At 66.7% G+C, this 114,861-nt stretch carries 102 protein-coding genes, 4 tRNA genes and 1 riboswitch (2 of these 107 only partly in view); of the genes, 47 read left to right on the top strand and 59 right to left on the bottom strand.

Features of this window, described 5'->3' with window-relative positions; genetic code table 11:
• Positions 1-1,005 carry the 3' portion of a biotin carboxylase N-terminal domain-containing protein gene (locus LTH96_RS08460; protein ID WP_241465302.1) on the top strand. 789 nt of this gene lie to the left of the window's left edge, so 1,005 of the gene's 1,794 nt are visible here — the last part of the coding sequence; the start codon falls outside the window, past its left edge; it ends in the stop codon at positions 1,003-1,005.
• 54 nt (positions 1,006-1,059) lie between these two features.
• Positions 1,060-1,737 carry a GntR family transcriptional regulator gene (locus tag LTH96_RS08455; RefSeq protein WP_241465301.1) on the top strand — a complete coding sequence of 226 codons (678 nt, stop codon included), beginning with the start codon at positions 1,060-1,062 and terminating at the stop codon, positions 1,735-1,737.
• Between the two features lie 83 nt (positions 1,738-1,820).
• Here the strand turns inward: LTH96_RS08455 and LTH96_RS08450 are convergent, their stop codons facing one another.
• The 4 genes from LTH96_RS08450 to LTH96_RS08435 form a co-directional block, all read right to left on the bottom strand.
• The gene (locus tag LTH96_RS08450; RefSeq protein ID WP_241465300.1) at positions 1,821-2,672 is read right to left on the bottom strand and encodes an FHA domain-containing protein; all 852 of its coding nucleotides are present in this window, start codon (positions 2,670-2,672) and stop codon (positions 1,821-1,823) included.
• 27 nt (positions 2,673-2,699) lie between these two features.
• A complete protein-coding gene (locus LTH96_RS08445; RefSeq protein ID WP_241465299.1) occupies positions 2,700-2,948 on the bottom strand; it encodes a hypothetical protein in 249 nt (82 codons plus the stop codon).
• A gap of 148 nt (positions 2,949-3,096) precedes the next feature.
• A complete protein-coding gene (locus tag LTH96_RS08440) occupies positions 3,097-3,813 on the bottom strand; it encodes a spermidine synthase (protein ID WP_241465298.1) in 717 nt (238 codons plus the stop codon).
• A gap of 54 nt (positions 3,814-3,867) precedes the next feature.
• The gene (locus LTH96_RS08435; RefSeq protein ID WP_241465297.1) at positions 3,868-5,736 is read right to left on the bottom strand and encodes an ABC transporter ATP-binding protein; all 1,869 of its coding nucleotides are present in this window, start codon (positions 5,734-5,736) and stop codon (positions 3,868-3,870) included.
• 552 nt (positions 5,737-6,288) lie between these two features.
• Between LTH96_RS08435 and LTH96_RS08430 the strand changes: the two genes are divergently transcribed.
• Together LTH96_RS08430 and LTH96_RS08425 are read left to right on the top strand one after the other, a co-directional pair.
• The gene (locus LTH96_RS08430; RefSeq protein WP_241465296.1) at positions 6,289-7,485 is read left to right on the top strand and encodes an NRAMP family divalent metal transporter; all 1,197 of its coding nucleotides are present in this window, start codon (positions 6,289-6,291) and stop codon (positions 7,483-7,485) included.
• On the top strand, positions 7,482-8,384 hold the full coding sequence (locus LTH96_RS08425; protein WP_241465295.1) for a putative hydro-lyase: 903 nt from the start codon (positions 7,482-7,484) through the stop codon (positions 8,382-8,384). The genes LTH96_RS08430 and LTH96_RS08425 overlap by 4 nt, the downstream gene beginning before the upstream one ends.
• On the opposite strand, the gene LTH96_RS08420 is transcribed toward LTH96_RS08425, so the two are convergent.
• On the bottom strand, positions 8,372-9,649 hold the full coding sequence (locus LTH96_RS08420) for an MFS transporter (RefSeq protein WP_241465294.1): 1,278 nt from the start codon (positions 9,647-9,649) through the stop codon (positions 8,372-8,374). The genes LTH96_RS08425 and LTH96_RS08420 overlap by 13 nt on opposite strands.
• Before the next feature lie 106 nt (positions 9,650-9,755).
• On the opposite strand from LTH96_RS08420, the gene LTH96_RS08415 reads away from it, so the two are divergent.
• The 3 genes from LTH96_RS08415 (at position 9,756) to LTH96_RS08405 (ending at position 12,619) form a co-directional block, all read left to right on the top strand.
• On the top strand, positions 9,756-11,129 hold the full coding sequence (locus LTH96_RS08415) for a biotin-dependent carboxyltransferase family protein (RefSeq protein ID WP_241465293.1): 1,374 nt from the start codon (positions 9,756-9,758) through the stop codon (positions 11,127-11,129).
• 63 nt (positions 11,130-11,192) lie between these two features.
• The gene (locus LTH96_RS08410) at positions 11,193-12,200 is read left to right on the top strand and encodes a DUF368 domain-containing protein (protein ID WP_241465292.1); all 1,008 of its coding nucleotides are present in this window, start codon (positions 11,193-11,195) and stop codon (positions 12,198-12,200) included.
• A gap of 2 nt (positions 12,201-12,202) precedes the next feature.
• Positions 12,203-12,619, top strand: coding sequence for a hypothetical protein (locus LTH96_RS08405; RefSeq protein WP_241465291.1), 417 nt, complete (start codon positions 12,203-12,205; stop codon positions 12,617-12,619).
• Between the two features lie 99 nt (positions 12,620-12,718).
• Here LTH96_RS08405 and LTH96_RS08400 read toward each other — a convergent pair whose 3' ends face one another.
• From LTH96_RS08400 to LTH96_RS08390, 3 genes are all read right to left on the bottom strand, one after another.
• Positions 12,719-12,919, bottom strand: a complete 201-nt coding sequence (locus tag LTH96_RS08400) for a hypothetical protein (RefSeq protein WP_241465290.1) — start codon at positions 12,917-12,919, stop codon at positions 12,719-12,721.
• Positions 12,920-13,981 (bottom strand): glycosyltransferase family 2 protein, encoded by a 1,062-nt coding sequence (locus LTH96_RS08395; protein WP_241465289.1) that lies wholly within the window; start codon positions 13,979-13,981, stop codon positions 12,920-12,922. It abuts the gene before it with no gap.
• A gap of 217 nt (positions 13,982-14,198) precedes the next feature.
• Complete coding sequence (locus LTH96_RS08390; RefSeq protein ID WP_241465288.1) at positions 14,199-14,903, bottom strand: class I SAM-dependent methyltransferase; 705 nt, start codon at positions 14,901-14,903, stop codon at positions 14,199-14,201.
• 190 nt (positions 14,904-15,093) lie between these two features.
• Between LTH96_RS08390 and LTH96_RS08385 the strand changes: the two genes are divergently transcribed.
• The 5 genes from LTH96_RS08385 to LTH96_RS08365 all read left to right on the top strand — a co-directional run bounded on the left by LTH96_RS08385 (position 15,094) and on the right by LTH96_RS08365 (position 23,021).
• Complete coding sequence (locus LTH96_RS08385; protein WP_241465287.1) at positions 15,094-15,732, top strand: M23 family metallopeptidase; 639 nt, start codon at positions 15,094-15,096, stop codon at positions 15,730-15,732.
• An 18-nt stretch (positions 15,733-15,750) separates the two neighbouring features.
• Positions 15,751-17,049 (top strand): FAD-dependent oxidoreductase, encoded by a 1,299-nt coding sequence (locus LTH96_RS08380; RefSeq protein WP_241465286.1) that lies wholly within the window; start codon positions 15,751-15,753, stop codon positions 17,047-17,049.
• A 55-nt stretch (positions 17,050-17,104) separates the two neighbouring features.
• A riboswitch (glycine riboswitch) is annotated at positions 17,105-17,235 on the top strand.
• 162 nt (positions 17,236-17,397) lie between these two features.
• Positions 17,398-20,343, top strand: coding sequence for an aminomethyl-transferring glycine dehydrogenase (gene gcvP, locus LTH96_RS08375; RefSeq protein WP_241465285.1), 2,946 nt, complete (start codon positions 17,398-17,400; stop codon positions 20,341-20,343).
• Positions 20,340-21,491 (top strand): glycine cleavage system aminomethyltransferase GcvT, encoded by a 1,152-nt coding sequence (gene gcvT / locus LTH96_RS08370; RefSeq protein WP_241465284.1) that lies wholly within the window; start codon positions 20,340-20,342, stop codon positions 21,489-21,491. Before gcvP ends, gcvT begins: the two co-directional genes overlap by 4 nt.
• Before the next feature lie 24 nt (positions 21,492-21,515).
• On the top strand, positions 21,516-23,021 hold the full coding sequence (locus tag LTH96_RS08365; protein WP_241465283.1) for an L-serine ammonia-lyase: 1,506 nt from the start codon (positions 21,516-21,518) through the stop codon (positions 23,019-23,021).
• A 58-nt stretch (positions 23,022-23,079) separates the two neighbouring features.
• On the opposite strand, the gene LTH96_RS08360 is transcribed toward LTH96_RS08365, so the two are convergent.
• Together LTH96_RS08360 and LTH96_RS13330 are read right to left on the bottom strand one after the other, a co-directional pair.
• On the bottom strand, positions 23,080-24,321 hold the full coding sequence (locus tag LTH96_RS08360) for an acyl-CoA dehydrogenase family protein (protein WP_241465282.1): 1,242 nt from the start codon (positions 24,319-24,321) through the stop codon (positions 23,080-23,082).
• A gap of 296 nt (positions 24,322-24,617) precedes the next feature.
• Positions 24,618-25,787 carry a histidine kinase gene (locus LTH96_RS13330; protein WP_241465281.1) on the bottom strand — a complete coding sequence of 390 codons (1,170 nt, stop codon included), beginning with the start codon at positions 25,785-25,787 and terminating at the stop codon, positions 24,618-24,620.
• A gap of 416 nt (positions 25,788-26,203) precedes the next feature.
• On the opposite strand from LTH96_RS13330, the gene LTH96_RS08350 reads away from it, so the two are divergent.
• Positions 26,204-26,887: a response regulator transcription factor gene (locus LTH96_RS08350; RefSeq protein ID WP_255728073.1), complete on the top strand. Its 684-nt coding sequence runs from the start codon at positions 26,204-26,206 to the stop codon at positions 26,885-26,887.
• A 33-nt stretch (positions 26,888-26,920) separates the two neighbouring features.
• On the opposite strand, the gene thiD is transcribed toward LTH96_RS08350, so the two are convergent.
• From thiD to LTH96_RS08305, 9 genes are all read right to left on the bottom strand, one after another.
• Complete coding sequence (gene thiD, locus LTH96_RS08345; RefSeq protein WP_241465279.1) at positions 26,921-27,745, bottom strand: bifunctional hydroxymethylpyrimidine kinase/phosphomethylpyrimidine kinase; 825 nt, start codon at positions 27,743-27,745, stop codon at positions 26,921-26,923.
• Positions 27,738-28,256, bottom strand: a complete 519-nt coding sequence (locus LTH96_RS08340) for a hypothetical protein (protein WP_241465278.1) — start codon at positions 28,254-28,256, stop codon at positions 27,738-27,740. Before LTH96_RS08340 ends, thiD begins: the two co-directional genes overlap by 8 nt.
• A 33-nt stretch (positions 28,257-28,289) precedes the next feature.
• Positions 28,290-28,829, bottom strand: coding sequence for an NUDIX hydrolase family protein (locus LTH96_RS08335; protein WP_036473357.1), 540 nt, complete (start codon positions 28,827-28,829; stop codon positions 28,290-28,292).
• Positions 28,830-28,883: 54 nt separating this feature from the next.
• Positions 28,884-29,621: a hypothetical protein gene (locus tag LTH96_RS08330; RefSeq protein ID WP_241465277.1), complete on the bottom strand. Its 738-nt coding sequence runs from the start codon at positions 29,619-29,621 to the stop codon at positions 28,884-28,886.
• Positions 29,622-29,656: 35 nt separating this feature from the next.
• Positions 29,657-31,387, bottom strand: a complete 1,731-nt coding sequence (locus tag LTH96_RS08325; RefSeq protein ID WP_241465276.1) for a hypothetical protein — start codon at positions 31,385-31,387, stop codon at positions 29,657-29,659.
• 77 nt (positions 31,388-31,464) lie between these two features.
• Positions 31,465-32,118 carry a VTT domain-containing protein gene (locus LTH96_RS08320; RefSeq protein ID WP_241465275.1) on the bottom strand — a complete coding sequence of 218 codons (654 nt, stop codon included), beginning with the start codon at positions 32,116-32,118 and terminating at the stop codon, positions 31,465-31,467.
• The gene (locus LTH96_RS08315; RefSeq protein ID WP_241465274.1) at positions 32,115-33,134 is read right to left on the bottom strand and encodes a pseudouridine synthase; all 1,020 of its coding nucleotides are present in this window, start codon (positions 33,132-33,134) and stop codon (positions 32,115-32,117) included. The genes LTH96_RS08320 and LTH96_RS08315 overlap by 4 nt, the downstream gene beginning before the upstream one ends.
• Positions 33,135-33,171: 37 nt before the next feature.
• Positions 33,172-33,837 (bottom strand): VOC family protein, encoded by a 666-nt coding sequence (locus tag LTH96_RS08310; RefSeq protein WP_241465273.1) that lies wholly within the window; start codon positions 33,835-33,837, stop codon positions 33,172-33,174.
• Positions 33,838-33,922: 85 nt separating this feature from the next.
• Positions 33,923-38,818, bottom strand: a complete 4,896-nt coding sequence (locus LTH96_RS08305; protein WP_241465272.1) for a DNA glycosylase AlkZ-like family protein — start codon at positions 38,816-38,818, stop codon at positions 33,923-33,925.
• 140 nt (positions 38,819-38,958) lie between these two features.
• Here LTH96_RS08305 and LTH96_RS08300 point away from each other — a divergent pair, with 140 nt between their 5' ends.
• Entirely contained in the window at positions 38,959-39,396 is a 438-nt protein-coding gene (locus tag LTH96_RS08300; protein WP_241465271.1) for a dihydrofolate reductase family protein, read from the top strand.
• Between the two features lie 23 nt (positions 39,397-39,419).
• On the opposite strand, the gene LTH96_RS08295 is transcribed toward LTH96_RS08300, so the two are convergent.
• Entirely contained in the window at positions 39,420-40,136 is a 717-nt protein-coding gene (locus tag LTH96_RS08295) for an NADPH-dependent F420 reductase (RefSeq protein ID WP_241465270.1), read from the bottom strand.
• On the bottom strand, positions 40,129-40,587 hold the full coding sequence (locus tag LTH96_RS08290) for a 23S rRNA (pseudouridine(1915)-N(3))-methyltransferase RlmH (RefSeq protein ID WP_241465269.1): 459 nt from the start codon (positions 40,585-40,587) through the stop codon (positions 40,129-40,131). Before LTH96_RS08290 ends, LTH96_RS08295 begins: the two co-directional genes overlap by 8 nt.
• A gap of 36 nt (positions 40,588-40,623) precedes the next feature.
• Here LTH96_RS08290 and LTH96_RS08285 point away from each other — a divergent pair, with 36 nt between their 5' ends.
• On the top strand, positions 40,624-41,097 hold the full coding sequence (locus LTH96_RS08285) for a GNAT family N-acetyltransferase (RefSeq protein WP_241465268.1): 474 nt from the start codon (positions 40,624-40,626) through the stop codon (positions 41,095-41,097).
• A 54-nt stretch (positions 41,098-41,151) separates the two neighbouring features.
• Here the strand turns inward: LTH96_RS08285 and LTH96_RS08280 are convergent, their stop codons facing one another.
• Both LTH96_RS08280 and LTH96_RS08275 read right to left on the bottom strand, forming a co-directional pair.
• Positions 41,152-41,409: a hypothetical protein gene (locus LTH96_RS08280; RefSeq protein WP_241465267.1), complete on the bottom strand. Its 258-nt coding sequence runs from the start codon at positions 41,407-41,409 to the stop codon at positions 41,152-41,154.
• Between the two features lie 17 nt (positions 41,410-41,426).
• Complete coding sequence (locus LTH96_RS08275; RefSeq protein WP_241465266.1) at positions 41,427-42,353, bottom strand: thermonuclease family protein; 927 nt, start codon at positions 42,351-42,353, stop codon at positions 41,427-41,429.
• Positions 42,354-42,621: 268 nt separating this feature from the next.
• On the opposite strand from LTH96_RS08275, the gene LTH96_RS08270 reads away from it, so the two are divergent.
• Positions 42,622-43,830, top strand: coding sequence for a globin domain-containing protein (locus tag LTH96_RS08270; RefSeq protein WP_241465265.1), 1,209 nt, complete (start codon positions 42,622-42,624; stop codon positions 43,828-43,830).
• Here LTH96_RS08270 and LTH96_RS08265 read toward each other — a convergent pair.
• The 4 genes from LTH96_RS08265 to tadA all read right to left on the bottom strand — a co-directional run bounded on the left by LTH96_RS08265 (position 43,785) and on the right by tadA (position 45,992).
• Positions 43,785-44,606, bottom strand: coding sequence for an ArsR family transcriptional regulator (locus LTH96_RS08265; RefSeq protein ID WP_241465264.1), 822 nt, complete (start codon positions 44,604-44,606; stop codon positions 43,785-43,787). The two genes, LTH96_RS08270 and LTH96_RS08265, sit on opposite strands and share 46 nt — an antisense overlap.
• Before the next feature lie 174 nt (positions 44,607-44,780).
• A tRNA-Ser gene (locus LTH96_RS08260) sits at positions 44,781-44,868 on the bottom strand.
• A 76-nt stretch (positions 44,869-44,944) separates the two neighbouring features.
• Entirely contained in the window at positions 44,945-45,496 is a 552-nt protein-coding gene (locus LTH96_RS08255; RefSeq protein ID WP_241465263.1) for an adenine phosphoribosyltransferase, read from the bottom strand.
• Positions 45,497-45,506: 10 nt separating this feature from the next.
• The gene (gene tadA / locus LTH96_RS08250; RefSeq protein ID WP_342357732.1) at positions 45,507-45,992 is read right to left on the bottom strand and encodes a tRNA adenosine(34) deaminase TadA; all 486 of its coding nucleotides are present in this window, start codon (positions 45,990-45,992) and stop codon (positions 45,507-45,509) included.
• A 275-nt stretch (positions 45,993-46,267) separates the two neighbouring features.
• Here tadA and upp point away from each other — a divergent pair, with 275 nt between their 5' ends.
• From upp to LTH96_RS08235, 3 genes are all read left to right on the top strand, one after another.
• Positions 46,268-46,903, top strand: coding sequence for a uracil phosphoribosyltransferase (gene upp / locus LTH96_RS08245; protein WP_241465262.1), 636 nt, complete (start codon positions 46,268-46,270; stop codon positions 46,901-46,903).
• 221 nt (positions 46,904-47,124) lie between these two features.
• Positions 47,125-47,916 carry a winged helix-turn-helix domain-containing protein gene (locus LTH96_RS08240; protein ID WP_241465261.1) on the top strand — a complete coding sequence of 264 codons (792 nt, stop codon included), beginning with the start codon at positions 47,125-47,127 and terminating at the stop codon, positions 47,914-47,916.
• Positions 47,917-47,923: 7 nt separating this feature from the next.
• The gene (locus tag LTH96_RS08235) at positions 47,924-48,430 is read left to right on the top strand and encodes a histidine phosphatase family protein (RefSeq protein ID WP_241465260.1); all 507 of its coding nucleotides are present in this window, start codon (positions 47,924-47,926) and stop codon (positions 48,428-48,430) included.
• Positions 48,431-48,448: 18 nt separating this feature from the next.
• On the opposite strand, the gene LTH96_RS08230 is transcribed toward LTH96_RS08235, so the two are convergent.
• Genes LTH96_RS08230 through LTH96_RS08215 form a run of 4 tightly spaced genes read right to left on the bottom strand, consistent with a single transcriptional unit; the run spans position 48,449 to position 52,618 of the window.
• Positions 48,449-48,715, bottom strand: coding sequence for an HPr family phosphocarrier protein (locus LTH96_RS08230; protein WP_241465259.1), 267 nt, complete (start codon positions 48,713-48,715; stop codon positions 48,449-48,451).
• Entirely contained in the window at positions 48,712-50,757 is a 2,046-nt protein-coding gene (locus LTH96_RS08225) for a fructose-specific PTS transporter subunit EIIC (RefSeq protein ID WP_241465258.1), read from the bottom strand. The genes LTH96_RS08230 and LTH96_RS08225 overlap by 4 nt, the downstream gene beginning before the upstream one ends.
• A complete protein-coding gene (locus LTH96_RS08220; protein WP_241465257.1) occupies positions 50,754-51,824 on the bottom strand; it encodes a 1-phosphofructokinase family hexose kinase in 1,071 nt (356 codons plus the stop codon). Before LTH96_RS08220 ends, LTH96_RS08225 begins: the two co-directional genes overlap by 4 nt.
• Positions 51,821-52,618, bottom strand: coding sequence for a DeoR/GlpR family DNA-binding transcription regulator (locus LTH96_RS08215; RefSeq protein ID WP_241465256.1), 798 nt, complete (start codon positions 52,616-52,618; stop codon positions 51,821-51,823). Before LTH96_RS08215 ends, LTH96_RS08220 begins: the two co-directional genes overlap by 4 nt.
• 235 nt (positions 52,619-52,853) lie before the next feature.
• Between LTH96_RS08215 and LTH96_RS08210 the strand changes: the two genes are divergently transcribed.
• A complete protein-coding gene (locus tag LTH96_RS08210; protein WP_241465255.1) occupies positions 52,854-53,918 on the top strand; it encodes a universal stress protein in 1,065 nt (354 codons plus the stop codon).
• 25 nt (positions 53,919-53,943) lie between these two features.
• On the opposite strand, the gene LTH96_RS08205 is transcribed toward LTH96_RS08210, so the two are convergent.
• The 4 genes from LTH96_RS08205 to LTH96_RS08190 form a co-directional block, all read right to left on the bottom strand.
• Entirely contained in the window at positions 53,944-54,930 is a 987-nt protein-coding gene (locus LTH96_RS08205) for a zinc-dependent alcohol dehydrogenase family protein (protein WP_241465254.1), read from the bottom strand.
• A 7-nt stretch (positions 54,931-54,937) separates the two neighbouring features.
• Positions 54,938-56,116: a DUF4389 domain-containing protein gene (locus LTH96_RS08200; protein WP_241465253.1), complete on the bottom strand. Its 1,179-nt coding sequence runs from the start codon at positions 56,114-56,116 to the stop codon at positions 54,938-54,940.
• Between the two features lie 79 nt (positions 56,117-56,195).
• Positions 56,196-56,912, bottom strand: coding sequence for an SRPBCC family protein (locus LTH96_RS08195; protein ID WP_241465252.1), 717 nt, complete (start codon positions 56,910-56,912; stop codon positions 56,196-56,198).
• Positions 56,913-57,094: 182 nt separating this feature from the next.
• Positions 57,095-57,168 (bottom strand) — tRNA-Arg (locus tag LTH96_RS08190).
• Positions 57,169-57,479: 311 nt separating this feature from the next.
• Between LTH96_RS08190 and LTH96_RS08185 the strand changes: the two genes are divergently transcribed.
• A complete protein-coding gene (locus LTH96_RS08185; protein WP_241465251.1) occupies positions 57,480-59,354 on the top strand; it encodes a phosphoenolpyruvate carboxykinase (GTP) in 1,875 nt (624 codons plus the stop codon).
• 156 nt (positions 59,355-59,510) lie between these two features.
• On the opposite strand, the gene LTH96_RS08180 is transcribed toward LTH96_RS08185, so the two are convergent.
• Complete coding sequence (locus tag LTH96_RS08180) at positions 59,511-61,124, bottom strand: BCCT family transporter (protein WP_241465250.1); 1,614 nt, start codon at positions 61,122-61,124, stop codon at positions 59,511-59,513.
• Positions 61,125-61,386: 262 nt separating this feature from the next.
• Between LTH96_RS08180 and LTH96_RS08175 the strand changes: the two genes are divergently transcribed.
• Both LTH96_RS08175 and LTH96_RS08170 read left to right on the top strand, forming a co-directional pair.
• Positions 61,387-63,006: an SLC13 family permease gene (locus LTH96_RS08175; RefSeq protein ID WP_241465249.1), complete on the top strand. Its 1,620-nt coding sequence runs from the start codon at positions 61,387-61,389 to the stop codon at positions 63,004-63,006.
• 70 nt (positions 63,007-63,076) lie between these two features.
• Entirely contained in the window at positions 63,077-63,868 is a 792-nt protein-coding gene (locus LTH96_RS08170) for a carbon-nitrogen hydrolase family protein (RefSeq protein WP_241465248.1), read from the top strand.
• 4 nt (positions 63,869-63,872) lie between these two features.
• Here LTH96_RS08170 and LTH96_RS08165 read toward each other — a convergent pair whose 3' ends face one another.
• Together LTH96_RS08165 and LTH96_RS08160 are read right to left on the bottom strand one after the other, a co-directional pair.
• The gene (locus LTH96_RS08165; protein WP_241465247.1) at positions 63,873-65,591 is read right to left on the bottom strand and encodes an NAD(P)/FAD-dependent oxidoreductase; all 1,719 of its coding nucleotides are present in this window, start codon (positions 65,589-65,591) and stop codon (positions 63,873-63,875) included.
• Positions 65,592-65,621: 30 nt separating this feature from the next.
• On the bottom strand, positions 65,622-67,025 hold the full coding sequence (locus LTH96_RS08160; RefSeq protein ID WP_241465246.1) for a phosphomannomutase/phosphoglucomutase: 1,404 nt from the start codon (positions 67,023-67,025) through the stop codon (positions 65,622-65,624).
• 67 nt (positions 67,026-67,092) lie between these two features.
• Here LTH96_RS08160 and LTH96_RS08155 point away from each other — a divergent pair, with 67 nt between their 5' ends.
• The 5 genes from LTH96_RS08155 to LTH96_RS08135 all read left to right on the top strand — a co-directional run bounded on the left by LTH96_RS08155 (position 67,093) and on the right by LTH96_RS08135 (position 75,542).
• Positions 67,093-67,980, top strand: a complete 888-nt coding sequence (locus LTH96_RS08155; protein WP_241465245.1) for a hypothetical protein — start codon at positions 67,093-67,095, stop codon at positions 67,978-67,980.
• A gap of 38 nt (positions 67,981-68,018) precedes the next feature.
• Complete coding sequence (locus LTH96_RS08150) at positions 68,019-68,828, top strand: DNA-formamidopyrimidine glycosylase family protein (RefSeq protein WP_241465244.1); 810 nt, start codon at positions 68,019-68,021, stop codon at positions 68,826-68,828.
• Positions 68,829-68,990: 162 nt separating this feature from the next.
• A complete protein-coding gene (locus LTH96_RS13325; protein ID WP_241465243.1) occupies positions 68,991-70,898 on the top strand; it encodes a DUF4209 domain-containing protein in 1,908 nt (635 codons plus the stop codon).
• A 214-nt stretch (positions 70,899-71,112) separates the two neighbouring features.
• Complete coding sequence (locus LTH96_RS08140) at positions 71,113-73,188, top strand: P-loop NTPase fold protein (RefSeq protein ID WP_241465242.1); 2,076 nt, start codon at positions 71,113-71,115, stop codon at positions 73,186-73,188.
• Between the two features lie 1,694 nt (positions 73,189-74,882).
• Positions 74,883-75,542, top strand: coding sequence for a recombinase family protein (locus tag LTH96_RS08135; RefSeq protein ID WP_241465241.1), 660 nt, complete (start codon positions 74,883-74,885; stop codon positions 75,540-75,542).
• Between the two features lie 739 nt (positions 75,543-76,281).
• Here the strand turns inward: LTH96_RS08135 and LTH96_RS08130 are convergent.
• From LTH96_RS08130 to LTH96_RS08110, 5 genes are all read right to left on the bottom strand, one after another.
• Positions 76,282-77,949 carry a recombinase family protein gene (locus LTH96_RS08130; protein WP_241465240.1) on the bottom strand — a complete coding sequence of 556 codons (1,668 nt, stop codon included), beginning with the start codon at positions 77,947-77,949 and terminating at the stop codon, positions 76,282-76,284.
• Between the two features lie 261 nt (positions 77,950-78,210).
• Positions 78,211-78,414, bottom strand: a complete 204-nt coding sequence (locus LTH96_RS08125) for a DUF2945 domain-containing protein (RefSeq protein WP_241465239.1) — start codon at positions 78,412-78,414, stop codon at positions 78,211-78,213.
• A 32-nt stretch (positions 78,415-78,446) separates the two neighbouring features.
• A complete protein-coding gene (locus LTH96_RS08120; protein ID WP_241465238.1) occupies positions 78,447-78,770 on the bottom strand; it encodes a hypothetical protein in 324 nt (107 codons plus the stop codon).
• 101 nt (positions 78,771-78,871) lie between these two features.
• Positions 78,872-80,086: an MFS transporter gene (locus LTH96_RS08115; RefSeq protein ID WP_241465237.1), complete on the bottom strand. Its 1,215-nt coding sequence runs from the start codon at positions 80,084-80,086 to the stop codon at positions 78,872-78,874.
• A gap of 114 nt (positions 80,087-80,200) precedes the next feature.
• A tRNA-Ser gene (locus LTH96_RS08110) sits at positions 80,201-80,288 on the bottom strand.
• 102 nt (positions 80,289-80,390) lie between these two features.
• Here LTH96_RS08110 and LTH96_RS08105 point away from each other — a divergent pair.
• Complete coding sequence (locus tag LTH96_RS08105; RefSeq protein ID WP_241465236.1) at positions 80,391-81,380, top strand: NAD(P)H-quinone oxidoreductase; 990 nt, start codon at positions 80,391-80,393, stop codon at positions 81,378-81,380.
• Between the two features lie 52 nt (positions 81,381-81,432).
• Positions 81,433-81,861: a hypothetical protein gene (locus tag LTH96_RS08100; protein WP_370642706.1), complete on the top strand. Its 429-nt coding sequence runs from the start codon at positions 81,433-81,435 to the stop codon at positions 81,859-81,861.
• A 39-nt stretch (positions 81,862-81,900) separates the two neighbouring features.
• Here LTH96_RS08100 and LTH96_RS08095 read toward each other — a convergent pair whose 3' ends face one another.
• Positions 81,901-82,347 carry an NUDIX hydrolase gene (locus LTH96_RS08095; RefSeq protein WP_241465235.1) on the bottom strand — a complete coding sequence of 149 codons (447 nt, stop codon included), beginning with the start codon at positions 82,345-82,347 and terminating at the stop codon, positions 81,901-81,903.
• A gap of 68 nt (positions 82,348-82,415) precedes the next feature.
• Here LTH96_RS08095 and LTH96_RS08090 point away from each other — a divergent pair, with 68 nt between their 5' ends.
• Positions 82,416-83,078: a pentapeptide repeat-containing protein gene (locus tag LTH96_RS08090; protein ID WP_241465234.1), complete on the top strand. Its 663-nt coding sequence runs from the start codon at positions 82,416-82,418 to the stop codon at positions 83,076-83,078.
• A 3-nt stretch (positions 83,079-83,081) separates the two neighbouring features.
• Here the strand turns inward: LTH96_RS08090 and LTH96_RS08085 are convergent, their stop codons facing one another.
• Positions 83,082-84,209 carry an ArsO family NAD(P)H-dependent flavin-containing monooxygenase gene (locus tag LTH96_RS08085; protein WP_241465233.1) on the bottom strand — a complete coding sequence of 376 codons (1,128 nt, stop codon included), beginning with the start codon at positions 84,207-84,209 and terminating at the stop codon, positions 83,082-83,084.
• Positions 84,206-84,604, bottom strand: a complete 399-nt coding sequence (locus LTH96_RS08080; protein ID WP_241465232.1) for a metalloregulator ArsR/SmtB family transcription factor — start codon at positions 84,602-84,604, stop codon at positions 84,206-84,208. The genes LTH96_RS08085 and LTH96_RS08080 overlap by 4 nt, the downstream gene beginning before the upstream one ends.
• A gap of 100 nt (positions 84,605-84,704) precedes the next feature.
• Here LTH96_RS08080 and LTH96_RS08075 point away from each other — a divergent pair, with 100 nt between their 5' ends.
• Positions 84,705-86,030, top strand: coding sequence for an NAD(P)-binding domain-containing protein (locus LTH96_RS08075; protein WP_370642705.1), 1,326 nt, complete (start codon positions 84,705-84,707; stop codon positions 86,028-86,030).
• 461 nt (positions 86,031-86,491) lie between these two features.
• On the opposite strand, the gene LTH96_RS08070 is transcribed toward LTH96_RS08075, so the two are convergent.
• The 4 genes from LTH96_RS08070 to LTH96_RS08055 all read right to left on the bottom strand — a co-directional run bounded on the left by LTH96_RS08070 (position 86,492) and on the right by LTH96_RS08055 (position 90,315).
• On the bottom strand, positions 86,492-87,049 hold the full coding sequence (locus LTH96_RS08070) for a sigma-70 family RNA polymerase sigma factor (protein ID WP_241465230.1): 558 nt from the start codon (positions 87,047-87,049) through the stop codon (positions 86,492-86,494).
• A gap of 402 nt (positions 87,050-87,451) precedes the next feature.
• Entirely contained in the window at positions 87,452-87,892 is a 441-nt protein-coding gene (locus LTH96_RS13320) for a BON domain-containing protein (RefSeq protein ID WP_342357731.1), read from the bottom strand.
• A gap of 270 nt (positions 87,893-88,162) precedes the next feature.
• Positions 88,163-88,825 carry a response regulator transcription factor gene (locus LTH96_RS08060; protein ID WP_241465228.1) on the bottom strand — a complete coding sequence of 221 codons (663 nt, stop codon included), beginning with the start codon at positions 88,823-88,825 and terminating at the stop codon, positions 88,163-88,165.
• Positions 88,822-90,315 carry a GAF domain-containing protein gene (locus LTH96_RS08055; RefSeq protein ID WP_241465227.1) on the bottom strand — a complete coding sequence of 498 codons (1,494 nt, stop codon included), beginning with the start codon at positions 90,313-90,315 and terminating at the stop codon, positions 88,822-88,824. The genes LTH96_RS08060 and LTH96_RS08055 overlap by 4 nt, the downstream gene beginning before the upstream one ends.
• Between LTH96_RS08055 and LTH96_RS13315 the strand changes: the two genes are divergently transcribed.
• Positions 90,250-90,501, top strand: coding sequence for a hypothetical protein (locus LTH96_RS13315; protein WP_241465580.1), 252 nt, complete (start codon positions 90,250-90,252; stop codon positions 90,499-90,501). The genes LTH96_RS08055 and LTH96_RS13315 overlap by 66 nt on opposite strands.
• A gap of 408 nt (positions 90,502-90,909) precedes the next feature.
• Here LTH96_RS13315 and LTH96_RS08045 read toward each other — a convergent pair whose 3' ends face one another.
• The 8 genes from LTH96_RS08045 to tmk all read right to left on the bottom strand — a co-directional run bounded on the left by LTH96_RS08045 (position 90,910) and on the right by tmk (position 98,106).
• Positions 90,910-92,394, bottom strand: coding sequence for a multicopper oxidase family protein (locus LTH96_RS08045; RefSeq protein ID WP_241465226.1), 1,485 nt, complete (start codon positions 92,392-92,394; stop codon positions 90,910-90,912).
• Complete coding sequence (locus tag LTH96_RS08040) at positions 92,391-92,675, bottom strand: SHOCT domain-containing protein (protein WP_241465225.1); 285 nt, start codon at positions 92,673-92,675, stop codon at positions 92,391-92,393. Before LTH96_RS08040 ends, LTH96_RS08045 begins: the two co-directional genes overlap by 4 nt.
• Positions 92,676-92,754: 79 nt before the next feature.
• Positions 92,755-93,084 (bottom strand): DUF305 domain-containing protein, encoded by a 330-nt coding sequence (locus LTH96_RS08035; protein WP_241465224.1) that lies wholly within the window; start codon positions 93,082-93,084, stop codon positions 92,755-92,757.
• 363 nt (positions 93,085-93,447) lie between these two features.
• A tRNA-Thr gene (locus LTH96_RS08030) sits at positions 93,448-93,520 on the bottom strand.
• Positions 93,521-93,586: 66 nt separating this feature from the next.
• A complete protein-coding gene (locus LTH96_RS08025) occupies positions 93,587-94,618 on the bottom strand; it encodes a universal stress protein (RefSeq protein ID WP_241465223.1) in 1,032 nt (343 codons plus the stop codon).
• Between the two features lie 119 nt (positions 94,619-94,737).
• Positions 94,738-96,321, bottom strand: coding sequence for an alpha/beta hydrolase (locus LTH96_RS08020; RefSeq protein ID WP_241465222.1), 1,584 nt, complete (start codon positions 96,319-96,321; stop codon positions 94,738-94,740).
• On the bottom strand, positions 96,314-97,471 hold the full coding sequence (locus LTH96_RS08015) for a DNA polymerase III subunit delta' (RefSeq protein ID WP_241465221.1): 1,158 nt from the start codon (positions 97,469-97,471) through the stop codon (positions 96,314-96,316). The genes LTH96_RS08020 and LTH96_RS08015 overlap by 8 nt, the downstream gene beginning before the upstream one ends.
• Complete coding sequence (tmk, locus tag LTH96_RS08010; RefSeq protein WP_241465220.1) at positions 97,468-98,106, bottom strand: dTMP kinase; 639 nt, start codon at positions 98,104-98,106, stop codon at positions 97,468-97,470. Before tmk ends, LTH96_RS08015 begins: the two co-directional genes overlap by 4 nt.
• A gap of 105 nt (positions 98,107-98,211) precedes the next feature.
• Here tmk and LTH96_RS08005 point away from each other — a divergent pair, with 105 nt between their 5' ends.
• The 3 genes from LTH96_RS08005 to LTH96_RS07995 are packed head-to-tail and all read left to right on the top strand — an operon-like array spanning position 98,212 to position 100,684.
• The gene (locus tag LTH96_RS08005; RefSeq protein ID WP_241465219.1) at positions 98,212-99,564 is read left to right on the top strand and encodes a PLP-dependent transferase; all 1,353 of its coding nucleotides are present in this window, start codon (positions 98,212-98,214) and stop codon (positions 99,562-99,564) included.
• A 9-nt stretch (positions 99,565-99,573) separates the two neighbouring features.
• Positions 99,574-99,885: a DUF2516 family protein gene (locus tag LTH96_RS08000; RefSeq protein WP_051501343.1), complete on the top strand. Its 312-nt coding sequence runs from the start codon at positions 99,574-99,576 to the stop codon at positions 99,883-99,885.
• Between the two features lie 52 nt (positions 99,886-99,937).
• Entirely contained in the window at positions 99,938-100,684 is a 747-nt protein-coding gene (locus tag LTH96_RS07995; protein ID WP_241465218.1) for a phosphoglyceromutase, read from the top strand.
• 193 nt (positions 100,685-100,877) lie between these two features.
• Here LTH96_RS07995 and phoU read toward each other — a convergent pair whose 3' ends face one another.
• Positions 100,878-101,531 carry a phosphate signaling complex protein PhoU gene (gene phoU, locus LTH96_RS07990; protein WP_241465217.1) on the bottom strand — a complete coding sequence of 218 codons (654 nt, stop codon included), beginning with the start codon at positions 101,529-101,531 and terminating at the stop codon, positions 100,878-100,880.
• 170 nt (positions 101,532-101,701) lie between these two features.
• On the opposite strand from phoU, the gene LTH96_RS07985 reads away from it, so the two are divergent.
• From LTH96_RS07985 to LTH96_RS07935, 11 genes are all read left to right on the top strand, one after another.
• Positions 101,702-102,967, top strand: coding sequence for an ATP-binding protein (locus tag LTH96_RS07985; protein WP_241465216.1), 1,266 nt, complete (start codon positions 101,702-101,704; stop codon positions 102,965-102,967).
• Positions 102,964-103,644: a response regulator transcription factor gene (locus LTH96_RS07980; protein ID WP_241465215.1), complete on the top strand. Its 681-nt coding sequence runs from the start codon at positions 102,964-102,966 to the stop codon at positions 103,642-103,644. The genes LTH96_RS07985 and LTH96_RS07980 overlap by 4 nt, the downstream gene beginning before the upstream one ends.
• 58 nt (positions 103,645-103,702) lie before the next feature.
• Positions 103,703-105,400: a bifunctional phosphoribosylaminoimidazolecarboxamide formyltransferase/IMP cyclohydrolase gene (gene purH, locus LTH96_RS07975; RefSeq protein ID WP_241465214.1), complete on the top strand. Its 1,698-nt coding sequence runs from the start codon at positions 103,703-103,705 to the stop codon at positions 105,398-105,400.
• 96 nt (positions 105,401-105,496) lie between these two features.
• Positions 105,497-106,831 (top strand): magnesium transporter, encoded by a 1,335-nt coding sequence (gene mgtE, locus LTH96_RS07970; protein WP_241465213.1) that lies wholly within the window; start codon positions 105,497-105,499, stop codon positions 106,829-106,831.
• A 76-nt stretch (positions 106,832-106,907) separates the two neighbouring features.
• On the top strand, positions 106,908-109,133 hold the full coding sequence (locus LTH96_RS07965; RefSeq protein ID WP_241465212.1) for an NADP-dependent isocitrate dehydrogenase: 2,226 nt from the start codon (positions 106,908-106,910) through the stop codon (positions 109,131-109,133).
• A 1-nt stretch (position 109,134) separates the two neighbouring features.
• Positions 109,135-110,049, top strand: coding sequence for an NAD(P)-dependent oxidoreductase (locus tag LTH96_RS07960; protein WP_241465211.1), 915 nt, complete (start codon positions 109,135-109,137; stop codon positions 110,047-110,049).
• Positions 110,050-110,148: 99 nt separating this feature from the next.
• Positions 110,149-110,682 (top strand): gamma carbonic anhydrase family protein, encoded by a 534-nt coding sequence (locus tag LTH96_RS07955; RefSeq protein ID WP_241465210.1) that lies wholly within the window; start codon positions 110,149-110,151, stop codon positions 110,680-110,682.
• A gap of 125 nt (positions 110,683-110,807) precedes the next feature.
• Positions 110,808-111,773, top strand: a complete 966-nt coding sequence (locus LTH96_RS07950) for a TIGR03885 family FMN-dependent LLM class oxidoreductase (protein WP_241465209.1) — start codon at positions 110,808-110,810, stop codon at positions 111,771-111,773.
• Complete coding sequence (locus LTH96_RS07945) at positions 111,773-113,464, top strand: alpha-amylase family protein (protein ID WP_241465208.1); 1,692 nt, start codon at positions 111,773-111,775, stop codon at positions 113,462-113,464. The genes LTH96_RS07950 and LTH96_RS07945 overlap by 1 nt, the downstream gene beginning before the upstream one ends.
• Positions 113,465-113,572: 108 nt before the next feature.
• Entirely contained in the window at positions 113,573-114,415 is an 843-nt protein-coding gene (locus LTH96_RS07940) for a hypothetical protein (protein ID WP_241465207.1), read from the top strand.
• Between the two features lie 95 nt (positions 114,416-114,510).
• Positions 114,511-114,861: the beginning of a hypothetical protein gene (locus tag LTH96_RS07935; protein WP_241465206.1), read on the top strand. 576 nt of this gene lie beyond the right edge of the window; the window shows 351 of its 927 coding nt (coding positions 1-351); its start codon is at positions 114,511-114,513; the stop codon falls past the right edge of the window.

Genomic DNA, 114,861 nt, shown 5'->3' with positions numbered 1-114,861 from the left:
GAGGCCGGGTACGTCGGGGCCGGCACGGTGGAGTATTTGCTCAGCCCGGGCGAAGGGGACCAGCCCGGTCTGCTGAGCTTCCTGGAGGTCAACACCCGGCTGCAGGTGGAGCACCCGGTCACCGAGGAGACCTCCGGGGTGGATCTGGTGGCCGAACAGCTGCGCATCGCCGAGGGAGAACCGCTGCGATTCACCGAAGACCCGCAGCCGCGCGGCCACTCGGTGGAGTTCCGGCTCAACGCCGAGGAACCGGCCCAGGGATTCCTTCCCACCCCCGGCCCGGTGACGCTCTTCGCCCCACCCACCGGACCCGGCATCCGGGTGGACACCGGGGTGCGCAGCGGTGACGAGATCTCCGGCGCCTTCGATTCGATGCTTGCCAAGCTCGTGGTCACCGGCCCGGATCGCACCACCACGCTGCGCCGTGCGCGCATGGCGCTCGACGAGATGCGCATCGAAGGCCTGCCCACCGTGCTGCCCTTCCACCGCCAGGTGCTCGAGGCGGAGGACTTCCTCGCCGCCGACGGCCAGGCCAGCTTCCGGGTCCACACCCGCTGGATCGAGACCGAGTTCGAAGCCGCCTACGGCGAGTCCATGGTCGACTCCGAGCACCTTGCTGCAGCGCTGCGCCACCGCGAACACCGCATGCGCCGCACCACTGTGGAGATCGACGGCCGGGCGGTGAGCCTGGGGCTCCCTGCCGCCCTGCTCACCCTGCTCGGCAGCGGCACCGGAACAGGCGCCGGGACGACCACCGACGACGACGCTCCCACCACCCCCGCCGAGGCCGCGCCCGGCGCAGTGGTGACGAAGCTGGCCGGCAGCCTGGTCAGCTTCTCCGCCGTGGACGGTGCTGAGGTCTCCGCAGGGGATCCCCTCGCCGTGGTGGAGGCGATGAAGATGGAGTCCACCGTGGCAGCACCGCGCAGCGGGGTCTTCCATCGGGAGGAGCTCGCCCCCGGCGCGGCGCTGCGGGCCGGCCAGGTGCTGGGTGTCATCGAGTGACCCGCGTGAAGCGAGGTTGAGGTGCGGGTTTCCCGTGTCCGCTAGATTGTTGTCATGACCGACGTGATGTGGAGCTCCTTGTCCGCCGAGGGACTCAGCGAGCATGCTCAGGTCCCGGAACGGGTGGCGGAGCTGCTGCGCGGGGCGATCTCGGCCGGTGCGATTCGTCCAGGCACCAAGCTTCCGGAGGTACAGCTGACCCGTCAGCTGGACATCTCGCGGCACACGCTGCGCAGCGGCTTCCAGATCCTGGCAGCTGAGGGTCTCGTGGAACGTCACCCCAACCGTGGGGTCTTCGTGCACCAGCCCACGGCCGCCGACATCGCCGAGGTCTACCGGGTCCGTCGGGTGCTGGAGGTCGGCGCGGTGCGCACCGCAGAGTTCCCCGCGGCGGAGCTGGAGCAGCTGCACCGAATCGTCTCAGCCGCGGAGGTGGCGCGCGAGCGCGGAGACATTCCCGCGATGGCCCAGGCCAATCAGGTCTTCCATCGGACCATCGCCGCCCAGGTTCGCAGCGCGATGCTCGATGCGCTCATGGAACAGGTGCTGGCGCGGATGCGTCTGGCCTTCCACGCCAAGTCCGAACAGCCCAGCTTTCATCACGCCTATATCGAGAGGAACCGCGAGCTGGCCCGGCTGCTCAGCCAGGGGGACCGGCGGGCCGCGGAGGCTCATCTGCTGGAATACCTCGACTCGGCCGAGGCTGAGCTGCTGGACCACCTGGGCAGCTGATCGGAGGAAGGTATCCGGGGGCCATGCTCGACCGAGTCCAGCCCCCAGATCCTTCAACGGTCTCCCCGGCTCCAGCTCCCAGCTCAGCTTCGCTGCCGATAGGGATCGTACTGCGGCTTCTGATACGCGAACTCCCCGCCCTGGCGTCCCCCGAAGGGCCGGCCGTGATCGGCGTACTCCTCGCGCAGGAACACCAGCCGCCACATGCCCAGGTCGATCCGCGACCCGGTGCGCAGCGTGACCGGCGCGCCGGGCTCGGCGCTGCGACTGCCGCCCATGGACCCATGGCGGACGATCACGTACTCATCGAACTCGTCATGGAGGATCTCGGCGTGGACCGGCTCCAGGCCCTTGAGCAACAGGTCCGAGGCTTCGTCGCTGCCGATCAGTGTGCGATCAGCCACCAGGTTGAACTCCAGCGGACCTGCGCCGGGCTGGTCGGTGCGGCTCATGATCAGCCGCGGACGTCCGGCCCCGCGGGGAGCGTGGGTGGTGGTGACCCGACGTCGGATCCTTCGGTTGAACGTCGGGGCCGGGGGCCACGGCGTCTCCGGAGGGATCAGCGACGATGAGCTCTGCGCGTCGCCTGAGCCGGTGCCGGCAAAGCGCGGCAGCGACTTCAGCGAACCCAGCCGAATGTGTTTCGAACGGGTGAGCGCCCGGCTCAGCACCGTGGTCTTCACCGCTCCCAGAGAGACGATCTCTCCTGCGGGACCGATCACGGAGAGCGTCAGATCGCGGGCCGCGAGCTGGCTCGCGAACACGTCGGCGGCTCGGGTGATCGAGCGCGGCATCCCGTCGAGCAGCGAGGAGTCCTCGGTGCGGACCTCGATGTGGCGGCCTGCCGCGGTGATGGTGGCGTTGATCGGTTCAGTCGGGGTGCCGTCTGCCCCGACCTGGGCGACGCTGAAGGCGAGGTCGATGTCTAGGCGCATGATGCCTCCTGCCTCAGTTGCAGTCGATCATCGGGAGCTCGCTTCGTCACTCGTGGTCACCCGCAGAGTCCCGTTGAACTTCCAGACCGCTCGTGGCGCATCCGGTCCGATGTCACGGGGGACCTCCACCGTCATGTCTTGGAGCGTGTAGTTCACCGCGGCGCCCCGGCCGGTGAGATAGGACCACATCTCTTGGCCCAGATCGGCCCAGTCGCCGATCTGGTGCGGCTCGTTTCCCTGCGGGTTCACGCTCTCGGTTCGGGTGCTCTCAGTCATGGCTGCGTCTCCTGAACAGTATCGGCGCCGCATCGCTGCGGCGCAGGTGGTGGGTGAGCTCTCGCTCACCGTCATCTTCACCCGGAGAAGCCGCTATTGGAAGACCTCGCGTGCCGCTGATCACACATTACGTCGTATTACGCAATGCTCAGTCGACGGGTTCGCGCTTGATCCCGACATAGACGGTGTTGGAGGAGGTCCTCCCGGTGAGGTGATTGGCGAACTCCACGACGTGGGCCTGGCAGTCATCGAAGACCGTCGAGAGCGTGACCATGAACTCCTCATCCGGCGGATCATCGGACCACAGCGTGAATACCCCGTGATCAGCGAGGTGCGCCGCCAGCGCGGTGAGCCCCTCGGTGGTGTAGAGGTCCGCGTGGCTCGGATCCAGCGTGTGCCGCGGGGAGTGGTCGACGTCGAGCAGGATCACGTCGTGACGCTGCGCGTCCGGCGCCGGAGGCGTCCGCATCACGGCGAAGAAGTCATCCTGGCGCAGGGTGGTGCGCGCGTCCTCGACCAGCCGGCTCGAGACTGGCAGCAGCTTGCGCTGATGCCAGTCGATGACGGCCGGGAGCGCGTCGATGACCTCCAGCCGGTGGACCCGCTCATCAGCGAGCGCAGTGACCGCGGTGTAGCCCAGGCCGAGGCCGCCCACGACGACGTCGAGCTTGTCACCCGTCGCGGCGGCGAGGCCCAGAATCGACATCTGCTCCTCCGCCACGGTGAAGAGGCTCGACATGAGGAACTCCTCGCCGAGCTTCACCTCATAGATCTGCGTGCCCGTGCCGGGCTCGGTGCGCCGACGCAGCATCAGCTCACCCATCGGCGTCTGCTGCCAGTCAAGCTCTTCGAACCGTGCGATCATGCGGGTGCCTCTCCTCGATTGCCTGTCCATCCTACGCAGGGTGGGGGAGCGGCTTCAGGAGTCCTCGGTCGCGAACTGGGTCCGGTAGAGCTCGGCATAGCGCCCGTCGGCCGCGAGCAGCTCGGTGTGCGTGCCGCGCTCCACGATCATGCCTGCTTCGACCACGAGGATCGCGTCGGCGGCGCGCACGGTGGAGAGCCGGTGCGCGATCACCAGCGCGGTGCGGCCGACGAGCGCCTCGGTCAGCGCGGCCTGCACGGCGGCCTCGGAGGTGGAGTCCAGCGCGGCGGTGGCCTCGTCGAGGATGACCACCTGGGGCTGGGCCAGCAGCAGCCGGGCCAGAGTCATGCGCTGGCGCTCGCCGCCGGAGAGCCGGTAGCCGCGTTCCCCGACCACGGTGTCGAGCCCGTCGGGCATGGAGTGGACCACCGATTCCAGTCGGGCCCGGCGGATGGCGTCCCAGATCTGCTCATCGGTGGCGTCCGGGGCCGGCAGGGTGAGGTTGGCCCGGATGGTGTCGTGGAACAGGTGCCCGTCCTGGGTGACCACGCCCAGGGTGGCACGCAGCGAGGCGAACGTGGTGTCGCGCAGGTCCACCCCGGCCATCCGCACCGAGCCGGAGTCCACGTCGTAGAGCCGCGCGAGCAGTGCGGCGATGGTGGACTTGCCGGCCCCTGAGGAGCCCACGATGGCCACGGTCTGCCCGGGCTCCACGCGCAGGCTGATCCCATGGAGCACCTCTTCGCCGCCGCGCTGGTCCAGCGTGGCGACCTCTTCCAGGGAGGCGAGTGAGACCTTCTCCGCAGAGGGGTAGGAGAAGCTGACGTCGTCGAACTCGACGGCGGCTGGGCCATCGGGCAGCGGCTCGGCGTCTGGCTTCTCGGTGATCAGCGGTTTGAGGTCCAGGACCTCGAAGACCCGCTCGAAGCTGACCAGTGCGCTCATCACTTCCACCCGGGCGCTGGCCAGGGCGGTCAGCGGCGCGTAGAGGCGGGTGAGCAGCAGGGCCAGGGAGACCACGGCGCCGGCCTCGAGCTCTCCGACGATCGCGTAGAAGCCGCCCAGGCCGTAGACCAGCGCGAGGGCCAGCGCGGAGACCAGGGTGAGCGCGGTGATGAAGGTGGACTGCAGCATCGCGGTCTTGACCCCGATGTCCTGCACGCGGCGGGCGCGCCGCTCGAACTCTGCGGACTCCTCCTCGGGACGGCCGAAGAGCTTGATCAGCGTGGCGCCCGGAGCGGAGAAGCGTTCGGTCATCTGGGTGCCCATGGTGGCGTTGTGGTTCGCCGCCTCACGCTGGAGCCCGGCCAGCCGGCTGCCCATCAGACGGGCCGGCACCACGAACACCGGCAGCAGCACCAGGGCCAGCAGCGTGACCTGCCAGGACAGTGAGAGCATCGCGATGATGGTCAGGATGACCATCACCAGGTTCCCGACGACGCCGGAGAGGGTCCCGCTGAAGGCGCGCTGCGCACCGATGACATCGTTGTTCAGCCGGCTCACCAGTGCGCCGGTGCGGGTGCGGGTGAAGAAGGCGATCGGCATCTTCTGCACGTGATCGAACACGGCGGTGCGCAGATCCAGGATCAGGCCTTCACCGATCCGTGAGGAGAGCCAGCGGCTGAGGATGTTGAACCCGGCATCGGCCACGGCGATGATCGCGATCAGCACTGCCAGCCGGATCACGACCTCCACGGCGGCGGAGCCGGTGATCGCGTTGATGACCTGTCCGGCCAGCAGCGGGGTCGCCACGGCGAGCGCCGCGGTGACCACCGAGAGGATCAGGAACCAGATCAGCCGGGTGCGGTGGGGACGGGCGAACCGGCCGATGCGGCTCAGCGTCTCCCGGTTGAACGGCCGGTAGTCCTTCTTAGCGTGGGTCATGCTGTACAGCGAGCCCCATGCCGCGCGTTCCATGCTCACGCACAAACCCCCAAGATCTCCAGTGATGCCGCGCTGGCTGCAACGGCACCGTTGAGCCCACAAGCACCAACCGACGCAACGCTACTCGCATTCCGGAGGGCCCCCTCACCCCAGGTGAACCGACCCTGAAGGAGGATCTGGCTGCCGTCGCAGGGTCGTTGCCATGGGTTTCTGATGCGTCTGAGCGGATTCAGCGTCAGCCGGGGACCTGAGAATCCCCAGCGGAGGAGACGACGCATGTGACAACCATGTAAAACGTGGGCGGATTGTTCCACAATCCCTTGCTTGGATTGTTGAACAACAGTACTGTGAGCGGTGATCCACGGAATAGACGTGCGTCACATGTGCACTGCGCACGGTGTCGGCTCCGTTCCCCCTACTCACCCTCGGAGGGCTCCTGTGGCTGACGCCTCAACCCCCAGATCGTCTTCGGCGGATGCACCCCGCCATCCCAAGATCGAAGAAGACCCGCAGACCAATGGTGCCTCAGACATCGACGGCCCTCTGAGCGCCGGGCGCACGGAGTCCGACAGTCCGGAACCGAATGGTCCGATGCTGATCCGCACCCGCCGCACCGCGCTGCTCGGCGCGATGTTCCTGATGGCCACCAGCGCCGTCGGTCCGGGCTTCATCACCCAGACCGCGACCTTCACCTATCAGCTCGGCGCCGCCTTCGGCTTCGCCATTCTGATCTCGGTGCTGGTGGACATCGCGGTGCAGCTCAACGTCTGGCGGGTGCTCGGGGTCTCCGGGCTCTACGCCCAGACCCTGGGCAACCGCATCCTGCCCGGCCTGGGCTGGGCGCTCGCTGCGCTGATCTTCTTCGGCGGAATCGTCTTCAACATCGGCAACATCGCCGGTGCCGGCCTGGGCCTCAACGCGATGTCCGGCATGGACGCCCGCATCGGCGGCGGACTCTCCGTGATCCTCGCGCTGCTGATCTTCCTCTCCAAGAAGGCCGGCGTCGCGCTGGATCGGATCGTCGTCGCCTGTGGCGCGGTGCTGATCCTGCTGATGATCTTCATGGCCGTCACCACCGCCCCTCCGCTCGGTGAGGCGCTGCGCCAGACCTTCGTGCCGGACCAGGTGGAGTTCCTGGTGATCACCACGCTGATCGGCGGAACCGTCGGCGGCTACATCACCTATGCCGGCGCCCACCGGCTGATCGCCTCGGGCAACACCGGGGTCGAGAACGTCAAGGCGATCTCGCAGACCTCGGTGCTCGGGATCATGGTGGCCACCCTCATCCGCTTCCTGCTCTTCCTGGCCATCCTCGGGGTCGTCTCCACCGGTGTGGTCCTCGCCGAGGACAACGTTGCCGCCGATGCCTTCTCAGTGGCTCTCGGGGAGATCGGGCTGCGGGTCTTCGGCGCGGTCTTCTGGGTCGCCGCGATCACCTCGATCCTGGGCTGCACCTACACCACGGTGTCCTTCCTGACCACGAAGAACACCAAGGAGCGCACCAAGAACTGGTACTTCCTGGGCTTCCTGGTGATCACCACCGCCGTGTTCCTGATGCTGGGCCAGGCGCCCCAGACCCTGCTGATCATGGCCGGCGCCTTCAACGGCACCGTGCTTCCGCTGGGCTTCGCGGTGATCCTCTACGCCGCCTGGCGCCGCCGGGACCTGCTGCAGGGCTATAAGTACCCCAAGTGGCTGCTCATCCTCGGCTTCGTGGTCTGGCTGCTGACCATCTTCATGGGCTACAGCTCGCTGGGCGGTCTGGCCAGCCTCTGGACCGAAGGATGAGTCATCGCGCTGATCATTCCGGCCGTCGTCCTGGGCAGCGCCTCGCTCGAGGATCCGCCCGGGGTCACCGCTTCGCCGACGGCACGGTTCCTGAGTCGGGTCCTGGGCTGGAACAGCTGAGTCCCGCCGCGGCCCGGGCGCAGTTCCGCGCCGGGCTGCGGCGGCCCACCAGCGGGATCAGCCCGGGCTTCGCACAGGTGAACCTCCTGGCGCTGCCGCGAGAGCTGGCCTTCGACATGCTGCTCTTCGCCCAGCGCAACCCGAAGTCCTGCCCGGTCCTCGGCGTGTTCGAATCGGGCCAGTTCGACGACGCCGGCGCGGTGAGTCCGCTGCTGGCCCAGGGTGATCTGCGCACCGACATTCCCGCCTACCGGGTCTACCGCGACGGCGAGCTCATCGCCGAACCCGATGACGCCACCGAGCACTGGCGCGAGGATCTGGTCGCCTTCCTCATCGGGTGCAGCTTCACCTTCGAAACCCCGCTGCTCGACGCGGGGATACCGATAGCGCACATCGAGCAGGGCGTGAACGTGCCGATGTACAAGACCGCCATCCGCTGCGCACCGGCGGGCCGACTCAGCGGACCCCTGGTGGTCTCGATGCGCCCGCTGCCCGCAGACCTGATCGCCGACGCGGTGCGGATCACCTCACGCTATCCGGGCGTCCACGGCGCCCCGGTGCACATCGGCAGCCCCGCAGGCCTGGGGATCGCCGATCTCGGCGCCCCGGACTTCGGGGACCCGGTGGAGATCCCCGCCGGCTGGACTCCGGTCTTCTGGGCCTGCGGCGTCACCCCGCAGGCGGCGGTGATGGAGTCCAAGCCGGAGCTGGCGATCAGCCACGCCCCGGGGCACATGCTGATCACCGACCTGCCGAACGCGCAGCTTCAGGTGCCCTGAGGGCTGGGGATCACGCCGTCGTCGTCGGACTTTCTGCCGTGCCCGGGGATCCGGCGCGCCACCCCCTGATGCACGTCATGGCGGCCGTGGACCAGCCAGTAGAGCACCAGAGAGAGCACGACGACCCCGGCGCACATCGCGTACATGAAGCGGTAGTCCGCATAGCTGACCAGGGGGCCCAGCAGCAGCGGGGAGAAGCCGAATCCGGCGTCGAGCATGATGAAGAAGGTCGAGATCCCGATGCTGGTGCGGTGCGCGGGCAGGTCTGAGGCGATGATCGCCTGGAGCACCGGCAGCAGCGAGCCGAAGCCGAACCCGGCCAGCACCCCGGCGGTGAGCAGCACCCCCTGGTTCGGCGTCCAGGCGAGCAGGCCCATGGCGATGATGTAGCAGATCACCGCCGGATAGACCGCCCAGTTGTCCCCGTAGCGGTCCTGGACCTTGCCCATGAAGAGCCTCGAGACCAGCACTGCGCCGGCGTAGATGACGAAGAAGATCGAGGCCGCGTCGACCATGTCGAGGCTGCGTGCGTAGCCGTTGAGGAAGGTCATCACCGAGGCGAAGCCGATGCCCAGCAGCATCGCCACCAGGGAGATCTTGAAGGCTCGGGGCTCGATGATGTCCCGCGGGCGCAGGGTCAGCTTCTCGACCAGGCTGGTGCGCCAGGGCTTGTCCTCGGGCAGCCGCAGGAACAGCGAGAAGACCAGGGCGACCACCGAGACGATGGTGACCGCGACGAACATCGCCCAGAAGTCGTAGCGCTGGGTCAGCTGGATCGCGGCCAGCGGGCCGATGGCCGGGGGCAGCGAGTTCGCCAGCAGGTAGTAGCCGGCGCCCTCCCCGCGTCGGGTGCGCGGGATCATCGCGAAGACCCCGGCGTTGAGCGCGGTCTGCCCGAAGCCGAAGGAGATCCCGTGGACCGCGCGCAGCGCGATGAGCATCTCATAGCTGTCCACCACGAGGTAGGCCAGGCCGGCGAGCACGTAGACGACCAGACAGGCCAGCACGGTGCGGCGCCGGCCCAGGAAGTTCACATACTTTCCGGCGAAGATCCGGGCCGCCAGCGCGCCCACCACGAAGGCGGAGGCGGCGAACCCGGCGGCGGTCTCTCCGGCGGAGAACTCCTCGGCGGCGTAGACCGCGAGGCCGGTGACCAGCACGAAGAACACGATGGCCAGGAAGAGGTTGATCACGATCGCCAGCAGGAAGTCCTTGGTGAAGAGAGGCTCCTTCGGCGCAGCGGCAGTCTTCTTGGCGGCGATCACAGCCCGATTGTTTCATGGTCCGCCGGGGAAATGACCGCCGGGGCCAGTGTTCTCACCCATCGTCTGGATCAGGGGGATGACCACCCCGGTGTGGCACGCTGGGGGGATGATTCACAGCGTCCGGGAGATGGGGCAGCGGGCCCTCCTCATCGAGGTCACCGCAGAGAAGGACCGCCCCAGCCTGTTGGCGCATCTGGCCGAGCATCCCTTCACCGGCCAGCTCGACGCGATCCCCGGGGTCAAGACCGTCCTGGTGGACTTCCGTCGACGTCGCGACGCGCAGGCGGCGCTGAAGCAGGCGAAGCGGCTCAAGCTGCGACGGCGCAGATCCGGGGCTGCCGACGGCCCCGCCCGGAGGGACGCCGCCGGGAAGGACCCTGCCGGGACCTACGCGACTGCGGAGAACACCGCGCGGGAGCAGACCGGCGACGCGCGGCCTGAGGTCACGATCCCGCAGTCCTACGCCGAAGGCCTGCGGCTCGAGGAGCGCGAGGCCGTGCTGGAGGTGCTGCCGGCTGCAGCCTGTCAGGAGCCCGGCCAGACCCTGGTCCAGGACATGGGCCGCTACGGCTTCGGCGGCCTCGGCGTGGGCCGTGCAGGGCCGGCTGACTTCTCCGCCGCGCGCCAGGCGAACCGACTGATCGGCAATGACGACTCCGCCGCGGTCCTGGAGATCTGCGGGGGAGGGCTCAGCGTGCGCCTCTGCCAGACCTCGATCCTCGCCGTGACCGGCGCCGAGGTGTCCCTGGAGATCATCACGCAGGAACCGGTGCCGACCTCCCGCGGAGGCACCGAGGTGGCGCAGACCACCGAACGCAGCCGCACCGCCCCGGGCCGCGCCCCGTTCTGGGTCTTCCCCGGCGAGGTGCTGCACCTCGGACCGCCCCAGCGCGGGGTCTACAGCTACCTGGGCATCTCCGGCGGACTGGAGGCGCCCGTGGTCCTGGGCAGCGCCTCCACGGACACGGTGGCCGGCCTCGGCCCGGCCCCGGTGCAGGTGGGGGATCGTTTCGCGCTTGCCGGCGCGGCCTCGCGCTTCGTGGGCATCGCCTCCGTCGCGCCCACCCCGCTGCCGCTGCCGCAGGAGACCACCGTGCTGCGCTATGTGCCCGGGCCGCGGGTCGAATATTTCGGCACCCGCCGCGCCGGGGCCGCAGGACTCTCCCGACTGGAGGGTCAGCCCTGGGAGGTCATGACCGGATCCAGCCGGGCCAGCCTGGTGCTCGACGGCGACGATCCGCTCACTCGCACCCAGCCCGATGCCCTGCCGGCGGAACCGCTGATGCGCGGCGCCATAAGCATCGCCGAGTCCGGTCAGCCCATCGTGGCGCTGGCCGAACACCCGGTCACCAGCTCTGATCCGGTGCTGGGAGTCGTGGTGCGCGAGGACCTCTCGCTGGCGGCGCAGCTCTCGCCCGGTGCTGAGGTGCGGTTCCAGGCCGTGGACCCCGAGACGCTGGGTGCCCTCAGCAGTCGATGAGATAATGGCCGACGTCGCGGTGCCCCGGTGAGGTCACCATGTCAGCTCCCCCCCCCCACCTGTATGACCGAGGAGTCCATCATCTCTGCCGAGTCTTCCGCCTCCCAGACCAGCAACCAGGGCGACGTCGCGCCTGCGCAGCCGCGTGAAGGCTCCGCGTCGCCCATGGAGTCCCGCCGCACCTCGCTGCCGGGCAACCTGATCCGCGGCGCCATGATCGGCACCGTGGAGACCGTCCCGGGAGTCTCTGGAGGCACCGTGGCACTGGTGGTCGGAATCTACCGGCACCTCATCGATTCGGCCTCCCATGTGGTCTCCGCCGGGCGGGCGCTGATCAGCGGACCGGATCGGCGGGCAAGCTCCATGCAGCACCTGCGCCTGGTCGAGTGGAAGGTCATCATCCCGGTCATGATCGGGATGATCGTCGCCGTCTTCACCATCGCCGGTCCCATGTCGGACGCCGTGGAGGCCTACCCCGAGCTCACCCGGGCTGCGTTCTTCGGGATGGTGCTCGCCTCGATCTTCGTGCCGCTGCAGATGGCCTGGTTCGACCGTTCCGGCCCGCTGAAGGCCTCGCATGTGCTGGCCGGCATCGCCGCCGCGGCGCTGACCTTCTGGCTGGTCTCGCTGCCACCTACCGCGGTGGAGCCCACCTGGTACGTGATCCTTCCGGCGGCGGCCATCGCCGTCTCGGCGCTGCTGCTGCCCGGGCTCTCCGGATCCTTCCTGCTGCTGACCTTCGGACTCTACGAGCCCACGCTGCGGGCCGCCGCCGATCGTGACCTCGCCTACCTGGGCATCTTCGCGCTGGGCCTCGCGCTCGGCGTGATCTCCATCGTGAAGGGTCTGAAGTGGCTGTTGGACCACCGTCACCGGATCACCATGGTGGTGCTCGCAGGGGTGATGCTCGGCGCGCTGCGCACGCTGTGGCCCTGGCAGGACGAGGGCCGCGGAATGTTGGCCCCGGGTGATGATCTCGGACAGGTGCTGCTGCTGGGAGCCGCAGGGTTCGCCGTCGTGCTGGTGCTGGTGCTGGTGGACTACCGGCTGGCCCAGCGCCAGGTGCGCTGACCATGGCGAGCGCGACGACGACGGCGCGCAATCAGCCACGGACGCTGCTGCTGGTCGCCGCGCTGCTGAATCTCGTCCCGCCGACCGCCTTCGCTCTGCCCGGGGTGCTCCAGGCCAGTCCGGAGCAGTTCAGCCTCGTGGCCGCGACGGGGTCCCTCGCCGCTGCGCTGTGCACGCTCTACGCGCTGCGCATGGCGGCGCTCCCGCGGAGGATCCGCATGCTCCTGGGTGGTGTGGCGGTGCTGGCCGCGGCGTTCTTTATCGGCGGCGATGCCGCGGTGCGTGCGATTCCCGCGGAGGGCATCGGGCCGGGACTGATCCCCTTCATGGGGATGTTGCTGCACCTCTGCGCGGCGGCCACCCTGTTCACTCTGGGGCTGGTGCACCCGCGTTCGAGAACTGCAGCCCGGCAGCACTGAGGGTAGACAGCACTGCGGAAGGACGGGTCGACGCGGGAGGCCTCTCGGCTCGGGTCCCGCGGTGCAAGGTGGCGTGCTGGGCAGCGCCGCACTTTTCCGCTACCCGCAGATGTCCTGCCGCGGGGCCTGGTGGACAGCCGATGATCGTCGAATCCTGTGGATCAACACCGATGTGATCGTGCCCAGGGTCAGGGTCGCCATGAACAGCACGCCGACCGCGAGGAAGCCCCAGCCCACGCCGAAGGCGATGAACCCTGAGAGGGCAAGCTGGGAGGCTTGGGTCATGTCTGCGCCGTACACCTATGCCTCTTTCGTGGTGCTGTGGGGTGTGCCCAGGTGGGCCCAATCTCCGCTGGAGGAATTCAGCTTCTGCCAGACCGCACCGATGTAGGCGCTCTGCAGGATCAGCGCGTAGATCAGCTCGGGAATCACCATGGCCGCGAAGAGTCGTCGTCGCCAGGGCTGGTCCCAGACGGTGATCACGCGCTCCAGGGCGAACACTGCGCCGATGAGGAGCCAGAAGGGCTCCACGCCGAGGAAGCCGTTGACCGCATAGGAGACCGTCGTCAGCCCGATCAGGGTGCTCATCAGAATCACTGAGAGCGCGAGCATGACCTGTTGGTTGATGTAGCGCCTGGTCACGTGATTCCACCCCATCTCGGTGATGTTCTGCAGGGCGCCGAGGTACCACCGACGACGCTGACGCCAGAGAGTCGGGATGTTCGGCATCGTCTCGGTGGTGCTCTGACACTCGACGGGGGACCGGACCTTCCAGCCGCAGGTCTTGAGCGTCATGGTCAGGCGCATGTCCTCGGTGATGGTCTGCTCGTCATAGATCGAGCCGAATCGCGACTCCACATCTATCAGGGCCTGCCAACGGATCAGGGCCGCGGTGCCCGACATGACGAAGGTCTTGCCCGTGCGCTCGATCTGCTCGGCATATCGGGTCCACTCGAGGAACTGGCAGAGCTCGAGATAGCCGGTGGGTGGGTCTGCGCGGAAGACCGCCCCGACTCCGCCCACCTCGGGGTCCTCGAACTCTTGGAGTGCTCGTTCGATGAACCTCGGGACGATCTGGGTGTCTGCGTCCATGATCAGCACGAGCCCTCGTCGCTCGAGCACGTCCAGCGCCTGGTTCAGAGCTCCAGCTTTGCGGGCCGTGTTGTCCAGGGTCTCCATGACGTCAACGCCGAATGCTTCGGCTATCTCCACCGTGTGATCGGTGGAACGATCGGAGACCACCAGAATCCGGTCGGGTGGGACCGTCTGGGCTCGCAGTGATGCGATGGTGGCAGGCAGGGCGCCAACCTCGTTGTGGGCAGGGATGACCGCGGTGACCCGCGGTCGGACAGGGGAGGACACAGAACGGGGTTTCCTTACTGCTGCCAGCCCGGGTCTGGTGCAAGGAGACCCGACTGGATGCGTTATATACTTCAACTTTGAAGTACTCTTCGAGATTAATCTAGCGCACTCTTCGCGTGTGTCCAGGGAACGTGATAAGAGTCACAGACGGGCATCGTCCCCGGTCAGGAGCGGTACCGGGGCGGAAGGCTGCCGCGAAGGTCCTGGATCGGGTGCCTCAGGGCTTGGTCCAGATGTGCAGCAGGTACCCATAGGACAGGCCCAGACGATCCGGATGGCTGCGCAGCCACTGCTCCGCGACGTCGGCTGGGAACTCCAGGTGCAGGACCCGCTCGAGGTCGCTTCGGCGGTGGAACTGCCAGCGACTCATCACGGCCGCGGTCCGTGCGCCCTTCTCCTGCCACCAGGTCGAGGGGTAGCTGTCCCGACCCTGTGCCGCGGCGGGCGCACTGGCGCGCAGCAGCGCCGCAAACTCGCCGAGCACATGGTCATTGTCGATCACCACCAGCTTGCCCCCGGGTCGCAGCACCCGGGCGACCTCCGCCAGCCCCGCCGAGGGATCGAAGAACTCGGAGGGGAAGAAGTAGGCGAAGCGGGCATGGACCACGTCGACGCTGGAATCGGCAAGCGGAATATGCTCGGCCGAGCCGTGAAAGACCTTGGCCCGTCGGCTGCGGGCCCGGGCCGTGTCCAGGAGACGCTCATCTGGTTCGATCCCGATGGTCTTCTCCGCCTCGGAGTACTTCGGCAGCCAGTAGCCTGCCCCGCAGCCGAGATCCACCAACACCTTGTGTCGCCAGTCCGCGGCCAGTCGCAGCGCCTCCCAGAGCGTCCCCTGCGGGTCGATCGCGCCGTTCTCGATCTCATAGCCCGCCGGGTCGCCGCTCTGGTTCGCTGCAGGGACGAAGTCGTTGAGCGTCATGACCTGATTCTCGCAGAGTCTGACGCGCTGACAAGGGGTATCTCCAAAAAATGAGGCCGGGAGGACAGACAAGTCGGGCCCTAGAGACTTCAACCCAGCACGGGGCTAAGCTTGAACCATGCCGCCGCGGCACCTGTCATCTTCGTTGCACCCTTTGGAGCTTTCCCTGCCCTTCACGGGCAGCTGGAAGGTGCAGAACAGTCCAGCCAGACGTGTCCCGAGCCACGGCACAGACCTCTTCGGGATCCGGTACGCCATCGACTTCGTCGCTGTGGACACGGACGGACGCACCGCCGGGTCGGTGAGTTGGCGCAGCGTGTTCGCCGCTGAGCAGCCGGAGCTGTTCTTCGCCTTCGGACAGGAGGTGTTGGCGCCGCGTGACGGCACCGTGCGGGTTATCCACGACGGCGAGGACGACCATGCGGCCAGGCGCTCCCAGCTCAGCCTGATCCCGTACCTGCTCGGACAGTCCTCCCGTGTCCGCGAGGGCCCGGTGGCAGTGGCGGGAAACCATGTGATCATCGAGGACCCGCGGAGCCGGTGCTTCATCGCCCTGGTGCACCTGCGGCGCGGATCGATCCGGGTCCACCCCGGGGAGCAGGTCAGCTCAGGCGAGATCCTCGCCGAATGCGGCAACAGTGGAAACTCCACCCAGCCGCATATCCATCTCCAGGCCATGGACAGCCTGGACCTGCACCGCGCCCACGGCGTCCCGATCGTGTTTCGCGGCTTCCACGAGCAGATCCGCAGCGGCGAAGCCGCGGTGATCTGGCACGGCGTTCCCGCGAATGCCTCCGTCGTCCAGCCGGTCCGGCCAGCCCGAGCCTGATGCTGTGAGGAGGAGGCTATGCCGATGACCAAGCTGCAGCGCGACTGTGTGATCGCTGGAGGAGGCCCCGCCGGGATGGTGCTGGGTTGCCTGCTCGCCCGCGCAGGGCTGGAGGTCACCGTGATCGAGAAGCACCCCGACTTCTTCCGCGACTTCCGCGGAGACACCGTCCACCCCTCCACGCTCACCCTCCTCGGCGAGCTCGGGCTGCGCGAGCAGTTCCTGGCCCTGCCCGTCAGCCGGTTCTCCACCCTCGATGCCGTCATCGAGGGCGAGCGTCTCACCCTGGTCGACTTCGGAGTGCTCCGCGGACCCGATGACTTTCTGGTCCTCGCCCCGCAGTGGGACTTCCTGGACTTTCTGGCCCGCGAGGCGAAGGCCTTCCCCGGCTTTGATCTGCGGATGCACACCGAGGCGACCAGTCTGATGCAGTCCGACGACGGTGCCGTCGTCGGACTGCGCGCCCGCTCGGCTGAGGGTGAGCTCCAGATCCGGGCGAGACTCACGGTGGCCGCCGACGGACGGGCCTCGGTGCTGCGCGCAGCCGCCGGGCTCACCCCGGTGGAGTCAGGAGTGCCCATCGATGTGCTCTGGTTCAGCCTCCCGCAGCCCGCCGATCCGCCCCCGCCCACCCTGGGCCACCTCTCCTCGGCCGGGATGGTCCTGACCATCGATCGCGGGGAGACATACCAGTCGGGCCTGATCATCAAGAAGGGTGAATTCCGGGAGCTGCAGCAGGCCGGACTGGAGGAGTTCCGCGCCCGGCTGATCCAGGCGGCCCCGGTGCTGGATGAGGTGGTGCAGACCCTCACCGACTGGAAGCAGGTCAAGCTGCTGACGGTGCAGATCAACCGGCTCCACCGCTGGCACCGGCCGGGGTTCATCGCCATCGGGGATGCGGCCCACGCGATGTCCCCGATGTTCGGGGTGGGGGTGAACTATGCGATCCAGGATGCGGTGGCGCTGGCCAACGCGATCACCGCACAGCTGACGCAGGGGACCGTCCCGGAGCAGACGCTGGCAGCTGTGCAGGCCCGCCGGGAGCGGCCGGTGAAGCTCATGCAACGGATCCAGGGGCGCGGACATCGGGTGATCGCTCGCTCCACGACCGGGCGCCGGGTCGTCCCGGCCCCGGCCGCGAAGCTGCTTCGCCTCTTCTCACCGGTGCTCCGCCGACTCACCGCGCGCGTCATCGGGGTGGGTCTGCTTCCGGAACACGTGCGCACCCCCAGCGCGGCACGACCCGGCGCGTCACCGGGCCCGATCCCGGGACCGGGCAGAGGATCGGGCGAACCAGGCCGAGTGAGCACATCGTGAAATGTGTCGGAAAACACCGCTGTGGCACAATGAGGACAAATTGAATCATCGCCACGTCCCCTGTGTGGGAGAGTCCGGCTGGCGCCCAGAGCAGTGCAGTCCCTGCACCCCTGGGCGCGGATCCGGCGCCGAAGGAGCAATATCCTCCCCGGGAACCTCTCAGGCACTCAGTACCGTGCAGGGGTGGCAACTCTGGAAAGCAGCACGTCAGGTCTACAACCCTGATGTGCTCACCGAAGGTGCAAGCCGGCTCTGCCCCCGTCTGACGGCGGCGGCCGGTGAATCTCTCAGGTCCATCACAGAGCGGGGGAGGAACCCGCGCCATCTCCATGCCTGGAAGGTTCCTCCATGACCGTCACATCTGTCCGTCGCAGCTCCACCCTCGCCCCCGATGCCACCGAGTTCTCCGCCCGGCACATCGGACCGACCTCCGCGACTGCCGCCACCATGCTGGGTGCCCTCGGCTATGACTCACTGGCCGACCTCGTTGACGCCGCGGTGCCCGAGGCGATCCGCCAGCCCGGACCGCTGAACCTTCCCGAGGCCCTCACCGAGGCCGAGACGCTGCAGGCGCTGCGCGGCTACGCCGAGAAGAACCAGCCGCACACCCAGATGATCGGGCAGGGCTTCTACGACACCCACACCCCGCAGGTGATCCTGCGCAACGTGCTGCAGAACCCCGCCTGGTACACCGCCTACACGCCTTATCAGCCGGAGATCTCCCAGGGCCGGCTTGAGGCGCTGCTGAACTTCCAGACCATGGTCGCTGACCTGACCGGCCTCGACATCGCCAACGCGTCGCTGCTGGACGAGGCCTCCGCCGTGGCCGAGGCCATCCTGCTGATGCGCCGCGGCAACAAGAAGCGCGCCACCGCGAAGATCGTGCTCGACGCCGACATCTTCCCGCAGACCCGCGCCGTGGTCGCCGGCCGGGCCGACGCGCTGGGCATCGAGATCGAGACCGTCGACATCGCCGCCGAGGGGCTGCCCGCCGGTGAGATCTGCGGACTGGTGCTGCAGCAGCCGGCCAACTCCGGCGCCGTGGTCGACCACCGCAAGGTCATCGCTGAAGCCAAGGAGCGCGGGGCGATGGTCACCATCGCTGCGGATCTGCTTGCGCTGACCCTGATCACCTCACCCGGCGAGCAGGGCGCCGACATCGCCGTGGGCAGCTCCCAGCGCTTCGGGGTCCCGCTGTTCTTCGGCGGACCCCACGCGGCCTTCATGGCCGTGAAGTCCGGGCTGCAGCGCCAGCTCCCCGGCCGGCTCGTCGGAGTCTCCAAGGACGCCGAGGGCCGCCCCGCCTATCGGCTCGCCCTGCAGACCCGCGAGCAGCACATCCGCCGCGAGAAGGCCACCTCAAACATCTGCACCGCCCAGGCGCTGCTGGCCGTGGCGGCCTCGATGTACGCCGTCTACCACGGCCCCGAAGGCCTCACCCGGATCGCCGAGCGGGTGCACGGATCCGCCCGCACCCTGGCCGCCGTGCTGCGCGAGGCAGGCCATGAGCTGATCGCCGAATCCTTCTTCGACACCATCCAGGTCCGGCTGGCCTCCCACGAAGCCGCCGAGGACGTCATCGCCGCCGCCGAGGCCGCAGGGGTCAACCTGCGCCGCGTCAACCAGGACGTCGTCGGGATCTCCACCGATGAGACGACGACGACGGCGCAGCTCGCCGCCGTCGCCCAGGCCTTCGGCGTCAAGGATGTCGCAGCGCTCCCCGAGCAGCTCGGGTCCTCCAGGCAGGAGCAGGACTACGCCTTTCCGGCGCAGCTGACCCGCACCTCGGAGTTCATGACCCACCCGATCTTCCACGAGATCCGCTCCGAGACGCAGATGATGCGCTACCTGCGCCGGCTCTCCGACCGCGACCTCGCCCTTGACCGGACCATGATCCCGCTGGGCTCGTGCACCATGAAGCTCAACGCCGCCACCGAGATGGAAGCCATCTCCTGGCCCGAGTTCGCGGGGATCCACCCCTATGCCCCGGCCCCGCAGACCACCGGCTGGCGCGAGATGATCGCAGACCTCGAGTCCCGGCTCGCCGAGGTCACCGGATACGCGGCGGTCTCGATCCAGCCCAACGCCGGCTCCCAGGGCGAATACGCCGGACTGCTGGCCATCCGGCAGTACCACCTCGCCCAGGGCGACTCCGCCCGGGACATCTGCCTGATCCCGGCCTCGGCCCACGGCACCAACGCCTCCTCGGCGGTGCTGGCCGGACTGCAGGTCGTCGTCGTCGCCACCGCAGAGGACGGCACCATCGACATGGCCGACATGGAGGCCAAGATCGCCGCGCACCCGGACCGGATCGCCGCGATCATGCTCACCTACCCCTCAACCCACGGGGTCTACGAGACCGAGGTGCGCGAGGTCTGCGCGAAGATCCATGCCACCGGCGGACAGGTCTACATCGACGGCGCGAACCTCAACGCCCTGGTCGGCCTCGCCCAGCCCGGCGAGTTCGGCGGCGACGTCTCCCACCTGAATCTGCACAAGACCTTCTGCATTCCGCACGGCGGCGGCGGACCCGGCGTCGGCCCGGTGGCCGTGGCCGAACACCTCCAGCCCTTCCTGCCCAGCACCTCCGTCGGTGCCTCCTGGGCCACCGGGGAGCATGAGGGAGAAGGCCGCGACGGCGCCCCGGTCACCGCCACCCCCTTCGGCTCCGCCGGGGTGCTGCCGATCTCCTGGGCCTACCTGGCGATGATGGGCTCCGAGGGACTGACCAGCGCCACCGCCCATGCCCTGCTGAGCGCGAACTACATCGCCGCGAAGCTGAAGGAGCACTTCCCGATCCTCTACACCGGGGAGCACGGGCTGATCGCCCATGAATGCATCCTGGACCTGCGCGAGCTCACCAAGGCCTCAGGAATCACCGCCGAGGATGTCTGCAAGCGCCTCATCGACTACGGCTTCCACGCGCCCACCCTGGCCTTCCCGGTGAACGGGACGCTGATGGTGGAGCCCACCGAGTCTGAGGACCTGGCCGAGATCGACCGGTTCATCGCCGCGATGATCGGAGTGCGCGCCGAGATCCAGGACATCGTCGAGCAGAAGATCAGCGCGGCGGAGTCCCCGCTGCGCCTGGCACCGCACCCGGCCGCCGTCGTCGCCGGTGACGCGTGGGACCGGGCCTATCCGCGCGAGCAGGCGGCCTTCCCGGTCAAGAACCTGCTTCAGGACAAATACTTCCCTCCGGTGAGCCGGATCGACGGCGCGCACGGCGACCGCAACCTGATCTGTTCCTGCCCCCCGCCGGAGGCCTTCGAACTCGAGGAGAGCACCGCATGAGAGAGACCGCGCTTACTGCCGCCCACGCCGAGCTGGGTGCCAGCTTCACCGACTTCGGCGGCTGGAAGATGCCGCTGAAGTACACCTCCGAGTTGGAGGAGCACCATGCGGTGCGCACCACCGCCGGGCTCTTCGACCTCTCCCACATGGGAGAGATCCGGATCATCGGGCCCGACGCCGCCACCTTCCTGAACACCGCGCTGGTGGGCAACCTCGCGGCGGTGAAGATCGGCAAGGCGAAGTACTCGCTGATCTGCCGCGAGGACGGAGGGATCCTCGATGACCTGATCGCCTACCGGATCGATGAGAACGAGTTCCTGCTGGTCCCCAACGCGTCGAACCGTGAAGTGGTCGCGGCGGCGCTCACCGAGCGTGCTGCGGCTGGCACAGGTGCTGGGGGGACAGGCTTCGACGTCGAGGTCTGGGACGAATCGGAAGGCATCAGCCTGATCGCGGTCCAGGGACCTGCCGCGCAGAAGATCATCAGCTCCGTGGTGCGCGCCAATGAGACCTTCCTGGTCGACGAGCTCAGCTACTACGCGTTCACCACCGTGAGCATCGGCGGCGACGAGATCCTGCTCGCCCGCACCGGCTACACCGGGGAGGACGGGTTCGAGCTGTTCCTGCCCAATGAGAAAGCCCACGCCCTGTGGCTGGCGCTGTTGGAGGCCGGGTCCGACGACGGCCTGGTCCCCTGCGGGCTGGCCTGCCGAGACTCGCTGCGCCTCGAGGCCGGCATGCCGCTCTACGGCAACGAGCTCTCCACCGAACGGGTCAGCTTCGAAGCCGGACTGCCGGTGGTCTCCTTCACGAAGGCGGAGAACTTCACCGGACGCGCCGCCCTCGAGGCTGCCGAGGCGGCGGGTCGCGGAAAGACCTCGGGTCAGCGGCTCGTCGGGCTCAAGGGCCTCGGCAAGCGCGCCGGCCGCGGCGGCTACCCGGTGCTCGCCGTCGAGGGGGACAACCCCGGTGAGACCGTGGGGGCGGTGACCTCCGGGCTGCCCAGCCCGACCCTGGGCCATCCGATCGCGATGGCCTATGTCGACATCGCCCACACCGAACCGGGCACGCGGCTCGACGTCGATCTGCGTGGAAAGCCGCAGCCCTTCGAAGTGGTCCCGCTGCCCTTCTACCGCCGCGCACGCTGACCGGGACAGGATTCGAGACACTCCATGACCATCAGCATCTTTGATCTGCTCCGGGTCGGCATCGGTCCCTCCTCCTCGCACACGGTGGGGCCGATGCGCGCCGCCCGGCGCTTCGTGACCGAGCAGCTGGGAAGTCCCGAGGTGCTGGCCCGGACCGAGTCGGTGCAGGTGGACCTCTACGGCTCGCTCTCGGCCACCGGACGCGGCCACGGCACCTTCACCGCGGTGCTGCTGGGCCTGGAGGGGTGGGACCCGGAGACCATCCTGCCGGACCAGGTCGACTCCCGACTGGCTGCCATGGAGGTCTCCGGCACGGTGCAGCTGGCCGCCCAGTGCGAAGACGACGGTGCTCCGAGCGATCCGGACGGCGCCCACGGGGACGCCCACAGCGCCGGCAAGGAGATCCCGCTGCGGGTGGAGGACTTCATCCAGCGCCCGCTCACCGTCATGGACCGGCATACCAACGCGATGACGCTCACCGCGCTCGACGCCGCCGGAGAGCAGGTGGCCAAGGAGATCTATTACTCCATCGGGGGAGGGTTCGTGCTCTCAGAATCCGATGCGGTGGCCTCCGACGCGTCGCTGGGACAGGCGCTGGCCACCCCGGACGCCGAGGTGCCCTACCCCTTCATCACGGCCGCCCAGCTCATGGAGCACTGCGCCCGCTCAGGCCTGCCGGTCTCCCGGGTGATGCTGGCCAATGAGCGCGCCCTGCACCGCGCCCGCCACGGCGGCACCGAGGAGGAAGCCGAAGCCGAGATCACCGGTAAGGTGCTGCACCTCTGGCAGGTCATGGAGGACTGCAAGAACAGCGCCCTGGAGCGCGAGGGGCACCTGCCCGGGGGGCTGAAGGTCCGGCGTCGTGCCCCTGACTGGCACGCACGGATGTGGAAGGACGATCCAGGCCGCACCCACGCCTATTGGCAGGAGTGGGTGAACCTGGTCGCGCTGGCGGTCAACGAGGAGAACGCCTCCGGGGGACGGGTGGTCACCGCGCCCACCAACGGTGCTGCCGGAATCATCCCTGCCGTGGGCTTCTACGCCACCCATTACGGGCCCGGCGCCAGCTACGCGGGGGAGGAGGACCGTGAGGACATCGCCGTGCGGTTCCTGCTCACCGCCGCCGCCGTCGGGGTGCTCTACAAGGAGCAGGCCTCGATCTCCGGCGCCGAGGTCGGCTGCCAGGGGGAGGTCGGCTCGGCCTCCTCGATGGCGGCCGCCGGGCTCTGCGAGGTCCTGGGCGGCACTGCCAAACAGGTGGAGAACGCCGCCGAGATCGCGATGGAGCACAACCTCGGGCTCACCTGCGATCCGATCGGCGGACTGGTGCAGGTGCCGTGCATCGAGCGCAACGCCATGGCCGCGACCAAGGCCGTCAACGCCGCGCGGATGGCGCTGATGGGCGACGGCGAGCACCGGGTCTCGCTGGACGAGGTCATCGTGACGATGCGCGAGACCGGCAAGGACATGTCCTCGAAGTACAAGGAGACCGCCCTGGGCGGACTCGCGGTCAACGTCGTCGAGTGTTGAGCGCTGGACGTCGAATGCTCAGTGCCGAGCGCCGTATCGTGGGCGCCGAGCGCGTGTCCTAGGCGAAGGCTGAGTACCCGGTCAGGTCGCGCCCGATGATCAGGCTCTGCACGGATTCGGTGCCCTCATAGGTGTGGATCGCCTCGATATCTGCCATGTGGCGCGGCACCTTGTTCTTCAGCAGGATCCCGTTGCCGCCGAGCATGTCGCGGGCGACCTGGGCGATCGCCCGAGCCTTCCGGGTGTTGTGATACTTCGCCAGGGAGGCCTGCGGGCCGGTGAGCGTGCCGGCCATATCCCGCTCGGTGACCGCCCGGACGTGCAGCTGCATGGAGGTGAGCTCCGAGACCATCCAGGTCAGCCGCTCCTGCACCAGCTGGAAGCTCGCCAGCGGACGGCTGAACTGCTCACGCTGCTTCGAATAGCTCAGCGCCGCCTCCACCAGCGCAGAGGCATGCCCGACGGCGGACCAGGCTACTCCCAGCCGGGTCGCGAAGAGCACCTTGGAGGCGTCCTTGAAGGTCTTTGAACCCGGCAGTACGGCGTGGGCGGGGACCTCGACGTCCTCGTACTGGATCAGCGCCTGGTGGATCGCGCGCAGCGAGGCCTTGCCCTGGATGACCTCGGCCCGATAGCCGCGGGTGTCCTGGTCGATCAGGAAGCAGCGGACGTTGCCGTCGTGGATGCCGCCGGCGACTCGGGCCCAGGTGAACGTCAGGCCGCCCGAGGCGCCGTTGCCGATCCACTTCTTGGCGCCGTTGATGACGTAGTAGCCGGAGTCCTCGTCGCCGACCAGCCGGGCGGTGGTCTCCAGCGAGACCGAGTCCGAGCCGTGCGTGGGCTCGGTGAGGGCGAAGGAGCCCAGCGTCTCGGCCGTGGCCAGTTTGGTGAGATGCTCAGCCTTCTGGTCTGCCGAACCGAAGTACGCCAGGGTGCGCAGCGCGAGCCCGCCCTGCACCGCCAGGGCCGTGCCCAGGGAGCCATCGGCACGGGAGGTCTCCATGTTCACCAGGCCCGCGGCCATCGGGGAGAGCGTCTCCATCGAGGCTTCGGAGACGTCGACGCCGTCGGTCAGCAGACCCAGGCCGCCAGCCTTGCGGACCAGGTCAACCGGGTACTCAGCGTGTTCCCAGTGCTGCGCCATCCGCGTCTCCAGTCCGGTGGAGAACTCACGGGCGCGAGTCCACCACTGCCGGTCTGCCGCGGGGAGGTCGTCGAAGACGCCGTAGTAGTCGAGGTCCTGCGCGGTGGAGACGTCGTAGATCGGATCAACGGAAGCATCGGGAGCATGATGTGTCATGGCACACATGTTACTTGATAGTCACAAGGTGGGGGAGCTTTGGTTTCACCTGCAAACTGTGGACAAAAGTCCACTAGTCAGAAGACGGGCACTCCCCAATACTTATAAGTGGACGTGCATCAGTGGTGCACGATTCAGGGGAGATGACATCGGCCTTGAGGTGTTCCGAGTTACGGTGCAAGGGTTCGGAGCAGGACCTCGGCGGATGTTAATGCTCGGGCGGTGGGAACGGCACCGCCCGAGCCTCTCTGTGTCCGGGGTCTTTTCGCCCTATGAGCAGCGGGACGATCGATCGGTCAGCGAAGCAGCCGCATCTGGATTCCGGTGACCTGCACACTCCAGATGCCAGCAGCTGGAGCTCCGGCATCCACGGTGCCTCCGAAGGTTGCCGCGCGGTCCTCCATGCTGATAAGCCCAGTCCCCGAGGAAGGGTGTTTGACTGCCGGTGTCTGGGTGTCGTCAGTGCGGTTCGTCACTGCCATATTCACGGTGTCGGTCTTGACCTCGATCTCGATGGTGCAGTCACTGGTGGCGTGTCCCTTGGCTCCATGCTTGACCACATTGGTGGTGGATTCCTGAAGAATTCTGTAGAGGCAGGCCTCCACGGACTGTGAGAGCGAGCTCAGATCTCCGTGGACCGCAGTGTCAACTTTGAACCCCAGATCCTCAAGGCGCTCGGTGAAGCGCTGAAGACCTGACTCTAGGTCCAGCTCCGGGGCGTCCCCCGGGCCCGCCTCGATGATGTTTTCGCGCTGGAGCACCTGCAGCACGCGGCGAAGGTCGTGGAGCGCTGCGCTGGCGGAGGTTGAGATCTGGGTCAGTGCTGCCGCACGGGATTCGGCGGTGCCTGTTGCGGCTGCCACCTGCGTCTGCATCGAGATTACCGTGAGGTCGTGCGCCAGGATGTCATGAAGATCTCGGGCGATGGACCTGCGCTCAGCATCCAATGCATCTTGATGTGCGGAGCGCAATTGTTCCAGCTCTGCTCTGGCTTCCAGGCGCGTAGCCAGCTGCCGTCTAGTTGCGCGCCCGATCAGGTAAGACGTGACCATTGTGCCGCCTGCGGAGATTCCGAACCCTGCGGCCAACACCGGGTCCTCCTGGATCATGCCCACATTCATCGCGAGGATCAATGCAAGAACCAGGTACAGCCGACGCAGCCACTGGGCGCAGTACATCGCGGTGAGTCCACAGAAGAGAATCACCAGCAGTAGGGTGCCGATCTGGAAGCTCATCTGTGTCCCGATAAGCGCTCCGATGAGGGCCGCCATCGCGCCCATGCCCGGGTGTAGCCAGAAGAGCGATACCGACAGGATCCACATGAGGTAGACGGCCAGCAGGGTCGCGCTGAAGTCCAGGTTGAGAATCAGGGCCAGTGACAGGTCGGCGAGAATGGCACCGATGGTTGTCAGCGTAAGAACATTTAGGACTCTGCGGCTGGGAGTCACATCGCTCGAAAAGGTCACTCTCAATGATATGTCACCGACTTGATGGCCAGTCAGTTATCAGCACCCGGAGGCCCTCGGGAAGGCGCGGCAGAAGAAAGTCTGCATAAAGCTGCCAACTTCAAAATTGGCAAGATCCAAAAATGTGATAATAGCTGTGAAAAGAAGGGCTGAAATAGCTGCGATTCGGTATGCAAACAAAGTGATAGCCATGTTGTTGTTCTCTTTCGATATATGTTTCAACTGGATGAGCGTGTATTGTTATATTAACCTCTGTCTAAATTCAGTGATAGTAGACTAAAGTAGCTAATTCCTTGGCTAGGCATCAGTTCTTGTGTGATATCGACTAGATGTGCTGGGGCCGTCTATTCCAGGAACTTCGGATAATCTGGAGAACCGCGCCGAGTCCATAGGCCGAGGAAGAAACGGGTTCAACCATGCTCCGTCTTGTTGTTGCAGACGACCATCCGATCATGCGCGCAGCATTGCGCGCCTACGTGGATTCGGCTCCCGATATGGAATGCATCGGGGAGGCTGCGAACGGGCTCGAGGTCATCGAGCTGGTTCGTGAGACCAAGCCCGACGTCGTCATCATGGATCTAAAGATGCCCAAGATGGGCGGTGTCGAGGCGACGGCTGAGGTGATGACGATTGCCCCCAACACCTCAGTGCTCGCGGTCACCACGTTCAGCTCCGAAGGCCACGCACTACAGGCGCTCAATGCGGGGGCCAAGGGTTACATCGTGAAGGACGCCACGGCAGAACAGGTCTTGGACGCGGTCCGGCAAGTCCACTCTAGTTCGGTGCCGATCTCGCCGGACATAGCACGACGACTTGAATTTAACCCGATCAATGAGGCGGAGGAGTTCTCCCTGGCGCTCGCAGGATCGGACTACCTGCCGCGGACACCACCACGAGAGACAGAAGTCCTGAGTCTCTTGGCGCGGGGATTCAGCAATCGAGAGATCGCGACGCGAATGGTCCTGACCGAGGGTGCGGTCAAGGCACACCTTGGTCGGCTCTGCGTCCGGTTCGGCGTGAGGGACCGCGTCCAGCTGCTCATCCGCGCCACGCAGCTGGGCCTCATCGAGCCGCAGCTAGAAGATGGTCGAGAAGAGTAGACCGCTGGCTGAGCGAAGCTCCGTCCGCCCCCTTCAGCCGCGCAGGCCGCCCTGCCACAGTGCATCGAACGGGGTATTCCCGGCGACCCGCTGACGAATGCCTGCAGTGACGAACTCCTTGGCCCGGCGCGCGGCGTCTCGGGCGGAGCTGCCCTTGGCCAGTTCGGCGGTGACCGCGGCCGCCAAGGAGCAGCCTGCGCCGGAGACCGCGTGCTCACCGATCTTGGGCGCGCTGAGCACCTCGATGCCGTCTGCGTCGACGAAGACGTCCACCGCCTCGGGTCCGGCGAGTCGGACTCCGCCCTTGGCGAGCACGGCAGCGCCGGAGAGTCGATGGATCTCCGCCGCGGCGGCCTGCAGGTCCTCCAGGGTCTCGACCTTCATCCCGGAGAGCTGTTCGGTCTCGAAGTGGTTGGGGGTGACGAAGGTGGCGAGTGGGAGCAGCTCGGCCTTCAGCGCCTCGTCGGTGTCCTGCGCGTGACCGGGCTCCTGGCCCTTGCAGATCAGCACCGGATCCAGCACCAGGTGCTTCGGCCTTCGCGCGGTGATCGCGGCGGCCACGGTGGAGATCGTGGCGGGGGAGCCCATCATCCCGAGCTTGACGGTGTCGAGCACCTCGGGCCCGTAGTTGCCGAAGATCGCTTCGATCTGGTCCTCGATCACCTGGGACTCGACCGGGACGAAGCGATGGTTCCACTCATCACCCGGATTGAAGGACACGATGCAGGTCAGCGCCACCATGCCGAACGTACCGAGCTCCTGGAAGGTCTTCAGATCCGCCTGCGCCCCGGCGCCGCCGGTGGCTTCCGAACCCGCGATGCTCAGCGTCATCGCGGGAGCTGCAGTGGTCTCAGGCATGCTCAGCGTCCTTCGGCTCGGGGGTCGCAGCGGGGTCGGGCTCTTCGGCAGGGTTCTCCACGCGGGCCAGCGGCTGCGCCATCCAGCGACCGATCCCGAGCAGGATGCCGGCGGGGAAGCCGATCAGCGGGATGAGCATCGGGATCAGTCCTCCGGCCCCGACCACGAGCACGACAGGACCATAGAGGAGCCCCACGAGGACGTAGCCGAGGATGTGCACGGTGGGGCGCACCTGGTGTCGGTAGAGCCAGCTCACCAGCAGGGTCCCGGGAATGCCGACGACGACGGCCGCCGCGGCGATCAGCGGAATCAGCGGGGCGAGGAAGCCGTCTTCGTTCAGGCCGGGGATGAGGCCCAGTGCGAGCAGCAGGCCGCCCATGACCGCTGTGGGGACAAGCCAGGAGACGATCCACCCTGCGGCTCCGAGCCGCAGCACCGGACGCGCTGCGGTGTCCTGCTTGCGGGGCGGCCTTCTGCGGCGGACGGGCTTCTCTGGGGCGGGAGTGGTCATTGGCCTGATTCTACCGGCCGGAGCTGGTGTGGCTCAGCCGGTGTGACCCAGATGGGCCAGGGCCTGGCGGATCAGCTTCTCGCGGCCGCCGAGGAACTCCGCCTGCACATCGGGGCTGAGCACCTGATCCGGTGTCATCCAGCTCAGCTCCAGGGCGTCCTGGCGCGGGGAGCATTCCCCGGAGACGGGCACGATGTAGGCCATCGAAACCGCATGCTGCCGGTCATCGACCAGCCCGGTCTCAGAGGGGTAGGGAAAGTATTCGGCCACGGCGAACGGCACCGGCGAAGCGGGGATCTGTGGCATCACCATCGATCCCAGGTCCTTCTCGATGTTGCGCAGCAGAGCCGCCCTGATGGTCTCGCGGTAGATCACGCGTCCGGAGACCACGGTGCGGTAGAAATGCCCCTCGGCGTCTGCGGTGTAGAGAAGACCCAGCTCGGTGATGCAGCCGAGGGGATCCAGTCGAACTGGGATCGCTTCGACGTAGACCATGGGGAGCCGTCGTCGTGCCTCGTAGAGGTCATCCTCGTTCAACCATCCGGGGTTCGGATCTGGGGTTCGAATGCTCATGGTCCCATCATGCACCACAACGGAGCCCGAGGCCGGTCAGGGCTCAGTGCCGGGTCATTCCTCGTTGGCGATGTCCACCACGAGCCGGGTCGGCTCCTCGAGCAGCTGCATCTGGAACGGCCGTTCCTGGTCCATGCCGATCAGGTACTGGGAGTGGGCTTCAAAAGGTCCTTGGATGAAGATCTCCTCGAAGGCTCCGCCGCGATCGCGTTCGTAGTACTCCTGGGCGGGAAGCTCGTCTTCTGGCTCGTCCTCCGGAGCCCACGAGGGTCCGTTGACGTTGATCTCAAGAATGTGTTCGCCTGCTACCTCGATGGGTTCGCCGCGGCCCAGTTCGGCCGCGGCATCTGTGTACTCTCCGCGCCAGCTGGGGGTGCCGTCCCCGGAGTACTCGAAGACCACACGGTCGTATCCCTCATGGACACCGGAGCGGATCTCCACCAGATGATTGGGCTCCTCGCCGCGGGTGAACTCCCCGGGGAAGCCGTCAGACTCCTGGGCGTCGGTGCTGAAGTCCGCTGAGGCGGCGTCGTCGCCCTGGTCCTCGTCTTCGGGTGCCGCGGAGGTCTCGGACTCGTCAGGCTGCTCAGACTCTCCAGGATCTTCAGACTCGGACTCCGGGTCCGGCTCTTCCGAGTCCTGCGCGCCCTCGGTGTCCTCAGTGGGCTGCTCGGAGGCGGCGTCCTCGGCGGGGGCGGGGTCCTGACCCTCCTCCGGGGAGCCGCAGGAGGCGAGCAGCAACAGCATGGCTGCTCCGAGTGCGGTGATCTGGCTTCTGTGCGGGTGCCTCATCGTGCCTCCTGTGCGGTGGTCCAACCGGGGCTGGTTCAGATGATGTCTTCGAGCGGACGCCCCATGGCGGCGCGACGCTCCGCGTGGTTGATCTTGTGCCGGCGGGATTCGGTCGCGAGGATGACCACGAAGGCTCCCATCGCGGCGGAGATGGCGACCCACACGGAGGTGACGTCTGAGAGCAGCCGGGGGAAGATCAGCCAGAACATGCCCCAGCCCATGCCGAGGGCGACCGCGATCCTGCCGCGTTCGGTCATCGCGTAGTAGGCGGCGGCCCAGATGCAGATGCCCAGGCCGAGCAGCGCCCAGAGCACCGCAGGGATGCCGGGGACGCGCCATCCCATGGCGGTCAGCCAGATGGAGAGCGAAGACATCGCTGCGACCATCGCCCAGCCGGTGAAGAGACCGGTGGTGGTATCGGAGAATCGACGTTCCAGACCGGTGCGGGCGGTGCGGAAGGTGAACTGTCTGATCGCGTCGATCAGTGCCAATGCCGCAGCGAGGGAAGCCAGCGCCGCGAGGGTGAGCATTCCGTGGTGGATGCTGGCCGTCCAGATGAGCATGAACAGCGACGCCGAGCCGACCTGCCAGCCAGAGCGGCGCTGCCGTGGGGTGGAGATCTGGGTGGTGGTCCACTGGTGGACCGCGTGGGCCAGCAGGCCCAGCACGATGATGGGCCAGAGCCAGTAGAAGTTCGCGTTCGGGGAGAGCAGCGCCTGTCCGCCGGAGTACCAGCCGCCGGCGAGCTCATCGAGCCCATTGCCGCCCAGGATGGCGGGGGAGCCGGGGAAGATGCCGAACATCCAGATCAGCGAGACCAGGGCTGCCAGGGCGCCCAGGGTGACAAAGATCTGTCGGTAGAGGTCGCTGCGCACCGGCGCGGGGTCGGGGTCCCTGGAGGGCATGTTGTAGGGCGGGATGTAGGTGAAGAGGTCTTCTTCGTCATCGGCGGACTCGATGTAGTCCCGGTCGGTGGGCCGGTGGTTCATCGCGGTGGCCGCCTCGATGGCTGCGGCCTTCTCCAGGATGACGTCGCGCTGCCGCTGCTCATCCAGGGCGCGGCGAGGCCGGGGCAGGCTCAGCGGGGACGACTCCGGCCCCGGGGCGGCGCTGCCGAGGGCAGAGCCGGAGTGGTCCACGCCGTTGGAGGGTGCTGCCGCGGGGCGTGTGGCAGGCGGGCTCTGCGCGGCGCCCGCGGTGGACTGGCCCGATGCGGGTCGGCCGTTCTTCCTGCCGTTCCTGCTGCGCTGCTCGTCAGGACCGGGCTGATCCTGCGGGGCGGACCGGCGGAAGGCGGCGCCGACGCGGCGGGCGGCGCCCAGGAACTTCTCGTCAAGGTCGTCGAAGAAGCTGCTGAGGTCGGTCTCAGGAGCGCTGGCCTTCGACGGCGCGGGCCGCGCCGGCGTGGGGCGGCTCCAGCGCACCGAGGGTGCGGAAGGTGCAGGGGTCGGCGACTGGGCAGCGGCCGGTGTTGAATCTCCGGCCGGTGTGGAGTCTTCGGCGGGCGTGGTGTCTGCGCCGGGCACAGAGCCTGCGGCAGGCGAAGAGTCTCCAGCAGGCGCGGAGCTCTCGGCGGGCGCTGAAGCATCAGCAGGGGCCGCTGAGGCGGTGGCGGGATCCTGCTTCCGGGCAGGATCTGCGCGCTCGGCCGAGGTGTCCTCGGCGGAGCTGTCCTCGGTGGACGCAGGCGAGATCTCGGTGTCCGCGCCGGATTTCTCGGCGACGGTGAGCGTCTCGGCGGACTCGTCCTGGGACTTCTCGGTCAAGCCCGGGTTCCCCCCTCTAGGTCATGGCTGGCAAATGCAGTAGCTGTCGGAGCGTGGTGCCCGGACATCGTCGCTGGTCAAGCGGCTGCCGACTCTCTTCTGGACCCCCGACGCGAACGCTGTCGGGTGATCAGCACGGTGATCCCCAACCCCACCAGGGTACCCACAACGATCGCGGCCGCCGTGCTAGCCCAGGGTGGGAGCCCTGTAGTTGTTCCCGTAATGTAACCTAACCCGACCAGCCACAGGCTCCACGTGAGTGAGCCCAGCAGGCACAGCGCCACGATGGAGCGGCCGCCGAGACGCATGATCCCGGCCGTTGCCATCGAGGCGGAGCGGCCCCCCGGAATCCCGCGGATGAGGAGCAGGCCCGCCCAGGTGGAGGCGCCGCCGGCGCGCAGCGAGATGCGCAGCATCTTCCGGTGCAGCCGACGTCCCCACCTCCAGCGGTAGAGCAGCCGGATGAGCTTGTAGCGGAAGAGCAGGTAGACCCCGATGTCGCCGATGAGGCAGCCGATGAAGGTCACGGCGAGGACCAGCAGCAGCGGGAAGATCTCCTCGGCGGCCATCGTGCCTGAGGCGATCACCATGACCTCGGAGGGAAACGGCGGCACGATCGCGGTGAACGCCACCGCCACTGCCATGAACAGGAAGTAGTAGAGCCCCCACTCCTGATAGAGCGCCGGATCGCCGAGGTCACTGATGCCGAAGGCGATCGCGGGATTGGTCACTGCGGGGTCTCCTGAAGGGTTCGAGACGAGATGAAGCTGCGTGGCACCCCGGTCATCGGGTCGGTGAAGGTGAGTGTCTTGGCCAGCAGCTGGAGCGGCTTGTCGAACTCATCAGGGGCGTCATCGAGAAGTTCGGGATAGAAACGATCATTCAGAATACCGAGACCGAGAAGTGCCATGTGAATGCGCAGCTGGTGAGTCTTTCCGGTGTGTGGATTGAGCCGGAAGTGGCCGACGTCGTGCCCTGAGCGGCTGCGTCCAGTGGAGAGCAGCTCGATCTGGGAGGAGGAGTTCGCACCGGGGATGGCCTCGGTTCGGCGCTTGCCCTGCCGGGCTGTGCGGTCATGCGGGCGCTTGCCGGAGTGTTCCGGGGCGTATGAGGCCAGTTGGGAGACCACCACGCCCTTGGTCTTCTCGATCTTGTTGCGCACGGTGAGCGGGAATCGCGAGGCCATGGTCTCGGGGCTCATCCCCGCCGGGGTGGCGCTGACGCATTCGTAGGACTTCTCCACCACGCGGTTCTCGAAGAGCAGCTGATACGCCCCCCGGGTGTCGGGCTGTTTGGAGAACAGCACGACGCCGGCCGTGCCCCGGTCCAGCCGATGGATCGGCACCAGGTCCGGGAGGTTGAGCGTGTTCCGCAGCCGTACCAGCAGCGATTCCTGGACATAGCGGCCTGCCGGGGTGGTGGGCAGGAAGTGTGGCTTGTCCACCACCACCAGGTGTTCATCCTCATGGATGAGCTCCTCGGTCACCGGCAGCGGGATCTCCTGGCTGACCGAGCGGTAGTACCAGAGGAACTCGAGGTCGCCCAGCGGGGTGGACGTGCTCAGCGGCGCCCCGTGGACGTCGACGACGTCGCCGTCATCGAAGCGCCGGGTGATCCCGCCATGGTCGATGTGTCCGAAGGTCTCCAGCACGTAGTCATGGACGGTGTGCCAGGGCCCGTTCAGCGGGACCCGCAGGCGCGTGGCATTGACGCCGTTGCGCACGGGGAGAGGAGACTTCTGCGTCACAGGTCAGTTTCTGGGCAGGTCAGCGAGCCGGGGCGGCTCAGCCCCAGACCGGCGCCTCGGCGCGGGCGGTGGGCTCGGGCTGCCCCAGGGGCTGGTTGACCTGCCAGGACATGCCGAAGCGGTCCTTGATCCAGGCGAAGTTCGTGGCGAAGTCGTAGTCGTCGGGCTCCATGAGGAACTCTCCGCCCGGGGCCAGGCTGTCCACGATCTGATGGAACTCCGCCGCGGAGTCCACGACCACGGCCACGGAGATCGAGGGGGTGAAGCTGAACTGATGCTTCATCAGGCTGTCCTGGATCATCAGCACCTGCCCGCCGATCCTCAGCTGCGCGGTGGCGACCAGCGGGACTGGAACGGTGATGACCTCTTCGTGATCAGAGGCGTCCTGGGCATGCTTGACCGTGATCAGCGTCGTGTCGGTCGACTCAGCCTCGGTCTGCTCAGCCTCGGTGGACTCAGGCTGGGTCGGCTCGGTCTCCTTCACGGCGTCCGAACCTTTCCCGCCGTCGGAGTCCTCTGGGACTTCGGTGTCGGCAGGGTCCACGGGCTCAGCGGAGGGCCGCGGGGTGGGGTCATAGATCTCGGTGCCCGCGGGGTGGTGCACGATCTCCAGCAGCTCAGCGTCAGGGAAGACGTCGAGGTAGTGGTCGATCGCTTCTTGGGCCTGACCCTGGAACATCAGAAACGGAATGCAAAGAGTCATGACTTCACCCTAGCCGGAAATCCTGTGTTCTCTATGACTGCGCGCTGCGCGGGTGAGGCGTCATGGCAGTGATCCGGTGCGGTGATCATGGCGCGAATCTCAGCCCGGAGGGCGAGGAGTTGAAGCCGGCGTCGCGCAGCAGCTGTCCCAGCGGGTGGGTCAGGATCCGGTCTCCGTTGACCCGTTCCACCGCGATCCGTCCGGTCTTGGCCGCGCGCAGGGCCGGCACCAGCGCCCGGGAGATCAGGTCCATGGTGGATTCGTCCTCGGTGAAGAGCAGCAGGGTGCGGCCTCCGCGCTCCATGTAGAGCACCAGCCGCCCGCGGTAGAGCACCACGACGGCGCCGGCCTTGCGTCCAGGTCGGTGCGTGGAGCTCTCCAGCTCCGGCCAGTCCAGGGCCGCCCCGTAGGGATTCGCCGGGTCGGTGGCGGCGAGCACCACCGCAGCATCCTGCTTCTTCCCGCCGCCCGATGTGCTCGAGCCGGAGGCTCCCGCCCTGGGCGTCCCGGTGCCTGATTCGGCGCCGGCCTGTTCGGCGGCGTCTTCGAGGCGTTCGGAGATCCAGCGCAGCTGATCGATGGTCGCCGAGGAGGTGAACTGGGCGGCGCCGAGCTGTTCGATGAAGTATCCGCGCCGGATCTGCCCGGAGTCCTCGGCCGCGGAGAGCACCTTGTAGACCGCCGCGAAGCCGCCCTTTGCGGAGGCGCCCAGACCTGACTGCTGCTCGGACATCACCGAGCCGCGGGTGACCACCCCGTAGCGGTCCAGCAGGATCTCGGCGCGGGTGTGCGCGGCGACGGTGGCATCCACCGAACCGTTCGGGACGAGCTGCCAGCGGCCGCCCGCGCCGCCGCCGGTGGGTCCGGAGGCGGCGTTCCCGGCGATCCGGGTGCGGTGTGATTCGGTGGCCCGGCGCAGCGCCATCCGCCGTGAGGTGTGCCTCGGTCGCGCCGGTGTGGGCTGCTTCTTGTGCGCGGTGGTCCCGGTGGACATGAATCTGCGCAGCGCGGCGAAGCTGTCGGGGGCGACCCGTCCCGCCCAGAACAGCTCCCAGAGCGCGTTCTTGGTGCTCTCCCGGGAGCCTGTGAGGTCGGGGTCGAGCTGGTCGTGCAGCGCCTCGATGAACCAGGCGCCGCCGCGGGCCAGGATCTCGAGGATCGACTCCTGCAGCGCGGTGGGGGTGAAGTCTTCTCCGTTGCTGCCCAGCCCGGTGCTGCCCGGCTGGTTCAGCAGCGTCTCGGCGTCCTCCCGCGGGTAGAAGGCCAGCCAGCCGTCATGCCCGCTCAGCGCCCCCTTGCCCACGGCGAGGAACTCCCCGGCGGAGAGCAGCTCGTCGAGCATCCCCGGCCGGTAGTCGGGGATCCGCGCCGGGAGGATATAGGACTCCCAGGCGCTGGCCGGCGCGGCTGCACCGGAGAGCTGGGCCAGCGATTCCGCCACGGCGGAGACCCCCGAGGAGGAGGAGCCTTTCCCGCGGGCCGCGGTGATGCCCTGCCATTCGAGCAGGAACTGGGCGTAGGCGGGGGTGGGCACCGGCTCCACCTGGGCGCGCAGGGCGGCCAGGGAGCGGCGTCGGATCCTGCGCAGCATCTCGGCATCGCAGTACTCCACCGTGCCGGGCCGGGCATCGGCGGGGATCACCCGGTCGGGTCGGAACAGTCCCTCCACCACCCGGTGCTCGCGCACCAGCCGGGTCAGCGTGTCCACGACGACGGCGCGGCTGAGTCCCAGCTCGGCCGCCGCCTCCTCCACCAGGAAGGGTCCGTGGGTGCGGGCATAGCGCCCGACGAGATCGCCGAGCGGATCCTCGACCGGGTCCAGGAAGGCGTAGGGGATGCCGACCGGGATGGGTGTGCCCAGACCGTCGCGCAGCCGTGAGGCGTCCTCGATCGCGGCGTAGCGCTCCTCAACCTGATCCTGCTCGCCGTCGGCGCCGGACTCTGGAGAGGTGCCGGTGCGCCACATCACCCGGAAGGCGCGCTGATTCGAGACCAGGGCCTCGGCATGGTGCTTCGCGGGCTCACCGTCTTCGAGCCGGGCGGCGAGCTGCTCTTCGGTCAGCGGGCCGAGCAGGCGCAGCAGGTCTGCGACGCCCTCTTCGCCGCGCAGGTGCCGGGAGGGGAGCAGCCGCTGGGCGTAGGCCTCGGAGTCGGCGATGATCGCGGCGTCGAGGAACTCACGCAGCTCCACCCGGCCCAGCAGCTCACCCAGCAGGGCCGGGTCCACCGAGAGCGCGGCGGCCCGGCGTTCGGCCAGCGGGGAGTCCCCCTCGTAGAGGAACTGCGCGATGTAGCCGAAGAGGATGGACTGGGCGAAGGGGGAGGGCTTCGAGGTGGTCGTCTCCACGATCTTGAGCCTGCGCTGGGTGATGCTGCGCAGCAGCTCCAGCAGGGCCGGCATGTCGTAGACGTCCTGCAGGACCTCCCGCATGGCCTCCATGATCACCGGGAAGTCAGGGTAGCCCGAGGCGACCTCCAGCAGCTGGGAGGATCGTTGGCGCTGCTGCCACAGCGGAGTGCGCTGTCCGGGGTTCTGCTTGGGCAGCAGCAGGGCCCGGGCGGCTGCCTCGCGGAACCGGCCGGCGAACAGCGCAGAGGAGCTGACCTGGCCGGTGACCAGATCCTCAAGCTCGTCGGGGTCGAAGACGAAGAGCTCCGCGCCGGGCGGGTCTTCATCCATCATCGGGACGCGCAGCACGATCCCGTCGTCGCTGGCCATGGCCGAGCCGTCGAGGCCGAACCGGTCGTGCAGGCGTTCACCGACCGCCAGCGCCCAGGGGGCGTGGACCTGCAGTCCGTAGGGCGAGAGCAGCACGATCCGCCAGTCACCGAGCTCGTCCTTGGTCTGTTCCACCACCAGGGTGGTGTCGCTGGGGAGCACCCCGGCGGCCTCCTGCTGTTCGGTGAAGTAGCGCAGCAGGTTCTGCTGCGCCCAGGTGTCCATGCCCAGCGCGGTGAGCCGCTCGGCGGTGGGCTCTGCGGCGCCGGCGTGGACCTCCCGGGTGAACCGGCCCAGCGCGCGGCCGAGCTCGGCGGGACGGCCGAAGCCGTCGCCGCGCCAGAAGGGCAGCGAGGCGGGCTGCCCGAAGGCCGGGACGACGAGCACCCGGTCGAAGGTGATCTCCTGGATCCGCCAGCTGGTGGCGCCCAGCGCGAAGACGTCGCCGACCCGGGACTCGTAGACCATCTCTTCATCGAGCTCACCGACCCGGCGGCCGCCGGAGCGGGCCGATCCGGAGTCTTCTCCGCCGGCGAGGTAGACCCCGAAGAGCCCGCGGTCGGGAATGGTGCCGCCGGAGGTGACCGCGATCCGCTGTGCGCCGGGGCGCCCGCTGATCGTGCCCGCGTCGCGGTCCCAGATCACTCGGGGGCGCAGCTCGGCGAACCGGTCGGAGGGGTATTTGCCGGCGAGCAGGTCCAGGGTGGCCTCATAGGCCGAGCGCGGCAGCGTGGCGAAGGGGGCGCTGCGGCGCAGCGTCTCGAACCAGGACTCCACATCCAGCGGGTCCATCGCGGCGGCGGCCACCGTCTGCTGGGCAAGGATATCCAGCGGGTTGCGCGGGATGTGCAGGGCCTCGATCTGCCCGGCGAGCATCCGCTCGACGATCACGGCGGTGCTCACCAGGTCCCCGCGGTGCTTGGGGAAGAACCAGCCGACCGAGACCTCACCCACCTGGTGCCCGGCCCGGCCGATGCGCTGGAGCCCGGCGGAGACCGCGAAGGGGGCCTCCACCTGGATGACCAGGTCCACGGCGCCCATGTCGATGCCGAGCTCGAGGGAGGAGGTGGCGACCACACAGCGCAGCTGGCCTGATTTCAGCGCCTCTTCGGTGAGCTTGCGCTGTTCCTTCGAGACCGAGCCGTGGTGTGAACGGGCCAGCGGTGCGGGCTCGCCCGCGTCCCCGTCATCCCCGGGGGCGGATGCGGCGGCGTCGTCGGTGTTCCGAGCGGTGGGGGGCTGGCGTTCGGACCAGATCTCGTTGATCCGCCCGGTGAGCTTCTCCGCGAGCCGACGAGAGTTCACGAACACGATGGTGGAGCGGTTCTCGGTGACCAGATCCACGACCCGGTGCTCCACGTGCGGCCAGATGCTGGGCTGCAGCGGCTGGTCGCTGAGCAGCGCGTCGTCGGGCGGGAAGTCGATTGCAGGAGTGCGCGCAGGGATGCCGGCCGCGGCGTCGGGGTTTCCGCTGCCGTTCGAGGCGGCGGGGAACGGGGTCGCGCTCTCGGGCGGGGCGGTGCTGGGGGAGGCCAGGTCCTCCACCGGGACCGAGACGGTGATGTCCCATTTCTTCTCCGACTTCGGTGCGACGATCTCCACCGTCGCCGAGCCGCCCAGGAAGCGGGCCACCTCCTCGCGGGGTTCCACCGTGGCGGAGAGCCCGATCCGCTGGGCCGGGGCTGCCAGCAGGTTGTTCAGCCGCTCCAGCGAGACCGCCAGATGGGCGCCGCGCTTGGTGCCGGCCAGGGCGTGGACCTCATCGATGATCACGGTCTTGATCCCGGTCAGCGTGCTCCGGGCCTGGGAGGTGAGCATCAGGTAGAGCGATTCCGGGGTGGTGATCAGGATCTGCGGGGGCTTCCGAACCAGGTCCCGACGCTCCTTGGGCGTGGAGTCGCCGGTGCGCACCCCGACGGTGATCTCCGGCGGCTCGTCCGCGGCGCCCTCGGCGGCGAGGCGGCGGGCGGTGTGCGCGATCCCGACCAGCGGGCTGCGCAGGTTGCGTTCGATGTCCACGCCGAGCGCCTTCAGAGGCGAGATGTAGAGCACCGAGGTGCCCGCGGTGGGTGCGGCGAAGAGTTGGTCGATCGACCAGAGGAAGGCCGAGAGCGTCTTGCCCGAGCCGGTGGGCGCGACCACAAGCGCGTTCTTGCCCTGCGCCACGGCAGCCCAGGCGCCAGCCTGCGCGGCGGTGGGTGCACCGAAGGATGCTTGGAACCAGCGCCGGGTCGGCTCGGTGAAAGGTTCCAGGGCGGTCATGGTCTTACTCTAGAGGCCGCCACGGACATCCATAGACGCATCTCACCCCTCATGAATCGGGCGGGATGAGGTGGAATGCGCGCTCGCCGGAGTCGTCATTCTGACGCGAAACGCCGACGATCCGTCAGACGCCGCGGTTGATGGAGTGGGCGTTCGAAACCCGGACCTTCCGCGAGATGGGCTTACATGGCAAGACCGAAGGGTCCCGCGGTGTCGATGAGGCGTTCGCGAGCCGGTGGGGGCGAAGCATCGGTGTGGAGATCATGGGACGACACAAGTTCGGCCCGCAGCGCGGCCCATGGGCGGATGAGGAATGGAAGGGCTGGTGGGGCGATGACCCGGTCTTCCACACCCCCGTGGTGGTGGTGACCCACCACCCGCGGCCGATGCTCGAGATGGCAGGCGGCACGACCTTCCATTTCTTGGATACCGACCGGGTCTCCGCACTGGATCACGCGCGCGATCTCGCCGGAGGCCTTGACGTGCGGATCGGCGGCGGGGTGGCCACGCTGCGGCAGTTCCTCGAGGCGGATCTGATCGACTACATGCACCTGGTCGTCACCCGCCGCACCGGGTGATCTTCATCGCCACGGCCAGCGGCTCAGCGGGCGAAGCGCAGGATGTCCTCGCGGCGCAGCGGGCGGTTGAACAGCGGCCCGTCGGGCTCCATGATCCGTCCCGCGGCCAGCGCGCCGAGGGAGACCGGATCGAAACCGATGCGGTCCAGCAGTCCCATGACCAGTCCGCGGGCGGCGTCGTCATCTCCGGCGACGGCGAGCGCTCGGCGCTGGGACAGCTCGGCGGCGGGCCGGGCGGCGTCGTCGATATCGGCGTGGGCGATGTGGTTCAGCGCCTTGATCACCCGCGCGGAGCCGAACCGTCCGGCCAGTGCCATGGAGGTGGGCAGCTGTTCATCCACCGCGGCCTGCAGCCAGCACGGGAGCAGCTCGTCCTGCCAGGTGTTGGTCGCGTCGATCAGCACGGTGCCGACCACCCAGTCCGGGTCCACCTCATCGAGCTCCTCCTGCGGGACCGCGAGGATGACGATCCCGCTGGAATCCCGGGCACGCGCGGCGATGTCCGCACCTACCACCGGGACTGCACCGGGGGCGTAGATCTTGAGGTGATGCTGCAGCGCTCGGGGCGGGCGGGTGGAGGCGATGTCCACAGCGACCCCGGCGCGCAGCAGGGCCCGGGCGAAGGCGGTGCCGGCTCGGCCGGCCCCGAGGATGCCGACAACGGGTCGGGTGGTCTCCGAGGCTGCGGCCGCCGCGGGTTCGGGGGAAGGCTCCGCGGCGGGTGCAGACCGCTCAGACATGGTGATACGCCCGCCCTCCGGAGATCTCCTGGGCGCGGTAGACCTGCTCGGCGAGCAGCATCCGGACCAGCTGGTGCGGGAAGACGAGCTTGGAGAGCGACCAGACGAAGTCGGCGCGGTGCTGCAGCTCATCGGTGACACCATAGGCCCCGCCGATGATCACCACGACGTGCTGCCCATTGTCGAAGCTGGCCTGGAGATGCTCGGCCAGGCCCGTCGAGCTGATGTTCTTGCCGCGCTCATCGAGCAGGATGACGTGATCCTTGGTCTTCAGCGCGGCGAGGATCCGTTCGGACTCCTCCTGGCGGGCTGCATCATGCTCGCGGGAGGAATGCGGAAGCAGCTTCCAGTCCAGGTCATACGGCTTGCGGAGCCGCCTGGTGTAGCGCTCGATCCCCTCCGCGGCCCACTTCTCATGCTTCTTGCCGATGGCCAGGGCAGTGATGCTCATGGGTCTGAGACTACCGGCAAGCCTAGGATGGAGCCCATGCCTGCTCAGTTTCACGCTGCCCCCGTGGCCCAGATGGATCCCGTCTCGCTCTACCTCATCCTGAAGCTGCGCACCGATGCCTTCGTGGTCGAGCAGCAGTGCCCGTACCCGGAGCTCGACGGTCGAGACGTGGAGCCCGGTGCGGTGATGTTCTGGGCGGTCAACGGCACCTCGGGCGAGGAGTCCGGAGACGACGCCGCCGCACCCACCGCCACGCTGCGGATCCTCCACGAGCTGGCGGGCTTCCGGATCGGGCGTGTGGTGGCGGCCCCTGACGCGCGCGGGACCGGGGTGGCCCGTGAGCTGATGAAGCGCGCGCTGGAGTTCTGCGCCGGGCAGTCAGCTGAATCGCAGGTCGTGCTCGACGCCCAGGCGCCGCTGCAGGGCTGGTATGAGGCCTTCGGCTTCGTCCGGTCCGGGGAGCAGTTCCTGGAAGACGGGATTCCCCACGTGCCGATGCGTCGAGGCTGACGCTCAGATCTTGGAAGTTCCCAGGGTCTGACTTCCCTCAGGCTTCGTGATGTTTCATAGGCGGCGGCGGATGCGGCCTGCCGCGGTGGCGACCACGAAGATCGCCAGCCAAGAGACCAGATACCAGCCGGGGCTCAGCTGGAGGTCAGACGGCGCGAGGTACATCCAGGCGATGAGCGGGATGCCCATGATCGCGACCGCACTCTGCCAGCTGGTCCAGAACTTGCCGCTGGAGGCCCACTCGACGGTGGATGGATCAGCGGTGAAGTGTTCCACGCGTTCATACTCGCTGGACCTGGAGCTTTTCGCCATGACAGCACGATAGCGCCTCAGCCGTTGGCCTCGCATCCATAACCGTCGCCATCGCCGTCCAGGCCATGCGGGTCGGCACCGATGACTCGGACCGGGAAGTCCAGATCGCCACAGTTGATGTCCGGCGGGTAGACCGGGATGCAGGGCGTGTAGTTGGGATCGCAGTTCCCGCCCTGCTGGCCCGGCGGTGGAACCGGGGCGGGCTCGGGGGCGCAGGTCTGCAGCGGGGCGCCGTCGTCGGCCGCGATGTAACCCGGTTCCCGGGTGTGGAAGCCATAGCCGTCCCGGGAGTCATACCGGGCGACCGCGAGGCCCTCCTCGATCAGGGTCCTGCCCGCGTCGGTCCCTCCGACGTCCACGTAGCGCAGGATTCGGTCATAGCGATCGGTGTCCTCACCATCGCGGGTCAGTGTGACGGTCCTGCCCAGCACCAGCTCGCTCATCCGGGTGGATGCGGTGTCGAAATGGCACTCGCCACGTTCAGGAGTGTCAATCCCGCTCACCCTGACAGTGTCCCCGGAGTCCAGCTCCACGGTGTCTCCGTCGATGATGCGCACGACGACGGCGGTGTGCTCGTTCGGATCAGCGGTGGGGGTGGGCGTCGGAGTGGGCGTCGGGGTGGGGGTGGGCGTCGGAGTCGGCGTCGGACTTGGGGTCGGAGTCGGAGATGTCGAGGGCGTCTCGGACTTGGAGGGCTCCTCCGAAGGCTCGTCGGTCTCCTCAGGTTCCGCAGGGTCCTCAGACTCCTCGACGACGAGCTCCTGCTCCTCCGTCGCGGCGGCGCGTTCTTCAACCTCGTTGGGGTTCACCATGAATGCGACGAGGCCGATGATCATCAGCAGAACGAACAGCGCGATGAATCCGCCACAGCCGATGGTCGCAATGCGGAGGATGATCGGCCAGCGCTGGAACTTCTGCCAGGCCGTGAGCTTCTCTGCACCCACGCCAGGAGGGTTGCTGGGCAGGGGGTATTGCCCCGGGAAGCGCTGCGACATCGATTGAACCTCATCTGGTGCGGGCGAGAGACCCGTGCGGAGAGCGCGGCTCCCGCACCACAGTAGGTGCCCGTGGGGTGATAGATGCCGAGACGCGCCTGCAGGCAAGGCCGATGAATAAACGCGGTGAAACCGCCTACGCCACGAGGAGGCAGTGCGAGACCATCGAAGAGTCCACCCGGTTCCTGGTGGCGAAGAACCAGAGAGAGGCCACCCGATGAGACTGTCTCCAGAGTCCACCGACGTCGTCGAGCAGACTGCGGGCGTCGTCGCCGAGCATGCCGAAGCCATCAGCACGCTCTTCTACGCGGACATGTTCGAGGCCCACCCCGAGCTGTTCAACGTGTTCAACCGGGCGAACCAGGCGATCGGTGAGCAGCCGAAGGCGCTCGCGGCGTCGGTCGTGGCGTTCGCGGTGCATCTGATCGACCCCGACGCGCCGGACTTCACGCCGGTGATGCGGCGCATCGCCCATAAGCATGTATCACTCGGCATCCAGGCGTCCGAGTATCTGGTCGTCGGCCGGTACCTGCTCGCTGCGGTGAAGAAGGTGCTCGGTGACGCGATCACCCCCGAGGTCGCGTCCGCATGGGACGAGGTCTATTGGCTCTTCGCTACGGCCCTGATCGCTGAAGAGGGCAAGCTCTACGCCGAGGGCGGCACAGATCCTGATCACCCATGGGGCAGATATCGGGTCGTGGAGCGTTTCGAGGAGTCCGGAGAGGTGTTCTCTCTGCTGCTTGCCCCGGTGGACGGCCAGGTGCCAGCGCATCGGACGGGACAGTATGTCGCGATCGCTGTGGATCTTCCGGACGGGCTGCGTCAGCCGCGGCAGTACACGATCTCATCGGGTCCGCGCGGCGATTCCCTGCGCGTGACGATCAAGCGGGTCCGTGGCGTCGACGGGATGCCCGACGGGCAGGTCTCGGGCTGGCTGTACGAGAACGCCCAGCCGGGCACGATCCTCGATGTGTCACAGCCCGCGGGCGACGTGGTGCTCGATGAGACCGATGTTCCGCTGGTGCTGGTCTCTGCGGGAATCGGCATCACCCCGGTGGCGGCCATCATGGAAGACCTCTCGCGTCGGCAGCCGGAGCGCACGGTCCGGCTCTTCCACGCCGACAAGTCGCATGCGCACCACGCGCTCTACGACGGACTCCGTCGGCAGGTGCTTGCGATGCCGGATGCTCGTGCCCAGAACTGGTACGAGAAGGACGCGGAGATCGCGCCGACCCTGCATCCGGCAAAGTCGGGATTCATGAACCTCTCCGACGTGGAGCTTCCCGAGGAGGCGCAGGTGTTCATGTGTGGACCGCTGCCCTTCATGCAGAGCGCGCGGCGCTCGCTGATCGACCAGGGCGTGCCGAGCGAGAACATCCACTACGAGGTGTTCGGCCCGGACCTCTGGGCACAGCAGCCCGCATAGCCTCCCCCGGAGGCGGGTGGGGTGTGGTCACAGCACGCTGGATCTCCAAGGCTCTCATCGGCCGAATGATCCAGTGTGCGCTTTGCCCGCACCGCGCCCTGCTCGAGTGCTGCATCGTCGCAGTCGCCGTCAAGACCGCCGGGCTGAGTGGAGCGGGCCGCTTCCCCTTTGAGAGCAAGCACGATCACACACCGTTTCGGACTGAGGAAGGGATGCAGACGGCGCAGCTCCAGTGGGCCGGAGACCTGCGCGAGCTGGTCCCGGACGAGCTTCGCGTGCACAGAGCAGACGAGCGGCCGCTCTTCGTCGATCATCTCCTCATAGAGGCAGGGCAGCAGCCCGACTGTGAGTTCCTGTTCGTCAAGCTCAGGCTCCATGCCGGCATCCTCCAGATGCTCGTACAGGGCATCGAGCTGGTGCACCGCTTTCGTCCCGAGTGAGTCGCTGTGGTCGAGTTCAGGGGCGAGGTCGCGAAGCAGGTCGCCCCGCGCTCTGGCTGCAGCTGCTCGTCGTTCGGCCGCCTGGCTGTGTTCGATCCGCTGGACGGGGGAGTACCCGTGCGGCGGGCGGCCTCGACGGCCGGTGTCCACGGGGGCGCTCGCGATCAGTCCCTCGTCCTCGAGCACGCGCAGATGGTCTCGTGCAGTGCTGACTGGGACGCAGGCTTCCTCAGCGAGCTCCTGCAGCCTGCGGCCGGGGACCCGCTGGACCGCATGGAGCAGTCGCAGTCGACTCTTCTGCGTGAGTCCCCGATAGTCATCCACTCGCCGAGGCATAACTTCCAGGATACGTATCGCGGCCACAGAATCGAAGACCACGTCCTGCCGGCCTCTACCCGTTCTACCGGCGCTTCGGCGGTGCCGCCAGGCCGCAGAAGCACCTTGAGGACGCTGGGGGTGCAGAAAACCCCGCCGGCTGCATGACTGCAGATCAGCGGGGCTCTCGGTCGGCGGTGACGGTGGGATTTGAACCCACGGTGCGGGGTAACCGCACACAGCATTTCGAGTGCTGCACCTTCGGCCGCTCGGACACGTCACCAGGCCCGTTGAGTATACGCAAACATCTCGCGCTCACCCAAAAGCACCCACGGCGGGCACGGTCTCAACAGGTCAGCTCAGCCCTGGAACAGGGCGTGCACCTCGCCGCAGAGCAGGCGTCCGTCAAGCCCTCCGATCTCCAAGACGACGGCGGCGCCGGCCACCTGACAGTCAAGCTGGCCGATCAGCTCCCGGGTCGCTGCCAGGGTGCCACCGGTGGCCAGCACGTCATCGACGATCAGCACCCGGTGCTCGGGCTTGAGCACATCGGGAGCCTCGATCACCGCGGTGCCGTACTCCAGCGTGTACTCAACCCGCCCGGCAGGTGCCGGCAGCTTCCCTGCCTTGCGGATGGGCATGAATCCGGTGCCGGTCAGCGCGGCGATCATCCCTGCCAGGGTGAACCCGCGGGCCTCGATCCCGGCGACCATGTCGAAGCTCCCGGCGAAGGGGGCCAGCAGGCCCTCGGCCACCGTGCGCAGCGCGGCCGGATCCGCAAGCACGGGGGAGATGTCCTGAAAGAGGATGCCTGGTTCGGGGAAGTCGGGGGTGACTGCGAAGAGCGACTGCGCATGGGCCAGCCGCTCGGGCGAGGGCGCGGAGAGCTGCGGTGAGGAAAGTGTGGACACGACCGCAAGCCTATCTGCGGAACTGCTCGAAGAACGCGCGCAGCTGGTCGGCGCACTCCTCGGCGCGCACCCCAGGATGGACCTCCACCCAGTGGTTCAGCCGGGGCTCGCGCAGAATGTCGAACACCGATCCCGCAGCCCCGGCCTTCTCATCCCAGGCGCCGAAGATCACGTGCCCGATCCGAGACTGATAGATCGCTCCGGCGCACATCGGGCACGGCTCCAGGGTCACCGCGAGCACGCAGCCGTCCAGCCGCCAGCTCCCCAGACTCGCCGCGGCGGCCCGCAGGGCGGTGATCTCCGCATGACCGGCCGGGTCGTCGTCGCGCTCTCGGGTGTTGAAGCCCTCGCCGAGCACCTCACCGGCAGCGGAGAAGACGACGGCGCCCACCGGCACGTCCGCGGAGGAGGTCGCCTCGGAAGCCAGCTCCAGACAGCGCCCGATGGCCTTCTCCTGATCGGCCCGCGCCCGTGGGGACCACGCTGAAGAATCAATGGACTCAGCGGGGGCCGCTTGTGGCTTGGGCGGGATGTTCTCGGTCACAGCACCAGCCTATGGGGCCGATGCCAGCGGTGCTCGACTCGCGGGACCTCGGTCAGATCGATCGGCGCGGTTCCCGCCGCGAGAGACGCGGATGCAGAGCCCCGTGGCGATGATCAGGGCGACCATGAAGACTGCAGCGGCTGCTCGAACGCTGACCCCCGAAGGGGTGGCTGCCGCTGCGGGCACCGACGGCCGGCTCCCGCGGGCGTGCTGGTAGTTTTGACACTATGCGCGTACAGGTTGTGGAACACCCACTGATCTCCCATAAACTCACCCAGCTGCGACGGGTGGAGACCGCTTCGAACCAGTTCCGCGAACTGACTCGCGAGCTGGTCATGCTGCTCTCCTATGAGGCCAGTGGTTCCATCGCCACCGAGTCGGTGGAGATCCAGACCCCGGTGGCCACGATGACCGGCACCCAGCTGGCGGACCCCAAGCCCCTGGTGGTCCCGATCCTGCGCGCCGGACTGGGGATGCTGGATGGGATGACCGCCATGGTCCCCACCGCAGAGGTCGGATTCCTCGGGATGGCCCGGAACGAAGAGACCCTGGACATCATCACCTACGCCGAGCGGCTTCCGGAAGACCTCACCGGGCGCCACGTCTTCGTGCTGGACCCGATGCTCGCCACCGGCGGCACCCTCGCCGAGGCCATCCGTTTCCTGAAGAAGGCCAACGCCGCAAAGATCACCTGCATCTGCCTGCTGGCGGCCCCCGAGGGGATCGAGCGGCTGCGCGAAAAGGTGGGCGACATCGAGGTGGAGCTCTACCTCGCCGCCATCGACGAGAAGCTCAACGAGAAGTCCTACATCGTGCCCGGTCTCGGCGACGCCGGCGACCGCCTCTACGGCCTCGCTCAGTAGGCCCAGCACCCCCTGCTGGCGACGCCGCCCGCAGGCCTGTTGCATGTGAGGCGAAGCCGGTCAACGCCCCCATCCGTTGAAATAGTGTGATCCCGGTCACAAAAAGGTCACTCCATCTCATTATGTGGAAGATCGCCCCTTTTGTTACTTGCGGATTCCAAATGTGACGGACACCCTGTAATGGATACCACCGTCCACCTGCAGCGGGGGAGTTGCCACCAATGTCCGCACACCTGAGTCAGCCACAGAATCCCGGCTACGTCCATGTCTCGGTGCGCAACGCCGCTCGCCGTGCCGAGATGGCCCGCCGAATCCGCGCTGCCAACGCCAGCGACGAAACCAGCGGCGCGCATCCGCGCACCGCACCCGTGCCGGTGGTCGCCCAGAACGGTGGAGGGCCGCAGATGGTCCAGCCCGATATCGTGACCCGCGGCTTCGTCGTCTACGTCGGCCTCGACGAGGATGCCGCCAGTGCGGCCGGGACCTCGCTGCACAAGATCGCCACCGAGCTGCGCGACTACGTGGAGCACATCGCCGCCGATGCGCAGGTGCACATCGCCATGGCCTTGGCGTCGGCGGCCCACGAGGGCAGCGATCTGGAGGTCGTGCGGCAGGCGCTGGGCGATCCCACCGTCACCCACCGCGGCGTCGAGGTCCCCATCAGCACCCCGCCGGCGCCCACCAGCTCCGGCGTGCTGATCGACCTGTCCCGTCGGGAGGTCCGCCTCGACGGCGAGGGTCTGAATCTGACCTTCAAGGAGTTCGAGCTGCTGAACTACCTGGTGGACAACGGATCTCGCACCGTGGGACGCGAGGAGCTGCTCAAGACCCTGTGGCGCAACGTGGACCCGGACCAGATGCCCAACGAGCGCACCATCGACGTGCACATCCGCCGGCTGCGCTCCAAGCTGGGGCGCCTTGCCAATACGGTGCGCACGGTCCGCGGACAGGGCTACCGCTTCTACGAGCACCCTGAGGTCACCGTCTGGGCAGCCCCCGAATACTCGATCTGAGTCCTGGATGCCTGAACTGCTGATCCTGCGCCACGGTGAATCCGGGCATTCCTTCTCAGGGGACGACCACGGCCGCACCCTGACCCGTCACGGGCAGGAACAGGCGCGTGCCGTCGGGCGCTGGCTGGTGAGTTCGGGGAACCTGCCGGACAACACGGTCTGCTCGGACTCGATGCGCACCCGGCAGACCTGCATCTGGGTCAATCATGAGCTGGGTGAGAAGGCTCCGACGCCGTACCTGGACTCGCGGCTCTACCTCGCGGCGCCGCGCTCGATGCTCTCGATCATCAACGAGGTGCCCGAGACGGTGCGCACGCTGCTGGTGGTCGCCCACATGCCGGGAGTCCAGGAGCTCAGCATGGACCTGGCCTCGGCGCGCTCCCAGGAGGACCCGGTGATCCAGATGGCCGGTTCCTGGCCGCCTGCCGGGCTCGCCCGGTTCCAGGTGCACAAGCCCTGGGCCGAGCTCGACGGCCGCGACGCCGAGCTCACGGACTTCTTCACCGCCGGCTGAGTCAGCCTGCCGGTCGGATCAGTCTGCCTCCTCCAGCAGCTGCACCAGCGTCTCCAGTGCCTGCTCCGCGCCCTCGCCGTGGGCTCGCAGGACCACCTGATCCCCGTGTGCCACATCGAGGCTCATCACGCCCAGCAGGCTGTCCGCCTGTGCGGACATCCCTGGCTCGGCGGCCTTCGCGATCTCCACGGAGACCGGCTGTCCCGCAGCTGCAGACGCGAAGGCCGCGGCAGGCCGGGCGTGGAGCCCGGCCGCCGCGGCGATCACCGCAGTGCGTTCAATCATGCAGCAGAGGTTACACTCTTCCGCACCCAGCGCTTCAGCGCGATCACCGTCAGCGCGGTGACGACGGCGCCGACCATCACGGAGAGCAGGAAGAGCCAGAAGCTCTCGATGGCGAACGGCACGAAGATGCCGCCGTGGGGCGCATAGGAGGTGACCCCGAAGGCCATGGTCATCGCGCCGGTCACGGCGCCGCCGACCATCGAGGCCGGCAGCACCCGCAGCGGGTCAGCCGCGGCGAACGGGATGGCGCCCTCGGAGATGAACGCCGCGCCGAGCAGCACGGCGGTCTTGCCGTTCTCCCGCTCGGCGGCGCTGAACAGGCGAGCGTCGATGAACGTGGCGAACGCCATGCCCAGCGGCGGGACCATGCCGGCGGCCATGACCGTGGCCATGATCATCAGCGGTCCGGTGTTGCCCTCGGCGACTGCTGCCGAGAGGCCGGCCACGGCGAAGGAGTAGGCGACCTTGTTGACCGGTCCGCCGAGGTCGAAGCACATCATCAGACCCAGCACGATGCCCAGGACGATGGCGGCGGAGCCGGTCATCCCGGAGAGCCAGTTCTCCAGGCCGGAGGTCAGTGCGGCGATGGGACCGCCGAGCACCAGCAGCATCAGGCCGCCGGCGACCAGCGAGGCCACCAGCGGAATGATCACCACGGGCATCAGGCCGGCCAGCCAGCGCGGCACGCTGAGCCTGCGGAACCACAGGGCCACCGCACCGGCGAGGACACCGCCGACGATGCCACCGATGAATCCAGCGTCCATGGTCAGCGCGATCGCGCCGGCGGTGAAGCCGGGGGCGATGCCGGGGCGATCGGCCATGCCGAACGCGATGTAGCCGGCCAGTGCGGGAACCAGGAAGCCCATGGCCGCCCCGCCGATGGTGAAGAACACCGCGCCGAGGTATCCGCCCAATGCGCCGAATCCGAGGAACTCCTCGGGCAGCTGGTCAGGGGTGGGAAGGTTCCACAAGGAGTTCCCCAGCGCCACATCTTCGGCGACCTCGGTGATGTTGTAGCCGCCGAGCAGGAACCCCAGCGCGATCAACAGGCCGCCGGCGGCCACGAAGGGGATCATGTAGCTGACGCCGGTCATCAGGACCCGCTGGGTGGCGCGGCCGAAGCCTTCGCGCTCCCCACTGGCAGCGGTGCTGCCATCGGAGTCTCCGGACCCGCCGGAGGCGACGACGGTCGCGTCCGGGTCCTTCGCCGCGGCCAGCGCCTCGGCGATCATCTTGTCCGGCTCATCGATGCCGCGCTTGACCCGCGAGGTGATGACCGGCTTGCCGGCGAAGCGGTGCCGATCGCGGACGTCGACGTCGGTGGCGAAGATGACGGCGTCCGCGGCGGCGATGGTCTCGGCTCCCAGCGGGGTCGCGCCGGAGGAGCCCTGGGTCTCCACCTGGATCTCCACGCCTGCTTCCTTGGCGGCCTTCTTCAGCGAGTCGGCTGCCATGTAGGTGTGGGCGATGCCGGTGGGGCATGCGGTGACGGCGACGAGGCGACCGACCGTCGTCGCGGTCTGGCTGGTGCCTTCACCGTCCCCTGCGGGTGCACCGGAGCCGCGGCTGCCGGCGTTGGCGGTGACCGGGGCCGGCTGGACCGCCTCGGCGACCAGGTCGACCACGCGCTGCTCGGTCTCGGCGCTGCGCAGATCCGCGAGGAACTCGTCGTTGATCAGCGAGGTCGCCAGCGCGGAGAGGATCTTCAGGTGAGCCTGGTCCGCGCCGTCGGGGGCGGCGATCATGAAGACCAGGTCCGCCGGGCCGTCGGTGGAGCCGAAGTCCACCGGCTGGGCCAGGCGGGCGAAGGCCAGCGTGGCCTCGGTGACGGCACCGGTGCGGCAGTGCGGGATGGCGATGCCACCAGGCATGCCGGTCTCGGAGGTCTCCTCGCGAGCCCAGACGTCGGCGGCGAGCTCAGCTGCGGCGGCACTGCGTCCGGCAGAGCCGACGAGTCCGGCGAGGGCATCGATAACCTCGCGCTTGTTGCCGGCGGTGAGCTTGTCGAGGCTCACCAGCCCCGGCGTGATGATCGTATTCATGATGTCTCCACATTCACGGTAGTGGTCGTGCTTGGATTGAGGGTGAGGTGTTCGGTGCTGAGTGCTTCGGTGCTGAGTGCTGAGGTGCTGAGGTGCTGCGGCGTCGGCATGATGGAGCCGGGCAGTTCCGCCGCGGCTCGTCCCATGGCCATGGCGTGCTTGAGTGAATCGGTCTCCGAGGCGCCGGACTGGGCTGCGGCGATGAACCCCGCGAGCGAGGCATCACCGGCTCCCACGGTGGAACGCGGCACGATCGCCGGGCCCCAGGCGCGCAGCGCGGCGGGCTCGCCGTCGCTCGGCGCGGTCTTCAGGTTGGGGATGAACACTGCGCCATGGGCGCCCAGGGTGACCAGTGCGGCGCGTGCTCCGTGGTGCTGCAGCTCGGTGGCGAGCTGCACGGCACGGGCGGGGTCGGTCTCGAGCTCATCGGCCAGACGCTGAGCCGTGTCAGGATCGGTGGCGGCCGAACCGGTGAAGGCGGCGTGCAGCTCGAGCAGCTCCTCGGCATTGGGCTTGATCAGGTCTGGCGCCGCGGGCAGAGCGGCGGCCATCGGCTCCCCTGAGGTGTCCAGCGCGATCTTCGGCGCCTGTTCCCCGAAGGTCCGCCGCAGCGCGGTGATGGCCTGGGCGTAGAAGTCCACCGGGACTCCGGGCGGGAGCGACCCGGCCAGCGCCACCCAGGAGGCGCCCTCCGAGGTCTGAAGCAGCAGCTGCAGCAGGGCCCCGGTGAGCGCGGCGTCGAACGCCGGTCCCGGTTCGTTGATCTTGGTGGTGACCCCCTGTGGGTCGGTGATCGCGGTGTTGGTGCGCAGCGGTGCGCCCAGCGGCAGCGCCCGGGCCTCCACGCCGAGCTCCTGCAGGGCGAGCAGCACCGGATCCCCGGGGTCACCGGGAAGCACCGCCAGTGACCGGGTGCCGGCGGCGGTGAGCGCCCGGGAGATGTTGACGCCCTTGCCGCCGGGTTCGGCGGTGTGGCCGATCGCGCGCTGGACCGCGCCGGTGCGCAGCGGGGCGTCGAGCTCGAGCGTCTTGTCCAGACTCGGATTGGGAGTGAAGGTCACGATCATGGGGCGACCGCCACGATCACTCGGACGTCGGCCTCGTCCAGCGCGTGGGCCAGCTCAGGGTGCGGTGCGGCATCGGTGATCAGCACATCGATCTCCTCAAGGGTTGCGAACTGTACGAGGGTGCGTTGACCGAGCTTGCTGGAATCTGCCAGCAGGACCACCTGGCGCGCGGCGTGGACCAGGCCCGACTTCACCGCGGCCTCAGCGGTGTCTGGGGTGGACAGACCGAAGCCCGCATCCACCCCATTGGTGCCGATGAACGCCACATCGGCCTGGCGGCGAGACAGGGTGGCCACGGCCTGCGCCCCCACCACGGTGCCGGTGATCCCGCGGACCTTGCCGCCGAGCACCTCCACGTCCAGGGAGCTGACCTCGGCGAGCTTCTGCGCGATCGGGACCGAGCTGGTGGTCACGAACCGGGTGTGGCGCTGCTCCTCGCCGGCGCCGAGCAGCTCGGCGAGCGCCTCAGTGCTGGTTCCGGCGTCGAGCAGCACGGAGGCATCGGGGGAGGAGGGCACGAAGCTCATCGCCTCACGGGCGATCACGCGCTTCTGCTGCGAGTGCTCGCTCTGCCGCTGACGCAGCGAGGTCTCGCGCCGGGAGGGTGCGGAGCTGACGACGGCGCCGCCGTGGACCCGCTGCAGTGAGCCTGCGGTCTCAAGCAGGTCCAGGTCGCGGCGGACGGTCTCTCTGGTCACTTTCAGGTCGCGGGCGATCTCCTGGACCGTGATCGTGCCGGTGAGGCGCAATCGGTCGAGAATCCGCTCGTGCCGCTCGGGGGCGAGCAACGTCATGCTGAGCTCCTTTTCAGTGACCCAGACCACTTTTGTGTGGGTTTAGACACACTTTATCTGTGTTTACCTGTGTATGCAACAGGTTTCGTCCGACTCACAGCAGGCCCCTGCCGGTGTTCGGCGTGTCGCGGACCACCCGAGGGGATGGGTCGCGGTGATTGGATGCGCCAAAAAAGTGATCTCAATGTGAAAACAATCCCTACAAAAATTTCGAAATTCGACGTAACCTTGTGCCATGGCTCATGCACACGAAGCCACCAGCAGCGGCGTCCCAGGCGTGCTGGTCGGTATTGACGGGTCGGCGGGCAGCGAGCGCGCCTTCAAAGTGGGACTGATGATCGCAAAGCAGCGCCAATGGCCGCTGCGTCTTATCGGAACATTCATTCGACCAGTCGTGACCGACGACTATTACGTGCGGCAGCTGGATCAGTACCGCTCCGAGGCCGCCAATACGGTGCAGGACCTCCTCGACACGTACTCGGCCCGAGCGGCCGAGGCAGGAGTCGAGGTCAGCACCCGCACCGCTGAGGGTGACGCCGGAGCAACTCTGGTGGATGAGAGCAGCGAGGCCCGCATCGCCGTCGTCGGCAAACGTGGCCGCAACCGGTTCGCCGGACGGTTCCTCGGCAGCGTCTCCGCGAAGCTGACCGCACACGCGCACTGCCCCACCCTGGTGGTCCCGGAGCGGTGGGTGTCCGACTCTGAGACGGAGCTGCTCGCCCCGCATCAGGACCGCCCGGGCGCCGAGGCGGCCCACGAGGAGCCGGTGACCCTGATGGAGGAATCGGCTGCCCGGGAACACACCCGCCGGTCCTTCGCGAACGTCACCGACGAGCTCAACTTCGACTCCGAGATCGTGGTCGGCGTCGACGTCGGAGATCGCGCCGCCGACGTCGTGCACCTGGCGGCTGAGGCCGCGGAGCTGGTCAACAGTCCGCTCACCCTGGTCTCGGCGGCACCGCTGAATGCTCAGGGGCACTGGTATCCCAACACCGTGGAGCACAACCTCGAGCTGCCCAATCTGCGCCGGCGCTACACCGATCACCTCGAGGCGATGACCCAGGAGGTGGCGGCGAAGTCCACCGGGGTTCCGGTGCGCTGGCAGTTCTTCGACGGCTCACCCGCCGGGGTGCTCTCGGAGGCCTCGCGCACCGCGGCGCTGCTGGTGATCGGCACTCGAGGGCATGGCGGATTCGCCGGGCTGCTGCTGGGTTCGGTGAGTCAGGCGGTGCTGAACCGGGCGGTCTGCCCGGTCCTGGTGATTCCCACGCAGAAGCCGCACAAGCTGCGCAAGCACTGAAGGTCTGCGTCTGAAGGGTCCCTGGTCAGAAGGTGAGCACCAGGGACCCTGAGACGCGACTGCGGCGAAGGTCCTCCAGCGCGACGGGCAGTTCATCGAACGGGTAGGGCGTCACCTCGGCCTGGATGCCGAGTCGCTGGGCCAGACGCAGGAACTCGATGCCGTCCGCACGGGTGTTGGCCGTGACGCTGCGGAGATCCCGTTCATAGAAGAGATGCTCCTGATACGGCATCCGCGGGAGATCACTCATGTGGATGCCGGCGATGGTGACGGTGCCGCCCCGCGTCGTCGCCGTCAACGCGGCCGGCACCAGATCCCCTGCCGGGGCGAAGATGATCGCGGCGTCCAGGGGCTCCGGCGGTTCGCCGAAGGCATCGCTGACGAAGTCCACCCCGAGCCGGCGGGCCAGCCTGCGGTTCGTCTCCCCGCGGGTCATCACGCAGACCTGTGCGCCGGCCGCCATTGCGAGCTGCGCGGTCAGGTGCCCGCTGGAGCCGAAGCCGTAGATCCCGAGCCTGCCTCCAGGAGGAAGCATGCTGCGGGTGAGGGCTCGGTAGCCGATGATCCCGGCGCAGAGCAGCGGAGCGGTCTGGACTGGATCGACCCTCGGGTCCAGGGGGTAGGCGAAACTGGCCGGGACGGTCGCATACTCGGCGAAGCCTCCGTCGGCGTCCCACCCGGTGTAGAGCGAATCGGGACAGAGGTTCTCGCGGCCGGCCCTGCACCAGGCGCAGATGCCGCAGGTGCGGCGAAGCCAGGCGGCGCCGACTCGATCACCGAGCTCGATCCGCCGCACCGCCGATCCGCGCGCCTCCACGATCCCGATGATCTGATGCCCCGGCACGACATCGGCGCGGCGCGGCGGGAGCTCATGATCGATCACGTGCAGATCGGTCCGGCACACTCCGCAGGCCTCTACGCGCAGCAGCACCTCATCGGGCTCAGGGGTGGGCACCGGCATCTGGGCGCATTCCAGGGTGGAGCTGATAGAGCTGCTTCGCCAGGTCTTCATAGCGCGCCTAGACCCAGTCGGTCCAGGTCGACGGGTCGGTCCGGGTGCGTTCCGGGGCGGGGCCGGTGTCACTGACGGAATCCCGCTCGGTTTCAACCGGCCCCTGATCGAGCCGGAACGGCGGGTATTCATCACGCATCAGCAGCACATAGGCGGCGACCCGATGGCCCCACCGGTTCAGCCCCATCACGAAGTCGAAGATGCCGGAGCGATAACGCCCGGTGAAGAGCAGGATGATGACGGTGATCAGCAGCAGCAGGCCCAGCAGCGAGAAGCCGCCGCCGGGGCCGGTGGTCTGGCCGGTCGCGCTGCCGGTCTCGTCCCAGCTGCTCTGCCAGCCGGTGCCCGAGGGACTGGTGAAGATCCCGATCAGCAGCAGGTGCGGGAGCGCCAGCAACCAGGACTTCACCAGCACCAGCCCGTTGGTCAGCCGCTCCGGGTAGGCGATGCTCAGATCCGCCGGGTAGTTCGCATGGGCCAGCGTGAACGGAGGGTAGCGGTCCGTCGCCAGTGCTGAGTAGCCGTAGAACGCCACGCGCCAGGACCAGCGCAATACGCCCACGTTGAAGCAGAACCACGCCCGGGGGTACCGCCCGGTGAAGAGGATGACCACCCCCGCGGCGATGGTGGTCACGAAGGCGGTGAGCCAGAGCAGGGCCAGCACGAGGTAGTGCGGGATCGCCAGCAGCCACTTCACCAGCCACAGGCCGCGGGAGGGTGCGTCGAGGTATCCGGTGAGCCGGACCGGATAGACCGGAGTCATCCGCGCTGGGCCGGCGCCGCCCGGGATGCCCTCGATCGGGCCCGCGTCCCCGCGTGCGGCGGTCATCCGCTGAGGGTCGATGTCGCGGCCGAGCCCGGCCGCGCCGAAGAGCAGGGCGACGACGCCGATCACGAATGCCGCCGCGCCGATGATCAACAGCGTGGGGATCGTGTCCTGCAGCTGCTCCCACCACTCCGCGGCCTGCTGCGTATCCCATTCGGTCATGTAGTCGACCCGGTAGTACGGTCTGAACTTCCATTCACCCGGTTCCGGGACCAGACTCGCCACCGCCGCGGCAAGCAGCAGGGTGCTGCCTGCGCCGTGCAGGAGCGCGCCGACGATGAGCAGAACCCATTGCCCCGGTCTCATCTTGGCGGAAGTGGGTGAGTCCTGGGTCGGCGCGGGCGAAGGTGTCTCTGCCATCACAAGCTCTCTCGGCTGGATCTCCCAATGGATCTCATCCAAGGATAGGGCTGGGAAAACGCCAGGGGAACCCTTGGAATCAGGCCAATGTCTGCTCCACGAGGTGACCTTCCCTGGAGACAGAGGCGACCTTGCCATGTTCTGCCAGGGCCTTGATGTTGCGCAGCATCTCTTTGCTCATCACGAAGCTGATGGGTTCGATCAGGTGACGGGAGCCGAAGATCCGCTCCGGCAGGGAGTGTGCCCTGGCGTAGCTGAGCCGCTCGATCAGACGCGTGCCGCCGTCGGGGTCCGGCCGCAGATGCAGGGACCAGATTCCCGCCACCGCCGCGGAGGTCTCTGGGGTGGAGGATCCGGCGATCCGGGAGTCCGCGACCAGGACCAGGTCAGCGACAGGTTCGACTCGTGCCACTCGCATGGCCACCTGCGGTGCCAGCCGGACCTCCCCGGCGGCCGCGATGTCCTGGTGCTCGGGAAGTACCCGGTCGACGTTGTGGATCTGACACCCGATGAGGTTCTCCAGCCGTTCGAAGCTGTAGAACCCGCCGCGGCCCTGTCCGAGCTGCGCCAACCAGGGCCAGATCTGCGCGGGGGAGGCGACGATGGTCACGGCATGGGTCGCGGTCCATGCCGGATCCGGGAGAAGCTCACTGCCGGGCCAGTCGGCCTCGACCTCGGCGCGGGCGGCACCCCAGCCCATCCTGCGCTGGCGCAGCAGCGGCCCGGTCACCAGATGCCCCAGAATGCGGACACCGGCGAGGCCATTGGCCAGCCATCCCCGTCCCACAGTGGTCATGGCGGAACCTCGATCCCGGGAGAGACGCTCGGAGCTGATCGGCTTGCGGCGAGACTAATCACCCGGTGGCCCAGCTTCAAGGGCTGAGTGGCTTCCAAGGCTGACCTGCGTCAAAGTCTCGGGGCAAAAAAGAACACCTTCTGAATCAACAGATTCAGAAGGTGTTCTCAGAGGATCTTCGGTGCGCCCAAAGGGATTCGAACCCCCGACCTTCGGTTCCGTAGACCGACGCTCTATCCAGCTGAGCTATAGGCGCATCTTCATTTTTCACTGCCTGACCTTCAAGCGATCGCGACCTAGAAGACTATACACGGCACCTCCGGGGCCGACAAATCCTTCGGGTCCCGCTGGGAAGACCGGAGCGCCGTCGTCGTTGTTTACAGTCCCGTCATCTGGGAACGCTACAGTGGTACGTAGCTGGTCCCCATCGGTGTTGACGGGGATGCAGGGATGAGTGCGCACAGTGCTGTGAGCACCCGGGGCATCGATGATGTTCCACGTCCTTGGGTCCTGGTCTCACCAACCAGGAGGGGGTCAGAACGAACCTGTACCCAATGGAGGGAAACAATGGTCAACACCGTTGCAACGGCGCCCGGTGCGAATGGATCGACTGGATCAGGAACCACGGATCCTGAGATCACGGCCGATGCTCCCACAACACATGCCCCGCTGCTGACCTTCGTCCAGGAGATCGCAGCTCTCACCCAGCCCGACCGGATCCACTGGGTGGACGGATCCGAGACGGAGCACCGCACACTCACCGACGAACTGGTCGAGTCCGGGACCCTCACCCGCCTCACCAGCCCAGACTTCCCCAATTCTTTCGCCGCATTCTCAGATCCCGCCGATGTGGCCCGCGTGGAGTCCCGCACCTTCATCTGCTCCGAGAACGAGCGCGACGCCGGCTTCACCAACAACTGGGTCGACCCGGCGGAGATGCGCGAGAAGCTGAGCGGCGTGTTCGACGGTGCGATGCAGGGACGCACCATGTACGTGATCCCCTTCGTGATGGGCCACCTCGACGCTGAGGACCCGAAGTTCGGGGTGGAGATCACCGATTCCGCCTATGTGGTCACCAGCATGCGAATCATGGCCCGGATCGGCACCGATGTGCTGCGCAAGATCGAGGAGCTGGACGCGTTCTTCGTGCCAGCGGTCCACTCGGTCGGCGCCCCCCTTCAGCCAGGTCAGCGCGATGTCCCCTGGCCGTGCAACGACGAGAAGTACATCGTGCACTACCCGGAGACTCGGGAGATCTGGTCCTACGGCTCCGGCTACGGCGGCAACGCCCTGCTCGGGAAGAAGTGCTACGCGCTGCGGATCGCCTCGGTGATGGCCAGGGACGAGGGCTGGCTCGCCGAGCACATGCTCATCCTCAAGCTCACCAGCCCTGCCAATCGCAGCTACTTCATCGCCGGCGCCTTCCCCTCGGCCTGCGGCAAGACCAACCTCGCGCTGATCGACCCCACCCTTGACGGGTGGAAGGCCGAGACCCTCGGTGATGACATCACCTGGATCCGGCCAGGCCACGACGGCGAATTCCGCGTGGTCAACCCGGAGTCGGGCTACTTCGGGGTCGCCCCGGGCACCGGATGGCACACCAACGCCAACGCGATGCGCGCCATCGCCAAGGGCAACTCGGTGTTCACCAACTGCGCGCTCACCGACGACGGCGGCGTCTGGTGGGAGGGCATGACCGAAGAACCTCCGGCACACCTGACCGACTGGCGCGGCGAGGACTGGACCCCGGACTCTGATCAGCCGGCGGCACACCCCAATGCTCGGTTCTGCACCCCGATCGATCAGACCGACATGCTCGCCCCGGAGTACTTCGAGCCCAACGGCGTGAAGCTGGACGCGATCCTCTTCGGTGGACGGCGCAAGACCACCGTCCCGCTGGTCACCCAGGCCCGCGACTGGAAGCACGGCATCTTCTTCGGCGCCACCCTCTCCTCGGAGACCACCGCCGCAGCCGAGGGTGCGGTGGGCAATGTCCGCCGCGACCCGATGGCGATGCTCCCGTTCATCGGTTACGACGCCGGGGACTACCTCAAGCACTGGGTGGAGGTCTCCGGTGAGGCTGACCAGTCCAAGCTGCCCGAGATCTTCCTGGTCAACTGGTTCCGCAGGGGCCGCGACGGAAAGATCTCCTGGCCCGGCTTCGCCGAGAACTCTCGGGTGCTCAAGTGGGTCACCGAACGCCTGGAGGGTGCCGGCAAGGCCGTTGAGACTCCCATCGGCTTCACCCCCACCATGGATGGACTGGATCTGACCGGGCTGGACATCACCCCGGAGGCGCTCGAGGACTCGATCACCGTGCACCGCGACGAATGGGTCACCGAGCTCGAAGGCATCGACGAGTGGTTCGCCGAGTTCGGCGACTCGCTGCCGGAGTCCATCGCGGCTGAGAGCGAAGAGCTGCGCCGTCGTCTGACGCCTTGAACTGAGGTCTCAGAGTCGACGTCCCTGAACTGTGACGGTTCGGAGCTGAGGCGCTGAGCTGTTGAAAAGGCCCGGTCCGCGCGTTCCACGCGCAGACCGGGCCTTTTCTGCGCCCCTGGCGGTTGCGCAGAGCACGCACAGACGGCGGGAGCAGGGCTAGTTGTGCTGACCGGCTCCGACCGGCTTCTGAGGTGCAGCGTGCCTGACCCCGGTGAAGCGGGCGTCCCCGCGCAGCTGCTTGATCAGCGAGATGCCGAGCAGGGTGACGATGACGGTGAACGGCACCGCCGAGAGCAGTGCGGTCTGCTGCAGCGCCTGCAGGCCGCCGGCGATCAGCAGGACGATGGCGCAGAGCCCGGTGAGCAGGCCCCAGATGCCCAGCATGGGTCGACTCGGGTGCATCGAGCCTCGGGAGGAGAGCACGCTGAGCACGAAGGTGTTCGAGTCGGCGCTGGAGACGAAGAACAGGACCACCATCGCCACGGTGAGCACCGAGGTGATGGCCGTGAGCGGCAGCTCGCCGAGCAGCGCGAAGAAGGTCACGTTGGTGTCCTGCAGGGTTGCCTCGCCGAGGCTGGTGCCGGAGAACATGTCGAAGTGGATCGCGGATCCGCCGAAGATCGTGAACCAGAGGCTGAAGACCAGGGTCGGCACGCCGAGCACCGCGACCACGAACTCGCGGATGGTGCGCCCCTTGGAGATCTTCGCCAGGAAGATTCCGACGAACGCGCCCCAGCTCAGCCACCAGGCCATCATGAAGTAGGTCCACCACTGCATCCACTGCAGGTCCTCGGGGGTGCCCGGGGTGAGCATCGCGACCATCGGGAACTCCGCGACGAACTGTCCTATGGAGCGGAAGTAGAGGTTGCTGATGAAGCCGGTCGGTCCGACGATCAGCACGAAGAGGCCCAGTGCGGCCGCGGCGAGCATGGTGGCCTTGCTGATCCACTTGATGCCGCGGGTGACCCCTGACATCGCGGAGAGGGTGAAGACCACGGTGATCCCGGCGATGATGGAGACCTGCACGAACAGATCGGACGGGATCCCGGTGAGGCTGTTGACCCCCTCGGCGATCTGCGCCGCGCCGAGTCCCAACGAGGTGGTGGTGCCGAAGAGCGTCGCGATGATGGTGAAGATGTCGATGAGCTGACCCGCCCATCCGTCCATGCTCTTGCCCAGCACCGGGCGCAGCATCGGGGAGATCAGCCCGGTGTTGTGCCGACGGTGGGTGGAGTAGGCGATGGCCAGGCCGAAGACGCCGAACAGCGCCCAGGCGTTGGGGCCCCAGTTGAAGTAGGAGAACTGCATCGCACGCACGGCGGCGTCCATGGTCTCGGGCTCGGCGAGCCCATGCGGAGGCACCATGAAGTGGCTCATCGGTTCCGCGGCACCGTAGCTGATCAGTCCGATGCCCATCACGGTGCCGCAGATCATCGCGATCCAGGACCAGTTGCTGAACTCAGGACGATCGTGATCCTCGCCGAGCCGGATCTTCCCGAACCTGCTCAGTCCGAGGTAGACCATCAGCACGATGCAGCCGGCGGTGACCGCGAGATAGGCCCACCCGATGTTCTGTGAGGACCAGTTCGAGGCCGCGGCCATCACCAGGTTCAGGTGTTCCGGGGCAAATGCGGCCCAGAGCACGAAGCTCAGCAGCGCGGCCACCGAGACGACGAAGACTCCGCTGGGTCGGGAGCTGCGTGGGACTCGGCTGACACCGTTTCGCTCGGTGTCCGGCTCCGCTCTGGGGGGCGTTTTCTGGCTGTTCATCGGTGACCCGCGTCCTTGGCTCAGCGAACAGAGCCAACAGCCCGCCGCGACGAATGCGCGGGCGGCTGCCAGAACATCGGGGACAAGCATACTGAACCTCGCCCGCCTGGCGGCACCATGCTGCCCCCGGCTCGGCGGGCCTGTGGGTGTTTCTCGGCCCGTGGCCCTAGTCAGCTCACCGAACGTGCTCTAGGTTATGAGCCACACGTGATATCTGTCACATGTTTCGGTGGGTGGGGCATCAGAAGGTGGGGGCAGAACCATGGGTGATGATTCCGGGGGTGCAGCAGGACGGCAGGCCCCGCGTGGGGCTGTCGTCGACGACGCGGGTCCCGTGAGGTCCCCGGCGAAGACCTGGGCCTTCCGAGGCCTGGGCGTGGTGCTGGCCATCCTCGTGTGGTCGCTGCTCGGCGCAGCCGAGATGTCTGGCGACGCTCGGCTGGTGGCCGGGGTGGCGATCCTGATGGCGGTCTGGTGGATGACCGAATCCATGCCGCTCTCGGTCACCTCGCTGCTGCCGATCGTGTTGTTCCCGGTGCTCACCGCACTGGAGGTCGCCGAGGTCACCGCGCCCTACGCGAACCCGATCGTGTTCCTGTTCCTTGGTGGCTTCCTGATCGCCATCGCGATGCAGAAGTGGAACCTGCACCGCCGGATCGCGCTGCTGACGCTGCGGCGGGTCGGCACGCACCCGCGGCAGATCATCCTCGGGATGATGATCGCCACCGCATTCCTCTCCATGTGGGTCTCCAACACCGCGACGACCCTGATGATGCTGCCGATCGGGCTCAGCGTGCTGACCCTGGTGGTGGAGAACAGCCGGAACACCGGCACCCGCGCCGAGAACGAATCCATGACCGAGGAGATCCGCTCCGGCAAGGCCATCAGCGACGTCATCGACGACCGCGATGTGCGGATCTTCGGGGTGGCCCTGGTGCTGGCGATCGCCTGGGCCGCCACCATCGGCGGGCTGGGCACCCTGCTGGGGTCCCCGCCCAACGCGATCGTCGCGGGCTACATCAGCGAGGAGCTCGGCCGCACCGTGGGCTTCGCCCAATGGATGATCCTCGGCGTGCCGATCGTGGTCGTCTTCATCGGCCTGTCCTGGCTGATCATCACCCGGCTGATGTTCCGCTTCAAGCTCGACGAGATCCCCGGCGGCAAGAAGCTGATCAACGACGAGGTCTCCGCCCTGGGACCGATGAGCCAGGGCGAGAAGGTCGTGCTGAGCGTGTTCATCCTCGCCGCATTCTGCTGGATCGTGCCGGGCTTGCTCTCCGGGATCGGCGACATCGGCACCCAGCTGCCCTGGCTGGAGCTCTTCGACGACACGGTGATCGCCATCGGTGCCGGCGTGCTGCTCTTCCTGATCCCCGGTGACAAGAAGGGCAACATGACCCTGCAGTGGAAGGACGCCGAGGAGGGACTCCCCTGGGGCGTGCTGCTGCTCTTCGGCGGTGGCCTCTCCCTGGCCGCCGCGGTGGCTGCGACCGGCCTGGACGCCTGGTTCGGTGAACAGGTCAGCGGACTCGGCGCACTGCCGATCATCCTGCTGCTGGCCGCGGTCGTGACCATCGTGCTGCTGCTGACCGAGATCACCAGCAACACGGCCACAGCAGCCACTTTCATCCCGATCCTCGGCGGAGTCGCCGTAGGCATCGGGGTGGACCCGGTGACGCTGCTCATCCCGGCTGCACTGGCCGCGACCTGCGCATTCATGCTGCCCGTGGGCACCCCGCCGAATGCCATCGTCTACGCCACCGGCTACGTCAAGATCACCGAGATGGTCCGCGGCGGCGTCGTCCTCAACGTCGTCGGCATCATCTTGATCACCATCTTCACCGTGCTCCTTGGCCCGCTCGCCTTCGACATGGTGTTCTAGGCGCTGGCGCTCCAGCGAGGTCCTCCACGTCCTTCCCCGTGAGCGCAGAAGGTCGGGGGATACTTGGCGCATGCGAATCGCACTGATGCAGCACACCGCCCGACCCCTGGAGACCGAGCGCAATCTGGGCCTGATCGACGACGCCGCGGCGCAGGCGCGCGAGCAGGGGGCGCAGCTGCTGGTCACGCCCGAGCTCTTCGCCTTCGGCTACGTCCCGGCGCAGATCCGCGCACAGGTCGGCGCAGAAGAGGTCGACGCCGCCCGCGCCAGGCTGCGCGGCATCGCCCGGGACCGCGGGATCGCCATGGTGTGGTCCCTGCCTGGCGGTGAGGCACCGGATCAGCGCGGGATCACCGCTGATCTGGCCGATGAGCACGGAGAGGTGCTCACCAGCTATCAGAAGGTCCAGCTCTACGGGCCCGAGGAGAAGGCGGCGTTCGCACCGGGGGAGCAGCCACCACCGGTGATCAGCTGGCGCGGACTCAGACTGGGCCTGCTGGTCTGCTACGACGTGGAGTTCCCCGAGATGGTGCGGGCCGCCGCGGTTCGCGGCGCCCAGCTGCTGCTGGTGCCCACCGCCCTGGCGGGGGACGAGGCCTCCGTCCCTGGGATCCTGCTGCCCGCGCGCGCGCTTGAGAACGGTCTCGCCCTGGCCTATGCCAACCACTGCGGCCCGGAGGGTGGGCTGGTGTTCGACGGGCGCAGCGTCGTCGTCGGCCCCGCCGGTCAGCGTCTGGGGGAGCTCGGTGCGGAACCGGGGCTGCTGGTGGTGGATCTGCCCGAGATCACCGAGGAGTCAGCGCCCGGCAGCGCGGACTACCTGCAGGACCGGCGCGCGGACCTGCATCGTCACTGGCTCTAGCCGCTCAGTCCAGCCGCACCGGGGCCAGCTCATCCCAGACGTCACCCGGACCGGGATTCTCGCGGGTCGCGGCGCCGCCCAGATGGTGCAGCACCCCCCAGACCGCGTTCAGCGCGGTGGTCACCGCACCGTCGGCCCAGCCGGCGGTGAACGAGATGTCATCCCCGGCGAGGAAGACTCCGCGCTGGTGCTCGGGCAGTCGGTCCTGGACGAAGTGCCCGAAGAGCCGCTCCTGATAGCGGTAGTGACCGGGCAGGTTGTTCTTGAAGGCACCCATGAAGTTCGGGTCCGCCTCCCAGGAGACCGTGATCGGCTCACCGATCATATGCGCGCCGATGTCCACCCCGGGATAGATCTTCGCCAGCGAGTGCAGCATCAGCCGGGTCCGCTCGGCGGCGTCCAGCGGCAGCCACTTCAGGGCGTCGTCGTTCCAGGTGTAGCTGAGCAGGATCGCCGCGGGCCGGTCGGGGCCCTCATCCAGCAGGTAGGTGGCGCGGGGGAGCCGATCGGTCAGCGTCATAGACATCACCGGGCGCCCGGTCTCGGGGTCGACGTCCCGCCAGAAGGGCCGGTCCACCATCACGAAGGTCTTCGAGGAGAGCATGTAGTGGCTCTTCTCGATCGCGGTCCACATCGAGGGGGCGAAGAGGTTCTCATCGGTGTCGATGCGCGCCGAGAGCAGCCAGGACTGGCAGGTCACCACCGCGGCGGCGAACTCCTGGGTGCGGCCCCATTTCTCGGTCACCCGCACCCCGCCGCCGGGCAGCGCAGGGTTGGTGCCGCGATGGATCCCGGAGACCGCTCCGCGCGGGGCTCCGCCGTGCAGGGACTCCAGCGAGGTGCCAGGCGTCCAATGCTGCAGCTCGGAGGGGCGGTGCTTCCACAGCTGCACCGGAAGCCGCTGGGCGCCGCCGTCGATGCTGCGATGGTGATCATCGGCGCCGGTGAACACGACTCGCAGCACCTCGAGGATCGAATTCGTGAAGTCGGTGTCCCAGCCCCCGCTGCCGAACCCGACCTGGCCGAAGGCCTCCAGATGTTCGAAGCTCAGGTCCTTGAACGCCTGGGAGGAGGAGAGGAAGCCGTAGAAGGACTCATCGTCGAAGCGCTCCACCAGCTGGTTCCAGAGCCGCTTCAACGAGGTGACATCGCGCTCGCAGATCGCCTGCTGCACGGCCGCCAGGTCCGCCTCCTCGGTGAGGGCGCGCTGCCAGGCCTGCGCCACCTCGGCGAAGAAGGGCGGCAGGTGGGTGGCGTCCTCGGCGTAGTGCGACTGGCCCTTGAGCTCGATGACCGTGGAGGGAGCCGCCGCGGTGAGTGGATTGGGGAACTCACGGGTCGGCAGACCCAGCAGGTCCACATAGTGATAGAACGCCTTTCCCGACGTGGGGAAGCGCATCCCGCCCAGATCCGCCACCACCTCCGGTGCTGCGGCGAAGGATTGGGTCTTCAGCCGACCGCCGATCTCCCCGGCCTCGAAGATCACCGGCTTGAGTCCCAGCTTCATCAGCTCGTAGGCGGCCACGACGCCAGCCAGCCCGGCCCCGATGACGGCCACCTCGGTGCCCTGAGCCTGCTCCGGGATGGCGCCCAGCCCTGCAGGGTGCTGCAGGTAGTGGTCGTAGCTGAAGGGGAAGTCCGGATTCAGCATGGTGAGCGTCGCCTCCCCGAGGGCGGCGTCTGCGGGATCGGGGGTCTCAGGCAGCGGGCTGGAGAGCGTCATGAGGTCAGCCTATGTCTGCGAGACAGCGGTTCAGCTCTGCGTGACCAGACCGAGGACCTCGTCGCGCACGGCTTCCATCTGCTCGGTGCTGTGGGCCTCGCCGTTGAAACGCAGGAACGGTTCGGTGTTGGAGGGACGCAGGTTGAACCACCAGGTGCCGTCCGTGGCCCGGACTGTCAGTCCGTCCATGTGGGAGATCTCGGCGTCGCGGTCGGCGAAGGCCGCTTCGACCCGTTCTGCCGCTCCGGCCTTGTCCTCGACCTCGGAGTTGATCTCCCCGGAGGCGGAATAGGGGTTGAACTCGGCGGCCAGTTCGCTCAGCGGCCGGTCCTGGTGACCCAGTGATGCGAGCACGTGCATGGCGGCGAGCATGCCGGTGTCGGCGTTGAAGAAATCGCGGAAGTAATAGTGCGCGGAGTGCTCTCCACCGAATACCGCCTGCTCCTCGGCCATGACTGCCTTGATGTAGGAGTGCCCCACCCGGGTCTCCACGGGGCGACCACCGGCCTGCGCCACGACCTCGGGCACCGCGCGGGAGGTGATCAGGTTATGGATGACGACGGGAGTCTCTTCACCCTCGGACTGGGCGCGGGTGATCTCGCGGCGGGCCACCAGCGCCGTCACCGCGGAGGGGGAGACGGGCTCGCCCAGCTCGTCGATCACGAAGCAGCGGTCCGCGTCGCCGTCGAACGCCAGACCGATGTCCGCGCCGGTCTCACGCACCTTCGCCTGCAGGTCTCGGAGGTTCTCTGATTCCAGCGGGTTGGCAGGGTGATTGGGGAAGGTGCCGTCGAGCTCGAAGAACAGCGGGGTGATCCCCAGCGGCAGGGCCGCCAGCAGGTCATCACCGAGCACTGCTCCGGTGGTCAGCCCGGACATGCCGTTGGCTGCGTCGACGACGACCTTCAGCGGCTTGATCCCGGAGAGGTCCACCAGGGAGCGCAGGTATTCGGAGTACTGGGCCAGGATATTGATCAGCTCCACCGAACCGGTCTCATCGACGGCGGGGATCTCCTCGGCGTCGAGGTAGGTCTGTGCGGCGTCGCGGATGTCCTCCAGCCCGGTCTCCGCGGAGAGCGGCACCGCGCCGGCCTTGGACATCTTCATCCCGTTGTACTGTGCCGGATTGTGACTGGCGGTGAAGACCACGCCGGGGGCCTCCATGGTGCCGGAGGCGAAGTAGAGCATGTCCGTGGAGATCAGACCCAGCTGGGTCACGTTCGCTCCGCGGGAGGTGGCCCCCTGGGTGAAGGCCGCCGTGAAGTCTGCGGAGGAAGCGCGCATGTCACCGCCCACCAGCACGGTCTGCCCGGCGAGACCGAGGACGTCGACGAATGCGGCGCCCACGGCGCGCACCGACTCTTCGGTGATGGTCTCGTCCACAAGTCCGCGGACGTCATATGCCTTGAATGAGGCTGAAAGATCAATAGTCACAGGAATTATCGTACGTGAGCGGTGTTCATCTAGCTCGCGCCCAGGGGAACACACGTAGACTGGAGGTGTGGAAATACTGGTAGTCCTCGCAATCGGCGTCATGTTGTTCCTGGGCATCCGCATGCTCATGCAGCGTCAGGCCCAGAAGCTCAACGATGGCATCAAGGTCGCTGTGACGCCTGAGAACGCGCGCAAGGCTGCGCTCGCGCTCTCCGACGAACAGCACCGCGAGCTCTACCGCGCCATCGGCGCGGAGGACGGTCGGCGGGCGCTGGCCATCTTCAAGCAGTCCACCGGAGCGCCGATCAAGGACTGCATCATCGCGGTCCAGGCGCTGCACGCCCACCCCCAGCAGGCACCCTCGGAGCTGCGGGCCGAAGACGAGATGAACGGGGCCGCCGGCGGAGCGGTCGCCAGCCCGATCGACACCCACGATCGGCCCGGCCCCGAGGACGAGGTCCTCGACGGGGAGCTGGTCGAAGACGCCATCGACGGAGTCCGCGATGACGCCGACTCCTCCGACCGTGACCCCTCCAAGCCCATCGGCGAGGCGGACCCGCAGACCGGCGAGATCCTCGGGGAGAACGCCCAGCAGATCCCGAACATCCCCGGCGGCGAGAAGCCCCGACGTGATGGTGATGCCCCTCGCGATGTCGATGAGCGCGCCAAGCGTCTGATGGATGAGTCGGGATTCAACCCCGAAGACGAACTCACCATCCCTGCGGACTGGGGTGCTGAGGAAGAGGAGATCGCAGGATTCCATCTGGAGGTCCAGCGCGGCACGGAGAAGATCACCCTCTCCCACGATGACCTGGAGCCCTGGGTCCACGATCAGCTCTACGCGCTGCTGCGCGATGACCTGGTGGACGAGGCGGCCGAGCTGCTCTCTGCGCACTCGCCGCTGACCAAAGAGGAAGCCCGCAAGTTCCTTGTGGTCTTCAAGAACCAGACCTGATCCCAGACCTCCTTCAGAACCGCTGACGGAGACCTGACGTGCCTGAGGGAGATACCGTCTTCCGACAGGCGGCCGTGCTGGACGCCGCCCTTGCCGGAGAGGTGCTCACGGCGAGCGATTTCCGCGTGCCGAAGTATGCGACCGTGGATCTCTCCGGCCGGACCGTGGAGCGAGTGATCGCCCGTGGCAAGCACCTGCTGATGCAGTTCGGTGATCTCACGGTGCAGTCCCATTTGAAGATGGAGGGGACTTGGCACGTCTACCCCCGCGACGCACAGGGGGCACGGCCTCGGTGGCGACGCCCGGCCCACACTGCGCGCTGCGTCCTGCGCACCCATGATCAGGAATCCGTGGGCTTCTCGCTGGGGGAGCTGAGCATCTCCTCCCCGGCCGAAGCGCAGGAGAAGCTCGCCCATCTCGGCCCCGATCTGCTCGGCCCCGACTGGGATTCCACCGAGGCCTCGCGTCGGCTGCTGTCGGCCCCGCGGCGCAGCATCGGGGTGGCGCTGCTGGACCAGAGCAACCTTGCCGGCATCGGCAACGTCTTCCGCAGCGAGATCTGCTTCCTCGCCGGGATCCTGCCCAGTCGGCCCGTGTCTGAGGTGGCGGATCTTGCGCGGGTGATCGAGCTCAGCGAGAAGCTGCTGACTGTGAACAGGCTGCGCATCCGGCGGTGCACCACCGCCAATCCCACGGCAGGTCCGCCCTACTGGGTGTACGGGCGGGGCGGCAAGCCCTGCATGCGCTGCGGGACCCGGGTGCGCAAGAGCGAACTCGGAGAGGCTGAGCTGCGCGAAGCCGCGGTGGAAGACCGAGTGATCTATTTCTGCCCATCCTGCCAGTCCTGATTGCCCTGAATCCGGGCAGCCCGGGAATACAGAAGCAACTATGCACCCGAACGGCTCGTAACACGAGCTAGCGTCAGGACCGGGGCAAGTCTCCCTTAACCCAGTTCTAAGCCCCGGAGGCGGTTGGTACAGTTCCCCTATTCCGAAGATTGGGGAACTGTCGTGTCTGAGGTTGAAGCCAACGCAGATGAGGAGACCGATCCTCGCGACGAGCGGTATCGCTTCGAACCCAATTCGATCCCTGCCGCCTCAGTCCTTCTAGACGAGGTGTTCCGGGACCCGCTGGATGGGTGGAGAGGGTGGGCAATTGCGCACCAAATTGCACGCACCAGGGAGATGGATATTGATGGCAAGACCCTGCGACAGGTAGGTCTCATCGCGAGCCGCCGGATAGTTGTGGAGGCTCGAAGGCCCATAAGCGCAAGCCTCTCCGTCGAACAACTGACCCCGCACCCCGGGGACGACGCCATCCCGGATCAAATCATCCTTCTTTGGAGGACGTTGGTGCACACCACCACTGTGCCGGGGGCGCTCGCTAGATTAAACGACTTACTCTTTGTCCACCGTTCCGGACGGGTGACGCACCAGGGTGAGGTCGCGGTGGTCAACTATCTGAGATCTATCCGGACAGCCCGGGACAGTGAAATCACCCCGTACTGTGTCCGCGCGTGGACACTGGCGCGCCAACTTAGAAGCGCGAGTTTGGAAGACGAAGTCCGTGACGAGATTCAGAGTCGGGTCACGGTCGCCGTGGTCGCCCCGGAGCCGCCCCCGCTGGGAAGACTTATTCCCCTGTTCGAAGTCCTGGTGACCCCACCCCGCGCTCGCGAGCTAACCGCAGTGGAGAAGGACTTCGTCTCAGAAACCCTTGAAGAATACGCGGAAACTACTAGCACGGGCAGTACAGCGACTATTATCGCTAGCTTGCGACGACGCGTCCTCGGAGTGAATCCCGAGCCCCGCCTGCTCAGTGGAATCCACACGGAGGAGGTGCAAGGGCACTTCCGTTGGGCTGCCGCATCTACGACGCCGGTAGTTCGGCAACTCCGGCTAGAAGATACCGCGCGCGTGGCAACCCAGCGTGGCCTCCCGTCGCTCGCTAGCGAGGCTGCGCGAGAAATGCAATCGATAGATCCAGAGTCACTCAACTTCGAACGCGTTAGCCATCAGGAATCAATCCCCATCGACATTCCAGAGAGCCTCCTAGAGCCCTACACTGCGTTCTTGGGCTGGCAAGGAGCCATGGCGCACTTTTGCAAGGACCCCGTCGCCCCTTCGGGGGACTACGACCAGCACCTAGAGTTGGCAATTGAGAACCGGAGCGCGCTGGACGACTTGTTTCCGACGGCAATCTTCAGCGCGGATAGTCTGCCCAAGGCTACTTTCCGGACTCAAGACGAGCGGGACCTCGAGAAGGTAGTACTGGCCAGCAGAGTATCGGCCGAGTTTTGGGGTCGAATACAGGTCGAGGCTCTCCGCCGCATCCGTGACCACTACGACGCGCCCGATCTACGTGATTTGTCAGACTTCTTCATAGAACATGGAGCCCCCAACGCGCGCACAGCCCAGAGCTTAGCAAAGGGCTTTCGACATTTTTGGAACAACGATTTCGAATCGGCCGTAGCAGTCGTGATGCCCAAGATCGAAGCGTCCGCCAGATCTATTCTTCGCGCGCTTGACGTTGGCATCTATCAGGTTCAAACCTCACGTAGCCCTGGTGAGTACCCGCCACTCTACGTGCTTATAGAGAAGCTCTCTGAGCATGCGCTAGACCGCAACTGGGCTTGGTTCCTAAAGTGGCTCCTAACGGGGCCGATGGGGATGAACCTTCGAAACGAGTATGCGCACGGATTTATCGGAAACCTGGACCCGACATACACGGCGCTTGTTCTGCGAGCCGGTGTGCTGTTAGCAACCGCCTCCGCGAACAACACGGAATTTACCTCTGCCGTTTCACTCCAGGTTGAAGAAAACGCCACAAAGCGTTCTGAAATCGCTTACGCCGCCGAGTTCGCGTCCCTCCTTCAACAAGAGTGGGAAGCGTGGGCGAAAAAGCTTGAACACCGGTAAGCCGTGAAACTAGGGATGCCGGATACTGCAAAAACACCGTGCGCAACAGATCGTCCGACGGTTATCTCACGTGTGAGAGAGAAGTTCCGGAGTTACTTGCGAAACGCAAGCGTTTGAAACGAGAACGGGAGCCGACGCTCTCGGCTCGATCCTGGTGTTTGCGTGATGGTGGCGATGAGATAGCCATAGCCGTGCCAGCCAGTAAACTCTTCGCATGGTGGAGATATCGGTTCAACCGTGGGCAGACGATCCTATCGCGCATCCGGATGATGACGCGCTCAAGCGACGCCCCTACGCCCTAGGGATCGCCCAAACGGTCCAGAGTCAGTCCAGGACGGACTCTAGTAGCGTCTTTGGCTTAGTTGGCTCCTGGGGTAGCGGCAAAACGTCACTGTTGAATCTAGTCGTCAGTGAACTCGATAATCTTGATAAAACTTGGCAAGTAACACGATTCACGCCTTGGGCGACTGGGGATGTATCGAGTTTAGTTCAAGAATTTTACGCGTCGATAGCAAAGGTGGTTCCGGCAAAGAATGGATCTAAGGAGAAACTCAAGGCGTTAGCTCAGATTGCAGCTCCAGCGACTGCTTTGATACCCGGAGTCGGTAATGTCTTGGAAGCGAGTAGCCAGCACATTCTGTCTCGAGTATTCCCTGATGAATCATGGTCGGATCTTTTTGAAAAGGTGTCTGCGGAGCTTTCTCAGACGAGTCAAAAGGTGCTCGTTGTAGTGGATGACATCGATAGGTTGCAAAGGGACGAGCTGTTCACCTTACTGAAAGTAGTGCGGCTGTTAGGGCGGTTTCCGGGAGTTCAGTACTTGCTCGCTTATGACGCGTCCACGTTGGAAGAGACGCTGCGCGGAGGGAGTGAGCGACTAGGAGGCTTCACCGCAAGTCGTTTCATGGAGAAGATCGTCCAACACCCATTTATCGTGCCTCCCTTCGCGGCTGCGGACAGACGTCGACTTATGTCGGATGAACTGGTTCGCATCGTCGGTCCTCGAGGTTCAATTGTGGAACGGGATCCTAGGCTTTCTAGAGCGTTTGAAGTTGTGTGTGGTGCGATGGATACCCCTAGGGCGATGGGACGCTATGCTGCCGCATTGGAGCAGGTACTGGCCTTGCACCATGTCGCTGAAATTGACGACCTAGATCTGATGGTGTTGACGGCAATTCGCCTGTCGTACCCCCGGGCATATGAACTGACCCTCAGGCGGCGCGCAAGTTACACCACCAATCAGAAAGACGATGAGATCGTCAAAGGGCTCGTCGAGGAAATTGAAAAAACCGTTGGAAGCGATGATTTCTGGACCGTTAGACGTCTGATGCTGACGCTGTTTCCAGATGCCTTGAGTACCCGCTCAAGCTATTCTTGGCAGCCAGCTTATAATGGCATATCTAACAGTGAGTATTTCGACAGATACTTCCAGATGGGCGTACCATTCGGGGATACTTCGGATATAGAAGTCTTGGCGTGTCTGGAAGCTGCAGCGGAAGGGGATGCTGATGCTTTAAGCAAGATAGTGGGACAGCCTAATAACGTGAGCTTCAACGTTGCTATTAGTAAAGTTGTCAGATTGCAGGATCAAATAGAACTTGACCCGGCTCGCCGCGTCGCACTGGCAAAGAGTTTGGCTCGAGCCTTTGATCTTGCCTCACGGGCGCGCATGGTTGCCGACACGTCAGTACCAGAGAAGGAGCTGCTGCACTCCATTGCCAATTCCCTAGGCATTTTGGGGGATGCAGTTCCCTTTGAAGGCCTGAACGAGGTCTTTAGGCTGTTTAGTGACAATGACGATGCAATTGAGCTTTGGTATTTGTTGGACCTTCAGGTCCGTGAGCAGCGCACGGACGAGCTTCCCGGATGGCTGGATGAAGTGACCGATCAGGTGCGCGCTCGTGCTGAGATCAGCATTTTAGATCGGCTTAAAAATTTCGATAATTTGCGGACCGATGCGGGAATTACGACTGGTGTATATTTCCTGAAGAATACAGGGGGTTTCCAGGATCTCAGTTCTATGCTTTTGCAAGGAATCGCTCAACAGGATTTCACTGTTATTCACATTGCCGCATTGCTGGTCCAGACGAAGCTCACATTCCGAAATGGGACGGGATCTACTTACGAACTCAGTGAGCAGCGCTTCGGGGACACCTTGTCGGAGTTGCTGCCGGATACGGACTTCAGTTGGCTGGATGGGGATCCTGTCAAGGTTGCAGTCGATGATCTAACTTGGGGAAATCGCGCGAAGTTCGTTATTGGGCGGCGATTGCACGGAGGAGGATTTTAGGGCGATGCATGTATCTGGTGAGGGTAATACATGGCAGACCGGTGAATCGAAGTTTCAGTCGCACTGGTCCAGCGCGTAGCCAGAAAGGGTGACCAAAGGGCGATGCACTCTCGGGCGAAAGGTCGGCAGTACTGACCTCCTTGCACGAAAAGGTCCAACCGCAAAAGCGCCGGAATGGCGGGGAAGCAGTTCGATTATGGCCGACTCAATGTCTTCTCGGACGGACTTTGCGCCCAGTAGTTGTCAAATTCAACTGATTGCCAGGATGGAGCAGGCTTGAGCAGGATCGTGCAATCATCAACTTGCATCGGGAGTGAAGACTTTCCCGACTACAAGTGTCCCGAGCCTGTCACGAGGCACGCCTTTGGACCTCAGTGCAGACGCCACCACGACCAGCAGCTTCGTAAGCTCAACTCACACCGACCAAAGTGCCGAGAGCCAAGGTGTGACGTTCGACTTGTTGGGGAAGGGTATGCGAACCGCGCCCGATACTGCCGTCTCCATGAGAGAAGACTTCTTGAGAATGCCAGAGAGTCAACTGTGCCAAGGGCGTTGGAGCGAGTCGCGAGCCAGTTGAGGGTCGACTGGGAATCATCTTGTTGGGTGTGGACTGGGCGAACGCACAAGAGCAACAAGGTCTGGAAGGATAATCGCTACGGTGTTCTTGCGGTGGGTACAGACCGAAAGTCCTACGGGGGTGATGGTCGGAGTCTCGAGTGGTATGTCCACCGATTCATGTACGTCTGGTTCATGGGTGGCCACCCCAATGGCCGAGTACTGGACCACCTTTGCAACCGCTCGCTTTGCGCTAATCCCCTGCATTGCTATCCCGCAACAAGGGATTGGAATGATGATGCCAAGGACTGGCGCAGGTCAATCGAGGACCCATGGTGGGTGGTTAACGAGCATAGGCGGATACCACCGGCGCTGTTTATTTGGGCGACACTCCATGGGCTGCCACTGAGGCCTAAAGATCGTTCTGCTTGGAGGGATGGCGAGAGTGTGGAGGGCAACCTCTGACGCATCTGTCGAGTTACTTGGTGTTCAAAAGTCACATCCCGTACACGGAGTGGATCGCTATGACGAGCGGTAGGGCATCCGACCGCAAAGGGGGCCCCTCCCACCCCTATCTAGCTGCGCATAATGCTCGCGCTACTCCACGTCGGTGCATGCGGGTGCATCGCGAACGGTGAAGCAGACCATCTCGAGCGACCCGGATAGGTCTGCCTGCTCAGTGAGCCCCATAGCTCCTGGGTGTTCCTGCAGGGCGGCCTCCCATTCCTCTCCGGTCTCACACGTGTACGCAGTCTCCTGGATCAGTGGATCCGCGAGCACGGGGTCACTTTCATCGGCAGCGGTGCTCATCGCAGAGAGGCACTCAGCTGACGGCCCCGGGTCTGCTGTCGGAGCCGTAGCCTCTGGCTCGTCGCTGCTGCAAGCAGTGAGTAAGCCGACGGCAAGCAGGGCAAAGACTGGGAGAATTCGGTGAATATTCATGGAGCGAGACTATCTGCGCTTCTGTGGCGGTCCATGTGGAGCGTCCGAGAAGGCATGCCCTATTCGGACACTCCAGTTCGGACACTTCTTGCCCAGCAAGCCCCTTCAACTTGTGTAGTGCTTGCTGTCCGATAGAGAGTGCCATAGATTGTTCTTCAGTCGGACACTTCAAGGCACTTCAGAGGGGACACTTCACAATGACTCAGCACGCCACAGGGCACCGTTTCGGATACGTCCGGGTCTCCACGTCCAAGCAGGAGGGCCAAGCTCAGAGAGGGCAGCTAGAAGCCGCTGGGATCGACGCTCACGACATCGAAGAGGACCACGGTCGCTCTGGTACCAAGATGGCTCGTCCGGCCTTAGAGAGGCTTACAGGGGCTTGGTCTGAGGAGCAGGGACGCTTCAGTGGGGGTCGCATGCGAACGGGAGACGTCCTCACAGTCAGCATGCTCGACCGTCTGGGCAGGAACACCCGCGAGATGCTTGAGTTCGCAGAGCGCCTCAGGGCCTCCGGCATGAACCTCCACATCCTGAACATGGAGATTGACACCAGCACGCCTGGCGGCGAGCTGCTGTTCACGGTGATGTCTGCAATCGCGACGATGGAGAGCCGGATTAAGGCAGAGCGAGCACGCAACGGTGTGCAGCTCCGTAGGGACCGAGGGGAGAAGGTAGGAGGCCGACCCAAGGCATACTCGGATGAGCCGATCCAGAGGAAGGCCGAGCAGGTTCAGCAAGGGCTTCTCAGTGCCGCTCAGGCCGCCAGGGAGCTGGGTATCAGCCGGTCCACTTTCTATAAGCGAGCCGACGAGATGGGACTCAGCCTCAAGGTGCGCGCTGAGAGCGCCCAGGAGTGAGTTTCAGACATTTAGCCACAGTAGCCACAGCGAGCGCCTAAGAGGCGCTTCAGAGGGGTTTCAGGGCCGTCGCAGGAGACGTTTCGGGAGAGGGGGCCGGGGGAATTCGCAAGCTTCTAAACGAACGGAATGACGGCTTTGGACCGCAATCATTCGAATCCTTCTCGCGACATCGCAGCCGCGATTTCGGGCGACGAGATTGCGGTGTGCGAGGTCCGAATTAGCCCCCAGATGACGCCGATTGTGCAAGGCTGCTCGCACGCCGCTTAGTTGTCGCCCACTGGAAGCCGTTTAGCCCCAGCATGACAAGCCAAGGTATGACGAGTGCTACCACGAGTGCAAAGAGCGTCGTGGGGATCCAGGTGGAAGTCAACTTCGCTCCGAAATACCATCCGGAGGCGACCAAAATGGGACTCAGTAACAGGTGGGTAAAGAAGCGACTCATCGGGCTTCCCGGCAGTTCGCCGAAACCGTTCCCCAGTGCGGCAGGGACAAGGGTACACAGACCAAGGAAAGCACCAGCCACCAGCGCGGGTTGGTCAGTTGGCTCCGCCTGTAAAGACAAGTAGAGCTGTGCAACTGTGTAGAGAGCAATCGGAAGTTGAACAAGAACGATAGCTACGGCTCGGCCGTGAGGAGAGGGAGCACTCATAAATACTGAGTATATGGACAATCTTGATGTGCTGCCATGCGGCAGAATTCTGTGGTCAAGTGGTCTTATTCCCCGTGCCTCGAGTTGTTAATCCGGCGCTCGCTGTTCCATGCGCCGTATCCGCGCAACTCCGGCCTCGTAGGCCTTACGCCGATCGGCAAAGTGCTCCAACGTTTCGAATTGATGCCAGTAGGCCCCCACACGCTCTCCTGTGACGAAACTGTCGGGATCTTCACGTCCCTCCTCATCAAGACGGACCTCGGACGGATCAAGGCCCTTCTTTACGGAGACGACCACGGAGTGCGGGTCAAACTGGCGTGGAGCTTTCGGCTCATTGGAAAGAAGCACGATTTTCAATGTGTCTCGAATGAATTCCCGCTTGTCGTCGATATGCCAGTCCTGATACTCAGAGAACAGTGTGGTCTGCTGATGGATCTTGTAGAAGTCCTCCTGAGGGACCATCACCCGAGACCCTCGAATGGCGGCTTGTTCTGCTTCGATGGCGGTTCGTTTCTCCTTGACGTCCCGCTGGACCCTCTCCAACATGTTCACTTCGAGTCGTCCTGAGACGTAAGCATCAGACGCTTCGTCCAGTCTTCGCTTTAGCTCGTTGGTTTGCTGCTCGAGTTCTTCCGCCCGCTCTCGATCCTCTTCCCGACTCTCCATCTTGTAGAGGAAGGGGTGTGAGAACCACTCGAGTATGGCGAGCTTGACGGCTTGGTCCACGTGCGCTGAGCGCTTGGCAACGTGACCCGCACCCTGTCCTTGACACCTGTAGACATGGTGTTTCGCTTTCTTGCCTGTCTCCGGATCTAGTTCTCGGCCTCCCACTTGGGCCGCGTTTACGGGGCGACCGCAGTGACACTCAGCGATCCCCGAGAGTAGATGTACAGCCTTGTTCGTGTGATTGGGCAAGCGATTTCGATTCAGGTGACGCTCCATGGCCCTCAAGGTCGCTGTACTGATGATCGGCGGGATTTTATCTTCCGCTAGAACCTCACCTCTGTACGTCGAAATTCCCGCGTTCCGTGGCCTAACCAAGACCTGTCTCAACTGGGTCGCTCCCCATCGTCCACCAGTGCTTGTGGTCAAAGGGCCCCCGGCTCGAAGGGGATCATTCCAGTCACGAGCAATCGACCCCAGAGAACGACCTCGCTCGAGAATGTCCTCTATGGCGACTTGCAGTGCGGTGGCCTCTCTGTCGTTGAGTGAATATCGACCGCCCCTTTTCTGAGCTATCTCCTCGGGGGTCCTCGGGAGAACGTGCCAGCCAAATGGACGGACTCCTCCTGTGTGTCGACCATCCGCAATCGTTTGTTTGGACTTTGCACTTACACGGTCTGCTTTGTAGCTCGACTCGTATTGGGCCAGACCCGCAAGCATCGTCGCAGTGAGCATCCCCCCTGCGCTCTTGGGGTCTATGCGGTCCCCGTCGACCGGAAGTATGACAACATCCTCTGCTTTGCATTTCTCGACGAACTGCGCAAAGTCGGAAAGGCTTCTATAAAAGCGATCGGAGCGCAATGCAATGACGTGAGAGACCTCATTCAACCGAGACAGCATGCTCTCGTATTGGGGTCGATTCTTCCCGGAATACGCTGAAACATCGTTGTCGGTGAAGACCTCAATGACCCTGAGGCCCTCTGCATCCGCGAGAGCTTGGCAGGCAGTCAACTGCCTCTCCACTCCCAATTCCGCGCCTGAACGGTCTTGGGAGATGCGACGGTATACGAATGCGTCGGTGGCCTTAGGCATCCTCCAGTGTTACATAGTTGTTTTCAAGTTTCTGGCAGCCCGGGATTCAGGGCAGCCCGGATTCAGGACTGGGCGGGGTCTGCGCTCGGGAACGTCGTGATCGCAGTGTCGAAGCAGTCGGCTTGCTCGGAGAGATCTCCGCGCAGACCTCCGGCGCGCAGTCGGCGTTCATGATCGCCTGGATCATGTATCTGTCAGCGGTGGCCGTGACGTGCTTCGTGCGATCACCTTCGCGGACCGCGCAGAAGCAGCCCCGAGCGGCTAGCGCTTATCGAGCGCCTTCTCATGGTGGGCGGCCTCGGCGCCGGTCTTCTCCGACTCCACCAGGTAGACCGGGTCCTTCGCGGAGGCGCGGAAGGTCTGGTCCTGGAACTTCAGATCCTTGGTGTGCTTGGAATTCACGGTCCCGTGGGTCTTGCCCTGCGGGGTATTCCAAGAGACCTTGTCGCCTTCTTTGAGCGCCATGGGTGGTGCCTGCTCTCTGCTGCGCTGGAGGGTCAGTCGGCGTCGTCGAACTTCTCGCGGTTCGCCCAGGTCTCACCCGGGTCCCCGCCCCAGGCGTCCCAGGCGACCCGGCCCGGGCTGGGGTAGCCGGCCTCGCCGTGGTGGAAGCCCTCGGCGTCACGGTCCACGGTGTGCCGCGCGAAGTACTGGCGCATCTTGTGGATGTGCTCCACCGGCAGCTCAGAGCCCTCGGCGAGCTCCTGGGCCCGGTGGCGTCCGGTGTCGGTGAAGCCCTTGCCGGCCTTGCCCTCATCGATCCAGCTCAGCGCGCGTTGGGCGGCGTGCTGGACGTCCTGCGGGGGAGTGTGCCCGGTCATGGGTGACCTCCTGGGTAGGGTCTGCTCGGACTTCACTGTACTGGTGTCGCGGATCCGTTCACCAGCAACCCTGGGAAGAGAGCTGAGCGCAGAGTCACAGGTCAGTCGTTGCCAGGCCGACGACGGCTGACCAGGATCACTGCCAGCAGCGTGGAGAGCAGGTAGACGACGCCCACGGCGAGCCAGCCCAACGTGAAGCCTCCGCCCGAACTGATCAGCAGGCCCATGCCGAGCGGACCGATCGCGAATCCGGTGAACATTCCGGCGGTGACCACTCCGCTGGAGGAGGCCATCTTCGCGGAGGGGATGCTGCGCAGCAGCACGCTCATCAGCACCACCGAGACGCCGAGGGCCGAGGCGCCGTGGAGCACCACCGCGGTCCAGAGCAGCGGGGACCAGCCGGTGGCGTCGGCACCGAGGAAGGCGCCGACGCCGGCCAGCGCGGTCAGTGCCAGTATCAGCAGCAGCAGCGGCCCGGAGGTGCCTCGAGCCATCACCCGCGCCCACCCGATTCGGGCGGTCACCCCGACCACACCGGCGACGGCGGCGGTGGCGCCGCCGAGGACCAGCGAGAAGTCGAGCTCGCGGACCGCGAAGAGCGGGAGGTAGACGTTGGTCGCCTGCACGCCGATCCCATTGAGGCAGCCGAACGCCGCCAGTGCCCAGACCGCGGCGGAGTGCCCGCGGGGTGGGCCTGGGGTCTCCGAGGATGCGTCGGACGTCGCTGGGGCATTCCGAGTCGGATGCAGCAGCGGGACGGTGCGCAGGATGCGCCAGGTCAGCACCAGCAGCACCAGCGGCAGCAGGGCGGCAAGCAGCGCGGTGCCGCGCCAGCCGATCAGCACCGCCAACAGCGGGAAGCTCAGGCTGGCCACCAGCTGGCTGACCTGGACCCCGGACTGTTTGACCCCGACCCAGCCGATGCGTCTATTCGCCGGCACCCGCTCCAGCAGGATCCGATTGGTGACTCCATTGGGGAAGGACTGGGCGACCCCGGAGAGGCCGGCGGCGACGATGAGCACCATGTAGCCGCCGGGGACCCCGGCGAGACCCAGCGCCACGGAAGCGATCAAGAAGATCACTGTCATCAGCGCGAGATCCGAGTGACGGTCAGCCAGTCGTCCCAGCGTGGCATTGCCGACCGCGGCGCAGGCGAAGCAGACGGTGGCCAGCAGCCCGAACTGCGCCTCGTTGATGCCGAGGTCGGTGATGATCTCTTCGCTGGTGGCGCTGAGCCCGTAGAGCAGCAGCGGGCCGACGGCCACGGCGCCGAGCAGGATGCTCAGCAGTCCCGGCCCAGCCGATTCCTTGCGCATCCGCACCTCCGCTTCACCACCGGTGTCCGCGTGGTCGGGACGGGACGAACTTTTCAGACCTGCTTCGAGAACCTGAGTGGGGTCCCGGCCGCGGGACCCCACCTTCTCATTGAGCGGAGCGCGTGGGATTCGAACCCACGGTGCGGGGTTGCCGCACACTGGTTTTCAAGACCAGCTCCTTCGGCCGCTCGGACAGCGCTCCTTGGCATTTCAGCCGACATGGAGCTCTCCAGCGTTTCGTGGAAAACTCCAGACACAGACTATACGTGAGTCCCAGGGACGGATCGAGTTGAGGAGCGAGAGCATGCGAGCAGTGCAGTACAGCGACGCCGGTGGACCAGAGGTCATCGCCCTCGCCGAGCAGGCAGACCCCACGCCGGCAACCGGGCAGGTGCTGATCGAGGTCGCCGCCGCGGGACTGAACCGTGCTGACGTGATGCAGCGCCTCGGGGTGTATCCGCCCCCGAGGGGCGCCTCCGAGATCCCCGGGCTGGAAGTCTCAGGCCGAGTCATCGCCGCAGGTCAGGGCAGTGGTGTCATCGTGGAGGAGCTGATCGGCAAGGCAGTCGTGGCGCTGCTGGCCGGTGGCGGCTACGCCGAGAAGGTGGTCGTCGATGCCCGCCATGTGCTGCCGGTGCCGGCCGGAGTCAGCCTCACCGACGCCGCAGGTCTGATCGAGGTGGCCGCCACCGTGCACTCGAACCTGCGCGGCGAAGCTCAGGTGAAGCCGGGGGACACCGTGCTGGTCCACGGCGGGACCGGAGGGATCGGATCCTTCGCGCTGCAGTATCTGCACGGGCTCGGAGCGGAGGTGCTGACCACCGTCGGTTCCGCGGACAAGGCGAGCCTCGCCGTCGAGCTCGGGGCGGACCACGTCATCAACTACCGCGAGGAGGACCTCGGTGCACGGGTCCAGGAGCTCACCGAGGGCCGCGGGGTGGATGTGATCCTCGACGTCGTCGGGGCGAAGTACCTCGAGACCAACCTGCGCTCACTGGCCACCGCCGGGCGACTGGTGATCATCGGGCTGCAGGGTGGACGCACCGCCGAGCTGGACCTGGGGCTGATGCTGGCCAAGCGGCTGCGCATCATCGCGACCACCCTGCGCTCCCGGGATGCCGAGGCCAAGGCCGAGATCGTGCAGGCCGTGGGTGCCGAGATCTGGCCGCTGATCGAATCCGGGCAGATCAGGATCCAGACCGACAAGACCTTCCCGCTGGAGCAGGCCGCTGCGGCGCATGAGTACTTCGACTCCGGCACCCACACCGGCAAGGTCCTGCTGACCATGACGTGATCGACCCCTGTTGCGTTGAGGGAGGGCCGGATTCGATAGACTCTCGGGCATCATGATGAAGCTCTTTCCTCGCCGCCGCCGCGCCCGCCGCCTCGACAAAGAGCTGGGCAAGGGACTGTGGCGGCAGGCCCACGATCGCTACGTGCGCGGCCTGAACCGGTACCACCAGGTGATCGAGGGCGTGAAGGACGACGCGGCCTACAGCCAGCTGGTGCTGGTCGGCGATGAGCTGGCCGAGCAGCTGGACACCGTCTACGAGCTCTGCCGCAAGGCGCAGATCAGTCATTTCAGCGACGGCCTGCAGGTGCCCGGCGGGGCCACGAAGCTGCATTCGTCGCTCTCGCGGGCGGCGAATCACCTGGCCACCACCGCAGAGGCCGCCGCGATGGTGCGGCTGGGTCACGGTGAGCTGGTGGCTGTGCGCCGTCGCGCCGATCAGGTCAAGGATTCACTCAAGGACGCCTCGGAGTCCGCGGTCTGAGTTCGGGTGTGACGCCGGACCGTACCGTTCGCTCGGCGTTCAGCGAACGGCGTCGCTCAGCAGCCCGGCGAACCGGCGGCCGACGTCGACCAGCGAGACCCGGTGCAGACCGTCGATCTCTGCGTGGCTGAACCAGCGCACATCATCGGTGGACCCCTCCGGCTCCACCGTCAGTGACCCGCCGGTGATCCGCGCCCGGTAGATGATGCGCAGATTCTGCAGGGGTGTGCCGCGCTGGCTGTCATGGATCCGGCGCTCCCCGGGAATGATGAAATTGTCGATGCCCAGCAGCTCCTCGACCTCGGCCTCGTAGCCCGATTCCTCGAAGACCTCCCGGACGACGCCGTCGGCGGGGTCCTCGCCCGGGTCGAGGCCGCCACCGGGCAGAGTCCAGCCTTTGGCGGTCCCGCTGACATGCCAATGCGGCAGCAGCATCCGCCCATCGTGGTCGGTGATGACGGCATAAGAAGCTACTCGAAGGTCCATATTTGCACTGTAACACCGGGCGATGTCTGCCCGCGGGGCTAGGCTGAGCGCGACCGAGAGGCAGGCAGATGAGACCGATTCAAGGCCCCAGACTTCGCGCGTCCCGACTCGAGGACCTCGCGCCGGGCAGCGCTGCAGCCCTTGAGTGCACCGGCCAGGGAGACCGCATCGTCCTCGAAGACGCCGACCTGAGCGGCATCGATCTCTCCGGCGGCAGACTCACCGAGTGTCTCCTGCGGTCCGTGACTCTGATGGACGCCGACCTCTCCGCCGCCTCGGTGGTCGAATCTCACTGGGAGCGGGTGAACGCGCCGCATCTGAAGGCTCCGCGGTCCACCTGGCGGGAGGTCGTCATCGACGGCAGCCGCTTCGGCGTCGCGGAGCTCTATGACGCCGGGATCAGCGGGCTGGTGCTGCGCGGGTGCAAGCTTGATCTGGTGAACCTGCGCAACGCCGTGATCGCCGACGTCTTGTTCGAGAACTGCACGATCGCCGAGCTGGACATCTCCGGCGCCCGCGCCACCCGGGTGAGATTCTCCGACTGCACCGTGGGAACCCTGGAGGCTCGTGAGGCACGACTGAAGGACGTGGATCTGCGCGGCGCCCGGCTGAGCCGGATCGTCGGGCTGGCCGGGCTCAAGGGCGCGGTGATCAGCGAGAAGCAGCTGGTGGAGCTGGCCCCCGCGCTGGCGGAGCACCTCGGTCTGCTGGTGTCCGAGGCGCCGCGCTGAGCCTCAGGCGTCTGCGACGGCCATCGCGGTGGCTTTCGCGAAGGGGCCGACGCCGACCAAGGTGGCGGACGCCGTGCCGGTCCAGTCCCCGTAGCCGAGCAGATAGAGCCGAGGGTCGGCAAGGACCTGTGTCTTGGACGGTCCGCCGACGCGAATATGACCGTGCGCATCCCGCAGGCCGAGAGGCTGAAGGTGATGCAGCGCGGGACGGAACCCGGTGCACCAGATGATGACGTCCGCGTCCTGGGTGTCATCGTTCTCCCAGGCCACCCCGGTGGAGGTCAGGCGCGTGAACATCGGGCGGGCTGTGAGCGCGCCGCGGTCTCGCGCCTCACGCACGGAGGGGATCATCACGATGTCGCCGAGCCCGGCGACCCCGGCGTGCTCACGGCCCTCTTCCAGTGCGCGGATGCGGGCGGTGGCTGCGGCGAAGAGCGCCCGGCCGTCGACGTCGTCGGGCAAGAACCTCGGTGGGCGGCTGGATGCCCATGTGGTCTCAGCAACCGTGGAGACTTCGGCCAGAATCTGGGCCGCGGAGTTGCCTCCGCCGACGATGATGACCCGCCGACCCTCGAACTCCTCTGGGTTCTTGTAGTCCGCGGCGTGCAGCTGCTTCCCGGAGAAATCGCGCATGCCGGGGTAGACCGGCCAGAACGGTCGTTCCCAGGTGCCCGTGGTTGAGATGACGGTCTGCGCGGACAGGGAAAGATCGTCACCGGTCAGGAGCATCCGTCCCTGCGGATCCTGATCCTCGGTCTTCACTGCGGTGACCCGATGGGGGCGACAGACGTTCAGCTCATAGCGCTGTTCGTAACGGGTGAGGTAGTCCACGACGTGAGAGCGCGGCGGGTATCCGTGCGCGGACTCGTCCCAGGTCGGCATCATCCATCCGGGCAGCGAGGAGGAGGACGAGGGTGAGAAGATGCGCAGCCCGTCCCACATGCGAGGCCAGGCGCCGCCGGGGCGGTCGGCGGCATCGATGATCACGAAGTCTTCACCCGGCGTGAGGCCGGCCCGGCGAAGGTAGAAACCCGTGGCGAGTCCTGCCTGGCCCCCGCCGACGATGGCGACCTGCACATGGGCAGGTGGTTGTGGCGTGGGACCCTGCGCTGGGTCGGGCTGTTCAGTCACTCGGTTCCGTCCGGGAGATCGCTGCGACACGCCACCGGGTCACCCGCGGGGGCGAGGGCGCCTGCCAACAGTTGGAGCGCGTCGGGAGCCACGCGGTAATGGATCCACTTGCCCCGTCGTTCACCGCGGGTCAGGCCGGCGTCCACGAGGATCCGCATGTGGTGCGAGACCGTCGGCTGCCCCAGGCCTATCGGGCCGGTCATCTCGCAGATGCACGCCTCGCCCTCCGGTGCCGCGGCGATCATCGAGAGCAGCTTGACCCGGGTGGGGTCACCGAGTGCCTTGAACACTCGGGCGAGCGTCTCGGCGGTCTCATCATTGACGAGGCCGCCGGTCACGGGCACGCAGCAGGCGGCGAGCTCGTCGGGTCGGATCGCGGGAAGAGTTGTGGGCACACCCCCATTCTGGCTTACATATTGACATTTGTCGATGCGTGGCTGACAGTGGTGAGCAGGCAGTGAATGTATCGATGTTCTTGAATATGAAGAGGAGTGGATGATGAGTGATCTTCCCGTCGCAGTGATCGGTGCCGGACCCCAGGGGATGGCCGCAGCAGCGCACCTCTTGGAGCATGGTCTCGAGCCCCTGGTGCTGGAATCCGGTCAGAGCCCGGCGGCTGCCGTCTCCGAATGGGGACACGTGCGGCTGTTCTCGGCATGGCCCGAGCTGATCGACCAGGCCTCGGCACGTCTGCTGGAGCCCACCGGATGGACCGCGCCCCAGGAGGGCTACCCCACCGGGGCGCAATGGGTTCAGGATTACCTTGCACCGCTGGCGAAGGTGCTGGGTGGCCGCGTCCGATGCGATGCGCGGGTCACTGCGGTCTCGCGCAAGGGACGGGATCGGTTGGTCGACGCCGACCGGGCAGCCCAGCCATTCACCATCCATATGATCGACTCCGCGGGCAGGGAGTCGCGCGTTCAGGCCCGCGCGGTCATCGACGCCTCCGGCAGCTGGCGGGTCCCGAACCCCGCCGGCGCAGACGGCGTGCCCGCCCTGGGTGAACGTGCGGCAGCTGATCTGATCACCTATCAGGTGCCTGATCGGGCAGAGCCCGCGCGGTACGCCGGCAGGCATGTCGTGGTCCTCGGGGCAGGCGATTCAGCCTTCAACGCTCTCCACGAGCTCGTCCAGATCGCAGAACAGCACCCTGACACCCGAATCACCTGGGCGATCCGCCGAGTGGTGAGCGAAGGGACCTTCGGCGGGGGCGCCGCCGACGAGTTGCCCCAGCGTGGTGCACTGGGCCAGCGCGCGAAGCAGGCGGTCGAATCCGGCGCCGTAGAGCTGGTCACTGGATTCAGGACTGCCGAGGTTCGTCGGACCGGTGAGCAGCTGGTGCTGATCGACGAGGATGGGCGTGAGCTGCCCGCTGCAGACGCTGTGGTGGCGCTGACCGGGTTCCGGCCAGACCTGTCCTTCCTGTCCGAGATGCGTCTCGATCTCGATCCGATCCTGGAAGCGCCGCGCCGTGTTGCGGCCGAGATCGACCCCAATATTCACTCCTGCGGCTCCGTGCAGGCCACTGGCGCCGCCGACCTGGCCCAGCCTGAACCTGATCTGTACCTGGTCGGCATGAAGTCCTACGGTCGAGCCCCGACCTTCCTGGCACTGACCGGCTATGAGCAGGTGCGCAGCGTCGTCGCCAAGCTGGCCGGGGACCACGAAGGCGCGGCTCGGGTCGAGCTGGAGCTGCCGGACACCGGTGTCTGCGGCGGTGCGGGCGACTTCGACGCACCAGAGAGCACCGGTGGAGGCTGCTGTGCTCCAGCGCCCGAACCGCAGCTCATCTCGATCGGCCGCGCACCGGCCGACGCCTGATGTCAGACGCAGCGAGCCCCTCCCGGACTTTCCTGGGAGGGGCTCGCTGCATTGATTCTGCGATTGGTCACGCGGCTGAGCTGCCGGAATCGAGTTCGGCGAGGTGAGCTGCCACGTGTTTCGCATCGCGGAGCGCGCAACATGCTGCTGTTCGCGCAGGACCTGCGCGCGACCGGAGAGCTCCGCCATGACCTGGACGACCGGCAGGTCGCAGATATGTGGACGCGCGCTCTGACCGCCCCGGCGCGATGGTCGCCTGACGTCCGAGGTCGTGGCCAGAGCGCCACGTTGTAGCGGGACAGCTGGTCAGGCGGCACCGTCCGAGCAGCTCGTCGGCGAATCTAACCGGGATCTCCTACCGAGAGCTGGGGCGGGGGGTCTGTGGTCCGAGACCTGCACGCATCCGGGCAGTGTCGGAGTGCTCCGTCACGAAGCCGGCTCCCTCGTCCCGCCAGGTCACCTCAGCCCCGGCGCGACGCTCCCTCCACCGCGACGGCAGTTCCTCCGTCGTGAGCATGGGCCCCCAGTGCCGTTCGCAGTGACTTCAGCCCGTAATACATTCTTGTCCGTAAGGTCGCGACCGGAACCCCCGTCTGTTCCGAAAGCTCCTGATAGCTTCTGCCGTCTAGTTGCACGGCGACAATGACCTCCCGGTGCTCGGAGGTGAGGGTGGCCAGGGATTCATACAGGACGAGCCGCTCCACGATGAGCAGGTCTTCCGTCACCGGCTCGCTCGCCCATTCGATCTTCTCCGCGTCCGAGGGCGCCGGGCGCCGGGCGCGCGCCCGGAGGCAGTCGATGATGAGGTTCCGCTCGATGGCGAACAGCCAGGTCCGCACCGAGCCGCGCGAGCTGCTGTATCGCCCTCTGCTGCGCCAGGCTCGGATGAACGCTTCCTGCACGCAGTCCTCCGCCTCGGCCCGGTCACCCAGCGCGTTGAACGCGTGCGCGAAGAGGGCCCCTCCGTGCGCGGCGTAGGACTCAGTGACATTGAAGTTCGTCTCAGCTGCTGCACGCACGGGAGACACCTCCTCGAGGTCCAGCGCATCCAGCGCCGATCTCCGGAGGGGGACATCCCTGCGCGGCAGGTGCGACCTCCACCGCGACCCCGAGCTCAGTCAACAGATCCACGGCAAGAAGTTTCAGGTCTTCTCGCTGTTCAAGGTTTGGTTCCCTATGACGGCCGGTGCGGCCGGATAGCGACTTTTCGGAGAAACTGCGTTCAAAAGGGGGATGAACAAGCATGAGGAGGATCCCTTACTGCTCTCGGGGTCGTGTCCGGTGCAAGGGACTCGCCGAGAGCGATTCGGCTATTCACGATTCGAACGATGCCTTCAATAAGCAGTCAACTGCCGTGTCTTGACTACGTGAAGGGACTTAGGTCCCAACGTGAAACGCCCAGGGCGTTCTGGAGGCTCTGGTCAGTACGGTCGGACGGCCAGTCGGTTGTCGATCCGGGTCACGTTGGGGCAGGCCCAGGTCGCCAGACCTGCCTGTTTCTTCTGCGCCAGAGATGTCACATGCCCGGTCAGGATGGCGGTGTCGCCCAAGATGGTGACCCTCACGTCGCGGGCGTCGAGCTGCGGGTTTCGCAACATGGCGTTCTTCAGCCGCTGTTCAGCGTTCTCCGCAGGCGTGCGGTCGATCAGGGTGATCTGGTTGTCCAGAGATTTCACTCCGCAGAGGTCTTGGACCGCCAGCTGGGCGGCTTCGCGTTGAAAGTCCCAGTCCACCTCACCGGTCAGGGTGATGTGGCGGTTCAGCACCTGAGACTTGACTGCCCGGGGCACAGCGGTGTCGCAGGTCAAGGCTCGCTCAACGGTTCTGCGGATATCGGAATCTGCGACCCATTGCGAAGCCACCGGGTTCACGACCACTCCGTCAGTACTGTCACCCTGGATGCATCTTGATCCGGGGTTCCCTTGAGATCCACTGCCGCTGCGGTCTGGAGGGCGCGGTCCGTGGGAGTCTCGGCCGTTGATGCGATCTGCATAGACGAACTCCTCTGGTCACTGCCCACAGAGCTGCGGGTCTAATGCCACTGTGGTCTAAGGGCTCGGCATCCTGTAGGGCCGGAGGTCCCACCGTCTCTGCATGGAAACCTCTCCCGCATCTCGACGGCGGGCTCTGGCCTAGTCGGCGGAGTCCCCGACGCTCATCCTCGCCCCGTAGACGGCGACCTGGGTGCGGCGGTCCATTCCGAGCTTCGCCAGAAGTCCCGAGACGTAGTTCTTCACGGTCTTCTCCTTCAGGCTCAGCCGCTCCCCGATCTGCCGGTTGGTGAGCCCTTCAGTGATGAGCTTCAGGATCTGGGTCTCACGAAGGGTGAGATCGATTCGCGCCGTTTTCGCGGCCTGCTCCTGTGCCTGCGCGGTCTTGGCACTGAGGGAAGCGTGGACCCTCCGGGCAAGATCGGGGGTGACAAGGTTCTCCCCTTGGGAGACTCGGAGGATGGACTTGATCAGGTGTCGGCCGTGGATATTCTTGAGCACATACCCAGATGCGCCCGCCACGACAGCGGCGATGCTGGCCGCGTCGTCGTCGTAGGCGGTGAGGATCAGGCACGGGATCTCGGGATGAGCTGAACGGATGCGGCGGCACAGTTCTATGCCACTGCCGTCCGGAAGCTGGACGTCCAGCACCGCAACGTCGGGCAGCGTCGCCGCGACTCGGCCAAGGGTGCCACGCGCGGTGGCAGATTCTCCTACCACTTCCATACCTGGTTCGATATCGATGAGCTGAGCGATGCCACGTCGCACGACCTCGTGATCATCGACGAGGAAGACCCGGATCATGGCAGCCCCGGAGATTTTACGGGTGCCCACCAGAGCGCGCGGGTGCCTCCGGCGCCGCGCGGGGAGAGCGTGAAGTCGCCGCCGTGAGCCCGAGCCCTGGCCCGCAGGTTGTCGGTGCCGCTGCGTCGGGATGTGTCGGAGGGGAGCCCTACGCCGTCGTCATCGACTCTGAGAGTCACGGTGTGGGGAGTCGCGGTGATCTCCACCTCAATCGTTGTGGCGTCGGCGTGCCGTGCGACATTGCATAGCGTCTCGCGCAGGGCTGCTGCGACGTCGTCAGCCAGGGAACCGACGATGATGAGGTCGATGGTTCCGACGAAGGTGATTCGCGGCTGTGCAGACAACGTGTCGGAGAGCTCCGTGAGGATCCTGAGGAGACGGTGACGGGTGGCCTCAGCGCCGGTGCGTGTCTGCAGGGTGAAGATGGCGGTTCGAATGTCACCTATCGCCGCATCGATCTGTGTCACGTGTGCTTCAATGCTGTCGCTGAGTTGAGGGTGTGCCGACGCCAGCGCCTCCAGCCCCAGCCCGGTTCCGAAGAGTCGCTGGATGACATGGTCGTGGAGATCCTGCGCGATGCGGGCGCGCTCGTCGACGATTTCCAGTCGTTGCCGATCCGCCCGGGCCCAGGCAAGGGCGATAGCGAGACCGGCCTGGGCGGCAAACTCCTTGAGCAGCTCAAGATCATCGTCGGTGAACGGTGATTCGTCGGCTGACCGGGTGGCGCATAGTGCCGCCACGCGGTCACCATCCACGACGAGAGGCACCGCAACCATCGAGGCGCTCGGAATGTCATCGGCGAACGGAACGGGTTCGCCTCCCCCCTCCGGCGTGATGCCGGGCTCCCCATCCATGGCTCGGGCGAGGACGCAATCCATCCAAGGAACTGAGGAACATTCGATCTGTGTGGCACGGTCTCCTCGAGCAGTGTGGACATAGAAATCACGGCCCACAGCTTCAGAGACCACGACGCTGACCAGCTGCGCGCCGGTGAGAGAGACGACGCTCTCTGCAAGCACACCAAACACTTCGCCGCCCTCCGCCGCCAACAGCTTCGCCGCGACCTCGCTCAGCGCTGCACTGAGTTCCTGAGCGCGACGGGATCGTTCGTAGACGCGTGCGTTGTCGATCGCTGTCGCCGCGGTCGCCGCCAGAGCTTTGACCAGAGCCTCATCATGTGAGGTGAAAGCCTTCTCGGAGGGGTTGGTGAGGTAGAGGGCGCCATAGGTGCTTCCCCGAATCGTGATGGGGACACCGAGAAACGCCTTCATGGCGGGGTGTGCCAGCGGTGCGCCCACGGAACGAGGATCCTCTGTCAGATTCCGCAGCCGGATCGGCGCGCCACCGGTCAGAACGGCACCTAGAACGCCGAGTCCGCGGGGAGGGGATCCCATCTGCTTGACGAGCTCGGGGGACATCCCGACGTGGATGAATCGCTCCATGGTGCCATGGTCATCAACGACCCCGAGGGCTCCGAATCGCGCGTCCACCAGAGTTCGCGCCGATTCTGCAAGGTTGTGGAGGACCTGATCGAGATCAAGATCCCCAGTCACGAGTTGACTTGCTTGGAGCAGGCTCAGCAATCCGTGCTGATCTGTCAGGAAGTGGTTGCTTCGCACCATTTCGGCTCGGCTTGGTGTGGTCACGTCGGGAGCGTAGAGGTCGCGAAAATCTGAAGCTGGAGTCTCCACGTCTGCCCCCGATAATAGATAGATCTCAGCATATGTCGGATATCACTGGCAGGGGAGCCTTGGTCTCCAAACTCCACGAGCAGACACGGGTGGGTCCGCCGAACCAATCGGTGACAGGTCTGGTCACGCCGCGAGCGCCGTACTGACCTGTCGACAGGTACTCGACACTTTTGGTGGAACGAGTCGTGAATCAGGCCGAGCATCAAGTCTTGGACGGGCGGGCAGCCGAACAGCGGAGGTCAGGATATGAGCTGAACACCTCGACCATGGGGGGCGAGAAGTCACATCAAGGTCAGCTTCCGCTCCCTTTGTCGCTGCCCGTCTGTCCCGTGCGCGTGGGCATCGTCGTGGGTCGTGCTGCTCCTTCGTTGGCCGGTGCGGTATGCACCGGTGTCAGCGGACCTCGATGGTGCCCATCATGCCGAGGTCCTCGTGGTCGAGGATGTGGCAGTGGTAGACGGTGCGGCCGTCGAAGTCTTCGAAGGCCACCCGGACCGTCACCTCTCCGAAGGCCGGGATGTTGACCACGTCCTGCCACCGCGGCACGGAGACGTCGCTGCCGCCGTCGATCACGACCTGCATGGGCCACACATGCAGGTGCATCGGGTGGTCCATGGGGCTGGAGTTGGTCAGGATCCACTCCTCCACGGTGCCCACCCGGCCCCGCTGGTCGGTGCGTTCAGCGTCGAACTCGCGCCCGTCGATCGTGAAGGACATCATCTGCCCGGGACCGCGCATCCGGCCCATCCTGTCGCCCATGCCCATGCCCATGGCGAAGTCAATGGTGCGCCGGGCCGCGACCGGCTCGTCGCGCAGGTCCCGCAGGGCCGGACCCGCGGGCACGGGCCCGGCCTCCCCGGCCGGGTCCCCGGCGACCTCGAGGATGAGCAGGTCGATCGGCTCGTCGTTGCCGGGGCCGTCTCCGGGCGTGGCCCCGCCCATCATGGTGTCCATGCTCCCGCGTTCCACTGGGGTGGCGCGAAGCGTGGAGGTGCCCTCGCGGGTGTCCACCAGCAGCTCCACGCGGTTGCCGGGGGCCAGTGTCACTTCGGTGACGTCCACCGGCTCGGGCAGCCGGCCGACGTCGCGGGCCAGCAGTCGCAGGTCCTGCCCGTCCAGGGTCAGGCTCAGGTACCGGGAGGGACAGGCGTTGACGACCCGCCACAGCTCCCGCTCCCCGGGGGCTGCGTCGGCCTCGGGTCGGACCTGACCGTTGACCAGCACGGTCTCACCCTCCCGGCCGATCATTCGTTGCCGTGGGGAGACCTCGGCGAGGTTGCCGGAGCCGTCCAGGGTGATGTCGGAGACGACCAGGACGCGCTCACGGGCCACCGGGACAGGATCGGGGTCCTCGACGACGATGGTCCCGTAGAGCCCGGCAGCGATCTGGTCGGCCACGTGCCCGTGTTTGTGCGGGTGGTACCAGTAGGTGCCGGGCGGGTGGTCCTGCGGCAGGACGTACTCGTAGTCGAAGGACTCACCAGGGTCGATGCTCACGAAGGGGTTGTCCCCGTTGTTCTCAGGAGACACGTGCAACCCGTGCACGTGCAGGTTCGTCGGGGTCTCCAGACCGTTGGTCATCGCCACCCGGACCGTGTCCCCACCCCGGACCCGCAGGGTGGGTCCGGGCAGCGACCCGTTGAAAGCCTGCACGCTCGCCTCACGCGCCCCGATCCGCACCCGGGCGGGGGCGGCCTCCAAGGCCAGGTCCAGGACCCCGTCCCGGCTGGCCAGCACCTCGGGCTGCACCAGCCCCCGGCCGCCGCCGCGGGTCACGCCGCCGCCGCTGGTCCACCACAGCCCGCCTGCACCCGCGGCCGCAGCGCCGACCCCGACCGCACCCAGGGCCAGCAGCTGCCGTCGTGTCAGCGGGCTCACCGGTCACCCTCTTCCAGGGTCCGCAGCCGTTCGCTGAACTCCTCGGTGCTGATCTCCCCGCGCGCGTAGCGCTCCTCGAGGATCTCCCGGGACCGGCGCGGGCGCGCACCGGTCGGCGGAGCCGAACCGCCCTGGCGGCTCCCGTCGCCGGAACTGCCGGTGAGAGCTTTCAGAAGCACAAGCACAAGCACGATCACGATCACGACCGTTCCCACGATCAGCAGGAGCCAGAAGAACCACATCCAGCCCATGCCCCCTCCCATTCCGCTGTCCCACATCATCACGGTCCTCCTTCGTGGCTCGGATTGCTGCTCTCCATCGGCTGCCGCACGAGTGCGACGATGCCAGACGCCGGAGCGGTCAGGAAGCCTCCGGCAGCTCTTGAAGCATCCGTTCGATCTCGGCGATCTCCGCCTCCTGGTCCTCGACCACGTGGCGGGCCAGCTCGACGCCCTCCAGATTCTGTCCCTGCGCGACCTGCAGATGAGCCATTTCGACCTGACCCTCGTCATGGACGATCATCTGTTCCAGGTGCAGCCGGGCGGCTTCCGTGCCTTCGAGGGTGGATATGTCCGCCTCGCTCATCATCCCGCTCATCCCGGCCCGGGAGCCATGATCCAGGTCCTCTGTGGCACCAGGGTCTGCCCCACATGTGTTGCGCAGGGCATTCGTGCGCTCGGCCCCGGGCATTGATGACCTCCTGGGTGAGCTCGGCAGCTTCGGGACTGGACCGGAGGCACCGGTTCGCTCTACGTCCTGTGGTCGGCGATCTCTGCGATGCTCGCCAGGATGATTCCGGGGGATCCGAGGGCCACGTCGGTGCGGGGCATTCATCGATTTCGCCGAGCGTATGGCCGGTCATGGGGCGAAGGTGCAGTTCTAGGCGAGGCCAGCGGGTGGGCTCCGCCCGACTCCGAGCCACGAAAACAGAATTCGGGCGGGAGGGCCGTGCCTCCCGCCCGAATGTTGACCCTTGTCTGAAGCCCAGGTTCAGCGTGCAGACAGGGGACAATCCTCCGAACTGAATATAACTGCAGGTCAGAGGCTCATCGGAGCCGCCTGCCGGAATCGAACCGGCGACCTATTCATTACGAGTGAATCGCTCTACCGACTGAGCTAAGGCGGCGTGGCACCGCGGTGAGGCGCACGAAGGTTCACTTTACTGGTGCACCCCACCGCGGTCAAAGCTCGCTCAGTCGTGAGCTGGGACGACCATCACCGGAGCCGTCGCGTGGTGCAGCAGCTCGCGGGAGACCGAGCCAAGCAGCGCGCTGCGCATTCCTCCGTGACCTCGGGTGCCGACCACTGTCAGCTGTGCCTTGCTGCCCATCTCCTGCATCACATTGACCGGGAAGCCTTCCTCGACGGAACCGGTGACGGAGAGCTCCGGGAACTGCGCCTGGATCCAGCCGACTTCCACGTCGAGGTCCCTGTTCAGGTCATCCACCCGGGTCTGCACCATCGCCTGCTCGCGGGCGGCAAGCTCCGGATACCACATGGCCGCTGTCGTCAGCGGTGGCAGCGCCATCACCAGCTGCAGTCGGGTGCCGTGGCTGATCGCTGTTCGAGCGGCCTGCACGGAGGCTCGCCGGGAATGTGGAGATCCGTCGATGCCGACGACCACCGGCCGGGTGTCAGCGGTGCTGATCGCCTCGGGACCCTCGCCCACGCTGGACTCGTCGGTGTGTGGGACCACCACCGTGGGGGAGTGTGCGTGGCCTGGCAGGGCGGCTGCCACGGATCCCAGGATGCGCCCGGTGAAACCGCCGCGGCCGCGGCTTCCGACCACGCACAGCTCAGCTGAGCCCGAGAGATGGACCATCAACCCTGCGGCGTCGCCGTGCTCCAGCCGATAGGTGACCTCGCCGGCATGTCCTGCAAGCTGTTCCCGCGCCGTGTTCAGCGTCTTCTCCGTGGCCTGCCGCGCCAAGGTCTGGCCCCCGGCATCCGGGAAGCTCTCGAGGTATCCGCTCACCGCGGGGGGGATGGTGAAGGAGCTCATCACCGTCAGCGGGAGACCACGGAAGTGCGCCTCGCGGGCCGCCCAGCGCAGTGCGGAGGTGGCGTTGGGTGAACCGTCGAACCCGACGAGGACGCCGAGCGGGCGCGGGGCCCGTGCCTGTTCACCGCCAGCCGTCGGCTCCGGAGCGCTCGAGGTGTGGGCATCGTGAGTCTGGGAATCGGATGACGTCGCATCTGGTGTGAGCGGAGCTTCTGTGTTCATGGCAGTGTCCTAACGCAGATCAGCTGAAAAGGACCGATGAGTCAGAAAGGCCGTGTGGACGTCGTCGTCACCGGTAGTCAGAGTCTACAAGGCAGTTTCTACAACCGGTAGAAAAAAGTTCAACAATCTTCGCGACCCTCGGCCAGCTCCCCGCCGAGCAGATACCCGTCCACCGCCTGATCCACGCAGCTGTTGCCTGACCGGTACGCCAGGTGCCCTTCGCCTTCGCGGATGATCAGCGCAGACTGCGGCACCTGCTCGTGCATGTTCTCCGCCCATTCCACCGGGGTGGCAGGGTCTCCGGTGGTGCCGATCATGAGCAGCTCGTCGACCTCGCTGAGCTCAGGCTCCCAGGGTTCCGCCACGTTCTGAACGGGCCATTCCTCGCAGACAACGGCCCTGTGCCCGAGGTAGGGCCCGAAGGTGGGGGCTTCTTCGGAGACCTCTTCGAACTCGGCCTCGATCTGATCGGGGTCCTGCGGCATCGGATAGTCCAGGCACATCACGGCGGTGAATACGAAGCTGTTGATCCATCCGTAGCTGCCGTCGGGGCTCCGCCCGGACTGCAGGTCCGCGAAGTACTGAAAGCTGGTGAAGTCCTGCTGCACCAGGGCCATGGTCAGCGCCTCGGAGAGCAGCGGCCAGCTCGCGCGGCTGTACATCGGGGTGATGAAGCCGCTCACCAGGGTGGAGACATTGATGGTCCGTCCGTCCGCGCCCTGCGCCGGGTTCTCGGCGACTCCGGCGAAGAGCTCCTGCACGCCGTCGACCACCTCATCCACGGTGTCTCCGGCCGGGCAGGTCGCCTGCTCGGTGCACCACTGCGCATAGTTCTCCAGCGCCACCTCGAAGCCGAGCGCCTGCCCCTTGTTCAGCTCGTGGGCATCGATCGAGACGTCGAGCATCCCGTCCAGGACGAAGCGCCCCACCCGCTCACCGTAGTGCTCGGCGTAGGTCATCCCCAGCTTGGTGCCGTAGGAGAAGCCCAGGTAGTTCAGCTCGTCCTGACCCAGCACGGCGCGGATCACGTCCATGTCCCGGACCGCCGAGAGCGTGTCCACGTGTCCCAGCAGAGCGCCGCTCTCGGACTCGCACCGTGCCGCCAGCTCGGCGGCCGATTCGCGGGCCTCCGCGTATGAGGACTCGGCGTCGAGCTGTTCGTCGGAGACCTGCGCGCGGTACTCGTCCATCTCGGCGTCGTCCAGGCAGTTCACCGGCGCTGACCGGTGCACCCCGCGCGGGTCGAAACCGATGATGTTGTAGTGCTCGACGAGCTCCTCGCTGAACGCGATCGCGAGCGAGTCGGCGACCGCGTCGTAGCCGGAGGAGCCGGGTCCGCCGGGATTGGTGAGCAGATATTCGGCCTGGTCTCCGCCGGACTGGGAGCTGATGATCTGGATCTCGAGATCCGTTTGTGCCCCCGGATCGGCCCAGTCCATCGGCACCGTGACATCGGCGCACATCATGGTCTCCTCGCAGGAGGTCCAATCGATGTCCTGCTCGTAATACTCGATGTAGTCCTCGGCCGCGCCGGCCAGTTCGCCCGCCGGCACCGAGGTGGCAGTCATCGGCTCCGCCTCAGCGTCTGCCGCGCCGGAATCCTCGTCCCCACCGGCGTTCACGCAGCCCGAGAGCAGCAGCGCGGCAGCGGCGGCGAGGCTGATCAGCCGAAGCCTGCGGGGAGGGAGACCAATCTCAGGCATGGGACCTCCCGGGTAGGAACTGCATCATCAACGCCTCCACGGCCAGCAACGGGGGGACATTCTGGGTGATCCGGGTCCGGGCTGCGTTGATCGCGTCGAGCCCGGCCAGGGTCTGCTCGGCGCTGAGCGATTCCGCGTATCGCTTCAGCTCCTCACGCAGATGCTCGTTGATCAGCTCCGCATGGGTCTCCAGCTTCAGGCTCAGCACATCTCGGAAGACCGCGGTGAGGTCGATCAGCGCCCGGTCCAGGGAATCGGCGACGGCGCGCTTGGCCCGCCGGGTGTTCTCCTCCTCCAGCTTCTTGAACTGGCTGCGCAGCTTGGGCGGGATCTTCTCCTCGGCCTCGAGCCCCAGTGACCGACGCAGCGAGGCCTGTTCGGCCTCCAGCCGCGCCTCCGCAGTGCTGGCAGCATCCGCCTGGGTCATCTCCACCAGAGACCCCGCGGCCTTGATCGCGGCCGAGGAAGAGGTCAGCCGCAGCGGCAGGGTGACCACCTGCTCGCGCCTGCTCCGTGCCTCCGGGTCCCGGGCCAGCCGGCGCGCGACCCCGATGTGGTTCTGCGAGACCCGCGCGGCGAACTGCGCCTGCTCCTCGTTGAGCCCGTCCCGGCTGGTCAGGAGCTGCGCCACCGCGGCGGTGGGCGGGATCCGCAGGCTCACCAGCCGGCAGCGCGAGCGGATGGTGACCAGCACGTCCGCCGGACTCGGGGCGCACAGCACCCAGAGCGTATGCGGCGGCGGCTCCTCGATCGCCTTGAGCAGCACATTGGTGGCCCGTTCGGTCATCCGGTCCGCGTCCTCGACCACGATCACGCGCCAGCGTGCACCCTGGGGCTTCTCCTGCGCGGTGGTGATCAGCTGGCGGACATCGTCGATCTTGTAGGTCACGTTCTCGGTGGAGACCAGCTTCACCGAGGGATGGCTCTCGGCGGCCACCAGCCGGCAGGACCGGCATTCGCCGCAGCCGCGGGCCGCCGGCTCGTCCTGGTCACAGTTCAGGGCGGCGGCGAAGGCGCGTGCGGCGTTGGACCGTCCCGAGCCTGGGGGACCGGTGAACAGCCACGCATGTGCGGGGGTGCCTGACCCTGCGGCGCGACGAAGCTGTTCGACGACGGCATCCTGACCGACCAGCTCGGTATAGACGCTCATGGGCTCAGCAGCTCCTGGACCCGGGACCGGATCGCGGCCTGCAGCTCCTGCGCGGAACCAGACGCGTCGAGCACCAGATATCGCTCGGGCGCGGCGTCCGCGCGGGCGAGGAAGGCGTGGCGCAGCCGGTCATGGAAGGCGTCCTCGGCGGACTCGATCCGGTCCGAGTGTCCCGCGCGGCCCTCCCGCCTGGCACGCGCGATGGCCGGATCGATGTCCAGCACCACGGTGAGATCCGGCTGCAGCCCGCCGGTGGCGAAGGCGTTGATCTCAGCGACGGCCGCTGTCCCGAGCTCGCGTCCCACACCCTGGTAGGCCACCGAGGAATCCACATAGCGGTCGCAGAGCACGAAGCGGCCGGCCTCGAGTGCGGGCTCGATCCGCTGGACCACATGGGCGGCGCGGGAGGCCGCGAAGAGCAGCGCCTCGGTGCGCGGATCGACCTCGCCCTGATCATGTTCGAGCACCAGCGAGCGGATGCGCTCGCCGATCACGGTTCCGCCGGGCTCGCGGGTGCGCTCGTAGGGCACCGACCGATCCTCGAACCAGGACTCGAGCAGGTCCAGCTGGGTGGTCTTGCCGGCGCCGTCGCCGCCTTCGAAGGCGACGAAGCCTCCGCGTCTGAGATGGGTCACGCTCCCAGCCTACCCAGCCCCGGTGACACGGACATGACACCGGGAGCCCGGGCAGCGGCGGGCGGCCCACCCAATCCCGGACACCTGCTGGGGTACCGTAACAGTGTGAACCAGCACGAACGCACCTTTGTGGTCAGTGCGGGCCGCGGCCCCCACGGTCCGAACCAGCCCGTCAACATGCCGGTGGACTTCACCTCCACGTATTCCTACCGGCCAGGCGTCCACGCCTCCTTGGACTACGCGCGGGAGGGGATGCCCTCCTGGTCCCCGCTGGAGGAGCTGCTGGCTCAGCTCGAGGCGGGCACCCGCACCACCTTCCAGTCCCAGGGTCAGGTCACCACGGCCGAGGAGCATCCGGTCCAGGTGCTGCCAGGTCTGCTGTTCTCCTCCGGGATGGCCGCCATCTCCGCCGTCGTGCATCTGCTGCCACCCGGAGGCCACCTGATCATGCCGCGGCACAGCTACATGGGATTCTCCGCGCTGGCCCAGCAGATGGCAGACCAGGGTCTGCTCACGCTGCACCGGGTGGACATCGCCGACACCGCGCAGGTCTCCAGCACGCTGCACGACGTCTCCACCCTGGCTGGCGCCCAGGACGCTCGCGTCATGCTGTGGATCGAATCCCCGACCAACCCGATGCTGGAGATCGCGGACCTTCCCGCGCTGCTGGCCGCTGCGAAGCAGCGCGGGGTGCTCACTGCGGTGGACAACACCTTCGCGACACCGCTGCGCCAGCGCCCGCTCCAACACGGCGCCGACGTCGTGGTCCACTCGGTCACCAAGTTCCTCTCCGGACACTCCGACCTCATCATGGGCGCCGCGATCACCGGTGATCGCGAGATCCATCAGCGGCTGCACCAGCACCGCACCCTCCACGGCGCGATCCCGGGCCCGATGGAGGTCTTCCTCGCCCTGCGCGGCGTGCGCACCCTCGCGGTGCGCCTGGACGCCGCGGAGTCCAACGCCGGCGAGCTCTCCCGCCGGCTGGATCAGCTCAGCCGGGATGCCGGGCTGCCGCTGCGCAAGGTCAACTACCCCGGCCTGGCCGCGCACCCGCAACATCAGCGCGCCGCAGAGCAGCTCGGCGGGTTCGGCGCGATCCTGACCATCGAGCTCGACGCCGACCAGCCCGGTTCCGCCGACGCCTGGGATTCAGCACAGCCCGGTTCCGGAGAGCCCCAGCCGGGACAGCCCGATTCGGGCCAGCGCATCACAAGTCAGCGCAGCGAGGCCGAGGTGGCCGACGCGGTGCTCAGCGCACTGCAGCTCTGGACCCCGGCCACCAGCCTGGGCGGCGTGGAGTCCCTCGCCGAGCGCCGTCGTCGTCATCCGGGTGAACCGTCCTCGGTCCCGGACGGGCTGATCCGGCTCTCGGTGGGCATCGAGGACGTCGAGGATCTCTTCGCAGATCTGCTCAACGCGTTGCGCGCCGCCGCAGCCGGGGAGCCCATCCGATAACATCGGGGTATGCAGTCTCCCCTCTCTGATATCTGGATCTTCGTCCTGCAGACCGAAGCCTGGATGCACCTCGCCTTCGCACTGGTCTGTCTCGGGCTCGCCATCGTGGCACTGGTCAAGTGCATCCCCAAGAACGCGCAGCGGTTCGACATCGCCTTCAAGCGGACCAAGGGCTTCTGGCTGGGCATGACCGGCGGCGCCGTCGTCCTGGCTCTGCTCGGCGCTGCGGGAGCCGGTCCCTTCGGCCTGATCTTCCCGGTGGCCGCGGCCTGCATGGCGATGGTCTACCTGACCGACGTGAACCCCGAAGTCTCCGACTGACCGCACCCTGCGCTGATTTCCACGTTCGACTCCGAAAGGGAGACACACTCCTATGGCCTATGACCTGATCCTGCTCCGCCACGGGCAGAGCGACTGGAACGAGAAGAACCTCTTCACCGGGTGGGTGGATGTGCCGCTGACCGCCCTGGGCCGTGAAGAGGCCGCACGCGGCGGTGAGCTGCTCAAGGAGCACCAGCTGCTCCCCGACGTGGTCCACACCTCGCTGCTGCAGCGCGCCATCACCACCTGCCACCTGGCGCTGGAGACCGCAGACCGGCTATGGATCCCGGTGAAGCGCGACTGGCGGCTCAACGAGCGCCACTACGGCGCGCTCCAGGGCAAGGACAAGGCCGAGACGCTGGCGCAGTACGGCGAAGAGCAGTTCATGATGTGGCGCCGCTCCTATGACACCCCTCCGCCGGAGATCGCCGCCGACGACGAGTTCTCCCAGCTGGGGGATCCGCGCTACGCCGACCTCGGCGACTCCGCGCCGCGCACCGAGTGCCTCAAGGACGTCGTGGATCGGATGCTGCCCTACTGGGAGTCCGCCGTGATCCCGGATCTGCGCGAGAACAAGACCGTGCTGCTCGCAGCCCACGGCAACTCGCTGCGCGCCCTGGTGAAGTACCTCGACGGAATCTCCGACGAGGACATCGCCGGACTCAACATCCCCACCGGGATCCCGCTGCACTACCAGCTCGACGACGATCTCAAGCCGCTGAACCCCGGCGGCACCTACCTCGACCCCGAGGCCGCCAAGGACGCGATCAAGGCCGTGGCGAACCAGGGCAAGAAGTAGTCCGCACAGCGAAAGAGACCCCTCAGACATCATGCGATGTCTGAGGGGTCTCTTCGTGGGTCATCCGATGCTCACGCGCCATCGATCGGCCGGCCTGCGGCGGAATGGGCGCCTGAGAGTGGCGTGATCACGCCGCAGAGCGCCCGATGCATGGTGGTGGATGTGCCTGCGGAAGGCCGTCCCACCAGCAGGCTCAGTGTTCGCGGGTGTCCCAGGCGCCGGTGACCAGATAGTCGACCTTGTTCGCCACCGAGACCCCGTGGTCCCCGAATCGTTCGAAGAACCGGCTCACCAGGGTGGAGTCCACGCTGGTCGCCGCACTCTGCTGCCAGTCATCGGCGGCGACGATGGTGAACACCGAGGCGTGCAGGTCGTTGAGCTGTTCGTTCAGCGCGTGGATCTCCGCGACCAGGTGCAGCTCGCGGGTCTCCAGCAGCGTGATCAGCCGCGACGAGATCTCGGTGCTCAGCTTGGCCATCTTGTCGAAGACCGAGTGCAGTGAGTCCGGGGCCACCCGGTCCGGGTAGCGCATCCGGGCGAGCTGGGCGATATGCCGCGCCAGATCGCCCATGCGCTCCAGCGAGGTGCTCATCCGCAGCGCGCCCACGATCATCCGCAGGTCTGAGGCCACCGGACCCTGCAGCGCGAGCAGCTCGATGGCCTTCTCGTCGAGCTCCACCTGCAGCCGGTCGATCTGGGCATCGGCGGCGATGACCTCCTCCGCCAGCTGGAGATCGGTGGTGTCGAAGGCGGTGTAGGCCTTCTCCATCGCCGTATGGACCAATGATGTGATCTGTATCAGCTGCTCACCAAGGTTGATGAGGTCTGCCTGAAAGAGCTTTCGCACGTGTTCGCGTTCCTTTCCCGCCGTGGAGTATCCCGACAGTGAATCCTTGCTGGCGCAGATGAACGCCAGCGAAGTCAGCAGTCGACGCGAAGGTGAACGCTGGCTGAACCCTGGGCGCTGGTCCGGGCTTATGGTGCCCCTCACCGGGAGTCGGGCCTAAGCTGTAGGACGTGGATCACCTGCTCATCGCCGCACTGTCCGGCGTCGTCGGCCTGGCACTGGGCGTTGTCGGCATGTATGCCTTCCGCGTCAGTGAGAAGCAGCGTGCCGCCGGCATCGATGTGGACGAACCCTCGATGCCCGCCGGCGCCACCGAGGTGCTCGCCTCGCTCGGGCTGGCCTATATCGTGGTGGACACCGTCGACGGGGTGGTGCGCGCCAACCCGGCCGCCTACGCCTTCGGCCTGGTCCGCGGCCATACTGTGGTCCACCAGCAGCTGCTGAACCTCACCGCCCGGGTCCGCGGGGACGGGGTGATCATCGATCAGGAGCATGAGCTGGCCCGTGGGCTGCAGGGGGAGACCTCACTGGTCGTGCACCTGCGCGTGGCGCCGCTGGGGGATGAGTACATCCTGGTCCTCGCCGATGACCGCACGGAGTTCTCCCGCATCGAGGCTGTGCGAAATGACTTCGTCGCCAACGTCTCCCACGAGCTGAAGACCCCGGTCGGGGCGATCTCGCTGCTGGCCGAGACCATCGAGGACGCCGCCGACGACGACGTCGCCGTTCGCCGCTTCACCCAGCGCCTGCACAAGGAATCCCGCCGGCTCGCGGCGCTGGTCCAAGACATCATCGAGCTCTCCCGGGTGCAGGGCAAGAACGTGGTCCACGCCGGCCGGCCGGTGGACCTCGAAGACGTCATCGCCGACGCCGCGGACCGCTCTCGGCTGCCCGCGGAGTCCAAGAACATCGAGCTGAAGATCGGTGGTGCGCTTCCGCACCGGGTCCACGGCGACGCCGACCAGCTGGCGATGGCGTTCCGGAACCTGATCGACAACGCCGTGCGCTACTCCCCGGAATCCACCCGGGTCGGCATCGGGCTCTCCAGCCGCGACGGGATCGCCCAGGTCACCATCACCGACCAGGGGATCGGAATCGCAAGGGAGGACCAGGAGCGGATCTTCGAACGCTTCTACCGGGTCGACGCCGCCCGCTCCCGCCAGACCGGAGGCACCGGCCTGGGCCTGAGCATCGTCAAGCATGTGATCACCAACCACGGCGGCGAGGTCGCGCTGTGGTCCCAGCAGGGGAGGGGCTCCACCTTCACGGTGCGCCTGCCCGAGCTCGACGAGAGCCTCGACACCCTTGAAGGGCTCGGCCGGGGTGCGGCCGGGCTCGGCCAAGCATCAGTTCGCACCGCCCCACATGGTGCTGCATCGCGTCACAGTGCAGCGAACCCGGCACCCACCAGGGCCGGCGAAGGAGGAAACGCGTGACCAGAATTCTGCTCGTCGAGGATGAGCCCTCATTCTCAGAAGCACTGTCCTATGCCCTCGAGAAGGAGGGGTACGACGTCGTCGTCGCGGAGAACGGCCTCGACGCCGTCGAGATATTCACCCGTGAAGGAGCAGATCTGGTCCTGCTGGACCTGATGCTCCCCGGGCAGTCCGGCACCGAGGTGTGCCGCCAGATCCGGCTGCAGTCCAATGTTCCGGTGATCATGCTCACGGCCAAGGACTCCGAGATCGACAAGGTCGTGGGCCTGGAGCTCGGCGCCGATGACTACGTCACCAAGCCCTACTCCTCCCGGGAGCTGCTCGCCCGAGTCCGAGCGGTGCTGCGCCGGCGGGTCGAGACCGAGGTGGACGACGGCTCGATGGTCATCGCGGGACCGGTCAGCATGGACATCGAACGCCACACCGTGGAGGTCAAGGGCGCACCGCTGAGCCTGCCGCTGAAGGAGTTCGAGCTGCTGGAGATGCTGCTGCGCAACGCCGGGCGGGTGCTCACCCGGGGCCAGCTCATCGATCGGGTCTGGGGATCGGACTATGTCGGAGACACCAAGACCCTCGACGTCCACGTCAAGCGACTCCGCGCCAAGATCGAACCCGACCCGTCACGCCCGGAGTTCCTGATCACCGTCCGCGGGCTGGGCTACAAATTTGAGTCCTGAACCGGGTCGGTAGACTGGCCCAGGTCCCCGAAGCGTCGTCCCCCTCACAGGAGTGTGCATGAGCACCGTCAGCGATTCCGCAGCGCAGAACACCACCGCGGCTGCCCCCGGCGCCTCCGGCACCTCCGGCGCCGCCTCGCGCCAGCCGATCCGGCGCGCCCTGATCTCGGTCTATGACAAGACCGGGCTGGAGGACCTCGCCGCGGGACTGCACGCCGCCGGCGTCGAGATCGTCTCCACCGGCTCCACCGCCAAGCGCATCGCCGCCGCCGGGGTCCCTGTCATCGAGGTCTCCGAGGTCACCGGCTTCGCGGAGTGCCTGGACGGCCGGGTGAAGACCCTGCACCCCCGGGTGCACGCCGGCATCTTGGCGGACCGTCGCCGCGAAGACCACCGGGCCCAGCTCGAGGAGCTTCAGATCGAACCCTTCGACCTGGTCGTGGTGAACCTCTACCCCTTCGCCGACACCGTCGCCTCCGGCGCCGCGGAGGACCAGATCGTCGAACAGATCGACATCGGCGGACCCTCCATGGTCCGCGCCGCCGCCAAGAACCACGCCTCCGTCGCTGTGGTGGTCGATCCGCTGCGCTATCACGACATCATCTCCGCGGCCTCCGCCGGAGGCTTCACGCTCACCGCCCGGCAGCGCCTGGCCGCCCTGGCCTTCGCCCACACGGCCGCCTACGACACCGCCGTGGCGCGCTGGACCTCCCAGCAGTTCGACGACGACTTCGACGCCGCCTCGGTGCCCGCCTCGCCGCTGAGCCGCACCGAGAAGAAGCTGAACTTCCCGCCCTACGCCGGGCTCGCGCTGCAGCGCCTGGACACCCTGCGCTACGGCGAGAACGCGCACCAGCCCGCCGCACTGTACGCCGACTCCAGCGCCCGCCCCGGCCTGGCCCAGGCCCAGACGCTGCACGGCAAGGCGATGAGCTACAACAACTATGTCGACGCCGACGCCGCAGTGCGCACCGCCTTCGACTTCGCCCAGCCCGCCGTGGCGATCATCAAGCACGCCAACCCCTGCGGTGTGGCCGTGGGCGCCACCGTGGCCGAGGCCCACCGCACCGCCCACGCCTGCGACCCGCTCTCGGCCTTCGGCGGTGTCATCGCCGCCAACCGCACCGTCACCGCGGAGATGGCCAAGACCGTCTCGGAGATCTTCACCGAAGTCGTCGTCGCCCCGGCCTTCGAGGAGGAGGCGCTGGCGATCCTGACCAGGAAGAAGAACATCCGGCTGCTGCGCCTGCCCGAAGGCCACCGGCGCGACCGGGTGGAATACAAGCAGATCTCCGGAGGCATGCTGCTCCAGGCCTCCGACGCGGTCGACGCCGAGGGTGACACCACCTCCGGCTGGAAGCTGGTCTCCGGGGAAGCCGCCGACGTCGACATGCTCGCCGACCTCGACTTCGCCTGGCGGGCGATCCGCTCGGTGAAGTCCAACGCGATCCTGCTGGCGAAGAACCAGGCCACCGTGGGGATCGGCATGGGTCAGGTCAACCGGCTCGACTCCTGCCGGCTCGCTGTGCAGCGCGCGAACACGCTCGCCGGTGACGGGGTGGAGCGGGCCCGCGGGTCCGTCGCGGCCTCCGACGCCTTCTTCCCCTTCGCCGACGGGCTGCAGAGCCTGATCGCCGCCGGGGTGCGCGCGGTCGTGCAGCCCGGCGGGTCCCAGCGCGACGAGGAGGTCGTCTCCGCAGCCCGCGACGCCGGCCTGACCATGTACCTCACCGGAACGCGCCACTTCTTCCACTGATCGACCACCACCACTGACCAGATCTGCAGCCGCGGACCTCACCCGCGGATCCGGTCGCCCCTACGCCTGCTCGGCACCCTTGAAAGGGTGGAACCCGTGAACGAACTGCTTGACGAGCTGGAAGACATGATCCGTGAGGAGCGCCTCACGGAGCTGCGCTCCGCCCTGGACGAGCTCAACGTGGGTGACATCGTCGACTTCCTGGAACGCCTCGGCGTCAAGAACCGCGCGGTGGCCTTCCGGCTGCTCTCCAAGGGCGTCGCCGTCGAAGCCTTCGACCTGCTGGACCAGTCGCTGCAGGGCGAGATCATCGAGGGCCTCAAGGACGTCGAGGTCGCGCACTACTTCGAGTCCCTGGACCCCGATGACCGAGTCCGGCTCATGGACGAGATGCCGGCTTCGATCGCCCGCCGGATGATGCGCCACCTGGACCCGCGTGAGCGCAGCCTGACCAACATCGTGCTCGGCTACCCCAGCGGCACCATCGGGCGCCAGATGAGCCCCGAGTTCGTCGCGATCCCCGAGCACTGGACCGTCGCCGAGGCGATGGACAAGGTCAGCAAGGCCGGTGAGGACGCGGAGACGCTCTACACCCTGCCCGTGGTGGACCCCGGTCGGCTGCTGCAGGGCGTGGTCTCGCTGCGCGACCTGGTCAGCAACAGCGGCGAGACACTCATCGCGGAGCTGATGCGCGAGGCAGATTCGGTGGACGCCGACCACGACGCCGAGGACGCCGCTCGCATGTGCGCCGACCGCAAGCACCTCGCCGTGCCGGTCACCGACTCCGAGCACCGGGTGGTCGGGATCTTCACGGTCGACGACGCACTCGACATCCTCGAGCGCGCCGAATCCGAGGACGCCGCCCGCCACGGTGGCGCCGAGCCGCTGAACCGGCCCTACCTCTCCACCCCGGTGCTGCAGATCATGCGCTCTCGCGTGGTGTGGCTGCTGGTGCTGGCTCTGGGTGCCGCGCTCACCGTCCAGGTGCTCGACGTCTTCGAGGGCACCATCGAATCCATGGTGGTGCTCAGCCTGTTCGTGCCGCTGCTGATCGGCACCGGCGGCAACACCGGCAACCAGGCAGCGACCACGGTCGTCCGCGCGCTGGCGCTGGGCGACGTGGGCACCCGAGACGTGTTCAAGGTGCTCTGGCGCGAGGTGCGGGTGGGCATCACCCTGGGTGCCACGCTCGGCGTGCTGGGCTTCCTGGTCGCCGGACTTTTCTACGGCTGGGACATCGGCACCGTGATCGGGCTGACCCTGCTCTCCATCTGCACCCTGGCCGCCTCGGTGGGCGGGCTGATGCCGCTGCTGGGCAAGAAGCTCGGCGCCGACCCGGCAGTCTTCGCCAACCCGTTCATCTCGACCTTCGTGGATGCCACCGGACTCATCGTGTACTTCATGATCGCCCGCACCGTGCTGGGAATCTGAGTGCCCGGGCCAGCCGGAGCATCTGGGGTAGATTTGTGATCAGGGAAACAACATATAACCGAACTTGAGGAGATCCATGCCGACGGCAAAGATCATCTATACCAACACCGACGAAGCGCCGATGCTGGCCACGTTCTCCCTCAAACCCATCGTGGAGGGCTTCGCCGCCCCCGCCGGGGTTGAGGTCGAGACCCGCGACATCTCACTGGCCGGCCGCATCATCTCTGCGTTCCCCGAGTATCTCCGTGAGGACCAGCGCGAGAGCGACTCCCTCGCCGAGCTCGGCGCCCTGGCGAAGACCCCAGAAGCCAACATCGTGAAGCTGCCGAACATCTCCGCCTCGGGACCCCAGCTCAAGGCCGCCATCGCCGAGCTGCAGTCCGCCGGATATGCCCTGCCCGACTACCCCGAGTCACCGTCCACCGATGAGGAGCGCGACGTGCGCGCCCGCTACGGCAAGGTCCAGGGCTCCGCGGTGAACCCGGTGCTTCGCGAAGGCAACTCGGACCGCCGCGCCCCCGCTTCGGTGAAGAACTACGTGCGCGCCAACCCGCACTCCATGGGCGACTGGAGCGCAGACTCCAAGACCAACGTGGCCACCATGGACTCTGGCGACTTCGCCGCCAACGAGCAGTCAGTGGTGCTCGACGTCGAGGACACGCTCACCATCACCCACGTCTCCACCGACGGCACCTCCACCGTGCTCAAGGAGTCCCTCCCGGTCAAGGCCGGAGAGGTCGTCGACGCCACCGTGATGCGCGCCGCCGAGCTCGACGCGTTCCTCACCGCCCAGGTGGCCCGCGCCAAGGAAGAGGATGTGCTCTTCTCGGCCCACCTGAAGGCCACGATGATGAAGGTCTCGGACCCGATCATCTTCGGACACATCGTGCGGGCCTTCCTCCCGACGGTCTTCGAGAAGCACGGGGCGACCCTCGCCGAGGCCGGACTCTCCGCCAATGACGGACTGGCCTCCATCCTCGCCGGCGCCGAGAAGCTCGGCGAGGCGGGCGACGCCATCAAGGCCGAGATCACCCAGGGCCTGGCCGACGGCCCCCGGATGTCGATGGTCGATGACTCCAAGGGCATCACCAACCTGCACGCACCCTCCGACGTCATCGTGGACGCCTCCATGCCCGCGATGATCCGCAACGGCGGCAAGGCCTGGGGCCCCACCGGAGAGACCGACGACACCCTCGCGATCATCCCCGACTCCTCCTACGCCGGGGTCTACCAGGCGGTCATCGAAGACTGCCGCGCCCACGGCGCCTACGACCCGACCACCATCGGCACCGTGCCCAACATCGGACTGATGGCGCAGAAGGCCGAGGAGTACGGCTCCCACGACAAGACCTTCGAGATCGATGCCGCCGGCACCGTGCAGGTCACCAACGCCGCCGGCGACGTGCTGCTCGAGCACGAGGTCTCCGCAGGAGACATCTGGCGCGCCTGCCAGACCAAGGACGCCCCCATCCAGGACTGGGTGAAGCTCGCCGTGACCCGGGCCCGCGAATTCGGCACCCCCGCGGTGTTCTGGCTCGATGACAAGCGCGCCCACGACCGCACCATGATCGAGAAGGTCAACCACGCCCTGGCCCAGCTGGACACCGACGGGCTCGAGATCAAGATCCTCGACCCGGTGGCGGCCACGAAGTACACCGTGGAGCGGCTGCGCCGCGGCGAGGACACCATCTCGGTGACCGGCAACGTGCTGCGCGACTACCTCACCGACCTGTTCCCGATCCTGGAGCTGGGAACCTCGGCGAAGATGCTCTCCATCGTGCCGCTGATGGCAGGCGGCGGACTCTTCGAGACCGGCGCCGGCGGCTCCGCGCCGAAGCATGTCCAGCAGCTGGCCGAGCAGAACTACCTGCGCTGGGACTCCCTGGGTGAGTTCTTCGCCCTGGTGCCCTCGCTGGAGAAGTACGCCGAGCAGGCCCAGGCCCCCAAGGCCAAGGTCCTCGCCTCCGCGCTGGACCGCGCCACGGCCACCTTCCTGATGGAGAACCGCTCGCCGGGACGCAAGCTCGGCACCATCGACAACCGCGGCTCGCACTTCTACCTGGCCATGTACTGGGCCCAGGAGCTGGCCGCGCAGACCGAGGACACCGAGCTGGCTCAGCGCTTCACCTCCGTGGCGGATGCGCTGACCTCGAACGAGGAGCAGATCCTGAGCGAGCTCAACGGAGTCCAGGGCGAACCGGTGGATCTGGGCGGCTACTACCGCCCCGATGAGGCCAAGGCCTTCGCCGCGATGCGCCCCTCGGCGACCCTGAACAGCATCATCGACGGCCTCAAGGCCTGAGATGACGCGGCTCCACGTCCGGCCCGAGGCCGACGCTGCGCTCCGCGAGGGGCTGCGGCAGCAGGGCGCCGTCCTCGTCGGTGAGGATGAACAGCCCGAGGGCATCATCGTCACCGGGATGTTCAAGACGCTGAACCTCGCCGAGGTGCTCGAGGCCAATCCCCAGGTGCGCTGGGTGCAGCTGCCCAGCGCCGGCATCGAGCTCTACGCGGAGATCCTCACCCAGTTCCCAGAACTGACCTGGACCTCCGCGAAGGGCTCCTACGCCAAACCGGTCGGGGAGCATGCGCTGGCGCTGACCCTCGCGGCGCTGCGCGGACTCAAGGCCCGGGCCCTGGCGAACAGCTGGGGCACCGAGGGCGGGATCTCGCTGAACGGGCTGCGCTGCGTCGTCGTCGGCGGAGGTGGGGTCGCGGCGGAGATCGTCCGGCTCTACAAGGCCTTCGACACCCACGTCACCGTCGTCCGGCGGACCGCCGTACCGGTGGAGCACGCCGATGTCACCGTCGCCTTCGAGGGTCTCGATGAGGCGCTGGACGGGGCCGAAGTGGTGGCGCTGGCAGCAGCGGCCACTCCTGCCACCCGGCACCTGCTCAACGCCGACCGGCTGGCGCTGCTGGCCGACGGCGCGGTGGTCGCCAACGTGGGCCGCGGCAGCCTGGTGGACCAGACAGCGCTCGTCGAGGCGCTGAGCACCGGAGCCCTGCGCGGCGCCGGTCTCGACGTCACCGAGCCGGAGCCGCTTCCCGAGACCGACCCGCTCTGGTCGCTCCAGAACTGCCTGATCACCCCGCACACCGCGGACACCACGGAGATGGTGGTGCCGCTGCTGCGGGAGCGGATCCTGGCGAACCACCGCCGCTTCCATGCCGGCGAACCGATGCTGGGCCTGGTGGATCCTGCCCAGGGATACTGAGGACACCCCCAGCCCGCACCACCAGGTCGACCTTCACCACCAGTACTGCCTTCACGCCCAGCACGACCCGACCCCCTTCGGATCCCAGGAGTAATCTTCATGGCACATGTGCTCACCGTCAGCGGACACACGCCCCAGATCGGTGAGGGCGTGTTCCTGGCCCCCACCGCCGCGATCACCGGGGAGGTGACCATGGCGAAGGACTCCTCGGCCTTCTACGGCGTCTCGGTCCGCGGCGATTCGGCGGCGATCTCGGTGGGGGAGGGCACCAACCTGCAGGACAACGCGGTGCTCCATGCCGATCCCGGTCACCCGTGCACCCTGGGTGCCGGGATCTCCGTCGGGCACTCCGCAGTGGTCCACGGCTGCACCGTGGGAGACGGCTCGCTGATCGGGATGAGTGCGACCATCATGAACGGCGCCGTCATCGGCGAGCAGAGCCTCATCGCTGCCGGGGCCGTGGTGCTCGAGGGCACCGAGGTTCCGCCGCGGTCCCTGGTCGCCGGCGTTCCCGCCAAGGTCCGGCGCGAGCTCACCGAGGAGGAGATCGCCGGGCTGCGCAGCAACGCCGAGGTCTACCTGGGTCACAAGGACGCCCACCGCGCCGCCCAGGGCACTGTCATCGAGGGTTAGCGCAGGGAACTCTCGACGCCCCGGGTCAGCAAGATTCCGAGGTAACAGTTCTCTTACGTCCAGGTGGTCACCAGGGCACTCTCAGTAACCTTCAGTCAAGGACACGAGACGAGAGGCAGTCACACATGACCATCTACGGGTTCCACGCATCACAGGAACAGATCGCCCCCTCCCAGCTGCTGCGCGACGTCCAGCACGCCGAGACGGTCGGATTCCAGGCCGCCATGAGCTCGGACCACTTCATGCCCTGGTCGCAGCGGCAGGGCCACTCGGGATTCACCCTCTCCTGGCTCGGCGCCGCACTGGCCACCACCGCCTTCCCCATCGGATCGGTGATCGCTCCAGGCCAGCGCTATCACCCCGCCATCGTCGCGCAGGCCACAGCCACCCTGGGTGAGATGTTTCCCGGCAGGTACTGGGCCGCGCTGGGTGCCGGACAGGCGATGAACGAACACGTCACCGGAGAGCTCTGGATGGACAAGGAGACCCGACGACGGCGGCTGCTCGAATGTGCGGACATCATCTCCCGGCTGCACCGCGGTGAGCGCATCATCAGCCACCGCGGCTTCGTCAGCGTGGACGACGCCTACCTCTATGACCGCCCCGAGGAGCCCATCCCGCTCTACGCCACCTGCATCACCCCCGACGCCGCTCGCCTCGCCGCTGTCTGGGCCAAGGGCATGATCACCCTGAACCAGCCCGAGGATGTGCAGAACGAGGTGCTCGCCGCCTACCGCGAAGCCGGCGGGGAAGGGCCCGCCATGCTGCAGATCCACCTCAGCTGGGCGCAGACACGGGAGCAGGCCGAGGCCATCGCCCACGACCAATGGCGCACCAACGTCTTCGGCTCACCGCTGGACCAGGACCTGCCCACCCCGGAACATTTCGACTCCGCCGCCGCGGAGGTCAGCCTGGAGACCGTGGCGAAGGCGGTGTGGATCTCCGAGGAGCCCGGCCAGCTCGCCGAATGGATCGACGCCGCCGTCCAGCCCGGTTTCGACCAGGTCTACCTCCACCATGTGGGCCAGGAGCAGCGACCCTGGCTCGACCTCGCCGGCGAGTCGATCCTCCCCGAACTGAAGGGCGCCTGATGCGCATCACCGACACCGCGGACCTCTGGTACAAGAACGCCGTCATCTACTGCGTGGACCTGGAGACCTACCTGGACTCGGACGGCGACGGGATCGGTGACCTGCCGGGGCTGACCCGGCGGATCGACTACCTCGCCGACATCGGCGTCAGCTGCCTCTGGCTCATGCCCTTCTACCCCTCGCCCCGCCGGGACAACGGCTACGACATCTCTGACATGTTCGGGGTCGATCGGCGCTACGGCGATCACGGGGACTTCGTCGAGCTGGTCCGAGTGGCCCATGACCGTGGGATCCGAGTCATCGTGGACCTGGTCATCAATCACACCTCGGACCAGCACCCATGGTTCCGCAGCTCGCGGGCCTCCAAGGACAGCCCCTACCGAGACTTCTACGTCTGGCGCAGCGACACCCCGCCGGACACCTCCGAGGAGGCGATGTTCCCCGGGCAGGAAGGCGGGATCTGGACCCACGACGAGAAGACCGAGGAGTGGTACCTGCACCACTTCCTGCACACCCAGCCGGACCTGAACACCTCCAATCCGCAGGTCCGCGATGCGATCACCAAGACCATGGGCTTCTGGCTCCAGCTCGGGGTGGACGGCTTCCGGGTGGACGCGGTGCCCTTCGCGATCAACCAGACCACGCTCACCGGGGCAGATCAGCACGACTTCGTGGAACCCCACGACTACCTGCGCACGCTGCGGGCCTTCCTGCAGCGCCGCTCCACCGGAACGAGCTCCGCGATGATCCTCGGCGAGGTGAACCTTCCACACCAGGAACAGCTGGCCTTCTTCGGCGGGGAGGACGGTGACCAGCTCACCATGCAGTTCGACTTCACCGTGAACCAGAAGGCCTTCCTCTCCTTCGCCCGCGAGGACGCTCGGCCCCTCGCCGAAGCCCTGGCGCAGCGGCCGCAGAACCTCCCCACCGAGACCCAGTACGCGAACTTCCTGCGCAACCACGACGAGCTCACCCTGGACCTGCTCAGCGCCGCAGAGCGCGACGAGGTGCTGGACACCTTCGCCCCCGAGGAGGACATGCGATTCGCCGGCCGTGGGCTGCGTCGTCGGCTGCCCGCCATGTTCGACGGTGACCCGCGGCGGATCAAGATGGCCTACTCGCTGCTGTTCTCCCTGCCCGGCACCCCGGTGCTCTTCTACGGCGAGGAGATCGGAATGGGGGAGAACCTCGAAGTGCCCGGACGCGAGGCCGTCCGAACGCCGATGCAGTGGAGTCAGGACAAGAACGGCGGATTCTCCTCGGCCCGCCCCTCGAAGCTCGCACGCAAGGTCGTGGAGGGTCCCTTCGGGCCCGAACACGTCAACGCTGCACAGGCCCGCCGGGACGAGGACTCGCTGCTCCACCATGTCAGCCGTCTGGCCCGACGCTACCGCGACTGCCCCGAGCTGGGCTGGGGTGAGCTGTCGATCCTTCAGCAGCCGCACCACGAAGTGCTCGCGCATCGCATGACCAGCGGCGATCAGTCCATGGTCCTGATCCATAACCTCTCACCGAAGTCCCTCGTGGTGCCGCTGATGCTGGAGGACGAGGAGAAGGACACCGAGCTCATCGACCTGCTTCAGGACGGCGCCTGCGCCATCGATGCCGAACACCGCACCGAAGTCACGCTGGACGGCTATGGCTGCCGGTGGCTGCGGGTGAAGCGCCCCGGGGATCCGCGCCTTCTCTGAGCGCGACGGCGTGGGTGGAGCGCGAGGCGCTACGCTGAAGAGTCCCACCCGCGCCGCGCCCTCGCGCAGCTCGTCGACCTGCACCGTGTATGTCCCCAAGGAGGCCCCATGAAGCGTTCGGCTCTGGCTGGCAGCGCTGCTGCCGCCGTCGTGCTGCTCGCCGGCTGTGGCGGGAACCCCTTCGCGGGCGATGCGGAGGACGACGAGCCCCAGGTTCCGAGCTTCGGGCAGATCCAGGACCGCATGTGGGATGCGATGCTGACCGCGGACACCGTGAACATCGAAGGCGAGATCGAAGCCGCCGAGGCCGACGTCGACCAGATGTTCCAAGACATCGACGAAGACGACACCGGGGATCTGCTGATCACCGGCGCCGTGGACGGCAGCGACTCCGAGATGACCTTCACCGCTGGCGACGTCACCTTCACCCAGCGCGCCATCGACGGGGTGGAGTACTTCCGCGGGGAGGACTTCGCCGCGCTGCTGATGAGCGAGATGGACGAAGAGATCACCGCCCTCATCGAAGAGGACTTCATCACCTCGGTGGTCGTCGAGCAGTGGGTCCAGTTCAGCACCGACGGCGCAGGCGCAGTCTTCTCCGCCCAGGACTTCATCAGCACCTGGCAGCGTGAGCTCGAGGGCCAGGAGATCGCCGGGCTCGAGGGCACCGCAGAGACCCGTGACGGCGCGCAGGTCTACGTCTACGCCACCGAGGACGGCTCCACCGAGCTCGTGGTCGCCGCAGACGGAGCCCCCTACCTGGTCCAGATGCGCGACGAGGACTCCAGCTACGTCTTCAGCGCCTGGAACGAGACCCAGCGCCCGGACCAGCCGGAGAACGTGATGACCTTGGACGAGATCTTCGAGGCCATCGCCGCCGAGCACGGCTGGTCCACAGAGGAACTCGATGGGGAGCTCGAGGACGAGAACAACGACGACGCCGAGGCCTGAGCGGCACGAGAGACCAACACAACGGGGGGTTGTGCAGAAACGGGACGCCTGGACATCAGTCCGGGGTCCCAGTCACACAGTCGAAGGGAAACACCATGAGCAACGGAACCCAGACGTCCCCCAAGGCCGTCACGCGAGCATTCACCACCACGGCGGTGCTGAGCATCGCAGCCCTGGCACTGGCCGGCTGCGGTGAGGAAGATCCGCGTGAAGCGGAGAACCCGCAGGAGAACGTCGACACTGACGGAGCGGAGGACCAGGGAGTCACCTCAGACGAGATCGCCGAGAATGAGGACGACGAGCAGGTCGCGGACCTCGCCGAGATCGAGACCGAGGTCTGGGAGTCCTCCCTGGAGCAGGAGAGCGTCAGCATCACCATGGCGGCAGGGCTGGAGCGCGGCCATGAGCTCTTCGGATACGCACCGGAGTTCTTCGAAGGCGACGAC

The organism is Nesterenkonia sp. LB17, assembly GCF_022565915.1.
In the GTDB taxonomy this organism is placed as follows: domain Bacteria; phylum Actinomycetota; class Actinomycetes; order Actinomycetales; family Micrococcaceae; genus Nesterenkonia.
Note: the sequence above shows the minus strand (reverse complement) of the source record. Positions and strands in the feature narration are given on the sequence as shown.

Bases quoted from the DNA above. Each gene is read 5' to 3' on its own strand.
- LTH96_RS08100 (WP_370642706.1), top strand. From the start codon at position 81,433: ATGATGAAGCTCTTTCCTCGCCGCCGCCGCGCCCGCCGCCTCGACAAA.
- LTH96_RS08390 (WP_241465288.1), bottom strand. From the start codon at position 14,903: ATGACGCTCAACGACTTCGTCCCTGCAGCGAACCAGAGCGGCGACCCG.
- LTH96_RS08095 (WP_241465235.1), bottom strand. From the start codon at position 82,347: ATGGACCTTCGAGTAGCTTCTTATGCCGTCATCACCGACCACGATGGG.
- LTH96_RS08035 (WP_241465224.1), bottom strand. From the start codon at position 93,084: ATGCCCGGGGCCGAGCGCACGAATGCCCTGCGCAACACATGTGGGGCA.
- LTH96_RS08235 (WP_241465260.1), top strand. From the start codon at position 47,924: ATGCCTGAACTGCTGATCCTGCGCCACGGTGAATCCGGGCATTCCTTC.
- LTH96_RS08285 (WP_241465268.1), top strand. From the start codon at position 40,624: ATGCCTGCTCAGTTTCACGCTGCCCCCGTGGCCCAGATGGATCCCGTC.
- gcvT (WP_241465284.1), top strand. From the start codon at position 20,340: ATGAGAGAGACCGCGCTTACTGCCGCCCACGCCGAGCTGGGTGCCAGC.
- LTH96_RS08240 (WP_241465261.1), top strand. From the start codon at position 47,125: ATGTCCGCACACCTGAGTCAGCCACAGAATCCCGGCTACGTCCATGTC.
- LTH96_RS08195 (WP_241465252.1), bottom strand. From the start codon at position 56,912: ATGACCACTGTGGGACGGGGATGGCTGGCCAATGGCCTCGCCGGTGTC.
- LTH96_RS08445 (WP_241465299.1), bottom strand. From the start codon at position 2,948: ATGACTGAGAGCACCCGAACCGAGAGCGTGAACCCGCAGGGAAACGAG.
- LTH96_RS07940 (WP_241465207.1), top strand. From the start codon at position 113,573: ATGAAGCGTTCGGCTCTGGCTGGCAGCGCTGCTGCCGCCGTCGTGCTG.
- LTH96_RS08135 (WP_241465241.1), top strand. From the start codon at position 74,883: ATGACTCAGCACGCCACAGGGCACCGTTTCGGATACGTCCGGGTCTCC.
- LTH96_RS08405 (WP_241465291.1), top strand. From the start codon at position 12,203: ATGGCGAGCGCGACGACGACGGCGCGCAATCAGCCACGGACGCTGCTG.
- LTH96_RS08210 (WP_241465255.1), top strand. From the start codon at position 52,854: ATGGCTCATGCACACGAAGCCACCAGCAGCGGCGTCCCAGGCGTGCTG.
- LTH96_RS08335 (WP_036473357.1), bottom strand. From the start codon at position 28,829: ATGAGCATTCGAACCCCAGATCCGAACCCCGGATGGTTGAACGAGGAT.
- LTH96_RS08215 (WP_241465256.1), bottom strand. From the start codon at position 52,618: ATGACGTTGCTCGCCCCCGAGCGGCACGAGCGGATTCTCGACCGATTG.
- LTH96_RS08455 (WP_241465301.1), top strand. From the start codon at position 1,060: ATGACCGACGTGATGTGGAGCTCCTTGTCCGCCGAGGGACTCAGCGAG.
- LTH96_RS08330 (WP_241465277.1), bottom strand. From the start codon at position 29,621: ATGAGGCACCCGCACAGAAGCCAGATCACCGCACTCGGAGCAGCCATG.
- LTH96_RS08200 (WP_241465253.1), bottom strand. From the start codon at position 56,116: ATGGCAGAGACACCTTCGCCCGCGCCGACCCAGGACTCACCCACTTCC.
- LTH96_RS08075 (WP_370642705.1), top strand. From the start codon at position 84,705: ATGATGAGTGATCTTCCCGTCGCAGTGATCGGTGCCGGACCCCAGGGG.
- thiD (WP_241465279.1), bottom strand. From the start codon at position 27,745: ATGCCTGAGACCACTGCAGCTCCCGCGATGACGCTGAGCATCGCGGGT.
- LTH96_RS08170 (WP_241465248.1), top strand. From the start codon at position 63,077: ATGCGAATCGCACTGATGCAGCACACCGCCCGACCCCTGGAGACCGAG.
- LTH96_RS08270 (WP_241465265.1), top strand. From the start codon at position 42,622: ATGAGACTGTCTCCAGAGTCCACCGACGTCGTCGAGCAGACTGCGGGC.
- LTH96_RS08430 (WP_241465296.1), top strand. From the start codon at position 6,289: ATGCTGATCCGCACCCGCCGCACCGCGCTGCTCGGCGCGATGTTCCTG.
- LTH96_RS08340 (WP_241465278.1), bottom strand. From the start codon at position 28,256: ATGACCACTCCCGCCCCAGAGAAGCCCGTCCGCCGCAGAAGGCCGCCC.
- LTH96_RS08295 (WP_241465270.1), bottom strand. From the start codon at position 40,136: ATGTCTGAGCGGTCTGCACCCGCCGCGGAGCCTTCCCCCGAACCCGCG.
- LTH96_RS08115 (WP_241465237.1), bottom strand. From the start codon at position 80,086: ATGCGCAAGGAATCGGCTGGGCCGGGACTGCTGAGCATCCTGCTCGGC.
- LTH96_RS07945 (WP_241465208.1), top strand. From the start codon at position 111,773: ATGCGCATCACCGACACCGCGGACCTCTGGTACAAGAACGCCGTCATC.
- LTH96_RS08220 (WP_241465257.1), bottom strand. From the start codon at position 51,824: ATGATCGTGACCTTCACTCCCAATCCGAGTCTGGACAAGACGCTCGAG.
- LTH96_RS08415 (WP_241465293.1), top strand. From the start codon at position 9,756: ATGATTCACAGCGTCCGGGAGATGGGGCAGCGGGCCCTCCTCATCGAG.
- LTH96_RS08305 (WP_241465272.1), bottom strand. From the start codon at position 38,818: ATGACCGCCCTGGAACCTTTCACCGAGCCGACCCGGCGCTGGTTCCAA.
- LTH96_RS08360 (WP_241465282.1), bottom strand. From the start codon at position 24,321: ATGACACATCATGCTCCCGATGCTTCCGTTGATCCGATCTACGACGTC.
- LTH96_RS08020 (WP_241465222.1), bottom strand. From the start codon at position 96,321: ATGCCTGAGATTGGTCTCCCTCCCCGCAGGCTTCGGCTGATCAGCCTC.
- LTH96_RS08205 (WP_241465254.1), bottom strand. From the start codon at position 54,930: ATGAAGACCTGGCGAAGCAGCTCTATCAGCTCCACCCTGGAATGCGCC.
- upp (WP_241465262.1), top strand. From the start codon at position 46,268: ATGCGCGTACAGGTTGTGGAACACCCACTGATCTCCCATAAACTCACC.
- LTH96_RS08015 (WP_241465221.1), bottom strand. From the start codon at position 97,471: ATGAGCGTCTATACCGAGCTGGTCGGTCAGGATGCCGTCGTCGAACAG.
- LTH96_RS08450 (WP_241465300.1), bottom strand. From the start codon at position 2,672: ATGCGCCTAGACATCGACCTCGCCTTCAGCGTCGCCCAGGTCGGGGCA.
- LTH96_RS08120 (WP_241465238.1), bottom strand. From the start codon at position 78,770: ATGACCGGGCACACTCCCCCGCAGGACGTCCAGCACGCCGCCCAACGC.
- LTH96_RS08225 (WP_241465258.1), bottom strand. From the start codon at position 50,757: ATGAATACGATCATCACGCCGGGGCTGGTGAGCCTCGACAAGCTCACC.
- LTH96_RS08380 (WP_241465286.1), top strand. From the start codon at position 15,751: ATGCCGATGACCAAGCTGCAGCGCGACTGTGTGATCGCTGGAGGAGGC.
- LTH96_RS07955 (WP_241465210.1), top strand. From the start codon at position 110,149: ATGGCACATGTGCTCACCGTCAGCGGACACACGCCCCAGATCGGTGAG.
- LTH96_RS08140 (WP_241465242.1), top strand. From the start codon at position 71,113: ATGGTGGAGATATCGGTTCAACCGTGGGCAGACGATCCTATCGCGCAT.
- LTH96_RS08025 (WP_241465223.1), bottom strand. From the start codon at position 94,618: ATGAACACAGAAGCTCCGCTCACACCAGATGCGACGTCATCCGATTCC.
- LTH96_RS07950 (WP_241465209.1), top strand. From the start codon at position 110,808: ATGACCATCTACGGGTTCCACGCATCACAGGAACAGATCGCCCCCTCC.
- gcvP (WP_241465285.1), top strand. From the start codon at position 17,398: ATGACCGTCACATCTGTCCGTCGCAGCTCCACCCTCGCCCCCGATGCC.
- LTH96_RS08440 (WP_241465298.1), bottom strand. From the start codon at position 3,813: ATGATCGCACGGTTCGAAGAGCTTGACTGGCAGCAGACGCCGATGGGT.
- LTH96_RS07965 (WP_241465212.1), top strand. From the start codon at position 106,908: ATGCCGACGGCAAAGATCATCTATACCAACACCGACGAAGCGCCGATG.
- LTH96_RS08165 (WP_241465247.1), bottom strand. From the start codon at position 65,591: ATGACGCTCTCCAGCCCGCTGCCTGAGACCCCCGATCCCGCAGACGCC.
- LTH96_RS08350 (WP_255728073.1), top strand. From the start codon at position 26,204: ATGCTCCGTCTTGTTGTTGCAGACGACCATCCGATCATGCGCGCAGCA.
- LTH96_RS08280 (WP_241465267.1), bottom strand. From the start codon at position 41,409: ATGGCGAAAAGCTCCAGGTCCAGCGAGTATGAACGCGTGGAACACTTC.
- LTH96_RS08130 (WP_241465240.1), bottom strand. From the start codon at position 77,949: ATGCCTAAGGCCACCGACGCATTCGTATACCGTCGCATCTCCCAAGAC.
- LTH96_RS08310 (WP_241465273.1), bottom strand. From the start codon at position 33,837: ATGACTCTTTGCATTCCGTTTCTGATGTTCCAGGGTCAGGCCCAAGAA.
- LTH96_RS08180 (WP_241465250.1), bottom strand. From the start codon at position 61,124: ATGAACAGCCAGAAAACGCCCCCCAGAGCGGAGCCGGACACCGAGCGA.
- purH (WP_241465214.1), top strand. From the start codon at position 103,703: ATGAGCACCGTCAGCGATTCCGCAGCGCAGAACACCACCGCGGCTGCC.
- LTH96_RS08040 (WP_241465225.1), bottom strand. From the start codon at position 92,675: ATGATGTGGGACAGCGGAATGGGAGGGGGCATGGGCTGGATGTGGTTC.
- LTH96_RS08105 (WP_241465236.1), top strand. From the start codon at position 80,391: ATGCGAGCAGTGCAGTACAGCGACGCCGGTGGACCAGAGGTCATCGCC.
- LTH96_RS08410 (WP_241465292.1), top strand. From the start codon at position 11,193: ATGACCGAGGAGTCCATCATCTCTGCCGAGTCTTCCGCCTCCCAGACC.
- LTH96_RS08230 (WP_241465259.1), bottom strand. From the start codon at position 48,715: ATGATTGAACGCACTGCGGTGATCGCCGCGGCGGCCGGGCTCCACGCC.
- LTH96_RS08060 (WP_241465228.1), bottom strand. From the start codon at position 88,825: ATGATCCGGGTCTTCCTCGTCGATGATCACGAGGTCGTGCGACGTGGC.
- LTH96_RS08365 (WP_241465283.1), top strand. From the start codon at position 21,516: ATGACCATCAGCATCTTTGATCTGCTCCGGGTCGGCATCGGTCCCTCC.
- LTH96_RS08185 (WP_241465251.1), top strand. From the start codon at position 57,480: ATGGTCAACACCGTTGCAACGGCGCCCGGTGCGAATGGATCGACTGGA.
- LTH96_RS08425 (WP_241465295.1), top strand. From the start codon at position 7,482: ATGAGTCATCGCGCTGATCATTCCGGCCGTCGTCCTGGGCAGCGCCTC.
- LTH96_RS08175 (WP_241465249.1), top strand. From the start codon at position 61,387: ATGGGTGATGATTCCGGGGGTGCAGCAGGACGGCAGGCCCCGCGTGGG.
- LTH96_RS08125 (WP_241465239.1), bottom strand. From the start codon at position 78,414: ATGGCGCTCAAAGAAGGCGACAAGGTCTCTTGGAATACCCCGCAGGGC.
- LTH96_RS08290 (WP_241465269.1), bottom strand. From the start codon at position 40,587: ATGAGCATCACTGCCCTGGCCATCGGCAAGAAGCATGAGAAGTGGGCC.
- LTH96_RS07995 (WP_241465218.1), top strand. From the start codon at position 99,938: ATGGCCTATGACCTGATCCTGCTCCGCCACGGGCAGAGCGACTGGAAC.
- LTH96_RS07960 (WP_241465211.1), top strand. From the start codon at position 109,135: ATGACGCGGCTCCACGTCCGGCCCGAGGCCGACGCTGCGCTCCGCGAG.
- LTH96_RS08090 (WP_241465234.1), top strand. From the start codon at position 82,416: ATGAGACCGATTCAAGGCCCCAGACTTCGCGCGTCCCGACTCGAGGAC.
- LTH96_RS08265 (WP_241465264.1), bottom strand. From the start codon at position 44,606: ATGCCTCGGCGAGTGGATGACTATCGGGGACTCACGCAGAAGAGTCGA.
- LTH96_RS08300 (WP_241465271.1), top strand. From the start codon at position 38,959: ATGGAGTGGGCGTTCGAAACCCGGACCTTCCGCGAGATGGGCTTACAT.
- LTH96_RS08000 (WP_051501343.1), top strand. From the start codon at position 99,574: ATGCAGTCTCCCCTCTCTGATATCTGGATCTTCGTCCTGCAGACCGAA.